General features: G+C 63.7%; 97 protein-coding genes and 2 tRNA genes (2 of these 99 only partly in view). 26 read left to right on the top strand and 73 right to left on the bottom strand.

The window, feature by feature from the left end; all coding sequences use genetic code 11:
• Together ACN9MY_RS00245 and ACN9MY_RS00250 are read right to left on the bottom strand one after the other, a co-directional pair.
• Positions 1-174: the start of a lipase family alpha/beta hydrolase gene (locus ACN9MY_RS00245; RefSeq protein WP_426336680.1), read on the bottom strand. It extends 1500 nt beyond the left edge of the window; the window shows 174 of its 1674 coding nt (coding positions 1-174); its start codon is at positions 172-174; the stop codon falls past the left edge of the window.
• Between the two features lie 41 nt (positions 175-215).
• Positions 216-2948: a type VI secretion system Vgr family protein gene (locus tag ACN9MY_RS00250; RefSeq protein WP_426336681.1), complete on the bottom strand. Its 2733-nt coding sequence runs from the start codon at positions 2946-2948 to the stop codon at positions 216-218.
• Between the two features lie 62 nt (positions 2949-3010).
• On the opposite strand from ACN9MY_RS00250, the gene ACN9MY_RS00255 reads away from it, so the two are divergent.
• Entirely contained in the window at positions 3011-3217 is a 207-nt protein-coding gene (locus ACN9MY_RS00255; RefSeq protein ID WP_426337671.1) for a Wadjet anti-phage system protein JetD domain-containing protein, read from the top strand.
• 13 nt (positions 3218-3230) lie between these two features.
• On the opposite strand, the gene ACN9MY_RS00260 is transcribed toward ACN9MY_RS00255, so the two are convergent.
• The gene (locus ACN9MY_RS00260; RefSeq protein ID WP_426336682.1) at positions 3231-4580 is read right to left on the bottom strand and encodes a HipA domain-containing protein; all 1350 of its coding nucleotides are present in this window, start codon (positions 4578-4580) and stop codon (positions 3231-3233) included.
• The gene (locus tag ACN9MY_RS00265; protein ID WP_426336683.1) at positions 4577-4879 is read right to left on the bottom strand and encodes a helix-turn-helix domain-containing protein; all 303 of its coding nucleotides are present in this window, start codon (positions 4877-4879) and stop codon (positions 4577-4579) included. The genes ACN9MY_RS00260 and ACN9MY_RS00265 overlap by 4 nt, the downstream gene beginning before the upstream one ends.
• 232 nt (positions 4880-5111) lie before the next feature.
• Between ACN9MY_RS00265 and ACN9MY_RS00270 the strand changes: the two genes are divergently transcribed.
• Positions 5112-7121 carry a neutral/alkaline ceramidase gene (locus ACN9MY_RS00270; RefSeq protein ID WP_426336684.1) on the top strand — a complete coding sequence of 670 codons (2010 nt, stop codon included), beginning with the start codon at positions 5112-5114 and terminating at the stop codon, positions 7119-7121.
• A 24-nt stretch (positions 7122-7145) separates the two neighbouring features.
• On the opposite strand, the gene ACN9MY_RS00275 is transcribed toward ACN9MY_RS00270, so the two are convergent.
• Positions 7146-7451: a hypothetical protein gene (locus ACN9MY_RS00275; protein WP_426336685.1), complete on the bottom strand. Its 306-nt coding sequence runs from the start codon at positions 7449-7451 to the stop codon at positions 7146-7148.
• A 147-nt stretch (positions 7452-7598) separates the two neighbouring features.
• Between ACN9MY_RS00275 and ACN9MY_RS00280 the strand changes: the two genes are divergently transcribed.
• Positions 7599-7856: a hypothetical protein gene (locus ACN9MY_RS00280; RefSeq protein ID WP_426166392.1), complete on the top strand. Its 258-nt coding sequence runs from the start codon at positions 7599-7601 to the stop codon at positions 7854-7856.
• A 140-nt stretch (positions 7857-7996) separates the two neighbouring features.
• On the opposite strand, the gene tssF is transcribed toward ACN9MY_RS00280, so the two are convergent.
• The 11 genes from tssF to ACN9MY_RS00335 form a co-directional block, all read right to left on the bottom strand.
• Positions 7997-9673: a type VI secretion system baseplate subunit TssF gene (gene tssF, locus ACN9MY_RS00285; RefSeq protein ID WP_426336686.1), complete on the bottom strand. Its 1677-nt coding sequence runs from the start codon at positions 9671-9673 to the stop codon at positions 7997-7999.
• 2 nt (positions 9674-9675) lie between these two features.
• The gene (locus ACN9MY_RS00290; protein ID WP_426336687.1) at positions 9676-10434 is read right to left on the bottom strand and encodes a hypothetical protein; all 759 of its coding nucleotides are present in this window, start codon (positions 10432-10434) and stop codon (positions 9676-9678) included.
• Between the two features lie 93 nt (positions 10435-10527).
• Positions 10528-11790: an NAD(P)/FAD-dependent oxidoreductase gene (locus tag ACN9MY_RS00295; RefSeq protein ID WP_426336688.1), complete on the bottom strand. Its 1263-nt coding sequence runs from the start codon at positions 11788-11790 to the stop codon at positions 10528-10530.
• A gap of 12 nt (positions 11791-11802) precedes the next feature.
• Positions 11803-14703 (bottom strand): diguanylate cyclase, encoded by a 2901-nt coding sequence (locus ACN9MY_RS00300; protein ID WP_426336689.1) that lies wholly within the window; start codon positions 14701-14703, stop codon positions 11803-11805.
• Positions 14704-14705: 2 nt separating this feature from the next.
• A complete protein-coding gene (locus ACN9MY_RS00305; protein WP_426336690.1) occupies positions 14706-15008 on the bottom strand; it encodes a c-type cytochrome in 303 nt (100 codons plus the stop codon).
• The gene (gene soxA, locus ACN9MY_RS00310; RefSeq protein ID WP_426336691.1) at positions 15005-15682 is read right to left on the bottom strand and encodes a sulfur oxidation c-type cytochrome SoxA; all 678 of its coding nucleotides are present in this window, start codon (positions 15680-15682) and stop codon (positions 15005-15007) included. Before soxA ends, ACN9MY_RS00305 begins: the two co-directional genes overlap by 4 nt.
• A gap of 119 nt (positions 15683-15801) precedes the next feature.
• A complete protein-coding gene (soxZ, locus tag ACN9MY_RS00315) occupies positions 15802-16125 on the bottom strand; it encodes a thiosulfate oxidation carrier complex protein SoxZ (protein ID WP_426336692.1) in 324 nt (107 codons plus the stop codon).
• 1 nt (position 16126) lies between these two features.
• On the bottom strand, positions 16127-16570 hold the full coding sequence (locus tag ACN9MY_RS00320) for a SoxY-related AACIE arm protein (RefSeq protein ID WP_426336693.1): 444 nt from the start codon (positions 16568-16570) through the stop codon (positions 16127-16129).
• Positions 16567-16971, bottom strand: coding sequence for a sulfur oxidation c-type cytochrome SoxX (gene soxX / locus ACN9MY_RS00325; protein WP_426336694.1), 405 nt, complete (start codon positions 16969-16971; stop codon positions 16567-16569). Before soxX ends, ACN9MY_RS00320 begins: the two co-directional genes overlap by 4 nt.
• 46 nt (positions 16972-17017) lie before the next feature.
• A complete protein-coding gene (locus ACN9MY_RS00330; RefSeq protein ID WP_426336695.1) occupies positions 17018-19213 on the bottom strand; it encodes a molybdopterin cofactor-binding domain-containing protein in 2196 nt (731 codons plus the stop codon).
• Positions 19210-19704: a (2Fe-2S)-binding protein gene (locus ACN9MY_RS00335; protein ID WP_426319806.1), complete on the bottom strand. Its 495-nt coding sequence runs from the start codon at positions 19702-19704 to the stop codon at positions 19210-19212. Before ACN9MY_RS00335 ends, ACN9MY_RS00330 begins: the two co-directional genes overlap by 4 nt.
• A gap of 167 nt (positions 19705-19871) precedes the next feature.
• Here ACN9MY_RS00335 and ACN9MY_RS00340 point away from each other — a divergent pair, with 167 nt between their 5' ends.
• Positions 19872-20474: an OmpW/AlkL family protein gene (locus tag ACN9MY_RS00340; protein WP_426319808.1), complete on the top strand. Its 603-nt coding sequence runs from the start codon at positions 19872-19874 to the stop codon at positions 20472-20474.
• Positions 20475-20484: 10 nt separating this feature from the next.
• On the opposite strand, the gene ACN9MY_RS00345 is transcribed toward ACN9MY_RS00340, so the two are convergent.
• From ACN9MY_RS00345 to ACN9MY_RS00365, 5 genes are read right to left on the bottom strand one after another with little or no spacing between them, the layout of a single operon-like run.
• Entirely contained in the window at positions 20485-20955 is a 471-nt protein-coding gene (locus tag ACN9MY_RS00345; protein WP_426319810.1) for a DUF2244 domain-containing protein, read from the bottom strand.
• A 9-nt stretch (positions 20956-20964) separates the two neighbouring features.
• A complete protein-coding gene (locus tag ACN9MY_RS00350) occupies positions 20965-22185 on the bottom strand; it encodes a hybrid sensor histidine kinase/response regulator (protein WP_426319812.1) in 1221 nt (406 codons plus the stop codon).
• A complete protein-coding gene (locus ACN9MY_RS00355) occupies positions 22185-22790 on the bottom strand; it encodes a chemotaxis protein CheB (RefSeq protein ID WP_426319814.1) in 606 nt (201 codons plus the stop codon). The genes ACN9MY_RS00350 and ACN9MY_RS00355 overlap by 1 nt, the downstream gene beginning before the upstream one ends.
• Positions 22790-23620, bottom strand: coding sequence for a CheR family methyltransferase (locus ACN9MY_RS00360; protein WP_426319816.1), 831 nt, complete (start codon positions 23618-23620; stop codon positions 22790-22792). The genes ACN9MY_RS00355 and ACN9MY_RS00360 overlap by 1 nt, the downstream gene beginning before the upstream one ends.
• Positions 23620-27150, bottom strand: a complete 3531-nt coding sequence (locus ACN9MY_RS00365; protein WP_426336696.1) for a response regulator — start codon at positions 27148-27150, stop codon at positions 23620-23622. The genes ACN9MY_RS00360 and ACN9MY_RS00365 overlap by 1 nt, the downstream gene beginning before the upstream one ends.
• A gap of 113 nt (positions 27151-27263) precedes the next feature.
• Between ACN9MY_RS00365 and ACN9MY_RS00370 the strand changes: the two genes are divergently transcribed.
• Positions 27264-27713 carry a hypothetical protein gene (locus ACN9MY_RS00370; protein ID WP_426166440.1) on the top strand — a complete coding sequence of 150 codons (450 nt, stop codon included), beginning with the start codon at positions 27264-27266 and terminating at the stop codon, positions 27711-27713.
• A 9-nt stretch (positions 27714-27722) separates the two neighbouring features.
• Here the strand turns inward: ACN9MY_RS00370 and ACN9MY_RS00375 are convergent, their stop codons facing one another.
• Positions 27723-28658, bottom strand: a complete 936-nt coding sequence (locus tag ACN9MY_RS00375; RefSeq protein ID WP_426166442.1) for a zinc-dependent alcohol dehydrogenase family protein — start codon at positions 28656-28658, stop codon at positions 27723-27725.
• Between the two features lie 108 nt (positions 28659-28766).
• Between ACN9MY_RS00375 and ACN9MY_RS00380 the strand changes: the two genes are divergently transcribed.
• Positions 28767-29645 carry a LysR family transcriptional regulator gene (locus ACN9MY_RS00380; RefSeq protein ID WP_426172352.1) on the top strand — a complete coding sequence of 293 codons (879 nt, stop codon included), beginning with the start codon at positions 28767-28769 and terminating at the stop codon, positions 29643-29645.
• On the opposite strand, the gene ACN9MY_RS00385 is transcribed toward ACN9MY_RS00380, so the two are convergent.
• Positions 29642-30643 carry an aldo/keto reductase gene (locus ACN9MY_RS00385; protein WP_426336697.1) on the bottom strand — a complete coding sequence of 334 codons (1002 nt, stop codon included), beginning with the start codon at positions 30641-30643 and terminating at the stop codon, positions 29642-29644. The genes ACN9MY_RS00380 and ACN9MY_RS00385 overlap by 4 nt on opposite strands.
• 101 nt (positions 30644-30744) lie before the next feature.
• Between ACN9MY_RS00385 and ACN9MY_RS00390 the strand changes: the two genes are divergently transcribed.
• Entirely contained in the window at positions 30745-31638 is an 894-nt protein-coding gene (locus ACN9MY_RS00390; protein ID WP_426319824.1) for a LysR family transcriptional regulator, read from the top strand.
• Between the two features lie 105 nt (positions 31639-31743).
• Here ACN9MY_RS00390 and ACN9MY_RS00395 read toward each other — a convergent pair whose 3' ends face one another.
• The 14 genes from ACN9MY_RS00395 to ACN9MY_RS00460 form a co-directional block, all read right to left on the bottom strand.
• Entirely contained in the window at positions 31744-33105 is a 1362-nt protein-coding gene (locus tag ACN9MY_RS00395; RefSeq protein WP_426336698.1) for a thioredoxin family protein, read from the bottom strand.
• Between the two features lie 3 nt (positions 33106-33108).
• Positions 33109-33675, bottom strand: coding sequence for a GTP cyclohydrolase I FolE (folE, locus tag ACN9MY_RS00400; RefSeq protein ID WP_426166450.1), 567 nt, complete (start codon positions 33673-33675; stop codon positions 33109-33111).
• A gap of 49 nt (positions 33676-33724) precedes the next feature.
• Positions 33725-34537, bottom strand: a complete 813-nt coding sequence (nudC, locus tag ACN9MY_RS00405) for an NAD(+) diphosphatase (protein ID WP_426319828.1) — start codon at positions 34535-34537, stop codon at positions 33725-33727.
• 45 nt (positions 34538-34582) lie between these two features.
• Complete coding sequence (locus tag ACN9MY_RS00410) at positions 34583-35344, bottom strand: hypothetical protein (RefSeq protein WP_426319830.1); 762 nt, start codon at positions 35342-35344, stop codon at positions 34583-34585.
• 75 nt (positions 35345-35419) lie between these two features.
• Complete coding sequence (locus tag ACN9MY_RS00415) at positions 35420-36490, bottom strand: hypothetical protein (protein ID WP_426336699.1); 1071 nt, start codon at positions 36488-36490, stop codon at positions 35420-35422.
• Complete coding sequence (locus ACN9MY_RS00420) at positions 36487-39300, bottom strand: DUF4132 domain-containing protein (protein WP_426336700.1); 2814 nt, start codon at positions 39298-39300, stop codon at positions 36487-36489. The genes ACN9MY_RS00415 and ACN9MY_RS00420 overlap by 4 nt, the downstream gene beginning before the upstream one ends.
• A 15-nt stretch (positions 39301-39315) precedes the next feature.
• Positions 39316-41373, bottom strand: coding sequence for an SWIM zinc finger family protein (locus ACN9MY_RS00425; RefSeq protein ID WP_426336701.1), 2058 nt, complete (start codon positions 41371-41373; stop codon positions 39316-39318).
• A complete protein-coding gene (locus tag ACN9MY_RS00430; protein WP_426166462.1) occupies positions 41370-42494 on the bottom strand; it encodes a VWA domain-containing protein in 1125 nt (374 codons plus the stop codon). The genes ACN9MY_RS00425 and ACN9MY_RS00430 overlap by 4 nt, the downstream gene beginning before the upstream one ends.
• Positions 42491-44869, bottom strand: a complete 2379-nt coding sequence (locus ACN9MY_RS00435; protein WP_426166464.1) for a DUF5682 family protein — start codon at positions 44867-44869, stop codon at positions 42491-42493. The genes ACN9MY_RS00430 and ACN9MY_RS00435 overlap by 4 nt, the downstream gene beginning before the upstream one ends.
• Positions 44866-45975, bottom strand: coding sequence for an ATP-binding protein (locus ACN9MY_RS00440; RefSeq protein ID WP_426319842.1), 1110 nt, complete (start codon positions 45973-45975; stop codon positions 44866-44868). The genes ACN9MY_RS00435 and ACN9MY_RS00440 overlap by 4 nt, the downstream gene beginning before the upstream one ends.
• Before the next feature lie 4 nt (positions 45976-45979).
• On the bottom strand, positions 45980-49843 hold the full coding sequence (locus tag ACN9MY_RS00445; RefSeq protein WP_426336702.1) for a WGR and DUF4132 domain-containing protein: 3864 nt from the start codon (positions 49841-49843) through the stop codon (positions 45980-45982).
• A 33-nt stretch (positions 49844-49876) separates the two neighbouring features.
• Complete coding sequence (locus ACN9MY_RS00450) at positions 49877-53401, bottom strand: DUF4132 domain-containing protein (protein ID WP_426336703.1); 3525 nt, start codon at positions 53399-53401, stop codon at positions 49877-49879.
• A 78-nt stretch (positions 53402-53479) separates the two neighbouring features.
• Entirely contained in the window at positions 53480-56998 is a 3519-nt protein-coding gene (locus ACN9MY_RS00455; protein ID WP_426336704.1) for a DUF4132 domain-containing protein, read from the bottom strand.
• A gap of 347 nt (positions 56999-57345) precedes the next feature.
• Positions 57346-58392: an RNA-guided endonuclease InsQ/TnpB family protein gene (locus ACN9MY_RS00460; protein ID WP_426166474.1), complete on the bottom strand. Its 1047-nt coding sequence runs from the start codon at positions 58390-58392 to the stop codon at positions 57346-57348.
• Positions 58393-58534: 142 nt separating this feature from the next.
• Here ACN9MY_RS00460 and ACN9MY_RS00465 point away from each other — a divergent pair, with 142 nt between their 5' ends.
• A complete protein-coding gene (locus ACN9MY_RS00465) occupies positions 58535-58819 on the top strand; it encodes a nucleotidyl transferase AbiEii/AbiGii toxin family protein (RefSeq protein WP_426166476.1) in 285 nt (94 codons plus the stop codon).
• 126 nt (positions 58820-58945) lie between these two features.
• Here ACN9MY_RS00465 and ACN9MY_RS00470 read toward each other — a convergent pair whose 3' ends face one another.
• From ACN9MY_RS00470 to ACN9MY_RS00485, 4 genes are all read right to left on the bottom strand, one after another.
• Positions 58946-59740 carry a hypothetical protein gene (locus ACN9MY_RS00470; protein WP_426166478.1) on the bottom strand — a complete coding sequence of 265 codons (795 nt, stop codon included), beginning with the start codon at positions 59738-59740 and terminating at the stop codon, positions 58946-58948.
• Between the two features lie 100 nt (positions 59741-59840).
• Positions 59841-61172 (bottom strand): type II toxin-antitoxin system HipA family toxin, encoded by a 1332-nt coding sequence (locus ACN9MY_RS00475; RefSeq protein WP_426319851.1) that lies wholly within the window; start codon positions 61170-61172, stop codon positions 59841-59843.
• Between the two features lie 3 nt (positions 61173-61175).
• Positions 61176-61523 carry a helix-turn-helix domain-containing protein gene (locus ACN9MY_RS00480; RefSeq protein WP_426319853.1) on the bottom strand — a complete coding sequence of 116 codons (348 nt, stop codon included), beginning with the start codon at positions 61521-61523 and terminating at the stop codon, positions 61176-61178.
• Between the two features lie 754 nt (positions 61524-62277).
• Positions 62278-63312 carry a hypothetical protein gene (locus ACN9MY_RS00485; RefSeq protein WP_426319855.1) on the bottom strand — a complete coding sequence of 345 codons (1035 nt, stop codon included), beginning with the start codon at positions 63310-63312 and terminating at the stop codon, positions 62278-62280.
• Positions 63313-64038: 726 nt separating this feature from the next.
• On the opposite strand from ACN9MY_RS00485, the gene ACN9MY_RS00490 reads away from it, so the two are divergent.
• Together ACN9MY_RS00490 and ACN9MY_RS00495 are read left to right on the top strand one after the other, a co-directional pair.
• Positions 64039-64221, top strand: a complete 183-nt coding sequence (locus ACN9MY_RS00490; protein ID WP_426336705.1) for a hypothetical protein — start codon at positions 64039-64041, stop codon at positions 64219-64221.
• A gap of 123 nt (positions 64222-64344) precedes the next feature.
• The gene (locus ACN9MY_RS00495; RefSeq protein WP_426319859.1) at positions 64345-64689 is read left to right on the top strand and encodes a hypothetical protein; all 345 of its coding nucleotides are present in this window, start codon (positions 64345-64347) and stop codon (positions 64687-64689) included.
• A gap of 77 nt (positions 64690-64766) precedes the next feature.
• On the opposite strand, the gene ssb is transcribed toward ACN9MY_RS00495, so the two are convergent.
• Together ssb and ACN9MY_RS00505 are read right to left on the bottom strand one after the other, a co-directional pair.
• A complete protein-coding gene (gene ssb, locus ACN9MY_RS00500) occupies positions 64767-65273 on the bottom strand; it encodes a single-stranded DNA-binding protein (RefSeq protein WP_130316421.1) in 507 nt (168 codons plus the stop codon).
• A gap of 105 nt (positions 65274-65378) precedes the next feature.
• Complete coding sequence (locus ACN9MY_RS00505; RefSeq protein WP_426336706.1) at positions 65379-66602, bottom strand: arabinose transporter; 1224 nt, start codon at positions 66600-66602, stop codon at positions 65379-65381.
• Positions 66603-66714: 112 nt separating this feature from the next.
• On the opposite strand from ACN9MY_RS00505, the gene ACN9MY_RS00510 reads away from it, so the two are divergent.
• The 3 genes from ACN9MY_RS00510 to ACN9MY_RS00520 all read left to right on the top strand — a co-directional run bounded on the left by ACN9MY_RS00510 (position 66715) and on the right by ACN9MY_RS00520 (position 70747).
• Complete coding sequence (locus ACN9MY_RS00510) at positions 66715-67353, top strand: TetR/AcrR family transcriptional regulator (RefSeq protein ID WP_426166482.1); 639 nt, start codon at positions 66715-66717, stop codon at positions 67351-67353.
• Positions 67354-67436: 83 nt separating this feature from the next.
• Positions 67437-70289, top strand: a complete 2853-nt coding sequence (gene uvrA / locus ACN9MY_RS00515) for an excinuclease ABC subunit UvrA (protein ID WP_426166484.1) — start codon at positions 67437-67439, stop codon at positions 70287-70289.
• Positions 70289-70747, top strand: a complete 459-nt coding sequence (locus ACN9MY_RS00520; RefSeq protein ID WP_426166486.1) for a YbaK/EbsC family protein — start codon at positions 70289-70291, stop codon at positions 70745-70747. Before uvrA ends, ACN9MY_RS00520 begins: the two co-directional genes overlap by 1 nt.
• 1 nt (position 70748) lies before the next feature.
• Here the strand turns inward: ACN9MY_RS00520 and ACN9MY_RS00525 are convergent, their stop codons facing one another.
• The 5 genes from ACN9MY_RS00525 to ACN9MY_RS00545 form a co-directional block, all read right to left on the bottom strand.
• Positions 70749-71489, bottom strand: coding sequence for a hypothetical protein (locus tag ACN9MY_RS00525; protein ID WP_426166488.1), 741 nt, complete (start codon positions 71487-71489; stop codon positions 70749-70751).
• 13 nt (positions 71490-71502) lie between these two features.
• Complete coding sequence (locus tag ACN9MY_RS00530; protein ID WP_426336707.1) at positions 71503-73677, bottom strand: hypothetical protein; 2175 nt, start codon at positions 73675-73677, stop codon at positions 71503-71505.
• A 6-nt stretch (positions 73678-73683) separates the two neighbouring features.
• Positions 73684-74730 (bottom strand): hypothetical protein, encoded by a 1047-nt coding sequence (locus ACN9MY_RS00535; protein ID WP_426336708.1) that lies wholly within the window; start codon positions 74728-74730, stop codon positions 73684-73686.
• Between the two features lie 54 nt (positions 74731-74784).
• Positions 74785-75390, bottom strand: a complete 606-nt coding sequence (locus ACN9MY_RS00540; protein ID WP_426336709.1) for a 2-hydroxychromene-2-carboxylate isomerase — start codon at positions 75388-75390, stop codon at positions 74785-74787.
• Positions 75391-75593: 203 nt separating this feature from the next.
• A complete protein-coding gene (locus ACN9MY_RS00545) occupies positions 75594-76211 on the bottom strand; it encodes a TetR/AcrR family transcriptional regulator (protein WP_426336710.1) in 618 nt (205 codons plus the stop codon).
• 121 nt (positions 76212-76332) lie between these two features.
• On the opposite strand from ACN9MY_RS00545, the gene ACN9MY_RS00550 reads away from it, so the two are divergent.
• The gene (locus tag ACN9MY_RS00550; RefSeq protein ID WP_426336711.1) at positions 76333-78873 is read left to right on the top strand and encodes a kelch repeat-containing protein; all 2541 of its coding nucleotides are present in this window, start codon (positions 76333-76335) and stop codon (positions 78871-78873) included.
• On the opposite strand, the gene ACN9MY_RS00555 is transcribed toward ACN9MY_RS00550, so the two are convergent.
• Complete coding sequence (locus ACN9MY_RS00555; protein WP_426166500.1) at positions 78867-79355, bottom strand: GNAT family N-acetyltransferase; 489 nt, start codon at positions 79353-79355, stop codon at positions 78867-78869. The genes ACN9MY_RS00550 and ACN9MY_RS00555 overlap by 7 nt on opposite strands.
• A gap of 20 nt (positions 79356-79375) precedes the next feature.
• Positions 79376-79822 carry a GNAT family N-acetyltransferase gene (locus ACN9MY_RS00560; protein ID WP_426319875.1) on the bottom strand — a complete coding sequence of 149 codons (447 nt, stop codon included), beginning with the start codon at positions 79820-79822 and terminating at the stop codon, positions 79376-79378.
• A gap of 292 nt (positions 79823-80114) precedes the next feature.
• On the opposite strand from ACN9MY_RS00560, the gene ACN9MY_RS00565 reads away from it, so the two are divergent.
• Entirely contained in the window at positions 80115-80909 is a 795-nt protein-coding gene (locus ACN9MY_RS00565; protein WP_426336712.1) for a DUF6624 domain-containing protein, read from the top strand.
• On the opposite strand, the gene ACN9MY_RS00570 is transcribed toward ACN9MY_RS00565, so the two are convergent.
• From ACN9MY_RS00570 to ACN9MY_RS00590, 5 genes are all read right to left on the bottom strand, one after another.
• Positions 80910-82709 carry a DUF2201 family putative metallopeptidase gene (locus ACN9MY_RS00570; protein WP_426336713.1) on the bottom strand — a complete coding sequence of 600 codons (1800 nt, stop codon included), beginning with the start codon at positions 82707-82709 and terminating at the stop codon, positions 80910-80912.
• Positions 82706-83779 carry an AAA family ATPase gene (locus tag ACN9MY_RS00575; RefSeq protein ID WP_426166508.1) on the bottom strand — a complete coding sequence of 358 codons (1074 nt, stop codon included), beginning with the start codon at positions 83777-83779 and terminating at the stop codon, positions 82706-82708. The genes ACN9MY_RS00570 and ACN9MY_RS00575 overlap by 4 nt, the downstream gene beginning before the upstream one ends.
• A 4-nt stretch (positions 83780-83783) precedes the next feature.
• Positions 83784-83930, bottom strand: coding sequence for a hypothetical protein (locus ACN9MY_RS00580; RefSeq protein ID WP_200951750.1), 147 nt, complete (start codon positions 83928-83930; stop codon positions 83784-83786).
• A gap of 3 nt (positions 83931-83933) precedes the next feature.
• Entirely contained in the window at positions 83934-85142 is a 1209-nt protein-coding gene (locus tag ACN9MY_RS00585; protein WP_426336714.1) for an RtcB family protein, read from the bottom strand.
• Between the two features lie 258 nt (positions 85143-85400).
• Positions 85401-85916, bottom strand: a complete 516-nt coding sequence (locus tag ACN9MY_RS00590; RefSeq protein ID WP_426166513.1) for a hypothetical protein — start codon at positions 85914-85916, stop codon at positions 85401-85403.
• A gap of 93 nt (positions 85917-86009) precedes the next feature.
• Here ACN9MY_RS00590 and ACN9MY_RS00595 point away from each other — a divergent pair, with 93 nt between their 5' ends.
• Positions 86010-86489, top strand: a complete 480-nt coding sequence (locus tag ACN9MY_RS00595) for a hypothetical protein (RefSeq protein ID WP_426166515.1) — start codon at positions 86010-86012, stop codon at positions 86487-86489.
• 45 nt (positions 86490-86534) lie between these two features.
• Here ACN9MY_RS00595 and ACN9MY_RS00600 read toward each other — a convergent pair whose 3' ends face one another.
• A complete protein-coding gene (locus ACN9MY_RS00600; protein WP_426166517.1) occupies positions 86535-88397 on the bottom strand; it encodes a phosphoenolpyruvate carboxykinase (GTP) in 1863 nt (620 codons plus the stop codon).
• Between the two features lie 359 nt (positions 88398-88756).
• On the opposite strand from ACN9MY_RS00600, the gene ACN9MY_RS00605 reads away from it, so the two are divergent.
• On the top strand, positions 88757-89707 hold the full coding sequence (locus ACN9MY_RS00605) for a D-2-hydroxyacid dehydrogenase family protein (RefSeq protein ID WP_426336715.1): 951 nt from the start codon (positions 88757-88759) through the stop codon (positions 89705-89707).
• Positions 89708-89758: 51 nt separating this feature from the next.
• Here ACN9MY_RS00605 and ACN9MY_RS00610 read toward each other — a convergent pair whose 3' ends face one another.
• Positions 89759-90535, bottom strand: coding sequence for an L-asparaginase (locus ACN9MY_RS00610; protein ID WP_426319883.1), 777 nt, complete (start codon positions 90533-90535; stop codon positions 89759-89761).
• Positions 90536-90650: 115 nt separating this feature from the next.
• Between ACN9MY_RS00610 and ACN9MY_RS00615 the strand changes: the two genes are divergently transcribed.
• Positions 90651-91136, top strand: a complete 486-nt coding sequence (locus ACN9MY_RS00615) for an asparaginase domain-containing protein (protein WP_426166523.1) — start codon at positions 90651-90653, stop codon at positions 91134-91136.
• A 1-nt stretch (position 91137) separates the two neighbouring features.
• Here ACN9MY_RS00615 and dsbD read toward each other — a convergent pair whose 3' ends face one another.
• Together dsbD and ACN9MY_RS00625 are read right to left on the bottom strand one after the other, a co-directional pair.
• Positions 91138-92598: a protein-disulfide reductase DsbD gene (gene dsbD, locus ACN9MY_RS00620; RefSeq protein ID WP_426319885.1), complete on the bottom strand. Its 1461-nt coding sequence runs from the start codon at positions 92596-92598 to the stop codon at positions 91138-91140.
• Complete coding sequence (locus ACN9MY_RS00625) at positions 92595-93593, bottom strand: TlpA family protein disulfide reductase (RefSeq protein ID WP_426336716.1); 999 nt, start codon at positions 93591-93593, stop codon at positions 92595-92597. Before ACN9MY_RS00625 ends, dsbD begins: the two co-directional genes overlap by 4 nt.
• Positions 93594-93671: 78 nt before the next feature.
• Between ACN9MY_RS00625 and ACN9MY_RS00630 the strand changes: the two genes are divergently transcribed.
• Entirely contained in the window at positions 93672-95099 is a 1428-nt protein-coding gene (locus tag ACN9MY_RS00630) for a PLP-dependent aminotransferase family protein (protein ID WP_426166529.1), read from the top strand.
• A gap of 7 nt (positions 95100-95106) precedes the next feature.
• On the opposite strand, the gene ACN9MY_RS00635 is transcribed toward ACN9MY_RS00630, so the two are convergent.
• The 4 genes from ACN9MY_RS00635 to dinB are packed head-to-tail and all read right to left on the bottom strand — an operon-like array spanning position 95107 to position 98608.
• Positions 95107-96003 (bottom strand): recombination-associated protein RdgC, encoded by an 897-nt coding sequence (locus ACN9MY_RS00635; RefSeq protein ID WP_130316447.1) that lies wholly within the window; start codon positions 96001-96003, stop codon positions 95107-95109.
• Positions 96004-96059: 56 nt separating this feature from the next.
• Positions 96060-96722: a hypothetical protein gene (locus ACN9MY_RS00640; protein ID WP_426336717.1), complete on the bottom strand. Its 663-nt coding sequence runs from the start codon at positions 96720-96722 to the stop codon at positions 96060-96062.
• Positions 96710-97402, bottom strand: a complete 693-nt coding sequence (locus tag ACN9MY_RS00645) for a hypothetical protein (RefSeq protein WP_426336718.1) — start codon at positions 97400-97402, stop codon at positions 96710-96712. Before ACN9MY_RS00645 ends, ACN9MY_RS00640 begins: the two co-directional genes overlap by 13 nt.
• Before the next feature lie 54 nt (positions 97403-97456).
• The gene (gene dinB / locus ACN9MY_RS00650) at positions 97457-98608 is read right to left on the bottom strand and encodes a DNA polymerase IV (RefSeq protein ID WP_426166535.1); all 1152 of its coding nucleotides are present in this window, start codon (positions 98606-98608) and stop codon (positions 97457-97459) included.
• Between the two features lie 81 nt (positions 98609-98689).
• Between dinB and ACN9MY_RS00655 the strand changes: the two genes are divergently transcribed.
• Both ACN9MY_RS00655 and ACN9MY_RS00660 read left to right on the top strand, forming a co-directional pair.
• Positions 98690-99514, top strand: a complete 825-nt coding sequence (locus tag ACN9MY_RS00655; RefSeq protein ID WP_426166537.1) for a substrate-binding periplasmic protein — start codon at positions 98690-98692, stop codon at positions 99512-99514.
• An 83-nt stretch (positions 99515-99597) separates the two neighbouring features.
• Positions 99598-101475: a methyl-accepting chemotaxis protein gene (locus tag ACN9MY_RS00660; RefSeq protein WP_426166539.1), complete on the top strand. Its 1878-nt coding sequence runs from the start codon at positions 99598-99600 to the stop codon at positions 101473-101475.
• Here ACN9MY_RS00660 and ACN9MY_RS00665 read toward each other — a convergent pair.
• From ACN9MY_RS00665 to ACN9MY_RS00675, 3 genes are read right to left on the bottom strand one after another with little or no spacing between them, the layout of a single operon-like run.
• Positions 101472-102281 carry a helix-turn-helix domain-containing protein gene (locus ACN9MY_RS00665; RefSeq protein WP_426336719.1) on the bottom strand — a complete coding sequence of 270 codons (810 nt, stop codon included), beginning with the start codon at positions 102279-102281 and terminating at the stop codon, positions 101472-101474. The genes ACN9MY_RS00660 and ACN9MY_RS00665 overlap by 4 nt on opposite strands.
• A gap of 10 nt (positions 102282-102291) precedes the next feature.
• Complete coding sequence (locus ACN9MY_RS00670; RefSeq protein WP_426166543.1) at positions 102292-103140, bottom strand: alpha/beta fold hydrolase; 849 nt, start codon at positions 103138-103140, stop codon at positions 102292-102294.
• A gap of 15 nt (positions 103141-103155) precedes the next feature.
• Entirely contained in the window at positions 103156-103506 is a 351-nt protein-coding gene (locus tag ACN9MY_RS00675) for a nuclear transport factor 2 family protein (RefSeq protein WP_426166545.1), read from the bottom strand.
• A gap of 91 nt (positions 103507-103597) precedes the next feature.
• On the opposite strand from ACN9MY_RS00675, the gene ACN9MY_RS00680 reads away from it, so the two are divergent.
• Positions 103598-104422, top strand: coding sequence for a hypothetical protein (locus ACN9MY_RS00680; protein ID WP_426166547.1), 825 nt, complete (start codon positions 103598-103600; stop codon positions 104420-104422).
• 81 nt (positions 104423-104503) lie between these two features.
• Positions 104504-105139, top strand: a complete 636-nt coding sequence (locus ACN9MY_RS00685; RefSeq protein ID WP_426166549.1) for a hypothetical protein — start codon at positions 104504-104506, stop codon at positions 105137-105139.
• Here the strand turns inward: ACN9MY_RS00685 and ACN9MY_RS00690 are convergent.
• Together ACN9MY_RS00690 and ACN9MY_RS00695 are read right to left on the bottom strand one after the other, a co-directional pair.
• A complete protein-coding gene (locus ACN9MY_RS00690; protein ID WP_426166551.1) occupies positions 105132-106418 on the bottom strand; it encodes a glycerate kinase type-2 family protein in 1287 nt (428 codons plus the stop codon). The genes ACN9MY_RS00685 and ACN9MY_RS00690 overlap by 8 nt on opposite strands.
• The gene (locus ACN9MY_RS00695; protein WP_426336720.1) at positions 106388-107659 is read right to left on the bottom strand and encodes an MFS transporter; all 1272 of its coding nucleotides are present in this window, start codon (positions 107657-107659) and stop codon (positions 106388-106390) included. The genes ACN9MY_RS00690 and ACN9MY_RS00695 overlap by 31 nt, the downstream gene beginning before the upstream one ends.
• 67 nt (positions 107660-107726) lie before the next feature.
• Here ACN9MY_RS00695 and ACN9MY_RS00700 point away from each other — a divergent pair, with 67 nt between their 5' ends.
• From ACN9MY_RS00700 to ACN9MY_RS00710, 3 genes are all read left to right on the top strand, one after another.
• Positions 107727-109841: a S9 family peptidase gene (locus ACN9MY_RS00700; protein ID WP_426336721.1), complete on the top strand. Its 2115-nt coding sequence runs from the start codon at positions 107727-107729 to the stop codon at positions 109839-109841.
• A 100-nt stretch (positions 109842-109941) separates the two neighbouring features.
• Positions 109942-110017, top strand: a tRNA-Val gene (locus ACN9MY_RS00705).
• Positions 110018-110036: 19 nt separating this feature from the next.
• A tRNA-Asp gene (locus ACN9MY_RS00710) sits at positions 110037-110113 on the top strand.
• A 247-nt stretch (positions 110114-110360) separates the two neighbouring features.
• Here ACN9MY_RS00710 and ahpF read toward each other — a convergent pair.
• From ahpF to ACN9MY_RS00735, 5 genes are all read right to left on the bottom strand, one after another.
• The gene (ahpF, locus tag ACN9MY_RS00715; RefSeq protein ID WP_426166557.1) at positions 110361-111941 is read right to left on the bottom strand and encodes an alkyl hydroperoxide reductase subunit F; all 1581 of its coding nucleotides are present in this window, start codon (positions 111939-111941) and stop codon (positions 110361-110363) included.
• A gap of 100 nt (positions 111942-112041) precedes the next feature.
• Positions 112042-112605, bottom strand: a complete 564-nt coding sequence (gene ahpC, locus ACN9MY_RS00720) for an alkyl hydroperoxide reductase subunit C (RefSeq protein WP_057265746.1) — start codon at positions 112603-112605, stop codon at positions 112042-112044.
• Positions 112606-112769: 164 nt separating this feature from the next.
• Entirely contained in the window at positions 112770-113138 is a 369-nt protein-coding gene (locus ACN9MY_RS00725; protein WP_426166559.1) for a putative zinc-binding protein, read from the bottom strand.
• Positions 113131-113595, bottom strand: a complete 465-nt coding sequence (gene ubiT, locus ACN9MY_RS00730) for a ubiquinone anaerobic biosynthesis accessory factor UbiT (protein ID WP_426166561.1) — start codon at positions 113593-113595, stop codon at positions 113131-113133. The genes ACN9MY_RS00725 and ubiT overlap by 8 nt, the downstream gene beginning before the upstream one ends.
• Positions 113592-113713, bottom strand: partial view of a U32 family peptidase gene (locus ACN9MY_RS00735; RefSeq protein ID WP_426319913.1) — the end only. It continues 766 nt past the right edge of the window; 122 of the gene's 888 nt are visible here — the last part of the coding sequence; its start codon lies off the right edge, out of view; it ends in the stop codon at positions 113592-113594. Before ACN9MY_RS00735 ends, ubiT begins: the two co-directional genes overlap by 4 nt.

Here is a 113713-nt window from a genome sequence, read left to right on the forward strand (position 1 = left end):
CCGACTTTGCGTCATGCGCAAGTTAGAGCCCATGATTCCGGGGATAAAAACAATGGGAATGACGCGGTTCGCAGGAACTGAAAACCTCTGCGGGCGTTTATCTTCCTTCGGAGTACAAATTCCTGTGGCGCGCCTTCCGGCGGAACCTTCCGCAATATTCAGGTTGACACTCATATTCTCTCCTAAACGCGTACTCCACTGCTAATTTCGTTCTCTCATTCCACCAGCTCGATCTCATATTTAGCGAAAGCTGTCTTTGTTTTGAATCGCTCAGTAAGGCCATCCTTGTCGGTTTCTCCCTCAATTACCTGTCCGTCCTCAACGTTGATGCGGTACTTTCGATTGGACAGGGGCTCGTTGCTTTGAAGGTCTGTAACTAGAACCTGTTGGTCATGTTCGACGTCAGTGCTCGGGACCACAAGCTTTTCATTTGTGCCCTCCCCTCCGTTCAGGTGGTCGAACCTTGATGACTTGATTGTGTGAGGCCCACTGCTTTGCTGAGTTATCTTTCCATCGCCACAATCGATCTGAACGCCTTGGGCCACAAACCTGATCGCAGGCGAGTGCAATTCAATCTTCTCGTTTGCGATCAGCTTGATTTTTTTTGCGGTTGAGATTTCAATGCTTCCGTTTTGAGATTGGATCTTGATGTCGCCACCCGCGGCAATTAGCTTCATCCCCAGTTTGCAGGCCAACACGCTCACCCCTTTTACAGCCCTTGCGAGAATGCTCCCGCCAGCGCCGATATTTGCATCGCGACCACATGCGGCATGAAGATCGCACTGCGATGCAATAACGATTGATTCCGGTGAACCGGCGACGATTCCTCCACGCGCGGAAATCGCGGCCAATGGATCGCCACCGCCTTCAGTCCACTTCTCCAGCTTCGCCACAACGGCGCCAAGCGAGTCTTCTGCCACGCCATCTTCCGACGCTTTGGATGCAACCTCGGCCAAGTGTTTATAGACGCCATGCGCCAGGGTCGCGGCGCTCAGGCATGGCTCTCGGTCCAGCATGTCTCGCTTTGACTTAGTAAATGGAGATGCGGATATCAGAACACCTTTCTCACCGCGAACTGACGCGGCTAAGGTTGTTGCGAGTTCTGCGCCCTCGCCGCGTTTCTCCCCTACCCCATTGGCCTTATCGCCCGTGAGAAAGCCAAGGTTTAACTGTGCGTCTGCATGATCACTGGCCAGTTGCGCACTAATCTCCCTCGTCGTATCGTCAAAGCGCAATCGATTGGCTCCGCTGCCGCGAATCTCACGGCTTCTGATCCCAGAAATGTACCGATTACCCGGCAACTCACCTGCCTGGCTCAACGCTGGTGGTTTTGCGATCTCGTTGTAGGCCTGGCCGACGACTACCGGCCTGTCTGGGTCGCCGCCGAGAAATGCCACAAGCACCTCACTGCCTACACGCGGCAAGTGCAGGCTTCCGCATTGATTCAGGCTTCCTGGTCCATTTCCAGCCCAGGTACTGGCAACGCGTACCCAGGCCGAGTCGACATCGTTGTCGGCGGCACCTGCACCCTGCGCGTGTTCATGATCGGCGGGCCGCGTGCTGCGAAATCGGATCTTCACGCGGCCCAGTTCATCGCAGTAGACTTCCTCGTTCTCCGGGCCTACAACGATGGCGCTCTGCATCGGGACATTTGGAACCTCGGCTCGCGGGTCGTATGCCGGCACGATTGGAATACCCCGGCGTACTGCGGTGAAGGCGACCTTCATGCGTGTGCTGGACTGGGTCGGATCAAAATGCGCCAGCGCATCGCCCGCGATCCAACGGTTGCGCGAGAAAACGCGCTGGACCCTTTCCGCGATGCCTTTGGAAAGGTTGCTTGAAATCGCAAGCTGCACCGAGGTGAGAACAAAGTCGCGTTCACCGCCAGGGTGGCCGTCGACCTCCGGGTGGCCCTCAACCGTGAAGTATTCGCCCGCACACATGTCGCGCACACTGCCTTCGCCATGAAAACACTTTGAATCCAGGTCATGACGGCTCATTGCCAACTCGCCTAGCCGGCACAAGTCATCGTAATCGTCGCCTGCGTGGGGCGATAGCACTTGGTAATCATCCAGGCTCGCTGCCATTTCGTTGCCTGACTCGCCCTGGTCGGCGCCGCTTCGGGCAGTGGCAAGCATGAGGTCCGAAGTACGAGGATTCTTGTAGTTCCAGCTGAAACGGGTCACGCTGGCAGGTTGAAGCGTGCGGACTGCACACCAGGAATTGATGGTGTCCCGTTCTTCGGTGGCGGCATCGCGGTGATAGCGCACGACGCCTGCGGCGTTCGGCAATAAGCTATCCGGGTGATTGAACAGCACCATCGTATGCGATGGCCAGTTGCCTTGATCTGCACGGAAGTACCACGCAATGCCGCGGCGCTTGAGCAGCCGCCGGATGAATGCAGCGTCTGATTCGTTGTATTGCATGGTGAATTCGCGCTGCGGATAGACCTGGTGCGCGAACAAGTCGTCCATCTCGTAGTGGAAGCAGGTCGCGATGACGGGATTCGTCTGTATCCATTCATCCAGGATCAGCGTGACGATCTCCACCTCGTTCTTGTTGCGGAACACGCGGGTGTTGGTGCGCTTCTCCATGATGGAGAGCGCATCGCGCAGCACCAGTTGATAGCTGGCCAGTCCACCGTCGCTGTCTCCGGCGCGCGCCTCGGTGACAATGCCGCAGATGGTGCGCAAATCTCCGCAGTCAGTGACGATGTCGATCGCTACCGGCAGTGCGATCAGTTCTTTCAGCGGGATGAAGGCGTCAAGCGAGACGCACAGGATGCGGTATTCAACGCTGCCGCAGATTGCTTCGGCGCCCTGCACCATCTGCGGCAGCAGCACATCTTCCAGCATCTGGGTCGGATGGGCCAGTCGCAGGCGCAGCGGTCGATTGTCCGTGATCAGGTCCTTGTCTTGCTGGAAGAAGCTGAGCAGGGCATTGTCCACGGCAGGCTCCAATCGTCTGGTTGACGCGAGAGCCCAGTTTGCGCGTGTAAATTTTGTCGACGTTGATCTTCAGCAAATCGTGCGCGAGTTACCAGCGACACGATACGCACTTGGAACAGTCCTGGGCGGAAGACTTGTCGCTCTTGCAGCCGGCGGAACGCATTGTGTACCAGGGTTTGCGCGCGCACCGCTGGGGACACTGCGTTAGGCTGGAGCAGGAACGCATCTCATGGGAGGTGGTCCTGCATGCATTGAGCGCCAGTCGCTGATCACAACTTTGTATCAGAGCAGGTTTGGCGGGATGCGGCTTGCCTCTCTGGAGATTGCTTCCAGCCGGTGAGCCTGTGATAGGGCAAACTCCACAATCTTGTTCACCAGTTCTCGTTCCTCCGGCAAGTATGGCTGGCTATTTGCCACGTCTGCGGCATGCTGCCACACTCCATCCCGCAGGCGGCGACACTCACGCACCAGCAATTGCCGATCGATTCCGCAGCGCTGGGCAAAGTCGGCCAGCGAGAACGCCTTGATCTGATCAAGGTTGAATTCATCGCCAAATGCCATGGCTAGGTCGTGAGAAAACTGAGGATATTGCACGACACTTACCAAGTCATACCAGGGCGCAGCTTGCAGGCCTGACCTGTTCACGAAGAAGGAGAAGTTCTTGCCGTGAGCGTCGCTATTCCCGATCATGAGCTGGAACAGCGCCCAGCGCAGCATCGCCAGCCGGTCGGCAGCCTTGCGGGTTGCGTGCGCAAGCAGGCCGAATAGCCTGGGCAAGCTGACACCGTCACGGTACAGCGCCGCCTCGCCTACGCTGCCGATATTGCGTTCGTATTTGTATGCGGCCGGCAAGTCGCTGGCCTGGCAGGCATCGATGATGTGCTTGCGCTCCACCCATGCGCCACTTGTATCGTTATGCGTTGTGCGGTCAAAGCGTGCGATCGCAAGAACGGGCCGCGGCGTGCGGAGGATGCTTACTATGGCCGCCGGCAGACCAAGGCGCTTTGCCAACGTCATGCAAAAATGTTCGTTGGCGACCATATGGGGCAGGCGAGCGTCGACCGGCTCCGGTTTAAGAATGTGGGTAGAGGCCAATGGGAAGTCGGGCAGGAACATTGGCGCTTCGCTTGGCTCGCCGTTTGCATAGACCAGCAATTTGTCCTGGTAGCCAGCTACAGACATGCGGACCTTGCCATCCCATTCAGCGAGGGGACGTGATTCGCGTTCACCAATACGCTCGTCCAGTTCCGCAAGGGTGATCTCGCGCGGACGGATTCTCGCGGGCTCTGTACTACCATCCTCGCCGTGTGGCAAGAATCGGAATGCGCCCGTGGTTTCAGTGCCCAGTGCGCGAATCAGGCCATAGACGTTACTCTTTGCGACGCCTTGTGCCGATGCCACGATGTCCAGCGCCCGCCCCTCAGGCAGCAGGTTTTCGATGAAGCGGCGTATCGGGGCTGAACTGCATTCTGTGTTAAGCGGAATGGCCGGCGAGAGTGCAAACGCCTGGAGGTCTTCCCTCCATTCATCCGTATAACGCAAAGACCAGGCTTCGTTCAGCGGCTCGTAGCCAATATCCGCCACATGACGCTTGTGCAGCCATAGGCTTAGCTGGTGAGTTGGCTGTTTCATGCCGCTTCGTTACCGGCAAGCCTGTCTTGGGGCAGGCGTTGAAGTAGTTCGTGATCCTTCGGCGCGATAACCAAGGCAAGGCCAAGACCGTCCAGCACCGCCAGGAGCTTGTCGGTGCGAATACCCCCGGCGCCGTTTTCTAGGCGCGACAGCAGATCCACAGAGACGCCGTTCAGCGCGGCGGCATCGTCAATGCGTAATCCTTGCTGTTTGCGGTGGGCTCGTACCTGGCGGCCAACGTCGGCCAATTCTCGTATGACCTGTACGGCCGGCAGCGCTGGAAAGGTGGCTTGATTCATATTTCGGAATTTCAGAAAGTCGGACGACGATAACCAGTATATTCCAGCTATTTCTGATTTGCCGAAATTTCTTTAACATACACCCTTCCCCAGCACTAGTTTCTGTTATTCCGAAACTCTAAGCTTCGTACTTGCTACTGTCGCGTTTTGACCAAGATCATCGGCAAAAAGAAAAACGCTGTTATTCTCCAAGTTCATCGTTTTTCAAACAGCAGCGGCAAAGGGGACGGTCATGACGAAATATTTTCGGTTCGTGCGCCTGGTTTCTCTGTTGGGCGCAAGCGTGGTTTGCAGCACGGCATTTGCAGATCCTTACCTGGTCGGGCGCGGCATGTCCGACATCACGGGCGAGGCGGCGGAAGTGGGCATGATGGGGTATGGCTCGACCTCGCAGGTGACGGCCGGCATCCACATGCGGCAGCGGGCGCGAGCTTTCATCGTGGTGGACCAGGCCAGCGGCAAGCGCATGGTCTTCGTCAACAATGACTTGGGCATGGTGTTCCAGGGCGTGCAGCAGGCGGTCTTGCGGCAGTTGCAGGCGAAGCATGGCAGCCTGTATTCGGCGGAGAACGTGATCCTGTCGGCGACGCATACGCACGGAGGGCCTGGCGGCTTTTCGCACTACGCGCTGTACAACTTCACTACCTACGGTTTCAACCAGCGTACCTTCGATGCGATTGTCGGCGGCATTGTAGCGGCCATCGACAAGGCGCATCGCGACCTGAAGCCGGGCAGCATCGCGATCGGCAAGGGCGAGTTGACGGATGCGAGCAATAACCGTTCGAACCCGGCCTACCTGCGCAATCCGCAGGCGGAGCGCGAGCGCTGGGGGCGCAATATCGATCCGGAGATGACGGTGCTGCGCTTCAGGCAGGGCGGCAACGATGTGGGCGTGATCAGCTGGTTCGCCACGCATGGCGTGTCGATGACGCCGCAGAACCGCTTGATCACGCCGGATAACAAGGGTTATGCGGAATGGCGCTGGGAGCACGACATGAAGGGCGTGCGCTATAACTCGGATGGCGATTTCGTGGCGGCCTTTGCGCAGTCGAATGCGGGCGACATGACGCCGAACCTGAACCTGGACGGCACAGGGCCTACGGCGAATGAGCTGGATAACACGCGCATCATCGGCGAGCGGCAGTTGCAGAAGGCGCTGGCCATCTATAACGGCGCGCTGGAGCCGCTGGCGGGGCCGGTGGATTACCGGCAGCGCTATATCGACTTATCCCGCGTCACCGTACAGGCGCGCTTCGCGGATGGCGTGGTGCGCAGCACCTGTCCGGCAGCCATTGGCAGCGCTTTCGCGGCGGGTACCGAAGACGGGCGCGGGCTGGATGGCTTCAATGAGGGCGATCTGACGGGCAACCCGTTCTTCCAGGCGCTGGGCGGCATCATCGCGCCGGCGCCGCAGTGGGTGCGCGATTGCCAGGGCGTGAAGCCGGTGCTGCTGTCGACGGGCACGCAGGCGCCCTTCCCCTGGTCGCCGGAGGTGCTGCCGATTTCCATCGTGCGGATCGGGCAGTTGGCGATTGTTGCGGCGCCGGGGGAGTTCACCATCATGTCCGGGCGGCGCGTGCGCGAGACCGTCAAGGCGGCGTTGGGCGATAGCGTGAAGCACGTGGTCTTTGCCGGGTATGCGAATGCCTATTCCGGCTATGTGACCACGCCGGAGGAGTACGACGCACAGCATTACGAGGGCGCCTCGACGCACTTCGGCAAGTGGACGCTGGGGGCTTACCAGCAAAGCTTCCATGAGCTGGCGACGGCGATGCGGCAAGGGACTGCGGCTGGCGCCAGCGCGGCGGTGCGGGATTTGAGCGGCAACCAGATGTCGTTCCAGAATGGTGTGGTGCTGGATAACACGCCGATCTTCAAGAGCTTTGGCGATGTGGTGCAGCAGGCCAATGCGAGCTATTCACGCGGCCAGCGTGTGGAGGTTTCGTTCTGGACGGGGCATCCAAAGAATAACCTACGCCTGAACGGCAGCTTCCTGGAAGTACAGCGCTGGGACGGCTCGGCGTGGCGTACCGTGGCGGTGGATGGCGACTGGAACACCAGCTATCGCTGGGTGCGGATCGATCCGGTGTGGGGTACTTCGCAGGCGGTCATTGGCTGGACGATTCCGGCCGATGCGGAGAGCGGGCAATACCGCATACGGCACAATGGGGACTACAAGAATGGCTGGAACGGCGCCGTGTACGGGCTGAGCGGGACCAGCAGGACTTTCGTGGTGAACTGAGGTTCCGCCGGCCGGGCCGCCGCTCTAGGCGAAAGAGTGGGTCGTTGCGGCGGCATACAGCAAGCCATACACGGCGAACAGCGCCGGCGCCAGCCAGAACTGGTGGGCGAGCGACCTGCTCCTGAAGAACAGCGCGCCGCCAACGGCGCCAAACAGGAGCAGGTACGGCGCCAACGCCATCGTCCCAAAGATCACTTCATACCCGACCGCGTCCCTCGCGAGAAGGAACAGGATGAAGATGATTGCCGAGTACACGACCGTGATGAGTCCAATGATGCCGGCAGTGATAGGGTGGCGGCGGATTACTGCTTCTTCCTGCATTGAGTCCATGCTTCGGTCGTCGTGTAATTATCAAAACGGAAACGATAGCAGAGTTGATTTTTTCCGGCCACACGTTTGGCTTGATCGTCGTTCTCACAGTTCGCACCTGCCAGCGCTGCCTACAATCAGGTTCACGTGCGATTTGAGGAGCTTACGATGGAATTCCGGGTCTTTGATGACAATTCAGGAGCATTCGTCTTTACCGCGCCGGGTTCGCATGAAACGTCCGACAAGTTCGACCGGCTGGTGGAGGCTTTCGAAGATGGGCAAATACAACAAAAGCGCGTGACAACGATCTGCGAGAGCATTCGTTATCCGGTCATGCATTTCTGGGCAAATGAGCAGCCGCCGCTGGCCAAGCTGTACCTCGGCTCGCGCCAGGATGATGGCATGCCGGGAGCAGCGATCCATTGACGTGAGCCTGCCCGATGCGCAGGTTGCGCATTATCGAGAACTTGTGGCCGCGATTGACGACGCGCTTTCCGGCGACATTGTGCAGCGCAGGCCTAATGGCGAGGGCTACATGGAGTGGCCGTGGCAAGTCTATAGCTGATTCACACGAGCTGCCGCGTGCCGGCGCGGGGCGTGGAAAGGTAGAGGATTCGGCCCTGCCGGTTGGCGATGCGAAGTGAGGCGAAGCGATTTTCGCGCAGCTTGTCGGCAAGCGCGGCGGCCAGGATCTCGCCGAGCACGTGGATGCTGTGGCCACGCAGCCCATTCTCATCGGCCAGCAGGGTGAACTCTGTGCCGTGCATGTGAAGCCGGCCCATTGGATGCACAAGCCAGGCAGTGGATGGCTTGGCGAACAGGCTTCCCAGGCTTTCGCTGAAGGGGCAGCCGTGGAGTTGCAGCAGCTTGTGCAGGGCTTGCAGGCTGGTGTCCTGCGTGTAGAGGCTGTCGCATAGTTCGCCAGGACTGGCAAGGCGCTGGCCACGTGCCGGGCCATGGACGAAGCTGATCGGAAAGCCGCCGGCGCTTGCTTCTGTCGTCAGCCTGGCGCCACGCTGCGGCAATTCATTGTTGGTGCACGTGAGCTGCACCGCGATCGTTCCTGTCTCGAGCCTGGCGGGGCGCTGCTCGCGGTCGATGAGGGCAAGGGCGAAACCTTCCTGTTCGTCCAGTTGCCAGTAAGGGCCTGCCGCCGTGTGTGCAGCGCCGTGGAAAGGCGGCAGGGCGCGCTCGCCGTTGCGGCTCATGAGCGAGACCTTGTCGACGCTGTAGATCCCGCATCCAGGCTGGTCCGGCGCAAGCGGGTAGGACTCTTTTCTGCCGTCCAGGCGAATCGGGTCTGCGGCCTGCGGGAAAAGATTGACGACCGGCGTGCATGAGAGCTGGAAGTTTGCGGCGCCGGCATGGCGCAGTTCCGGCTCGCAGCCGGGAAGGACGACGTGCAGCGTGAGGCGCTTGCAGCCGGGCGGACAGCGCGCGGCGATGGCCTGCAGGTCAAGGTCGATGAAGTCGAACTTTTGCGGCATGTGGAAGAACTCCGTCAGCAGCCGCTGGCTTTGCTGGCCGGCGCGCGGCGGCAAGACAGCTTCCTCGGCGCCGGTTCCGACCGGTGTGAATGGTGATGCAGGCAACAGGCGCCAGCTGCCTTCGGCTTCCAGGCATACGCACAGGCGGTGCATCAGGATGGCGTCAAGGAGCGCTGCGCGCAACGGCGCGTCGCCATCCAGCCACAGTCGCAGCGTGGCGATGGGCGGCTGGTCGAATGCGGCGCTGCCGGCGGTGGCCTCGAGGCTGAGGCAGAGCGCCGACCTGGCTTCGCTTGGGAGGCGCAGCGTTGCCGGCAGGTCGATCGTCGGCTGGAACCTGGCGCCGGCGACAGCAATGGGGGCAATGCGGACATCATAGGCGGTCGCGAACTTGCTGCCGCCGCAGCGCAGGATTGCGCCGCGCGGCAGGCGGCTGGCGGTACTGATTTCGTTGGAGCGCGCAGCCGAGGTGTCGACCTGGATAATGCCGCAGGCGGGGACCAGGCGCAGGTAGTGCGGCTGCAGTGTTTGCAGGAGAGCCTTGTGGAAGTCGTTGCGGCCATCCTCGATGGAATGCTGCATGCTGGCGTTGAGCAGCGCGATTGATTGCAGCAGGCGCTCCACTTCGGGATCGGTGCTGGCGCCGGCTTCCAGTTCAAGCGCGGCGGCGGTTTGCGGGTGGGCATCGGCATATTTACGGATGGTCCGGCGCAGGCGTGTGAGCTCTTGTTCGTAGTGATGCAGGAGCTTGTCCACGCTCAGCTCCCGCTGCGCAGGTTGACGACAACCTTTACCCCCGAATCGCGTTCGAAGCGGCGCAGGCGAAAGATCCACAGGTAGGCATGCACCACCATGCGGGAAAAAGCGTGCATCGCCATGGGCGTGGTGAAGAGGGCGCAGATTGCAAGGCTCGCTCCGGCGCGGTCGTAATCGATGCTGGCCGCGAGAATGGGCGCGCCGGCGGCGGCGGCGGCGATCATGGACCAGCCGTCGATGCGGCTTGGCTCGGTGGCGTGGCGGCCAACGTGGTTGAGCAATCCACTCAGCGAACTGGCGGTGATGGCATCGCCTTTCAGCTGCTCCGCCAGCCATGTTTCGAAGCAGTGGCCGGTGTTCTTGCCGGTGGCCGTGCTCCACAGGCGCACCAGTGCCAGGGCCGCGCCGCATGCGGCCATGATGGCGATGACCGCCAGCCAGGAGCCTGCCGGCATCGCGTATGCCGCCAGCACGATCACGGGCGCGGCGAGCATGCATAGGGGGACGATGTAGATGAAGGCCAGCGTAATGATGGCGATGTCCAGCAGGCGCTCCGGATTGCCGCGCCTTGCAAGGCGCCACATGTAGAACACGCCCCCGAGGTGCACCGCCGTCAGGCAGAGCTGCAGGCGCATGCCAAGCGGGTTGACGCTGATGGGCATGGCAAACAGCGACAGCAACAGGAGCGAGGTGCCCCATACCAGGGCGGAAAAATGCCAGAGATTGGGACTGCGCTGTGCGGCGGATTGTGGCTTGGACATGAGGTCACCATTAGTCAGGGGATAGCCCTGCCAATGGTGGCACCCGGGAGCAGGTCAGCGTTTGAGGTGAAGCAAAGGTGCAGCGCGCGGCGGTCAGGAAAGCATGTCGCTCCAGATGTTTTGCGCCCAGCTGTCGGCGTAATGCCCTTCGAGCTCCGACGGGCCGGGGCTGACGCCGCCGCTGCCGGGTACCACAAGCAGCGTTTTCTTTTCGGCGTTGTAGGCGTGCACGCTGGCGACGTGGATCACGTCCTTGTCGCTTACATAGCTGTAGCAGGTGTTGGTCAGCAATGGCGTCTGCTCGGGCACGCGCCCGCTTAGCAGGTCGACCACGGCGGCGGCGCAGACCTTGGCGTGCTGGTTGGCCATGTGGCCGGACTTGGGCATCAGCGGGGAAACCTGGATGGCGTCGCCGATCACGTGGATGTTCCTTGCCTGCGTGGATTCGAAGGTGATGAAGTCGACTTCGCACCAGCGCTTGTTCATGTTGGCCAGGCCGGTCTGCGCGGCGATCGCGCCGGCCCGGTGGGGCGGCACGATGTTCAGCACGTCGGCCTTTACCTTGTCGCCCAGCTCGGAGATGGCGGTGCGGGCGGCCACGTCCACGTCTACCGTCTTGAAGCTCGGGCGGTACTCGATGATGCCGGCGTAGCGTTCTTTCCAGACCTTCTTGAACAGCGGGCCTTTGCTGACCACGTCCTCGTTGGCGTCGAGCAGGAGGACCCTGGATTTCGGCTTGTGCTGGCTGAAGTAGTGGGCTACCTGGCAAACGCGTTCATAGGGGCCGGGCGGGCAGCGGTAGGGTGCGGGGGGCACGGTCATGACGAATACGCCGCCGTCGTGCATGGCTTCGAGCTGGGCGCGCAGGGCGGTGGTTTGCGGGCCCGCTTTCCAGGCGTGCAGGATCTTGTCCTGCGCGCCTTCCACGCTCATGCCTGGCAGCTCGCCCCACAGGAATTCAATGCCGGGGCTGAGGATCAAGCGGTCGTAGCTCAGGACCTCGCCGCTTAGCAGCTTGATGGTGCGCTTTTCCGGGTCGATGCTGGAGGCGCTGTCGTGCAGGATCTTCACGCCGTGCCTGCGCTGCAGCTCGTCGTAGCTGCGGGTCAGGTCTTGCAGCTTGCGCGAGCCGCCCAGCACCAGGTTTGAAAGCGGACAGCTGACGAAGCTGGCATTCGGTTCGATCAGCGTGACGTCGATGCCGCCCTGGCTCCACAGGCGCACATGCTTGGCGGCTGTGGCGCCGCCGTAGCCGCCTCCGACGACCACTACGTGCGGCCTGGCCTGGCCGCCCATGCTGGCGCAGCCGGTCGTGGCGGTGAGGATCGCTGCTTGCACAAATGTTCGACGGTCCATGGGGCTCCTCAATCAGGTTTGCATTGCATCTTCCACATAACTGATACGGTCGCGTCCTTCGCGTTTCGAGCGGTACAGGGCTTCGTCCGCCAGGTGCAGCAACTCGGTAGCTGCTACCTGCCGTTGCGGTGTGAACGCCACCACGCCGAAGCTGGCGGTCACCGGCAAGCCTGTCCCGCCGCCGATGTCGACCGGCTCGCTGCGGATAGCCTGGTGCAGGGTTTCGATGCGGGCAGCGCCGGCTGGCAGGGTCAGGCCTGGCAGCAGTACGATGAATTCTTCCCCACCGTAGCGGCCTACGGCGTCGTAGGAGCGCGTTGCAGCGATCAGGCGCCGGGAAGTTTCCACCAGCACGGCGTCGCCGGCCAGGTGGCCGTGCGTGTCGTTGACGCGCTTGAAGAAGTCCAGGTCGAGCAGGACCAGCACGAAGCTTTCGCCCGTGCGCTGGCATTTTCCGATTTCGCGCTCAAGGATTTCCATCATCGCGCCTCGGTTCCAGGTGCGTGTCAGGGCATCTTTCAGCGCCCTGACACGCAGCGCTTCCTGGGCCTCTTCCAATTCTCGCGTGCGTTCCTGCACCATGGCTTCCAGCTCTGCTTCGTGGCGCTTGTGAACCAGCAGCCGCATGCGGTGGAACAGCAGGAAGCCGAAAATCACGGCTGCAGCGCACAGGGCATAGAAGGGATAGCTGCGCCACCACGGCGGAGCGATGGAGAATGCGAGTTCGGTGGGCTTCGGCTGCACGGCGCCTTCCACATCCACGGCCATGGCCTGGAAGCGGTAGTCGCCAGCAGGCAGTGCGGCGTATCGCATTTCAGGCAGCACCGATTCGTTCCACTGGTCTTCCATGCCGGCCAGGCGGTAGCGGTAGCGCAGGCCTTGCCGCCCTTCGAACTGGAGGCTGGCGAGGCGGAATACCACCGGGTCCTGCGACCATGGCAGGCGCCCGGCATTTGCTGCCAGCGGGCGGCCGCCGCGCAGGGCTTCTTCAATCACGGCTTCCGGCGTGCTTACCTCGAACAGGGTTTCCGGGCGCAGCACGTGGGACAGGCCGTTGCTGGTGACGATCCACATCGAGCCGTCCTTGTCCTCGTAGAAGCCCACGCCATTCAGGTCATTCCACACCAGGCCGTGGGTCTCGTTCAGCATGCGCCAGCGGCTTCCATTCCAGACGGCGAAGCCGGCGTCGGTGGCGATCCACAGCCAGCCGCGGCTGCCTTCGAACATGGCGTACATCGTGCGGTCGCGCAGCACAGGGGCTTCGATGCGTGTCGCCTTTGCTTCGCCCTGCACTTTCAGGCTCCACAGCGTGCCGCCGGTGCTGGCCCACAGGGTGCCGTTGCGCGAACAGGCGATGCCGTCGAAGGTGCCGTCGCCTAATGCGGCGCCGAACTCCAGCACTTTCCACGCAGTGCCGTCGTAATGCAGGATGTCGGACTGGCTGGGCAGCCAGATGCCGCCTTGCGCGTCCATGCAGCCCGGGCCGACCGGGTTTTCGGGGTGGCGGTTTGCGGTGGACGGCATCTTTACCACTTGCGGCTGCGTGCCGGCTGGCGCGTTGTCGGGCAGGGTGTAGACGCCTTTCCAGGTGGTGAGCCACAGCTGGCCTTTGCGGTCGGCCAGCACCTGCGAAATGAAGGGCAGCCTGGCGACCAGTTCGGTCTTCCGGGTGTCCGGCAGGGAGCGCATCAGCATGCCGGAATAGCTTCCGGCCCATAGCCTGCCGTTGCGGTCCGTTTCCATCGTGGACCATTGCTGGTCGGCCAGGGCTGGCGGGGTTGGCGGCGTTGTGAACCCGTTGGCGCCGGGCTCCATCACGGCGTGGCCGGAACGGGTGCCTACGTGCAGCCGGCCTTCGCGGTCGCGCTTGACGGAGATGATCACGTCATCCGGCAGGCCTTGCTGCATGGTCCAGCTTTCCCAGTTGCCGTAGCCGCGCCAGTGCAGCAGGCCGCGGCCGCGCGTTGCCAGCCAGGTGCCGCGTCCGCGATCGCGAAGGATGTCGGTGACGCCGCCGCCCGCATCGAGGCCGTTTTCCTTGCCGTAGGACTCCCAGCGGCCCTGGCGCCAGCGCAGCAGGCCGTTATCGGCGTTGGTAAGCACGTTGCCGCTGTCGTCGATGTGCAGCTCGCTGCGCAGCATGTGCTTGCGCATTACGTCTTGCGACGGCGTGCGGTCTTCGAAGCGCGTTGCGCCCCGGGGCAGCGTGAAGATGCGCTTTTCGCTGCGAATCCAGAGGTTGCCGGCCTTGTCGCTTGCAATGCTGGTCCATTGGTCGTGCGGCAGGCCATCCTGCTCGCTGAATACGCGGATGTCCTTCCCGCTGGCCTGGCAGAGCGATTCCTTGCATGCCATCCACAGCGTGCCTTTTTCGTCGACGTGGACGCTGCGGACCGATTTCAGTTCGGCGTGCGCCTGCAGCGCGGCAGCGTCGAAATACAGGCGGATGCTGGTGCGGTCGCCCTTCGCGGCCAGGACGAACAGATCGCCCTCGCTTGCCAGCAGCGTTTCGCCGGCGGGGCTTTCGGCCATGGGTTGGAGCGGCCATACGGGAAGCTTCTTGCCTTCCCATAGCACGGGAACCAGGCGGCCCTGCTGCAGCCGGTACAGGCTTGCGTGATTGCCGACCCATAGCGCGCCGGACGAGCTGCTGTGCAGGGCGGTGACGAAGGTGTCGTCCATTCCCTGCGTGCTGCCGTAACGGCGGAATTCCGCGCCGTTGTAGCGGAACAGGCCATTCTCGGTGCCTACCCACAGGTAGCCGCTGGCATCCTGGGCCAGTGCCGTGAGCGAAAGGTTGCCGAGGCCTTCGCTTTGTCCGAAGTGTTGCAAGGAGATGTGCTGGGCGCCGGCGCCACATGTGGTCAGCGCCAGCGCCGCAGCCAGCAGGCTATGGGCCAGTTTGAATCGCATTTTTATTTTTTCTGGGCGGCGAAGTACGCTGCCAATATTTCCAATTGTTCGTCAGTGTACCCTTTGGCGAGCTGGGTCATGATGGTGGCGGGGCGTTTGCCGGATTTGAAGTCCCTCAGCGCGGCCTGCAGCTGGTCCTTGGGCTGGCCGGCCAGCGGCGGCAGCGCACTGCCTTGCGTGGCGTCGTTGGTGCCGTGGCAGCCGGTGCAGCTGGCTGCGAGGCGTGCGCCGTTCGGGATCGCTTCTACGGCGGCGGCGGGGAGCGTGGCGGACAGCGCGAGCATCAGTGCGGCGATTGTCTTCATGGGCGGACTCCTGGGGTTTCTAGTGGCATGCCCTGGGCGCGCAGGGCAAGGTAGGCTTCAAGGTCTACCAGGTCGGGAGCGCCGTAAGGAGGGACTTCGGCTCGCACGCCGCTCATGCAGTTGCGCAGGCGGCGTTGCAGGCTTCCTGCGCCTTGCCATTCCAGCCGGTAGATGGGATAGGCGTTGGCGTGGCCTTGGGGGATGGGTGCGCCGGCCAGGCGTTTGCCGGCGTTGTTGTCGTGGCATTGGGCGCAGCTCAGGTTCAGCTGGCCGATGCGGGTGGTGAAGAGTTTTTGGCCGCGATCGGCGGCTTGCCTGGTTTCCTTGTCGGCTGCCGGCGTCACAGGCATGCCGCGGCTTTGCAGGGCGATGTAGGTTTCCAGGCCCAGCAGGTCGGGTGATTCTGGCTTCAGCGGGGCGGCCTTCAGGGCGCCGGTGCGGCATTGGTTGACCTGGCCGGATAGCGTGATCACCTTGCCGGCTGATTGGCTGAAGCGGGGGAATTTTGCGGCTGCGCCGCGCATGCTGGACTTGGCGTCGGTGTGGCAGGTGGCGCAGGATTTGCCGTTGCCGCCGATGGGGGCTGTGCGCCAGAGCGCTTCGCCGTTGGCGACCCAGAGCATGGCAGGGTTTTGGGTGTCGTCGGCTTGCATCGCTTGCGTGGCGGGGGACATGTAGTCGCGGCCGGATTTGCGCTCCAGAACCGGTAAACCTGGGTCAGACCCGGAGGGTCTGACCCAGTCTGCGCTGGCGGCTGTGGTGACGGCTAGCGCTAGTAGCGGTGCGATGAGCCTCATGGTTGCACCTGCAGCTGCTTGGTTTCTGTTTGTGCGAAGCTGTTGTCGCCGCTCCAGGTGAATTCGAGCGGGCCGCTGGTGGTTGCCTTGATGAAGAAGGCTATATACGGGTTGGCGCTCATGGCGGGATGCAGCTCGGCGCTGATGACCTGCTTGCCGTTGTAGCGGCATTCGAATTTGCGGATGATGTCGCGCGGGAGGGGCTTGCCGTCGGGGCCGGGGCGGAAGCCGGTCTCCATCATGTGGGCGATCAGGGCACGTACTTCGATTATCTCGCCGGGCCTGGCGCTGGCGGGCATGTGGATCAGGGCGCTGGCCATGTCAGATGGGCTCCCCTTCTACGCAGGCCGCCAGGGCGACGATCACGTCGACCGTCTGCTGCCACCATTGGCCGTCGCTGGTGCGGGCCAGGGCGGTGAGCGTCTGGCTGGTGGCGAGGCGGATGCGGGTGCTGATTTCCGGCTTGCCGGCCAGGGGCGTCAGCTTGAATCTCACGACGTCGGGAAGCGGGTTCTTTTCGTTGAAGATGGCGATGTCGGTGACGTGGGCTTGCTCGGTCATCGGGCTGTCGACCCGTACCGTGATGGGAACTGCGTTGCCGTTGTCGATCAGTTGGGCGATGTCGATCTGCACGCGGCCGCGCTGGATGCTGGCGTTGCTGGTGTAGGCGGCGACGGCGGCTGTCATCTCGGCGGGCGTCGCTCGGGCGGGGCGGACTAGCGCCAGTAGCGGCAACGCGGCGAGGAGTTGGCGGCGGGTGGTCATTTCTTTTCTGCAGCCTTGAGCGTGACGAGGTAGGCGACCACGTCTTCGATTTGCTGCGCGGTGAAGATTGGTTTGTCGCGGTAGGCGGGGGCTACGCGTGTGAGGCCTTCCGTTTTGGCGTATGAGGGCATGATGGTGCTGGGGTTGATGGCGCTGCTGTCTGCGATTCGCTGGCGGAGCTCGGACCTGGTGTAGCGGTCGCCGACGCCGGCGAGGTCGGGGGCCAGGTTGCCCTGGAAGCGTTCCTCGGGGATGGGGGCGCTGTGGCAGAGGAGGCAGAGGCCTTGCTGCCGGCTGGCGACGATGGCGCGGCCGGTTTCGGCGTTGCCTTCCTGGGCTTGGGCGGTGTTGAGCGTCAACAGGACTGCAAGCAAAAACCGGTAAACCTGGGTCAGACCCAAGGGTCTGACCCAGTCTGCTCGCGGGCCGCGGACTGGCGGCATTTCTTTATGCCTTTTTCAGGCTGTGGTTCTTCAGTGGGAGGTCGCGGATGCGCTTGCCTGTGGCGGCGAAGATGGCGTTCAACACTGCGGGGGCGGCGACGGCGATCGTCGGCTCGCCTACGCCTCCCCAGAAGCCGCCGCTTGGCATCACGACCGTTTCGACTTTCGGCATTTCGTCCATCTTCAGCACGTTGTAGGTGTCGAAGTTGGTTTGCTCTGCTGCGCCGTCCTTGATCGTGATCTCGCCGTAGAGCGCTGCGCTCAGGCCGTAGACGAAGCTGCCTTCCACTTGCGCTTCGATCTGCTGCGGGTTCACGGCGTGGCCCGGGTCGGTGGCGGCGACGATGCGGTGGATCTTCAGCTTGCCGTCCTTGCTGACCGAGACTTCCGCCACGGCGGCGACGTAGCTGCCGAAGCCCATGGTTTGCGCGATGCCGCGGTAGATGCCTTTCTTCGGCGGCTTGGACCAGCCGGCTTTTTCGGCCACCGCGTTCAGGACTGCCAGGTGCTTCGGGCTGTCCTTCATCAGCTTGCGGCGCAGGGCCAGCGGGTCCTGCTTCGTGGCGTGCGCGATTTCGTCGAGGAAGCATTCGACGTAGATCGTGTTCTGATTCAGGTTCACGCCGCGCCAGAAGCCTGGCGGCACGGCGGGGTTGCGCATGGCGTGGTCGATCAGCAGGTTCGGGATGGTGTAGCCGAACGAGGCTTCCGGGCCGGGCGGGTTCAGGCCCTGGAAGACTGCAGGGTCCTTGCCGTCCTTGACGTTCTGCGGGAACAGCGCGGCGAGGATCGATTGGCCGGCGATGCGCATGTGCAGCGACGTTACCTCGCCTTTGGCGTCCAGGCCTGCGGTCAGCTTGCACTGCGTGACCGGGTGGTAGCGGCCGTGCTGCATGTCTTCTTCGCGGGTCCAGATCAATTTGATCGGCGTGCCCGGCATTTCCCTGGCGATCTTCACGACCTGGGTTACCCAGTCGTGCGTGGCGCCGCGCCGTCCGAAACCGCCGCCGAGATGCAGCTTGGTCACGTCGCATTTGGACTGCGGCAGGCCAGCTGCCTCGCTGGTCGCGGCCAAGGCGGCTTCGCCGTTCTGCGTCGGGGTCCAGACGTCGCAACGCTCCGGCGTCCACACGGCGGTGGCGTTCATCACCTCCATGGTGGCGTGGTTCTGGTGGGGGTAGCTGTAGACGGCTTCGATCTTGCGGTGGGCGCGGGCCAGGGCGGCCTTGGCGTCGCCGTTGCTGTTGCCGACTGCCGCTTCCGGTGCATCCAGGCCGGCCTTGATCCAGGCGGCGGTGTCCTTGCTGTTCATGCCGGCGTTGGGGCCTTTGTCCCATTCGATCGGCAGGGCGTCCAGGGCGCTGCGGGCGCGCCACCAGGTGTCGGCCACCACGGCCACGGCGCTGTCGCCGACCTGCAGCACTTTCTTCACGCCGGGCTTGCCGGCAATGGCGGCGGCGTCGAAGCTTTTTACCTTGCCGCCGAAGACCGGGCAGTCCTTGATCGCTGCGTTCAGCATGCCGGGCAGCTTGAAGTCCATGCCGTAGACCTGCTTGCCGGTGGTCTTGTCGACCGTGTCCAGGCGCGCCAGGCGCTTGCCTGCCAGCTTCCAGTCTTTCGGATCTTTCAGCTTGATGTCGGCAGCGGCGGGCGCCTGCAGCTTGCCTGCTGCGTCGGCGACCTTGCCGTAGGTGAGCGTGCGGCCGGACGGCGTGTGGGTGATCACGCTTTTCGCGGCCGCGCATTCGGCGGCCGGCACGCCCCACTGGGCGGCGGCGGCCTGCACCAGCATCATGCGGGCTGCGGCGCCGCCCTTGCGGACGTATTCATGCGATTCGCGCACGCCGCGGCTGCCGCCGGTGGAGAAGCTGCCCCAGACGCGATTGCGCGCCAGCTGGCGGCCGGGCGACGGGTATTCGGTGGTGACCTTGCTCCAGTCGCCATCCAGTTCTTCCACCACCAGTTGCGCCAGGCCGGTCAGCGTGCCCTGGCCCATCTCGGAACGGGCGATGCGGACCACGATGGTGTCGTCCGGCTTGACCACGACCCAGGCGTTGATCTCGGGCGCATCCGGTGCCGCGGCGGCCTGCGCCTGCTGCGCTTCTGCGAACGGGATATGGAAGCCGAACATCAGGCCTGCGGTGGCGCCCAGCGAGCGGCCGAGGAAGCTGCGACGGGAATGAGAAACTGCGGCGCTCATGCTTTGCTCCCTTCCACGATGTCCAGGCCTGCGGTCTTCACGTCGCCGCCCCTGGCGATCACGTGGATGGCCTTGCGCACGCGGTTATAGGTGCCGCAGCGGCAGATATTGGTCATCGCTGCGTCGATATCGGCGTCGGTCGGGTTCTTCTTCTGCTTCAGCAGCGCGGCGGCGGCCATGATCATGCCGGACTGGCAGAAGCCGCATTGCGGCACGTCCAGCGCGGCCCAGGCCTTTTGCACGGGATGGCTGCCGTCCAGGCTCAGGCCTTCGATGGTGACGATCTTCTGGTCGGCCGTCACGGTGGAGACAGGGCGCACGCAGCTGCGCGTCGGTTCGCCGTCAATGTGCACGGTGCAGGCGCCGCATTGCGCCACGCCGCAGCCGTATTTGGTACCGGTGAGTCCCAGCTGTTCGCGGATCACCCACAACAGGGGCGTATCTTCTTCGGCCTCGAACTCGCGTACCTGGCCATTGACGTGCAATTTCATTTCCTGCCTCCGGGGATAGGGTGGGATGTGAATTCGCGAATCTTACTCTCGTTTTAGCTAACTTGTGTTCGTTCGGGCAATTTTGACTTAGGTCAAAGATTTTGCTGCGTCGCATCAATAGACTTTTACTTACCGAATATCAATGACCACATGAAAGAGGTAGTGAAATGAAGAAAGCGATTTTGGCAGTTGTCCTGGGTAGCGTGGCGTTTGGTGCAATGGCACAGGAAACGCCTTGGCAAGTGCGCGCACGTGCCGTGCACATCAACCCCGCAGACAAGTCCGACCCGATTGCCGGCGTGGGCCCATCCGACCTGATCACCGTCAGCAGCAAGACCATTCCGGAAGTGGATATTTCCTACTTCTTCACCCCGAATATCTCCGCCGAGCTGGTGCTGACCTATCCGCAGAAGCACACCGTGTATGTGGCTGGCGAATCCGCCGGCACGTTCAAGCACCTGCCGCCGACCCTGCTGGCGCAGTACCACTTCACCCCATCCTCGCAGCTCAGCCCTTACCTGGGCGTGGGCGTGAACTGGACCACCTTCTCCAAGAACAAGATCCTGGACGGCCAGGGCAGCCTGGAACACGACAGCTTCGGCCTGGCCCTGCAGGCTGGCGTGGACTGCAAGCTGGACAAGAACTGGTCGCTCAACCTGGACATCAAGAAAGTGCAGATCCGCAGCGACGTGCTGCTTGCCGGCACCAAGGTCAGCAAGGTCAAGGTTGACCCGGTCATGTTCGGCGTGGGCGTAGGCTACCGCTTCTGACGGCTGGCACCTAGTTGCTGAACAAGCCGCCCTGCACTTCCGCGCGCAGCTCCTGGGCCAGCGCGCGGCGGCGCGGGTCGGTGGCGAAGTAGCCGATATCGACTGCGACGCCATTCGATTCAAGGTGAATCAGGTCGCCGTAGCGGGCGGGCATCTGCAGCCGGAGGAAGTAGAGTTCGAGCTGCGTCACGCTCATTTTGCCGGCGGAGACCTGCTCCACCAGCAGCTTGCCGTTGGCGAGCACGATGTGTTCATAGTCCGTGGCATGGCGGGCGAAGTAAAGGAAGGCGGCCGCCACGGCCGTCATCTCCAGCACGGTGAACAACAGCACCTGCCACATGCCCATGATCACAAAGCCGGTGGCAACCGCAAACGAGAGCAGGCACATCAGGGCATAAGCCATCCCCATCTGCTGGGGCGACAATGAGCAATTGCGCCGCAGTAGCCATTCCCTGCGTTCCCTGAGCAAGTCCCGGTTCATGGGGACATTCTAGGCACAACTCGCTGGCAAAGGCAAAATGTCCTTGGTGCTTCCCGTGCCCGGCGTGGGCTTTTCGTCGGCGCGCGGCAACGTGAAGATGAAGGTGGCGCCTTCGTTCGGCTTGCTGCGGGCCGAGAGCGTGCCGCCGTGGGCTTCGGCCAGCTGGCGCGAGATGTAGAGGCCCAGGCCCAGGCCGGCCGGCATGCCTTCCATCTTTCCGCGTTCGAAGGGTTCGAAGATTTTCGGCAGCACTTCCTCGGGGATGCCGACGCCCTGGTCGATCACCTCGATACGGGCGTTCTGGCTGTCGGCATGCAGGCGCACGTCGACCGGCTTTCCGCCGCCGTAGCGCAGGGCGTTGTTAATCAGGTTGACGATGACCTGCTCCACGCGGAACTCGTCCCAGCACCCGGCCACGGGCTGCACGATCGACAGGCGCAGTTCGCTGTGCATGTCGGCGGCTTGGTGCGACAGGTCGCCGACGATGCGCTGCAGCAGCGCCTCCAGGTCGACGCGGGCCGGGCGGATCGACAGCTTGCCGGCGCGGATGCGCGATACGTCGAGCATATCGTCGATCAGGCGCACCATGGCGTGGATCTGGCGCATGTCGCGCGCCACCATGCGTTCCAGCTGCTCCGGCGCGAAGTGGTCCATGTTGCCGCGTTCGAGCTGCAGCTTGCGCATCTGCGCTTCCAGGTACAGGGTGTTGAGCGGCGTGCGCAGCTCGTGCGCCACCATGGACATGAACTGGTCGCGCATTTCCAGCGCGCGTTGCAGTTCCTGCTGCACGGCGTTCAGCTCGCGCACCGTGGCCTCGCGCTGTTCGACGATCTGCCGCACTTCCTGCTTTTGGCGGAACAGGTCGACAAAGACATTGACCTTGCTTTTCACCGCCTCCGGATCGAGCGGCTTGTAGAGGAAGTCCACCGCGCCCGCTTCGTAGCCCTTGAAGGCGTAATTCAGCTCCTTGCCGGCGGCGCTCACGAAGACGATCGGGATATGGCGCGTCTTGCCGGTGCCGCGCATCAGTTCAGCCAGTTCAAAGCCGTCCATGCCCGGCATCTGCACGTCGACGATGGCCAGCGCGAATTCATGTTCGAGCAACAGGGCGAGCGCCTCTTCGCCGGTACGGGCCTGGTAGATCACGCGGTCGTCGGCGCGCACCAGGGCATTCAGCGCGCGCAGGTTTTCCGGCAAGTCGTCCACCAGCAGGACATTGGTCGGTTCCATCAGTGCTTCTCCAGCATCAGCAATAGTTGCTTGATTTGTTCCAGCGGCAACACCAGGTCCGGCTGGCGCACGCGGATGGCCTCCAGCGGCATCACGCCGACATTGGCTTCTTCCGGGTCCTGCACCACCGTCAGGCCGCCCGCCTTGCCAATGGCGGCCATGCCTTGCGCGCCGTCGTCATTGGCGCCGGTCAGCAGCATGCCCGCCAGGCGTGATCCATACACGTCTGCCGCTGATTCCATAGTAATGTCGATTGCGGGACGTGCAAAGTGCAACGGTGCGTCGCAGCTCAGCGAAAAGCTGCGTTCATTTTCAAGCAACAGGTGGTAACCGGCTGGCGCAAAATACAGGGTACCCGGAATGATGTCTTCCTTGTCGCCCGCTTCGCGCACCGGTACCTGCACCCGTTGTTGGAAGACGTCCACCAGCTGGTTTTGGCGACCGCTCCTCACATGCAGCACCACCACGATCGGCAGGCGGTAACCGCGCGGCAGTGCCGGCAGCACCTGGATCAAGGCGTTCACGCCGCCGGCCGACGCGCCAATGACGATCGCCTCCGTGGTTCGGCCTCGCACAGCCATGTCCAGCGCAGGGTCGGTTTGCATTATTTTTTCCTGAACAGGCGGTCGCGCTTGGCGAGCACTTCAAACCGGGAAGCGTAAGTGGAGAAGTCGATGCTCTCCTTGCTGCCCAGCCCCAGGAAGCCGCGATGGCAAAGCGACTCGTGGAACAGCCCGAGGGCCCGTTCCTGCAGCTTCTTGTTGAAGTAGATCATCACGTTGCGACAGCTGATGAATTGGGTTTCGGCGAACACCGAGTCGGTAGCCAGGCTATGGTCGGCGAAGGTGACGTTTTCGCACAGCGAGCGGTCGAACAGGGCGGCGTTGTAGGCGGCCGTGTAGTAGTCGGAGAAAGCGCGCTTGCCGCCGGCCGCCTGGTAATTGGCGGTGTAGGTGCGCATGTTCTCGAGCGGGAAAACGCCTTTCCTGGCTTTTTCCAGCGATTGCGGGTTGATGTCGGTCGCGTAAATGAGGCTGCGCTCCAGCAGGCCTTCTTCCTTCAGCAGGATGGCGAGCGAATACACTTCCTCGCCGGTGCTGCAGCCCGCGACCCAGATCTTCAGCGAGGGGTAGGTTCCGAGCACCGGGGTCACATGCTCGCGCAGGCCGATGTAGTACGTGGGGTCGCGGAACATTTCCGTGACGGGGATGGTCAGGTATTGCAGCAGCTGGCTGAAGGCGTTGGGCTCGTGCAGCACGCGCGATTGCAGCTGCGAGACGGTGGCGCAGCCCATTTCACCCATGGCGTGCAACACGCGGCGTTTCTGCGAAGCGCCGGTGTAGTCGCGGAAGTCGTAGCTGTACCTGAGGAAGATCGCCTCCATCAGCATGCGCAGCTCGATGTCGACGCTGCCGATTTGTGCGCCGTCGCTCATCACACCGTGTCCAGGGCAGGCATCCACACGCGGAGCAATGAATACAGGCGCGACAGGTCGATCGGCTTGGCCAGGTAGTCGTTGGCGCCGGCGGCCAGGCATTGCTCCTGGTCGTCCTTCATGGCCTTGGCGGTGATGGCGATCACCGGCAGGCGGGCGAAGCGCGGGTCGGCGCGCAGGCGGCGCGTGGCTTCCAGGCCGTCCATGCCGGGCATCATGATGTCCATCAGCACCAGGTCGATGTCGGGCACGGCATCGAGCTTGTCGAGGGCTTCTTGGCCATTGCGGGCGATTTCCACCAGGGCTCCCTGTTGTTCGATGGCGCTGGTCAGGGCGAAGATGTTGCGCACGTCGTCGTCCACCAGCAGGATGCGGCGGCCTTCGAAGACGCGGTCGCGGCTGCGCACTGCCTTCAGCATGGTTTGCCGTTCGCTGGAGAGCTGGGACTCGACCTTGTGCAGGAACAGGGTGACTTCGTCCAGCAGGCGCTCCGGCGAGCGGGCGCCCTTGATGATGATGGAGCGCGAGTATTTCGACAGCTCCGCTTCTTCGGCGCGCGTCATGCTACGTCCAGTATAGACAATCACCGGCGGAAAGCTGGCGATCTCCTGCTGCGACATGTGCTGCAGCAGTTCGCTGCCTTGCATGTCGGGAAGTTTCAGGTCCATGATCATGCAGTCGAAGATGGTGGCGCGGAGCTGCTCCAGCGCTTCGGCGCCGCTGGCGACGGCTGCGATGGCGATGTCCTCGTCTTCGATCAGCTTGACCATGCTGTCGCGCTGGCGGGCGTCGTCTTCCACCAGCAGGATGTGCTTGATCTTTTGCGTGAAGCGGCGCTCCAGGCGCTCGAACACGGCCAGCAGCTGGCTGCGCCCGGCGGGCTTGTGCACAAAGCCGATGGCGCCCAGGTGCAGGGCTGCTTCGCCGCTGTCGGCGCCGCTGATCACATGCACGGGAATGTGGCGGGTTTGCGGGTTGTCTTTCAGCATTTGCAGCACCGACAGGCCAGAACGGTCGGGCAGGCGGATGTCGAGCATGACGGCTTGCGGCTGGTGTTCTTCGGCCAGCTTCAGGCCTTCCTCGGCGGTGAAGGCGACCAGGGCGCGATAATTCGATTCGTGCGCCAGGTCGTACAGGATGCGGGCGAAGTCGGGGTCGTCTTCGATGATCAGCACTTTGCGCTCCGGCGGCGGGGCGGCGGCGCGGTCGTCGTCGAAGGGGCGCAGCGGGGCGCCGGCCTCGCCCGGACCGGCGGCGGCGATCGGCAGGTCGCCCGGCATCGATAGCGGCGCGGTTGCGGCGACAGGCGGTGCGGCGGCGGGCCCGCTAGGCGGTGCGTCCGCACGGCCTGCCGGCTGCAGCGCCGCGTCGCCGGGCGGCGCAGCTACCGCCCACTGCGTCGGCAACAGCAAAGTGAAGGTGCTGCCCTGCCCTTCCACGCTGGACAACTCGACTTCCCCGCCCAGCAAGCGCGCCAGGTCGCGCGAAATCGACAAGCCCAGGCCGGTCCCGCCAAAGCGCCGGCTTGGCGTGCCGTCGCCCTGCTGGAAGGCATCGAAGATCGCGCCCTGCTGCTCGGCCGGAACGCCGACGCCGGTATCGATGACGGCAAAGCGCAGCAAGCCCGCCTCGCCCGGCGACACGCGCAGGATCACCTTGCCGCGATCGGTGAACTTGACCGCGTTGCACAACAGGTTCTTGAGGATCTGCTCCAGCCGCTGCCGGTCGGTATAGACCTTTTCCGGCAGGCCGGGCAAAAGGTCGACCACGAACTCGAGCTGCTTTTCCCGCGCCAGCGGGACAAAGGCCGCCTGCAGGGAATCGATCATCGCCTGCAAGGCCACTTCTTCCGGCGCCAGTTCCAGCTTGCCCGCCTCCACCTTGGAGATATCGAGGATATCGTTGATCAGCGCCAGCAGGTCGTTGCCGGCGTTGTAGATGGTCTGCGCAAACCGCACCTGCTCCTCATCCAGGTTGCCCTGCGCGTTGTCGGCCAGCAGCTTGGCCAGGATCATGGAACTGTTCAACGGCGTGCGCAGTTCGTGCGACATGTTCGCCAGGAACTGCGACTTGTATTCGCTGGCCCGCTCCAGGTCGCGCGCCCGCGCCTCCACGTCGACGCGCGCCGCGGCCAGGGCGGCATTGCGCTGGTCCAGCATTTCCGCTTGCAGCTCCAGCTTCTGGTTGCTCTGCTCCAGTTCCAGCTTCTGCGTTTCCAGGCTGACCTGCGAGCGCTCCAGCACGCGCGACTGCTCCTCCAGTTCCTCGTTGGCGGTACGCAGCTCCTCCTGCTGCACCTGCAATTCCTCGTTCAGCGACTGCGTTTCGGCCAGCACCTCGGCCAGGCGCTGGCGGGCAACGGTCGCCTCGATCGCCATGCCGACATTGCCCGCGACCAGTTCGAGGAAGTCCAGCTCGCGCCGCCCCACTTCGCGCAGGAAGCCCAGCTCCACCACGCCGTTCACCCGGCCATCGCTATGCACCGGCAGCAGCACAAGCTGTTGCGGCATGCCGTCGCCCAGCGACGAAGACACCTTGATATAGCCGGCCGGCAGCTGCGCCATGTGCACGGCGCGCCGCGTGCGCGCAGCCTGGCCCACCAGGCCTTCACCCGGCAGCAAATGCTGCCCCTTCGCCTCATCCTCCTGGCGGAAGCCATGGGCCGCCGTGCGCTCCAGCGATCCATCCGGCTTGACCACGTAGAACGAGGCCACCGCCACGTCCAGGTAGCGCGCCATGAAGTCCAGCAGCGTCGACGACAGCAGCGGCAAGGCCATCTGGCCTATGCCCTGCTCGGCCAGCTGGCTCTGGCCCTCGCGCAGCCAGGCCTGGTGCTGCAACTGGTAAGCATGCGTGTGCTGCTCCTGCAGCGCATCGCGATAGACGTCCGACAGCCGCATCAGGTCGCGCCGCCCGAGCCACGCCAGCAGGCTGCTCACCGCCAGGCTGACGGCAAGGAAGATCGCCACTGTCCAGAAGCCCACCACGCGCACCGCCTCGCCGCGATTGGCGCGCTCCCGCTCTTCATGCGCGATGAACGCGCGGAACTGTTCGCGCAGGTCTTCCAGGGCCGCCTTGGCGGCGCCGGCGCGCAACATGCCGAGGTAGTCGCCCTGCTGGCGGCGGGTTGCGATCATCTGGTCCGCCGCACGCATCCACGCCTGGTGCTGGGCGCGGATCTGGCGCAGGCGCTCGACCTGGGTGGAGTCGTCCTCCACCAGTTCGCGCAGCGACTCGGAAGAGGCCTCGAAACGCGGGCGCGCGGCAATGTAGGGAGCAAGATAGGCATCATCACCTGTCAGCAGGAAGCCGCGCATGCCGCTTTCCATGTCGACCGCCAGCTTGCGCAATTCCTGCGCATTGCCGATCGCGCGCTCGGTGGATTCCACCGCGCTCCATGTACTCATCAGGTAGGCGAACAGCACAACGAAAATGCCGGCAGCAACGATCCCGCCGAGCAGCGGGACCTTCACATTCCGGTTGAGGATTCGGCGAAAGCCCTGGTCATCGATGGTCGAACTTCTTTGCATTGAAATGGTCAGACAGTCATCGGAAGCTCCCAGTGTACGCCTACGGCGGAGCTTGCGCGGCAATCGTGCGCGGGGGCTATAATTGCTTTCAAACCAATCACTTCCTTTCGCCCATGCGCAAAATCCTGACTGTCGTGCCGCTGTTATTGCTGGCTGGCTGCGTTAATGATTCCGCAACCTTCTATGCGGACGGCACGCGCGAACATACGCTGACCGTGCGGCGGCAGCAGGAATTTTTCTGGAAGGAAGATGCGCAGTACACGCTGATGGCCGCGCGACTGCCGGAATGCCAGCGGGCGATTTCCTTGGGCGAGATGCCGCTGGAAGGACTGGAGTTCGAGTTGTTCGCCAGCGGCGACAATGTCTGGAGCCTGCGCGCCGGAAAGTATGTCTGGCAGGTGGAAACCCAGGGCTGCACCCTGGTCGCCGAGGGCGGCAATACCACCGCCAGCGGAACCAAGCTGGGGACTTACGTGGCGGAGAGCAAGAAGTCGAAGATGCGTTTCGACGCGGAGGCTGCGCCGGCTGGCGCCTCAGCCGATGCTCCGCCCGCGCCGCAATAGCCGCCCTGCTCAGGCAATATCCACCACTACTTTACCTCCCCCGGCTGCTGCATGCGCGTGGTTCGCTTGCGCGAGCGTGAAGCGCTCGGCATTCAACTGCACCGACAGCTTGCCGGCATCGACCAGCCGCGCGGCCTCGCGCAGGATGGCGCCATGCGCCGCGCGCCCCTTGCCCGACAACAGGGGCAGCAGGGTGAATACGCCGGAATAGCTGGCTGCCCGGAACGACAGCGGCGCCAGGGCATGGGTACCCCAGCCAAGGGCACTGACCACGTGCCCGCCGTACTCGCGAACCACGCGAAACGATGCATCCAGCACTTCGCCGCCGACCGTGTCGTACACGATGTCGAATTCCTCGCCTTCGGCCTGCTCGATGAAGCGCGCCCCAAGGGCTTCGATCGCTTCGCGCTGGCCGGCACGGCCGGTTGCCGCAACCTGGGCGCCAAAGGCCAGCGCGAGCTGCACGACCATGCGGCCAACACCGCCTGCGCCGCCCTGCACCAGCACCGACTGGCCGGCCTGTACGCGCGCCCGGTCCACCAGCCCTTCCCATGCGGTGATGAAGGCCAGCGGCAGGGCTGCCGCTTCGCGCAGGCCGATGGTGCGTGGCGCATGTGCCAGCAGGTCGGCGTCGACAGCAGCATATTCGGCCAGAGAGCCCTGCACGCCACCCACGCCTCCCGTCATGCCGAATACGGCGTCGCCCGGGGCGAATGCGGTAACGCCAGGGCCGGCCGCCTCCACCACGCCCGCCATGTCGATGCCCAGCACCGCCGGCAACGGCATGCGCGCATGGGCAGCCTTTCCGGCGGCGATCTTGAGGTCGAGCGGATTGACGGCGCTGGCATGGATGCGTACCAGCACCTGACCTGCCGCCGCTACCGGCTTGGCGATTTCGGCTTGGACCAGCGGCTGGCCGGCCGCTTTGAGAATCATGGCTTTCATGGCGAGGGCTCCTGTGGGTTTCGATGACTGGCAGTGTAGGCATTGGCAGGCGCCGGAAAAACAGGGGCTGGCTGCAAACAGAATCCACGAATTGTGGATAATGGCGTGATGGACAAACTTGATGCCTTGCGCGTCTTTTGCGCGGTAGTGGAAACCGGTGGCTTCTCGCGCGCAGCGGAAAGGCTGGGCATTTCGACATCGTCCGTCACCGCGCAAGTCAATGCGCTGGAGGCCCACTTCGAGGTCAAGCTGTTGAACCGCACGACGCGCAGCATGTCGCTCACTGGCGAAGGGCGCGAGTGCTACGAGCAGGCGCAGCGCCTGCTGTCCGGAATGGAAGAGCTGGAGGCGAACCTGCAGCATGCGGCCCGCGAGCCGCGCGGCACCTTGCGCGTCAACATGCCCGGCCTGGTGTCACGGATCTACGTGGCGCCGGCATTGCCGCGCTTCCTCGCTCGCCATCCCGGCATTGTGCTCCAGGCCAGCGCCAGCGACCGCCTGGTCGATATGGTGGAGGAAGGATACGACGTGCTCTTGCGGCTGGGCGAAATCGGCGATGAGCGCCTGATCGCGCGGCAATTGCTGCAAACACGCTTCATTTGCTGCGCATCCCCGGCCTTCATCGCGCAACATGGCACCCCTTCGACACCGGGCGAACTGGCAGGATTCGCGTGCCTGCAATTCATCCTGCCGCGCGCCGGCCGCCTGCGCGCGTGGCGGTTCTCGGATGGCCTGGCGTTCACGCCGCCGGCGCGCGCCGCGTTCGACCATGTGGATTCCCTGGTCGAAGCATGCAAGGCCGGCGCCGGCATTGGCCAGTTCCTGTCGCTTTCGGTGGAAGGGGAGCTGCGCAGCGGCGCCCTGGTTCCGCTGCTCGCCGACTACCAGGCGCCCGGCCCCGCATTGACCGCGCTGTACCAGCAGCGGCACCAGCGAGCGGCCAAGGTGCTGGCGTTCGTCGACTTCCTTGGCGAGGTTTTCGCCTAGGCGGCCTTTTCACTGTCGAGGTGGGAAAGCTGGTAGTCGTTGTAGCGGCCACCGGCTGCGGCGCCTTGCGGCACGATCAGTTCCAGCGCTGCCAGGTCGGATTGCAGCAGCACCGCGTCGAGCGCGCCCAGCGCTTCCTGCAGGCGGGTACGGGTGCGGGCGCCGACCAGGGGCACGATATCGGTGCCCTGCGCCATCACCCAGGCAATCGCCAGCTGCGCCACGCTGATTCCTTTGGCCTGCGCCACCGCCCGCATGCGTTCCACCAGTTCCAGGTTGTGCTTCAGGTTATCGCCCCGGAAGCGTGGGCTGTGCAGGCCGCGGTAATCCTGCTCGCCTTCGCGCTGCGCGCTCCAGTGGCCGCTGATCAGGCCACGCGACAGCACGCCGTATGCGGTGATGCCGACGCCCAGTTCCCGCGCCGTTTGCAGCAAGCCGTTTTCGATGCCGCGCGAGATCATCGAGTATTCGATCTGCACGTCGGCGATCGGGTGCACGGCATGGGCGCGGCGCAGCGTGTCGGCATTCACCTCGGACAGGCCGATGTGACGTACATGGCCCTTGCGCACCTGCTCCGCGATGGCGCCGACGGTGTCCTCGATCGGCGTGGCGGGGTCCAGGCGGGACGGGCGGTAGATGTCGATGTAGTCGGTGCCCAGGCGGCGCAGCGAATAGGCCAGGAAATTGGCCACGGCCTGCGGGCGCGAGTCGTAGCCGATAAAGCCGCCGTCCGGATCGCGCAGGGCGCCGAACTTCACGCTGACCTGCACCTGCTGGCGGTTGCGGCCCTGCAGCGCCTCGCCCAGCAGCATTTCATTGTGGCCCATGCCGTAAAAGTCGCCGGTGTCGAGCAAGGTGACGCCGGCGTCCAGCGCGGCGTGGATGGTGGCCAGGCTTTCGGCGCGGTCGGCCGGGCCGTACAGGTCGGACATGCCCATCAGGCCAAGGCCGAGTTGGGAAGTTTGCGGGCCGGTGCTGCCAAGTTTGCGGGTTTCCATATGTGCTCTCCAGGTGGGGTTTCGATGGGAACCATTGTGCTATTATCGAATCCAACAATAAATGCTTCGTTTATTACATCTTTATTCGGAAATGGATAACAATGGACCAGTTCAAGGCCATGCAGGTCTTCCTGGCGGTGGCCGACAGCAAGAGCTTCACCCAGGCCGCCGAACAGCTCGACCTGCCGCGCCCCACCGTGACCAATGCCGTGCAGGCCATCGAGCAGCAGCTTGGCGTGCGGCTGCTCCAGCGCACCACGCGCAAGGTCAGCCTGACGGTGGAGGGGCAGCTGTATGTGGAGCGCTGCCGTGCGCTGCTCAATGAACTGGAGGACATAAATGCCCTGTTCCTGTCCGATGGCCGCAAGCCTTCCGGCACGATCCGGGTCGACCTGCCGGAGCGAATCTCGCGCTTGAGCGTGATTCCTGCGCTGCCGGACTTCTTCTCGCGCTACCCGGAGATCAAGATCCGGGTCGGGGCCAATGACCGCATGGTCGACCTGGTGGGGGAAGGCATCGATTGCGCGGTACGGGCGGGGGTGTTGCGGGACTCCACCCTGGTGGCCAGGCCGCTGGGGGCGATGGTGCAGGTGAACGTGGCGTCGCCTTCTTACCTGGCGGCGCATGGGACGCCGCGGACGCTGGAGGATTTGCGCGAGCATTGGGCGGTCAATTACTTTTCCAGCCAGACCGGGCGCGACCTGCCCTGGGAGTACGTGGTGGATGGGGAGGTCAGGACGCTGTCGGTGCGCAGCAGGGTGTCGGTGGGGAGTTCGGAGGCTTACCTGGGGGCTTGCCGGGCGGGGATCGGGCTGGCGCAGATTCCGTTGCCGGGGATTGAGCACTTGCTCGCCAGCGGGGAGCTGGTGGAGGTGCTGCCGGCGTGGCGGCCGGCGCCGTTGCCGGTGTCGATCATTTACTCGCACAACCGGCATCTGTCGCCGCGGGTGCGGGTGTTTGTGGATTGGCTGGCGGAGGTTTTGCGGCTGGGGTGAAAAAAAACCGGTAAACCTGGGTCAGACCCGCAGGGTCTGACCCCTGGTAGGCGACGGCCGCGTATCGGTGTCTGACCCTGTGGGTCAGACACCGGTTTACCGGTTTTAGATACCCGCCCGCAAAGTATCGGCTAACGCAAGCCCCGCCGGCAGCTTCGCCACCAGCTTCTGCGCCTGCGTCAGGTTACGCTGCTTGAACCCATCCGGCGCATTGGCAAAATCCTGCCCCAGCGCCGCGGCCGCAGCTTCGATACGCGCGGTATCGCCCGGCGTGGTATCGATCAGCGCCAAGAGGTAGGTCGCCCCCCACTGGATACGCGTCGCCGGCCCGACCGCCGAACGCCACGCCTTCTCATACCAATCCAGCATGCCCGGCAGGTCGCCGCGCCGCTTGGCCGCCGATGCAAGGCTCAACTTGAAGTAATACGGCGCATGCGATTCCACCAGCACCGACTGCAGCAAAGCTTCCGCCTCCGCATGCAGCCCCGCATCATTCAGCGCGCTGACCGCCGTGTTGACCAGCGTATGCCGCCCATACTTGTCATCCACCAGCGCCAGCGCCTGCTGCACACGGGTACGCACAAGCTGCGGCAAGCCTTCCGCCACATGGCCCATGCGCGACATGCGCACCTGCAAGCGCACCGCAGTCAGGCGGTCCGGCGCCGACAACCACATGTCCTCGGCCCATACCTGAGCGGCACCGGCCATGGCAGCCGCCAGTTCAGCGTGGCGCGCCGGCGCAGCGCGCACCAGCTGGTGGCCGCTGTTGCCGAAGATGTCCATATTGGCGCGCGCAACGCGCTCGTCGCCCAGCACCTTCAACAGGAATTCAGGCGACGAGGCATCGACCACGCGGCCGGCCTGCGCCACCATCGCATGCAGGCGCAGGCGCACGGCGGCATCTTCCACCTGGCGCGCCGCAGCCGGCGCCTCGCCGGTCACGGCGGCGGCAGCCAGTTGCGACAGGGTGGTCAGCGTCACGCCCAGGTCGCGCCCTTGCAGCAGCACGCCTTCATCGGTATCCCACGAGTAGTTCGACAGCAGCGTCCATTCGGACGGCGACAGGGCACGCTTGCCATCCAGCGCAGCAGCCATCGACTCGCCCGCCGTATGGCCGGCAAAACGCGCCGCCATCAGGGCCTCGCCAAACAGTTCGCCATCGAGTTCGCACGGCAGACGGGTGATCTCGCTGCCATCCGGACGGTACATCACCATGGTCGGATAGCTGCGCAGCTTCAGGCGCGCCGCCAGTGCCTGCGCGTTCGGGCTGTCGCCATCGAGCTGCATCGCCACCATGCTTTGCAGCCTGGCCTGGAAATCTTCGCGGCCGAAGATTTCGTACTTGACCCGGTTGCACGGCGGGCACCACACGGCGCCCCAGTACAGGAACAGCGGACGGCCGGCAGCGCGGGCTGCCTCCAGTGCGGCGTCGAAATCGCCTTCGAACCATTCGATAGCGTTAGCCATGGATCAGGACTCGCGAGCCAGTGCCAGGAATTCGGTGCGCATCGCCAGGTTCGGCTGCAGCTCGCCCAGCATGGCGGAGGTCACGGTCTCTTCGCCGGCGGTGCGGATGCCGCGCGACTCCATGCACAGGTGGCGGCACTTGACCACCACGCCCACGGCCTTCGGTTCCAGCACTTGCATCAGCGCTTCGGCGATCTGCATGGTCATGCGTTCCTGCACCTGCAGGCGCTTGGAGAACACGTCCACCAGGCGGGTCAGCTTGGACAAACCGACAATCTTGCCATTCGGGACATACCCCACGGTGGCCTTGCCGAAGAATGGCGCCAGGTGGTGCTCGCAATGGCTGTACACCGGGATGTTCTTCACGACGATCAGCTCGTTGTACTGCTCGGCGCCATCCTCGAAAGCCTTCAGCACTTCCGCCGGGTCCTGGCCGTAGCCCGACACCCAGTGCTTCCACGCCTTGTGGACGCGGTGCGGGGTTTCGATCAGGCCTGGACGGTCCGGGTCTTCGCCCAGGTGCTCCAGCAGGCGGCGCCAGTCGGCTTCGGTGAATACTTCTTTAGTCATGATTGCAAGAACCGTGAAATGTGGAATCTAATCCACCAGTATACAGCGTTCAGGGTCGGTTCGCTGCCAGCAGCTCGCTGGCGATGGAAACCGTATGCGTCAGTGCCGGCCACTCATCTTCGGGGCCAAACCAGCGCGCATCGCTGATTTCGCTGGGGTCGGTGACGATCTCGCCGTCCAGGTATTCGGCGGTGAAGGCGATCATCAGCGAATGCGGGAAAGGCCAGGACTGGCTGCCGAAGTATTTGAGATTGTGCACGCGCAGGCCGACTTCCTCGAACACTTCGCGGTGCACTGCTTCTTCCACCGATTCGCCGGCTTCCAGGAAGCCCGCCAGCGCCGTGTAGCGCTTGTACGGCGAATTGGCGTGCGCCGCCAGCAGGCGCTGCCTGCCCTTCCTGATCAGCACCATCATGGCAGGCGAAATGCGCGGGTACGCAAGGTGGCTGCAGGCGGTGCAGCGCATGGCGCGCTCGCCGGGCGCCAGCAGCATCGGCGAGCCGCAGGCGCCGCAAAAGCGGTGCGTGCGCGCCCATTCGGCGATCTGGTAGCCGCGCCCGGCCACGCCGAGCAAGCCATCGTCGACGGCGCCGAACAGTGCGCGCAGGCCGACGTAGGCGTGGCCCTCCAGCGGCGGGGTGTCGTGCGGCGCCTGCGCGACCTGCCAGTAGCGCCCTTCCCAGGTGCCGAGCGGCATCGCGCCGGCCAGTTCCAGGCCGGCGGCAAGCAGTTCCGCGTGCGGCGGCAGGGCCAGGCTCTCCTCCCGCAACAGCAGCCGGTCTTTGTGGAAGACCAGCGTCTGGATGTTTTCAGCAGGAGCTGGCTGGATCAGGGGCAGGAAACCGGCGGGGGTCTGTAGCATGGCGTTCAATATAGTCCTGGCAACAGGGCGATCATACTTGAACTTCTAGCGCCGCGAGCGAATGGCCTCGAGCACCTGGGCTGCCGTCAGCTTCTTGCCGATCTTGTGGCCGGCCTGCTTGTATTCACGCAAGGCGCGCTCGAGCTCGGCTTCGCTCGGCTTCACCGGCGCCAGGGATTTCGCCAGCAGCGGCAGGATTTCCTTGCGCATGAAGCGCGGCCCCGAGGCGATGAGCTGCCAGATCAGCAGGCCAAAGCCGGCCACCAGGCCCAGCAGGAAGCCCGGCGGACCATAGCTTGACGATATGGCCGAGCCAATGACAGGCAAGACAAAGCACAGGCCGATGCCGCCGGCGATTGCCAGCGCCACCCCGCCATCCATATGCGTGGTGGCGAAGTGCCGTTCCACCTTGGGCGACAACAGGTTGATCGGGGAGTAGATCAGCCCCAGGCGCTCTTCTTCCGACAGCAGGTGCGGTGCGGTCTTGACGCGCACTTCGAGGGCCAGGCGCTGTTCCAGGGCCTCATCCAGGCCGGGGTGGGTCTCGCGCTTCAGGGTTTCCATGGGACCGGAGCTCTTCGAGACGCGGGCATAGGCATTCACGTCGGCATCGCTGAACGCGCCGCAACTGGTGCAGGTGCGCTGGTGCCCGACCAGCTTGCCCTCGCCGAAGCTGATGTAATACACGTGGCCGGCCGAGCCGAGGCGCGTCATGCGGAAGGCGCGCGGCACCCTGCAAACGCCGCAGAAGTCCGCGACATATCCCACTGTGCGGCGCGTAATCTTGCGCCCCCAGACAATGAACACGATCTTTTCCTTTGGGAAATAAATATCAAATCATGAATGACCGTGTATTTTCTGTCAATTACAAATATTACATAACTACTTTTTTTGTCGCATCAGCGCCAACGGCAGGCCCACCAGCATAGCCAGCCAGGGGAAGCGGACGATGATGTGCGATACGGCGACCACCAGCACACTGAGTACCGCAATCGCGGCGGCGAGGCCGATGCGGCGCGTCCACTTGCCTTCCGCCGGTGGCTGCGCTGCGCCGACGGGCGCCAGGTTCAGGGGCGCGGCCCGAGCCGAAGGCGCGACCGGCGCTTGCTCGAGCGCCGGCGGCGGCTGGAGCAGGCGTGCGCCGGCATGCTGCGTGGCCGTTGCGCTGCCGATATTGGCGGCGCGCAGCAGGACTTCAGCGACCCAGCTATCGAGACGCTCGCCCCAGTGCCGCATGGCTGCCGCGCCCGCCTCGTCCATGTAGTGGTAGCTGCTGTTTTCGTTCTTGGAATTGGTGTCGTTTGCGAATTTTCCCTGCTTGTGGACCAGCGTCGCCAGCACCCGGTGCGCCAGCGAGTCGGCGCCGTGGGCGACGAACAGCGGCATCCTGGCCCACTCAGCGCTCGCCCTGGTTTCGGCACAAAAAGGCGCGGCCGGCACCGCGTCGGAAGGCACCGGGGCCGCGAGATCGGCGGCGATCTCGGCGGCCAGCTTCTTCCAGTCCGTATGCGGCACCTCGAGCACGCCCGGCCGCTCCTCCAGGTACAGGTAGCAATCGACGTCGCCGGCATGGCTGGCGGCGCTGGGAACACGCTGGCTGCCGTCATTCCACGCGGCCCGTTCCTTGCCAACGGCCCAGAGCTGGTAGCGGTCGGGAAAATGGACCGCCACCACATGCCGGCTCCAGTCCATGGCCGGCAAGGCGGCGATGCCAAGCCCCGTTGCCGGATGCAGTGACAGCCGCGTGGCCCCGGCTTGGGCCAGCGTGGCCAGCCACAGGGGGAAGTCGTCGGCCAGCAAGGCGTTCCCGCTGCGGTCGCGGAACTGCAACCGCGCGCCAAAGAAAATCCCATGCTGGTACCAGTCCTCGAGCGCAAGCTTCTTGCGCAGGAAGGCGCTGCCATGACTGACCAGGGCCACCTGGCGCTGGATAGACTCCCGTTCGCAGCTCATTGAGTCCAGTTCATCTGGTGCAGGTCGCGCTGGATCTCGCTCACCAGCAGCGGCGACAGGGAACGCCAGGACGCTCCGCCCAGCCCGCAACGCGTGATCGTATGGATCGCCGCCGGATCGGCAGGTCCACCGACGAACCACTCCCCTTCCAGGGCGAGGCAGACCGTCTGCCCGCCGTCGAGCGTCTTGGTGAACGAGCCGATGCAGCCGCCATCGCCGACTTCGCGCTCCCAGCCGCGGTTTTCCAGTCCCAGCAGGGCGCCCGTGCTGACTTTGCGGTCCCGCCATTCGGGCAGGATGCTGCCGTCGAGCGTCGCCTCGTCCAGGCGGTAAGTGGCGCGGCCCAGTTGTTCGAAGGGCTGCAGGATGTCGTAATCGGCGAACAACTGCGCAAACGCCTGCGCGTCGGCATCCGCCAGTTCGAGGCGGTGCGGGATGCCTATCCTGGCGTCCTGCGGCAGTTGCACGGCGCTGTCGTCGACGCCGGCATAACTCAGGTCTTCGGCAACCCGGAACAGGATAAGCAAGCTGCCGCCCGCATCGTAGGCGCCCCACGCCAGCCGCGAGACCAGGTGGCGCAGCAAGGGATGGCGCACCAGCAGGGTTTCGAACTCTTCCACCGTCCAGCGCCGCTGCTTGCACATGGCGCTTTCCAGGCGAGCGACCTGGGTGCTGGCGACGTTCTTCGCCTGCTTCTTGAGGTCCTTGTAGCGCTGGGAGGCGGCCTTGGCGATCGCTTCATCGTCCTTGCTGTTCGGCTTGGGCAAGTCCTTGATGCGCTTGCCGTCGCTGTCGCACACATAGGGCAGCAGGTGTTCGTCGAAGCGCACGATGAAGGAACGCGGGCCGAAATCGAGCGCCAGTCGGCCGGTTTCGTCCAGGCCCAGGTCCGGCACTGTGCGGTCGGCCAACTGCTCCATGCTGAGGCCACGCTGCTGCGCGAGGTCTTGCATCATTTCTTCGGCACGCTCCTGCAGATCGTTGTAGCGGGTCTGTTCGCTCAACTGGTGCAGGTACATCAAGGCGACGTCGGAACCGATCTGCACCAGCATTTCCATCGCATCGTAGGCGCGCACGCGGATCAGCGCGGCGCGCCACTGCTTCAGCGCCACGTTCAGCTGGCGGGCGGTTTCGTCATTGCCGATCACGCCCTGCATCCAGAAGATCCAGCGCTCCTTGGGCGGCGTATCGCTGTCGCGCCACCATTCGAACAAGGCTTGCCCGAACCTGGCGAGCGAGCCTGGCGTCAGCGCCTCACGCAACGCGAGCAGCCCGCTGGACGGGGCGTCCTGCTTGGACAGCGCCATCATGGTCAGCACGTGCGGTACCGCGTCGAGCGGCAGCGCCTTGCCGTTCGACGTGAGGTACAGGCGCGGCAGGCCGGGCACGTGCAGGCTCTTTGGCGGCGTCGGCAGCTTGTCCGGCAGCCATTCGCGCTGCGGCTCGGACAGCATGATGCGCAGCGCCTCCGCCGCAGCGTCGCCGTAGCGTGCTGCCTGTGCCGCCAGCACCGCCTCGTGGCCGTTGCCGGCAAGGTAGCGCAAGGCGTTCTGTGCGATGAAGCGCTCGCCGGGATCTTGCCCGACTGCCGCAGGCAGCAGTCCGCGTGCGGCGGCGGCCGGGTAGGCAAGCAGCCAGTCGCCGGCGGCATCCTTGACCCAACGGTTTGCGTAGAAGGCCCGTGCGACGTACAGCGCGATCTGGTCCCACTCCAGGCACGCGGCCAGCGTCATCGAACTTAGCGATGCGGTCGGAAAGACGCGCGTGAAAGCCGGCAGGCCGTCCTGGCCCATCCACGCAAACACCGCGGCCATCTGGCTGGAGTAGCGCAAGCGTGAAGCGGGAATATTGCAAAAGACCGAGCTGGCCAGTTTCGGCGGCAAGGCCTTCAGATAATTTGCCGTGTACCAGCCATAGACGGACGACTCCGCGAAATCGCCTTCGCTCACGGTTTCAGTCGCGATGGCACGCTCGATTGCGCCAGGCTCGATGCCGATAATCCAAAGCACCTTGCGCGGAAGATCCCATGCTGCGGTTTCCGGCGGCAAGTAGGTATTCAGGTACTTGAGCGCGTACTCGTCGGGATCGTTCAGTTCCAGGCCGTCGCTGCCGGACCATTTCGACCAATGGAAGCACGGCGCGTCATGCATTGCCTGCAATGCCAGCACCGGCACGCGGGAAGGCTCGCGGTTCGACCAGGGCAGCTCGCGCAGCACCAGTGGAAGGTCCGCCGGCGCCGCTTCTTCCGCCGCATCGGCAACTTCGAGCAAACGCTCCAGCGCATTCGCCTGCGCTTCGTCGGCCTGCTTCCGCAACAGCGGCAGGCAGGCCGGGTCCTGGCCAAGGATTTCCTGGATCAGCAAGGCAGCCGGCTGCTTTTTCGACGGATTCACATCGAGCAGCTTGCGTAGAACCACGATCGGCCATTTCTTCGCCTGTTTCAGGACCAGCGGCCGAAACTCTGCGCTGCGATGCCGTTCGACCACGGCGTCGACAGCCTGCTCGCTGTGGATGTTCAGCAGCGCCGTCTGCACCGCCGGCGGGCTGTAGCGCTTTGATTCGATCCAGTCCACGAACAGCGGCAAGGCATCCACGCCATGCAATTGCAGCAGGCGGAAAGCAGACGGCACCCAGTTTTCCTTGCCCAGCAGCGCCTTGTGCTGGGCAAGGTTGTCCTCGAAGCTGGCGCCAGGCGGGAACAGGCCCGCTTCGTCGACGAAGAGATCAAGGCATTCCTGCATGCCCTTGGTCCAGTGGACTTTGCCGTCAGGCGCCGCCAGCAAGGGATCGGTCGTTGTTTTTCGTGCCACGATAACTCCCGGGTTTCAAGCCGAACGTGCAATTTCGGCGAGTAAAAGATAAAGCGTTGCCAGCTTGCCGGGCAAAGGCTGCTTGTCCGGCGCCTGCATCAGGCTCACGGCCTCGCGCAGCAGGGCGGCGGAAGCGGCAAGGCCGTTGCGCTCCATGGTTGCCGCAAGGTCCTCGGCTTCCTTCAAGGCGCCCGCAGCCTGGTGCCGCAAGCCTTGCCGCATCCATCGGCCAAGCAGGGCGTGCACCTGGCCGGCCAGGTGCACCAGCGGCGGCGCCTCATACAGCAGCGCGGCCGGCGCAAGTTCGCGCGCCGCCGTGCTCTCCACGTCGGGCACCACGGCGCGCTGTTCGGTCAGGACGGCAAACGGATCGATGGCCACCAGTCCCGCTTCCAGCGTGACCGTTCCGGAGACCGCTAGCGGTGCGCCGAATTCCCCGGACAGCGCGCTTGCCAGCGCATCGACGGCATGCGGCGCGGCCGGGTTGTGGCGCTTGCGAAGGAGCAGGCGCTGCCCGGGCTCGTGCAGCCCCTGGCCCACTTCGATCCAGGCCGACAGCGTCTGGCGCGCCGCATTCCACTCCCATTCGCCTACCTGCGCCACGGGAACGACGTGCATGTGTTCAATCGCCTGCAGCGGCCTCGCGAAATCCGGCACGGCATCCAGCAGGTAGTCGCGCAAGCCCTCGGCGGACGACTGGCGCAGCGGCGCCATCAGGTCGTCCCAAGCCCTGGACGACAAAGGCAGCACGTTGGTCTGGCGCGCACCGGCGGCAATCTCCAGCGCACCGTTGGCGCGGCGCCGTGCGCCGCTGGTGACGACCTGGCTGGCGGCCAGCCTTTCTACCGACTGGCCCGCGATCCTGCGCGACTTGATGGCGATGCCCGGCTCGCCCGCCTTCGGCTTGGGCCAGCGGCGCTCAATCACGGTCACCGCAAGGGTGTCCGGGTCGGCAAATACCAGCAGCGCGCCCTCGGCTTCGTCATCGGCCCAGAGCTGGGTGCCGAGGGAGACCAGCCGCAAGTGATCCAGCGCCACTTCGCCCTTGACGCCGATGCCGAGCAACTGGCTGGCCGGCACTTCCGGCAGCCGGCCGGCGGCAGCCTGGCCATCCGCCAGCACTGCCGCCGCAAGGCGCGCATGCAGGTCGGCGAGCGCCGACAGCAGCAGCTTCGGATCGAAGCGGCTGGACCGCGCATGCTGCGCCAGCATCAGGTCCTTCATGCCGTGCAGGGACTCGCCGATCCAGCACCATTCGAGTTGTTTGGCCAGGCCAAAGACTTCTTCGAAGCGCGCCTCCAGTGCCAGCATCGGCTGGCTGGAACCGTCCAGCCAGACTTGCAGCGCCAGGGCCTGCGTGCGTTCCAGCAGCGTTGCAGCCGCCTGCGTGCCGAACACGCGCGCCACGGGCGCCGGGCCGCCTTCCTGCGGACTGGCCAGGGTCACGCTGGCTTCGGCAAAACCCGGCGACTTCAATTCCGCCTGTGCGAACGCCCACACGGCCAGGACGATGTGGGCGCAACCGCTGCCCTCCTTGCAATCGCATCGGGCGTGCGTCAGGCTGCTGCGCGAGAAGAAGCGCACATTGCACATCGGCAGGCGGGCGCTCGGCACCGCAGCCGCCTCCTGCCACGCGATAAGCTTGACCACCGGTTGCGCCGCCGCCAGCCTGGCCGCCTGTGCCAGCGTCGAGGCAGGAACCGTATCAGCCATCGTCGCTGCGAAATGCGCCGGCGACCAGGGGCCGGCATCGTCGGCAGCCTGGTTCTCCGGCTGCGCCGGCGACAGCGCCCTGGCCTGCGCCTGGTACGCCAGCACCAGCGTGACCCGGTGCCGGCACAAGCCGCTGGCCGGACAGGTGCAGCTGGCGTCGCGCAGCGTGCTGTTGGGACCAAGCACGGCGCAATGGCCATCGGCGTAGGTGGCGCGGATCGTGGCGTCCGCGAGTTCCTCGAGCGCCGGCAGGTTGCCTTCGGCCAGGTCCTTCTGCGCGCGCTTGACGAAGCCCGCATTGGCCAGGGCGATCAGGGCCTCGGGCGTCAGTTCCAGCAGGTCGGTTCGCCGGGCGTTCATCCGCGCACCTTTTCAGCCAGCCAGGCTGCCAGTTGTCCGGGCGTCATGGCGCCCACGTGCGCGCCCTCGCGCACCAGGCGCGCCGCCATGTCGCGGTCGTAGCAGGGATCGGCGCGCGCATCCAGTGCTGCCAGTCCCAGCATCGTGACGCCGGACTGCACCAGCGCCTTGACCCGGCGCACCAGTTCATTTTGCGAGCCGCCCTCGCAGAAGTCGCTGACCAGCACCACCACCGTGCGCTGCGGATTCTCGACCAGGGACTGCGCATAGCCGACAGCCTTGGCGATATCGGTGCCGCCGCCCAGCTGCACCTTCATCAGCAGTTCGACCGGGTCGGACACGTCCGAGGTCAGGTCGACCACTTCCGTGTCGAAGGCGACCAGGCGAGTCCGCATGCCCGGCAGATTCCACAGGCAGGAGGCCATGACCGCGGAATGGATCACCGATTCGACCATCGAGCCGCTCTGGTCGATCAGCAGGCAGATGTCCCAGCGCTCAGTGTGGCGCCGCACGCGGCTCATGAAGACCGGAGTCTCCAGGAACAGCTTTCCGCGCTGCGGGTCCCAGCGGTGCAGGTTGCCTTGCACCGTACGCTTGAAATCGAAATTGCGCGCCACCTTCAGCATGGAGCGGCGGCGCCTGTCGCGCGCGCCGGCGAACGCCTGCCGCACCTCGGTCGCCATCTTCTCGATGATCTGCCGCACGACTTCAGCCACCAGCCGCCGCGCAGCGGCCAGCACTTCGGGATTCATCAGGTGCTTGGTGTGCAGCACCGCGCGCAGCAGTGCCTCCGACGGCTCGATCCGCTCCAGCACCTCGAGGTTGGTGACCACTTCGTCGATGCCGTACAGCTCCACCGCGTCGCCCTCGAGGCGCTCGATCACTTCCTTCGGGAACAGTTCATGGATCGTATTGATCCAGTCGGGCGTGGAAAGCTGGGAAGGCCCCAGGCCAGCACCGCGCTCACCGCGCGCGGCGACCTCGCTATCGCGCCCGTACAGCCAGTCCAGCGCCATGTCCGCCGATCGGGCCGCGCCGGACAGGCCGCCCAGCGCAGGCGTCGCCGCTTCGCCGAGCAGCAGGCGCCAGCGCGCCAGCGAATCAGGAAGTTTCAAGTTCATGCTGCCAATCCCCAGGAGGCAAGTTTGCGCAGCGCGGCCTGCTCCAGCAGCGCCGCCCTGGCCACGTCTTCCGCATCCGCGCCGGCGAAGTGCGCGGTCAGCGCGCGCCGCGGCAGATGCGCCGCGTTGTGCTGGGCCAGCACGGCGTCGGCCAGCATGCCGCGCTCCTGCGGCGGCAGCCAGCTGAAGGCATTGCGCATGGCCGGCAGGGCGAGCACGAAGTCGATGTCGTCCAACGCCTTCACCATGGCATCCAGCCCGGCAACGAAGTGCGCCTCCTGCACCAGCTCATCGCGCGCCAGCGCCAGCATGCCCGCCAGCGCATCGCCCACCTGCGCCGGCGCGATTTCGCCCAGCAAGGCCAAGGCCTGCGTGATGGCTTCGCCGCTGGCGGCGCTACGTCCGGCGTTCAGGCTGACCAATCCTCCCAGCGCGGCGCCGCGGCTGAGCGGCGCGGCACGCTGGTCGGCAAGCTTGCGCTGCCATACAGCGAGGGCGCGCCCGGCCTCCACCTGCAAAGGCAGCGCAGCATCGCCTGCCAGCGCATCGCGCGCCACCTGGCGCAGGGCGAGGAAGCCATGGATATGCGCCGCGAATTCTCCCGCCGGTACCGGCCCCGTGGCCTCCAGCAGCCATAGCGCGCGGTCGAAGGCCGCCGCGACTACCGTGCGCAGGACCGGCGCGCCCGCCATGCCGAGCGACTGCCCGTGGCGCAGCAGGGAATGCAGCACCGGCAGCGCAGTGCCGAAAGCTTCGAAACGCGGTTCGCCGCCGACCGCTATTTCCAGCTCGGACAGGATGCCGTCGCTCATGCCGGCCAGGCCGGCAAAGGCAGCCTGGTTCAGTGCATCGGCGAGTTGCGCGAAACGGCTCTCGCCGTTGGCGCGCCCCGCAGCGCGCAGGCGTTCTTCCAGCTTCATGCGCGCGGCGTCTTCCAGCGAGGCGCCATAGGCCGCCGCCTCGATCAGCGCGGCGCGCTGCTCCAGCGGCGCCCGCAGCGACCATTCCTCGCGGCGCTCGCCGGACAGCGCCAGGCCGGGGCCGGCGCGCCGGTCGATGCCGGGAATCTCCAGCAGCAGCAGGCGATGCAGCACGCGGCTCTTGTCGCGGTCCGCGGGCTTGAGCAGGTCGAGGGAGAGGTCGGCGGGCAGCTTGATGCCGCGGGCTTCGAGTTCGGCCTCGACCGCGAGCACCAGCGGCGGTTGCGGCGTGCCGGGCGCCAGGCGGCCCGCAACATCGCCCGCCAGCACGTCCATGATTTCGACCAGGATCGGGTCGGTGCCGAAGCGCAGCGGCCCGCGGTAAGTCCACGGCAGCGGCGCATCCAGCGCATCCTTGACCAGCGAGCCGGCCAGCGCGTCGAGCCAGTCGCAGCGTGCCGGCAGCGCATGGCCGCGCAGGCGGGCCAGGGCCTCGGCCCGCGCGTGCACGGCGATCAGGTCGGCGGTCGATGCCGCCAGCTTTTTGTTGCGCAGGCGCTGCGTGACCCGCTGCAGCAGCGCCGGCCCGGCGCCCTGCATGCCCTCCTCCCATGCCAGCTGGTAGAAGAACGGCGAAGGCATGCCCGATGCGTAGCCGGTGAAGGAATCGAGCCGCTTGAAGGTGTACGGCACCAGGTAGGAGCCGAAGCGCACGGTCCCGCCGGCGTCGTCCGGCAGCGGCAGCGCCGGCGGGCTGGCGCCGTCCTCGCTGCGCCAGGCACGCTGCAACGCCGGCGCATGGTAGCCGCCGCAGACCACCAGCACCGGGCCTTCGCCGCGCGCCATCGCCCAGGCGATCCAGCGCGCCATCATGCGTTCGCGCGCCTGGTTGCCGATCGAGCCCGCATCGCCCGCGCGCAGATGCTCGAAATGGGTGGCAAGACCCTGCTCCAGCAGCTCCAGCGAATCCTGCTGCTCGAACAGCGTGTCCCACAGCGCATCCCTGCTGTCGACCGCCATCTTGCGGCGCAGCGCATCTTCGTATGCGGCGGCGCGTTCGGCCTGCGTCTCGTCGCTCACGTCGGCATAGCGATTGAGCACGTCGGCAAAGGCATCGTCCCACGCCGGCAGGTCGATGAAGCGCAGCTGCGCGCCTGTTTCACGCCCGACCGCCAGCGCCTGCCACTCCGGCGAATGCTCGGCAAACGGCGACCAGGACGCGCGGTGCCCGCCTTCCGAGGAAAGGAAGCTGTAGACCGCCAGCGGCAGCTGGTGCGGCAGCGAGAGCTGCTCCAGCTTGTCGTTGAAGTCGGCTGGGCCTTCGATCAGGACGTAGGCCGGCCGCAGGCTGCGGATCTTGTGCGCCACCAGGCGCGCGCAGGCCGGGCTGTGATGCCGCACGCCGAGAATGACCGGCTCGTTCGACACGTTCGGCTCGTTCGATACGGGCGTCACGGCAAACGCTGCCTCGCTTCGAAGTAGGCCTGCCAATGGGCGCCGTTCTTCCTGGCCACCTTCTGTTCGAAGTAGCGGCGCAGCTTGGCACGGTCGTCGGCGTTGTCCTTGACCACCGTGCCGGCAATGCAGTCGACCAGGTCGGCCGGGCTGCCGTCGCGCTGCTCGAGGAACCAGGCGCGCACGCCGACCGCATGGGCGACATTGACCGCCTCGGCGGTCGACATGACAGCTGTCAGCCGGTCCATGGCCGCGTCGCCGCCGTGCGCCTGGACGGCGCCGCGCAGGTCGCGGAAGGTGGTCACCAGCAATTCCAGCACCGGCACCGGCAGGCTGCGCGGAATGGCGCTCTTCTCCAGCAGGCGGGCGGAAGCTTCCTTCACCAGCGCCAGCTCATGGTCGAAGTCGAGGATGGGGAACACGGTTTCGAAGTCGAAACGGCGCTTGAGCGCTGCGCTCATTTCGTTCACGCCGCGGTCGCGCGTGTTGGCCGTGGCGATGATGTTGAAGCCGTCGCGCGCATACAGCATGCCGTCATCGCCCGCCAGTTCAGGCACGCTCATGACGCGGTCGGACAGCATGCCCAGCAGGCAGTCCTGGACTTCCAGCGGCGCGCGCGTGATTTCTTCGAAGCGCACCACCTGGCCGTCGCGCATGCCCTGGTACAGCGGTGCAGGCACCAGCGCGCGCGGGCTCGGGCCCTCGTTGATCAGCAGGGCGTAGTTCCAGGAATACTTGATCTGGTCTTCGGTGATCGAGGCGCCGCCCTGGATGGTCAGGGTCGACTTGCCGCAGATGGCGGTGGCCAGCAGTTCGGACAGCAGCGACTTCGCCGTGCCCGGCTCGCCCACCAGCATCAGGCCGCGGCCTGTTGCCAGGGTCACCAGCATGCGCTCGATCGATGCGGCAGGCGCCACGATCTTGCGCGTGACATCCAGCGTGTCGTCGCCCAGGATGAACTTGCGCGCTGCGGTCAGGCTGAGCGCCCAGCCCGGCGGGCGCGGGCCGTTGTCGCTCTCGCGCAGGCGCTGCAGCTCCTGCGCATGGAGGATTTCCGCCGGCGGGCGCTGCAAGGCCGGCGATTCTTTGATGGGTGTTTTCTTCATGGTGTCATGCCCGCAAGGATTCGAGGTCGCGTATCAGTTCACTGGTGGCGATCGGGTCGAGGATCGCCAGGCTTTCGGCCGCCCTGATCTCGCCCCAGCTCGATGGCGAACCCACCGAGACGGTCTGCAGCGTCTGTTCCGGATACTCGTCCACCATGCCCACGATGATGCCGGGGTCGAGGGTCAGTTCGATCACCCTGGAGCGGCTGAGCGGCTTGTGGAAGAACCAGATGCCGCCGGCGTCCTGCGCCTGCCCGCGCCGCCAGCCTTTGTTGACCAGGCCAAGCACGCGGCCGGTGGGAACGACGGCGCCTTTCCAGCGCTCCAGGACCGTCGCGGACTGCTCTTCGGCGTCCAGCGCATAGGTATCGCGCCCCAGCTGGGAAAACGGCTGCAGCAGCTCATAATCGGCGAACAGCTGGCCGAACTGCGCGGCAGTTTCGGCCGCCAGCTCAAGCGGATGCGGCAGGCCGACGCAAAGATTGGCGCCTTCCGGCATCGTGAAACTGTCGTCCTCGCCGGTGGTCCAGCTGCCGTCTTCGGCCACGCGGAAGCATGCCAGCAGCTTGCCGCCGGCGTCGCCGCTGCCGGCCATCTCGTAGACGCCCCACACCAGGCGCTGCACCAGGTGGCGCACCAGCGGATGTTGGGCCAGGAACTGGCGGAAGTGCTCCGGCAGCCAGCGGCGCCGGCTGCACATGGCCCATTCCAGGCGCAGCACCTGCTGGCCGGCGATGGTGCGGGCGTCCTTCTTGAGCAGTTTGTAGCGTTCGACGGCGGCGCCGGCCAATGCCGCGTCGTCGCTTTGCTTCGGCTTGGGCAGGTCGGCCAGTCGCTTGCCATCGCTGTCGCGCACATACGGCTTCAGCGCCTCGTCGAAACCGACGCGGAACTGGCGCGGGCCGAAGTCCAGCAGCACGCTGCCGTTGTCGTCCAGGCCCAGGTCGGGCGCCAGGCGGTCTTCCAGCTCCTCGGTGGTCAGCTCCCGCTCCTCGGCAATCTTGTCGATCTTTTCGCGCGCCTTGTCCTGCAGGCCCTTGAACTTGACCTTTTGCGCGATGCCGTTCAACAGCATCAGCGCGGTGTCGGTGCCGATGTCGGCCAGCACGTCCAACGCCGACACGGCACGCGCATGCGCCGACTCGCCCGGCCAGGCGCGGATGTACGGCGTGAGCTTGCGCGCCGTGTCGTCCGTTCCCAGCCAGCCCAATGCGGTCATGGCCCAGCCTTCCTTGGAATTGCCGCCGGCATTCAGCCAGGACGAGAAACAGTCCCAGGCAAAATCCGCCAGCGATTCCGCAGTGAACGCGTCCTTGATTTGCGCAATGCCCGGGTACAGTCCTTCCGCGGTTGGCAACATCAGCATGGTGCCGATGTGGTCCAGCGCCTGGTCCGGCACCGCCTTGCCCGCGCCGGCGCCGCAGCTGTCATTCAGCACCGGGCGGCGCCATCCCAGCGGCGCCCAGAAATCAGGCAGCTTGGGCAGCTTGGCCGGCAAGCGTTCGAGCGGATCTTCATCGAGCAGGGCGCGCAATGCCGCGTCAACTGCAGCGTCCTCGTAACGTGCCGCGATGTCGAAGATCAATGCCTCGTGGCCGTTCATGCGCAGGTAGCGCAGTGCCGACGCCGCGCAATCACGGTCCTCGCCCGCCTTGCCGAGCGCCGGCGCAATCAGGCCGCAAATCGCATGTGCGGGGAAGCGCAGCAGCCACTGGCGGGCTTCCTCCTGCACCTTTTTGAGCTTGGTCGCGGCGCGCGCCATGGGCGATGCCATGCCAACGGCGCCGAAGCATTTGGCCAATGGCGCCATATCTGCCGGACGGCGCGCCAGCATCGCCTCGAAGCCGGGCAGCGCGGGCAGCCCAAGCCTGGCGAGCAGGAAGGCAATCTGCGGCGGGTAAGGATCCACGTCGCTGGCCAGCATATTCCAGGCATCGGCGCCCATCGCGCCGGGCAACAGCGGAATAGCCATCGCGCAGATCACTCGACCAGCGTCCCTCTGCCGGTACATGCGCCAGGCTGCGGCCAGTGCGTTGGCATCGGCATTTGCAATGGCCTTGCTGGCCTGGGTGCACGCTTCCACATCGGGTTCGTGCCAGTGGAAACGCATCGCCCATGCCATCTGGTCGGGAGTTTCAGGCTCGCCCTCGATACGCCCCCAGTAATGGCTGCGTGCAGCGGACAGCCATTCCTCGCGGTCGATGTCGTCCCAGCGCTCGACCGGCGCCAGGGGCAAGGGCTGCACCACCAGTGCGGGAGCAGGCTTCTTGCGCGGCCGCAGCCATGGCGGATCGGCCAGCACGCCCGGCAGGTCTTCCTGTGCGGCCAGCGCAACCGTGGCGCTGGTTTTCTCGAGCTGGCGATGCAGCAAGGCCTGCGCGGCAGGAGACAGCCATGGCATCAGCTGCGGAACCTGACCGGAATGGATGCGCAGCAGCATCGCCAGCGTCAGCTGCAGGACTTCGCCTTCCTTGCCGCGCCGTTCGCCCAGTTCCGCCAGGGCAGCAATACCCGCCAGGGGCGCGTGCATGACCGCGGCCGAGAAACTGGCGCGCGCCAGTTTCAGCGACACGGGAGTCCAGGTACTGGTATCGGACACCTCGGCCAGGACCTCGACCAGCAGCTTGACGGCTTCCGGCGTGCCGACGAAAGCCAGGGCTTCGTTGGCCGGTTCGCAGTACGGCATCAGTTTCAGCACTGCGAAGGCATGCGGGCCGCGCTCCTGCACCATCGTCGCCGCCAGCATCGGATTCCTCGACCAGCGCTCATGGCTGGAAATCTTGATACCGGACTTTTCCAGCAGGCCGGTATCGCTGGCCGCCAGCTGCAGCAGGGGCAGGGTCTCCAACGCCGGGCCTTTGGACAGCTCGGGCACCAGCCGGTCGGCAACCTCCGGCCGCTCGGGCAACTGTGCCGCCAGTCCGGCCCTGCGCAGCGCGTGAACGGAGGGGATGGCATTCTCGATCTTGTCGGCGCACGCCTGCCAAACTGCTTCCGGTGCCGACGACAACTGGATCCGCATGGCGACTTCGACCGGCGTCATCAGGCTCGAGGTGCCCAGTTCACTGGTGATGATGGACGTGATGCTGACTTTGCGAGGCAGGTTTCCGGCACTCTGCCACTTTACCTGCATGCGCTGCATTTCGATAAAGGCATCGACGCAGTGCTCCAGGCCCTTGTGCTTGACGAGGGCATGCAGCATCTTTAGCGCCAGCAGCTCATTCTTGCCTTCCCAGTCATAGGGAAGCTTGGCCGACAGCGCGAGCAAGACGGCGTCCGATTGCAATGAGCCGTCCAGGACCTGGTTCCGCAGCCGCTCCCATGCTTCTTCGAATGCGGGCCGCAGTTCGGCGTCTGTCGCGTCGGCATCCGGCTGCTGGCACTCGAAGAAGCGGCGGAACACGTCCTGCGCATCGACCGCCGGCACCGGTTTCGGGAAGCGGCGCGATGCCAGCGCTGCTGCCGCCAGCTTCCTGGGCAGCGACACGGGCGGCATGTGCACCAGCCAGGGCGGCGTGGTCGCCGGATCGGCGGCGGCAACGGGCGCCGGCGCAGGGGCCGCCGCCGGTGCCGGTGCCGGCGCTGGTGCCTCCGCAGCGGCCACGGGCTCCGGCGCCGCCACCGGCTTGGCCGCAGTCTTGCCGATCGCGGCAGCCGGCGCCGTGTCCACTTCAGAATAGCCCTTGCCGGTCTTTTCGGCGATGAGCTTGGCCATGGCGGCGCTGCACTTGGCATTGTCGGCAAAGGACTTGGTCTGGCTCTGGCCCTGGGTACCGATCCTGCCCCAGCGCAGGTTCAGGTCCAATCCATCCTGTTCAATTTCCCAAAATTTGTTCGAGCTGTCGTCGACGAATTCAAAACGGCGCATAGGAGTTCACATTCAAGTAGTGTTTGCGGGCGCTCATGCCCGCAGGGATTCGATGTCGCGTATCAGTTCACTGGCGGCGATCGGGTCGAGGGCAGCCAGGCTTTCGGCCGTCTTGATTCCGCCCCAACTTGCAAGCATGCCCACGGAGATGCTTTCCAGCGACTGCTCCGGATTCTCGTTGACCATGCCCGCGTAGATGCCAGGTTCGAACGTCAGCTCGATGATCCTGGAACCATTGGCCGGCTTCTGGAAGGAGCAGATCAAGCCGCCGTTGATGGCCTGCCCGCGCCTCCAGCCCCTGCTGGCCAGGCCAAGCACGCGGTTTGTGGCGATCACCACGCCCTTCCAGCGGGCGAGCTGCGCTTGCGCCTGTTCGCCGGCTTCCAGCGCATGGGTATCGCGCCCCAGCTGGACGAAAGGCTGCAACAGCTTGTAGTCGGCGAACACCTGGCCAAACTTCTCGGCGGCTTGCGGCGGCAATTCGAGCGCATGCGGCAGTCCCACCCGGATATGCTCGCCCTCCGGCAAAGTGAAGGCATCGTCGTCGCCGGTGGCGTAGCTGCCGTCTTCCGCGACGCGGAAGCAATCCAGCAATTGCGCGCCATCGCCGCCCACCGCATACACGCCCCAAACCAGGCGTTGCACGAGGTGGCGCAGCAGCGGGTGCTCGACCAGGAACTGGCGGAAGTGCTGGTGGCTCCAGCGGCGCCGGCTGCACATGGCCCATTCCAGGCGCGCTACCTGCTGGCTGGCGATGGCGCGGGCGTCCTTTTTCAGGGCATTGAAGCGCTCGACCGCGGCTGTGGAGAGCGCCTCGTCATCGCTCTGCCTCGGCTTCGGCAGGTCGGGCAGCCGGTAGCCGTCTTCGTCGCGCACAAAAGGCTTCAGCGCCTCGTCGAAGCCGGCCCGGAAGCGGCGCGCACCGAAGTCCAGCACGAGGGTGCCGTCCTGCCCGAGGCCCAGGTCTGGCGCCATGCGGTCTTCCAGCTCCTCGGTCGTCAGGCCGCGCGCCTCGGCGATCCTGGCGATTTTTTCGCGCGCCTTGTCCTGCAGCGGCTTTTGCCTGGCCTTCTGCGCGACGCTGTTCATCAGCATCAGCGCAAGTTCGCTGCCGATGTCGGTCAGCACGTCCAGCGCCGCTACCGCCCGTGCATGCGCCCCTTCCGGCGGCCACGCCTTAATGAACGGCATCAGCTTGCGGGCGGTATCGTCCGTGCCCAGCCAGCCCAGGGCCGACATCGCCCAGCCGTCCTTGACGACGCCACCGGCATTCAACCATGCCATGAAACAGTCCCAGCTAAAGTCCGCCAGCGATTCGGGGGTGCAGGCATCCCGGAGCTGGGCGATGCCGGGATACACGCCATCGACCGTCGGCAGCATCAGCATGGTCCCCACATGCACCAGCACGTCGTTCGGCACCGCCTTGCCGGCACTGGCGCCGCCGGACTCATTCAACACCAGGCGGCGCCACCCGCGCGGCGCCCAGAAGTCAGGGAGCTTGGGAAGCTTGGCCGGCAGGCGTTCAAGCGGATCTTCATCGAGCAGGGCACGCAGCGTGGCAGAGACTGCGGCGTTCTCGTATCGGGCCGCAACCTTCAGGATCAGCGCTTCATGCCCGTTCGCGCGCAAGTAGCGCAACGCAGACATGGCGCAGGACTTCTCTTCGCCCGCCTTGCCGAGCGCCGGTGCAATCAGCCCGCAAATCGCATGTTCGGGGAAGCGCAGCAGCCATCGCCGCCCCTGCGCCTGCAGTTTCTTGAGCTTGACCGCAGCGCGCGCCATCGGCGCCGCCATGCCGACGGAGCCAAAGCACGGGGCATACTCGACCACTTCGTCGAAGCGGTGGCGCAGCAAAGCCTCAAAGCCGGGCAGCGCGCGCAAGCCGAATCGCGCCAGCAGGAATTCCAGGCACCTGCCACTGACGTCGACTGAATTGGAAAGCAGGCTCCAGGTCTCGACGCCCATTTCTCCCGGCAGCCGCGTAATCAACGGCGCATAGAGGCGCGCCCACGGATCGCCCAATACGTACAGCCGCCAGGCGGCCACCATCGCCTTGCTGTCGGCTTCTGCGATGGCCTGGATCGCCTGCCTGCGGGCTTCATCGCCGGACGTCCCCGGATTGCGGCTGAACCCCAGCTCCGCCACCCACGCTGCCGGATCCTTGCGTGCGCGCTCGAAGGTGTCTTCCCACCATGGGCCCGCGTTCGCCCATTCTTCGCGGTCGACGTCGTCCCATCGCTCCACGGGAGCCAGCGGCAACGGCTGCAAATCGATCGATGCAAGGGCCTTCTTGCGCGGCCGCAGCCACGGCGGGTTCGCCAGCACGCCCGGCAGATCCTCGCGCGCCGCCTCTTCCAGCGAAGTATCGCGTTGTCCGAGCAGGCGTTGCAGCAATGCCTGCGCAGCCGGGCTGACCCAGCGCAGGAGCTGGGGAACCACTTCGGCATGCTCGCTGACCAGCGCCGCCAGGCTGGACGACGCCACCATGCCAACCTTGCCCGGCCTTTCGCCAATCTCCGCCAGCGCAGCGATGCCGGCAACGGGCCATTGCTGGAGCGCCGCAGCCAGGCGCACCAGCGCGGTCCGGCGTTCGACCGCGGTATCCCATCCCTCGTATTCCGGATCGGTAGTCTGCGCGACCGATTCGACCAGCAGCCGGATGGCTTCCGGGGTGCCGATCTGGGTCAGGGCCTCGCTGACCACATCGCGCGTGACGGCAACGCTGAAGGGCGAGCATGCCTGCACGCCCTTCCCGGCCAGGATGGTCGCCGCCAGCATCGGGCTGGTGAAGTAGCGTCCGCGCTCAGGCATTTTTTCGCCCAGAACCCGCAGCAGTTCCGGCTCGTCGGCCGACACCAGCAGCAGCGGCAAGCTTGCATGCGCCGGGCTGCCTGCAAGTTCATGCACCAGGCGGTTGGACAGCTCCGGACGTTCCGGCAACTGCGCGGCGAGTGAAGCCCTGCGCGCGAGCGGGATGGCGGGCAGCGCTTGCTCGATCTTGTCGGCACAAGCCCGCCAAGTCGCCTCCGGTGCATTGGACAGCTGGCGGCGCAGGGCAATTTCGGCCCCGCAGAACGGCTCATACTTGGCCAGCGGAAGCAGCTCGCGGCACTCGATGACCGCCTTCCGCTTTTTCTCCCGCGACGGCAGGAAGCCCACTTGCAGCTTGAGCATTTCGATGAAGACGTCGACGCAGTACTCCAAGCCTTTGTGCGCGGCGATGGCATCGAGCATCGGCTCGCCAAACGGATGCACATCCTCCGCGCCGCTGCGGAACACTGGATTGTTCGACATGGCAAGCAGGATTGCATCGGACAGCAGCGAACCGTCGAGGGTTTGCTCCTGCAGCCGCTGCGACGCTTCCGCGCATGCCTCGCGAAACTCGGCATCGCTGCGCGCCGGGTCAATCTCGAAGGTCTCCCACATGCTGCGCAAAACCTGCTTCGGGTCGACTTGCGGAACCGGTTTCGGCGCGCGGCGCGAAGCGAGTGCCGCTTCCGCCATCCTTTTGGAAATCGCCAGCGGCTCACCCTGCGCCAGCCAGGGTGGGGTCGTCATATCGGGGAGCTCATTACCGTGCATGAAAGTTCAATTACCTAAAGGAAACTTGTAATTTTGACTTTACCACGCGGCCGCTCAGGTTAACAAGGACTCCATGTCCCGCACCAGCTCACTGGCGCTGACGGGATCGAGGCTGGCCATGCTGCCATTCCGCATCGTGACGGCGCCAAGCGTCTGCTCCGGATATTCGTCGGCCAGGCCGACGATGATGCCCGGATCGAGCATCAGTTCGACCACCCTGGCGCCGGCAACCGGCTTGCTGAAGTACGAAACGCCGCCGCCGTCCATGGACGATCCGCGGCGCCAGCCCCTGCTTGCCAGGCCGAGCACGCGGCCGGTGGCGACCACCTTGCCTTTCCAGCGTTCCAGCGCGGTGGCGGAATGCTCCCCGGCTTCGAGCCGGTAGGTATCGCGCCCAAGCTGGGCGAAAGGTTGCAGCAGCTCGTAATCGGCAAACAACTGTCCGAATTGCACAACATCCTGCTGCGGCATGTCGAGCGGGTGCGGCAAGCCGACGTAAATAAGCTCGCCTTCCGGCAGCGCGATCGGGTTATCGTCCGCGTCCGTATAGCTGCCTTCTGCAGACACACGGAAGCAATGCAGCAGCTTCCCGCCGCCGGCCTTTCCTTCTTCCTGGACGTAGACGCCCCAGGCCAGGCGCTGCACCAGGTGCCGCACCAGCGGATGGCCGGCAAGGAACTGGCCGAAGTGCTCGGGGCGCCAGCGGCGGCCGCTGCACATGGCTTGCTCCAGGCGCAGCAACTGCTGGCTGGCGACGGTGCGGACGTCCTTCTTCAGTGCCTTGAAGCGCTCGACCGCGTCGGCGGCCTGCGCTTCGTCGTCGGTCTTTTTCGGCTTGGGCAGGTCCTTCAGGCGCGTGCCGTCGCTGTCGCGAACATAAGGTTTCAGCATTTCGTCGAAGCCGACGCGGAACTGGCGCGGGCCGAAGTCCAGCAGCATGCTGCCATTGTCGTCCAGGCCCAGGACGGGCGCCAACCGGTCTTGCAGCTCCTCCCTCGACAGGCCGCGGTTCTCCGCGATCTGGTCGATCTTTTCGCGTGCCTTGACCAGCAGTCCCGTGAACTTCAACTTTTGTGCAATGTCGTTCAGCAGCAGCAGTGCGACGTCGGTGCCGATATCGGCCAGCACGTCCAGTGCGGCCACCGCGCGCGCATGCGCCGCTTCTCCCGGCCAGGCGCGGATGTAAGGGGTGAGCCGGCGCGCCGTGTCGTCGTTGCCCAGCCATCCCAGGGCCGACAGGGCCCAGCTTTCCTTGGCAGGCCCGCCTGCGCTCAGCCAGGCGGTAAAACAATCCCAGCTGAAGTTCGCCAGGGACTCGGGCGTGCAAGCCTCCTTGAGCTGCGCAATGCCGGCGTACACGCCGTCCACGGTCGGCAAGGCCAGCATGGTGCCGATGTGATCGAGCACTGCGTCCGGCACGGCACCGGCGGTGCCGTTCAGCAGCGGACGGCGCCAGCCCAGCGGCGTCCAGAAATCGGGCAGCTTGGGCAATTTGGCCGGAAGGCACTCGAGCGGGTCTTCGTCCAGCATGGCGCGCACTGCCTCGGCAACCGCAGGATCTTCGTAGCGCCAACTCATGCCGACAATCAGCGACTCATAACCGTGGCCGCGCAGGAAGCGCAGCGCCGACAATGCACTACTGCGCGCCGCGCCCGCCTTGCCGATCGCAGGGGCGATCAGGCCGGCGATGGCATGTTCAGGAAAACGCAACAGCCAGCGGCGCGCCTCGTCCTGCAGCTTCTTGAGCTTGGCCGCGGCGCGCGCAACCGGCGCCGCGAGTTCCACCGCACCGAGGCATGGCGCCAGCGGCAGCATCTTGTCAACGCTGTCGCGCATCATTGCCGCAAAGCCGGGCGCCGCCGCCAGGCCGAACTGGCTAAGCAGGTAGTCCACGCCATAAGGCTCCGCCTCGCCGGCCAGCCTGTTCCAGGTTTCGACGCCCATGTCCCCCGGCAGCAAGGTCAGGAAGCGCGTCGAGAGCGTTGCCCGCTGGTCGCCTTGCCGATAGAGCTGCCAGGCCTCGGCCAGCTCCTCGCTGTCCGCGTTGGCAATGGCCTGTGCAGCCATGCGGCGCGCCTCGTCGCCGGCATGTCCCGGATTGCGGCAGAAGCCCAGGGCATCCACCAGCACGGCGGTGTCCTTGCGCGCCTTGTCGAAGTCCTTCTGCTGCCAGCGGTCCAGCGATGCCCATTGTTCGCGGTCGATGCCATCCCATCGCTCGATTGGCGCCACGGGCAAAGGCAGCACGGCCAGCGCAGCGGCGGCCTTCTTTCGTGGCCGCAGCCAGGGCGGATCAGCCAATACGCCCGGCAGGTCGGCCTGCGCCGCCACCGGCACCGCCGATCCGGATTGCTCGCCAAGGCGTTGCAACACCGCCTGCGCGGCGGGGCTGACCCAGGGCAGCAGTTGCGACACGTGTCCCGCATTCGCCCGCACCAGCTTTGCCAGTTCCGCCTGCAGCATGTCGCCATCCTTGCCGCGCAAGCCGCCCAGCTCGGCCAGGGCCGCAATGCTCGCAAGCGGCCATTGCTTGAGCGCTGCGGTCAGATGCCGAAGCGCCGTCTTGCGATCAGCGAGCCACCACATCATGTCGTCGGAAATGCCGGACCGCGCCGGCGTGGCGCAATACACTTCCGCCAGCAGTTTGATTGCCTCCGGCGTGCCGATCTGGCTCAGGGCGATGGTGGCTGCGGCGCTGCTCGCGACCAGTTCCAGGACAGGAAGCGCGTCCACACCCTGTTCCTGCACGACGCTGGCCACCAGCATCAAGCCTGAAGCCCAGCGGTCTTCTTCGATCAGTTCACTGCCCAGCATGCCGTGCAGCGCAGGATCGGTGGCCGTCAGCAGCAGCACGGGCAGGGAGGCGGAGGCCTTGCCCTTGGCGAGCGTGTGCGTCAGCCGGTTCGACACCTCGGGGCGCTCCGGCAGTTGCGCGGCAAGGCCGGCCCTGCGCATGGCTGGAACGTTCGGGATCGCGCTTTCGATCTTGTCCGCACAGGCTTGCCATACCGGCTCCGGCGCCGACGACAACTGCCGCCGCATGGCAACTTCGACGGGCGACAGGGGATAGCGGTCGCCGAGTTCCCGGGTTACCTTGCGCGTGACGCCGGCCTGCCAGTTCTTGTACTCCTTGTGCGACAGCTTCACCTGCAAGCCTTGCATCTCGATGAAGGCATCGACACAGTATTCCAGGCCCTTGTGGCTGGCCAGGGCGTCCAGCATGCGCTCGCCCAGCGGCGCTTCGCCCTTGTTCTGTGCGCCGTAGGCGGGATCGTTGGCCAGCGCCAGCAAGATCGCATGCGACAGCAGCGAGCCATCCAGCGAACCGGTGAGCGTGCACATCCACGCGTCCGAAAAGTCCAAACGCAGATCGGCATCCGTGGCAGCCAGATCCGGTTTTTCGATTTCACCCAAGCGCAGCAAGGCCGCTTGCGCATCCGCCTCCGGCACCGCTTTCGGGAAACGGCGCGAAGGCAAGGCCGCAGCGGCCATTTCAGGAGAAAGCGAGACCGGCACACCCTGTGCAAACCAGGGCGGTAAGGAGCTGTTATCGGCGAAGTCGAGGCGGCGCATGAGTCTATTACCAAAAAGAAATGTTATCTTTTCGACTATAGCATGCGGGCGCGGGCCGGGCCCGCACCGTTGCCGCCGTGACTTGGAAGGTGATCAGGCCCGCAAGAGTCCACGGGCCTGAAGAGCGGCCTGGCCATCGCTGCCAAGAGCGCAAGCACCAGTTACCGCGAGGTTCTCACGGCCAGCGAATTGGCTGCGGTCCTGCGGACAGGTGAGGTTCCCCCTAAGTTTCGGCCGCACATCATGGCGCTCCTTGAAGAGGCGCCGTTGCCGGTGATGGTCAAGGCCGTCACCGAAGCTGCAAGCGCTGATGCACCTTCGAGCAAGATCTTGACGTCCTCCCCGCCCTAAAGGACGGGGATTCCTGCTTCCAGCGTCGCACGTCCGCGACGGAGAATGTTTAACGCAGCATTACGATCACGATCATGTACCACACCGCATTCGCTGCATTCCCACTCTCTTATTCCAAGGCCTGCGATACCCTTCGGCCTCGAATCGGGCAGTGCACCACAATTCGAGCAGGTCTGGGTGGTAAAGCGTTCGTCCACTTCCACGTACCGCGCGCCATGCCTCATGGCCTTGTACGCCAGCATCTTACGGAAGGACGACCAGCCTGCATCAAGCACGGACTTCGCCAGGCTGGTTTGGGCGAGTCCACTGGCATTGACATTGCCAACAGCAATATGGTCGAAGGCGCGGGCAAGTTCCACCGACCTGTTATGCAAGAAGTCCAGTCGACGCCGCGCCGTGCGCGCCTGGATGGCTTTGATGCGGCGCCGCTTGTGGGCTCGCTGCGCTATTGCCAGCGCCGCTTCCGCCTCACGATAAAAGCCCGGCGCCGGAATTTTTTCTCCCTCGGACGGGGTAGCGAGATCCTTCAAGCCAAGATCGATACCGACACCGTGGTCGAGTGGCCGGACCGGCGGCTCGGCTACCTCGATCGCAATATTGAGGAACCAGTTCCCGCGACTGTCTTGCGCAAAGCAACTGCCATCCTTGATTTTCCCTTCAGGAAGAGGGCGAGAGTAAAACACCCGGAACGTATTGCCTGCAAAGCGAAACGCGTTGCCTTCCCTGTGCAGGTCACGTCCTTTGAGCGGAACCCGGCCCAAGGACCTTCGGCCGCGGTAACGCAAATACGGCCGGCGGTGTTGGGCACGCGATTTGGCAAATTGTTCGCATACGGCATTGATCACACCAGAGTGCAGCTCCAATTCTTTGCTGCTGCCGGTAGTCAGCTTGTTCAAGTCGAAGCCGGTCAGCCAAGGGCGCTCAAATCGCAAGGCATCTTTCTGCCGATCATTGCAGTAGTTCCAGACGAAATTCACCTTACGGGCTTGCAGATCAAGCAGCCCGTTTTTCGATTTCACACGGAAACGGTAGACGAGAATCATACTGTAATTTTATACAGTATCTCACTAATCTCAAGGCGAGCGCCCGCGTTGCGGCCGGCTCCTTTCACTCCCGCCCTCAGACGGGGTTTCTCGGAGCAAATCTGATGAAAAAACTGCAGCGCCTTGCGAAGGAATGGCATGTATGTCGGGAAGTTTGGCAGCGTTGAACCAGGGTGGACTTCCAGACACTTGGGAGTCTCTTTTCAAGAAGGCGCTGATCGCGATCGACGAGATTGCAGCGCATGGCTACGCGAACCCGTTTTGGACTTTCGGCGGCGGGACCGTCCTCATGCTCCGGTATGGTCACCTGTTCAGCAAAGACGTCGATATCTTCGTTCCCGATCTCCAGTCCTACAGAACTGCACCTTGGTTATCAGATGTCTTCGAGAACGCCCAAGTCGCGGCCCGCCAGAATACTCATTCCTGAAGGTCGGCGTTGAAAACGCATGCATATGAGACTGCGGCAAGAACTGGCTTCTCTCCGCTCGATGAGGCTTATCACTCAGCTCGCTGAACTAGCGGATGCCGTTGGGCGCAGCCAGCCCAGTTGCCGCTACGGGTTGCGCGGGCTCAGGCTACCGGCAATGGAGTGCCATTGCTGCCGGTGCTCCATGTATCTGGCGAGGCCTTGTGCGAAGAAGGTCTTCTCCTCGATATCCATGTCCCCCGGCAGGTCATCGCACAAGGGGTCTTGATAGTCTTCCGGCCATTGCGACGCCTCCAGGACAGCATAGACTGACTTTTCGTCGAGCCATCTCGTTGCAGTCATCGCGTGGCCCGGTTCGTCTGCGTTCGGCTGAGAAGCCAGCGCTGCCACGCGGTCCAACCCCAGCTCGTAATAGTGGGGGGCGACGCCGTAAAAGAACTCTGCAGGCTTATGCTCAAGAATGTCACGGAATTCCGACCGATAGTCCAGCAAACGCAACTCGAGCGCCCGCTTATGCGCATCCACTGTGACAGCAGCCGCCAGGACCTTTCCGTGCTTGAGAATCCTGGCTGCACGGATCCAGGTTGCGCGGTGGTTGTTGCCATCACGCAGAAGGCCGAGGGCCTGGCTATACGCCTGGATGCTGGCCTCCAGATTGAACAGGGAGCGACGCTCTGCCACTTCTTCGTCGTCTTTCGTCGCCTGGATCGCCATGTCTTTTTTCTGCAGATATAGCGTGAGCAGGATGCCGGCAAAACCAAGGCTTGAGAACAATGCATTCAGGGCGCCAAAGGTATCGCCGATCTGCCCACGCTCACCTACGCCGAGCTTGCTGATGCCATCGGCTGGAAGCACCCACAGCGCGAAGCCGGCATACACCACGACGACGATTAAAAACAGGGGAATTGCAATTTTTCTCATCAAAGCTGTTCCGTTACAGGATAAAGAGGTCTTCAGAACGGCAAGCCGTCCTTGGTATGGTTTTGCTCAGCGATTGTCGCCATTGGACGCATGCTTCGACTCAGGTCTCGCTCAGCTTCACGCTCTGTTCCGTCATTCCAATGAGAATGCTGTCTACCAGGTCAAGTGGAAACGCTGGCGGTATTTTCTGTCGGACTGAATCGACAGCTTTGGGAACTGCCTCAAGGACTTCTTCAATTATCGCTTCAGCAGCTTTCGCACCCAAGCCAAGCTGTTGCGCCATCGCAGACCAATGACGCCTTTGGATTCGATTGACGTGGTAGTAGTTGGTGCTCCCGCGAACGGCCATGGCCAGCCTTACATCCTGGGCTGGGATTTTACTCGCACCACGCCCGACGATAGGGTGCACCGAAAGCACGTCATACAATGGGGTCGCCTGGTATTTCCCCCTCGGTCCGAGCGCGATGCTGAAGTTCTTGGCATGTCCATCCGTAGCGAGCAAAAGCCAGAATATAAGTTGTGTCTTGAAGAAGTTTCGCCGATCTTTTTCCGCGACCTCCGATCCTAAAAGGAGGTTCATGATGCGCTCGATCCCGGGTCCACCGTCTTGCTGGTACTTGGCCAGGGGTGAATACCCCATGGCTTGACACATGTCTTCTTGCGGCAGACGGACAATCCAGGTCTCGTCGTCCGAGTATTTGCGGTCAAACCGCTCCACTCCCAAAACTTTCTGATCCTCGAACTGGAGGATTGCGGTCCTTGCTATGGGAAGTCCAAATCCTTCCATAATTTGCGCGCACAACCATTCGTTCTCCACCGAGGTTCGCATATCGGCACGCATATTCCCCACAAGTCCTAGCGGCAGCTTCAGAATGTGCGTCGTGGGTGTGCTTCCAGTCGGAAGCTTCCATCTTCCCTCGTGCCACAAGAGCGCATTTTTCTCTTGTGCGCCGGCGATAGACAACCTGAGATCAGGGACATGATCTTCGTGGCCCAATCCACCAGGTGAAGTTGTAGCGCGAAGCAACTCAGCAATAGCATGCTCATTGAGTTCTTCGCCTTGAATAGTAAAGATGTCGTTCGGAGCCTCGTCCGGCTCCAGCAATTGAACGGCTCCTACGCAGTCTCTTCCTATCGCTTCAAGCAGGTCGAATGGGGAAGTACTTCCTGTGCGATACCGTTGTGCCAGGCGCCTGCGAATAGGCTCGCTGTCCGGGAGGAGATTATCAAAGTAGTTTGTGGCCACATCGTCTACGTATGGCCGATTGTCGGCCGTCAACGGCATCGATAACGATAGAGGGCGACGGTTCTCGTCATTTAACCAATCGTCGAAATATGTGAAGGTTGAGCTGTTCCGGTGAATAGTCCATTGACCCACTGGGGTGCCGTTCAACCATACATTCAAACTGCTTCGCGTTCCTCTTCGTGCCATGTATCACCACTTCGTCGTGTCGTTACGCTTGATCACCTTTGCCGGTGCTTTTTTAGACTGGGTAAGGCTCAGTGCTTGGTCTCGAGTAACAGAGGCTGGTTGAGAAGAAATCTCATCGCTCTCTTCTGATGTACTCTCACGTTCATCGAAGACTAGCTGCACGTTGAGCAACCGGAGAACTTTGTATAAGCGCTCAACACTTGCACTACCGAGGTTTGACTCCAGTTGAGCATAATTTTGTTGGGTCACCCCTAACTTTTCGGCCATTGCCGTCTGAGTAAGACCCGCTTTCCGCCGAAATCCCTGGAGCAGTGGCTTTAATTGATCGATAGTCTGGATTGTGTACTGCATAGTCATCCTGTGGAGGCGTAGTGTGGAAGTTTAAGAATGCGCTAGCTAGCTCACAAGCTGCAGATTGTATTCTGAATTTACAATTTGTAGTTTGTAAATTCATTTTACAAGCTATTGCTAGTAATTGATATTAACAATCTATGGATTGTGGCTGCGTCTACTGATGTCCGCAAAAGGGGCTACCTTGGGTCAAATGAGCTGTAGAAGTTCAACGTTGACCCAACGAAGGTGACAGACTTTCGGCGACTTGCGCTCCCGTTGAAATCGCGTGGCCAAGCTAATGCAGAAGGCCGGCATGAAAGCACGTCATCGACCCCGCCGGCATCATGGTCAAGTTGCTGGAGAGGTTCACGCAATCGCACCGGACCTGCTGGACCGCCAGTTAGAAGCTAGCGAACCAGACCAGCAATGGGCAGCGGAATTTACATACGTATGGACTGGAGAGGGCTTGCCCTTTGTCGCCATGGTTTTCGACCTCTACTCGCGCCGTGCGGTCAGGTGGTCGATGCAAACGAGCATGACCTCGCAGCTAGTTATGGACGCGCTATTGATGGTAGTTTCGGCGTGGCCGGCCAAAGGAAATGCTACGTCACTCCGATCAAGGTCTCATGCCAGTGAGCTCTATCAGGGACCTGCTAACGCGCCACGACCTCGTTTGCAGCATGAGCCGGAAAGGCAACTGTTGGAACAATTCAGTCGCTGAGCGCTTCTTCCTGAACCTCAATGGAGCGTGTCTGGCAGCGGCAATACGCCTTCACGCTTCGTCGTCTGGCCATGAACCCATAAATAAGCGCGTCGTTCCGCCGCAGGTGCAGGTGCGTGTCTCGCTAAAGAACGCGCTGCGTGGGCGAGCGTATCCGTCCCGTGAGCAAAAATAGATGTGGCATGTGGTGCATTGATGCCATTTTGTACTTCTCGTCGCCAGGCCCCGTTTCAGCGTCCCGCAAACTGAGCACCTCGGCGTGAAGGTGTAGGTCACGCGCGCATTGTTGCCGGCATTGGTGTAGTGATTACCGTATTGCATTGCGACGAATTGATCTTGTCTATGCATGAATTTGGTGCCCTCCTTGTGCCTGTTCCGCTCGTCCAGTTGCGTTTGAGTTGGTGGAAGCTGGGAATATTTTGCCCGTGCTTGCGCGATCAGATTACGCGCCGTATGCGCGCTCAGCGGTGGCAGGTAGCCCGCCGCTTTACCGGGTTTGCAATAGATCGTGTTACCCTGATAGCGCGCGGCCTTGTGGTGACTGTCTGTCCACAGCACGGCGTCGGCGTTGAGGTACCAAGAATCGACGATTATGAGCCGTTGTGGAGCAACCTGGCGCTGGTCATGATCGCCGATCGTGCAGAAATAATGGACGATGTCGGTCTCGAATACATAACTGACCATTCGGTCGGACGGAAGATACCTGCGCAGCAGCGCGTAGGTCAGCGCAGCGTAGTCCTGGCACATGCCCACATACCGGTCGCCGAGGGCGGCCAACGTTACCTTAGGGCGGTGATGCGCCGCCGTGTGGCCATAGGATGCGCGGATCTGGTTGGTATTCTGCCGGGTCACGTGGTTGACAGCACCGATACCTGCCACGCGCATCTGGTTGCTGACTCCGAGGAACATCTCGCGGTCGGCCCAGACATCCTGAAACCTGTTGATATCTCCGGTGTGATTGATGGCAAGCGCTTCACGGCCGCGCACATTAAGAGGGACGGTTCCCAGGACCTCCTTCACCACCGCGATGATGCGCTGCGATTGTAAAATTTCCGAATACAACCGAGCATCATCAGTTTCGGGCATGACTGGCTCCTTCGCATTACAGACTGGGTATTGAGTTCTTCGACGGCGTATTCAATCTGAATTAAACCCGTTGCAACCACGATAGTCGTAACTTTCGGCAGCCGACAGTATCAACAGGTAACAGGCCTGTCGATGTGGACAGGGCGTTCCTCGCGCATTACCCGGCCCAATGCTTGTGACACCCAGGAACGGGACGCGTGAGCTATCGCGATAGTGCGAATGCGAAGTGAACCAGGACCCCGGGCAACCTTCCTGCGGGATCGAACCGCTGCCTCGGTGTCACAACGGTATCCTTTGGTTGCGTTAATACACCAATCTCAGCCTCGAACGTTGTCCAGCCTTAATGACCAAAAGGGATTTTTGTCGGCAGTCTAACTATCGTTATTTCATGATTTCACGACGGCGAGAAAGTGCCTTGCTACAGCTGGAGCGACAAAATTTGTTTACGTTGGGTTGACGTACGCAGATGCGGTGGAAGATTGATTACGCTCTAGAAGGGTTATGCGCAGTAATCTGTGTAAACGACGAAAGAAAGCCTGAAAATACAATGGTTCCACAGTGTGGCTACGCTTAGCTGCTCGAAATATCTCTCCCGCATCTTTCGGCCATGGCGCAGGCGTGATTCCAATCTTTACCTTATCTACTGGTGCCGGAGATGAAATTGCAGCGCCGACGAAGGTGTGGGGCGTCGTGGTTATCCAAACTTCCTTCTTACACGAGCGAAAAATGGCTGCCTCGAATAGCGTTCTGCGACAGGCGACCGCCATGTTCCTGGCAGAGATCGGCCAGCCGCATGCGCACCGCCTCCGGTACCTCGACCCGGCCGTGCCATTCGAAGTGGTGGTGAGAGACCTCCAGGCTGGCGTTGGCGTCCTGCTCGATCTTGCAGTGCAAGACCGGGTAGCCTGACTGGGACAGGTCGTGGGACAGCGCCCGTACAACAAGTTAGTTGCGAACTTACTTATGCGATATGATTCTTGCTCAATCGAAAAGAACTCACACAACTATTAATTGCGCACGACCTTTAACTTCATGAAACTCAAGAAAATATTCATTAAGGCTTTGTTGCTGGCTATCCCATGCACATCATTTGCCGCTTCATCCGATGCCCTGCAAATCGAAAGGATTGCAACTCAAGAAGACGGTACGGTGATTTTGTACGCGAAGAACGGTTGGGGCGCCTCAGCCACTAATGCCTGCTCAACCACCGGTGTGCTTGCCTTCAAGGCCACTACTGTTGGCGGTAAAGCCATGCTCAGCACTGCCTTGGCAGCGCAAATGGCGCAGAAGTTAGTGGTTGTCGCAACGAGCGATACCCTCTGCACAGCGGTGGGGGGCTGGGCCCCCACTGTGACGAGGGTTGACGTACTTTATTGAGCTAATGAGCGATGGAAAACGTTCTGTAAGCCAACGACTTACAGGGCGTTGTTTTACCTAGCAACGATTACTGTATCTCAAAACGGAATGTCGTCATCCATATCCGAGAAGTTCGGCGCTGGGCGTGGTGCCGGACGTGGTGCCGGTGCCGGAGCTGCCTGTGGACGTGGTGCCTGGCGTGGAGCAGGAGCGTCATAGCCCATGTCGTCGCCACCGCCCATGCCGCCACCCATGCCGCCGCCGGTATCGCCGCGGCCGCCCAGCATCTGCATGTTTTCAGCAATGATGTCGGTGGCGTATTTTTCGATGCCGTCCTTGTCGGTGTATTTACGGGTCTGCAGGCGGCCTTCCACATAGACGGAAGAACCCTTTTTCAGGTACTGGCCGACGATTTCAGCCAAGCGGCCGAAGAAGGAGATGCGGTGCCACTCGGTCAGCTCTTTCTGTTCGCCGGTGTTGCGGTCTTTCGAACGATACGAGGTAGCCACGGCGATGTTGGCAATCGCGTCACCGCTAGGCATGTAGCGGATTTCCGGATCGCGACCCAGATTGCCGACGATGATCACTTTGTTGACTGATGCCATTTATGAAACTCCTGAAGGAATGTGGGGGCCGTTTCGGACAGCCCCAAAACAACGGAGTTTACCCTAAATTAATAGTCCCTCAAATATCGCAAGGACTGACGCAGCTCAATTTGTTGTCGGGTTAGCGCGTGAGGGCTTCAGCAGGCGCAGGGCGATCACCAGGGCGCAGGAAACGGCGCCGCAGCCGGCCAGGTACACGGCGCTGACGCCGTGCTGGCCAGCCAGGGCGCCGGCCAGCGGACCGGTCAGGCCTAGCGAAATATCGAGGAAAGCGACATAGGCGCCCATCGCCGCGCCGCGGCTTTGCGGCGGGGTGCGCTTGACCGCTTCCACGCCGAAACCGGGGAAGGCCAGCGAGTAGCCAAAGCCGGTCAGCGCGGCTCCCGCATACACCAGCAGGGGTGCCGCCGCTTGCCAGATACACAATTGACCGGCCGCTTCGATCAGCACACACACCAAGGCCACGCGCGCACCGCCGATCCTGTCCGGCAGATGGCCAAACAGCAGGCGGGCGCCGATGAAGGCAATGCCGAAGGCGGTGAAGGCTAGCGATGGGCTGCCCCACTCCTTGGCCGTGAACAGCAGCGAGATAAAGGCGGTGATGACACCGAAGCCGACGCTGGAAAACGCCAGCCCCATGCCCGGCCACCACACGGCGCCCAGCACCTTGTAGAACGGGATACGGCGCGCGCTGGCTGGCGGCAGGCCCTTGATGCCGGCCAACACCAGCAGCGCCAACACCGGGGCCAGCATGCCGGCAAGCGCGATACCGTGGAAGCCGGCCTGCTGGTACAGCGCCATCCCAGCCGGCGCGCCAGCGGCGTAGGCGCCGTACATTGCAATGCCGACCCAGGCCATGACCTTGCCCGCGTTTTGCGGGCCGGCCAGGCCGACGCCCCAGCTCAAGGCGCCCGTGACGACCAGGCTTTCGGCGCCGCCCAGCAGGATGCGGCCGGCGATCAGCACGGCGACCGATGCTTCCGGCTGGTCGACCATGGAGAGCGACGCCAGGTAAGCCAGCGCGGAGGCAACGGCCAGGGCGAAGCCTGTCATCACGGCGCGCTTGGAGCCGCGAGTGTCGCACAGGCCACCGGCCCAAGCGCGGGTCAGCAGGGCCGCGACGAACTGGGCGCCGGCCACCACACCGACCATCAACGTACTAAGGCCGAGCCGGTCATGCACGTGCAGCGGGAGCGCCGGAAGGGCGATGCCGATGGCGAGGAAGCTGGCGAAAACCGCCAGCACGATAGGGAAAATCCTGGGTACTACATTGACGGCCTGCGTAGCAGCGGTCGGGGCGGGAGAAGCGAAATCTTTAGGCGGGCTCATATAAAAGCTTTCATAGTTGACAATGAATTCCGAGAATGCGAGCATTTGCTCACATACAGCCAAAATTTTAAAATCAACAACATCCCGCGAAAACTCGCATTCGAAAACGCCCATGGTCGACATCCCGCAACCCCGCAAAGCCCCGCGCCAGGCGCGTTCCCGAGCCACCGTGGAGGTGATCCTGGAGGCGACGGCTCGCATTTTTTCCGAGCATGGCTACGCCGGAACCAACACCAACCTGATCGCAGAGAAGGCCGGCATCAGCATCGGCTCGCTCTACCAGTACTTCAAGAACAAGGATGCGTTGATCGCGGCCTTGCACCAGCGCCACGCGGAGCAGGTGCAGCAGACCGTGGAAGAAGTATTGGCAAAGCCTTACGAGCCGACGCTGGCAGGGCACATCGGCGCCTTGGTGCGGGCGCTGCTGGCTGCCCACCTGCTGGAGCCCGACCTGCACAAGATGCTGGAGCTGCAATTTCCCTACTTCGACGCGCCGCAGTCGGAAAACGAGGCCGACCAGGGCATCTTCAAGCGCGTGCGCGCCCTGCTGGAGGACTGGCGGGCCGACATCGTGCCCCCCAACCTCGACATGGCCACCTGGGTTGTCTTGCAGATCATGGAATCGATGGTGCACGCGGCCGTCATCGAGGCGCCGGGCTTCGACATGGCCGACATCGAAGCGTCGATCAGCAACGCCGTCATGGGCTACCTGACGTACCGCCCAAATACTGGTAATATGTACAGTATTTGACGCTGGGCTTGGTGTATCCGGGGCGCGGCGCAAGAATTCATTCGACGCTATAGTATCGGGCTGACCCCGAAAGGTATCCACGCATGGAAGAAATCCGCATCCGCGGTGCGCGCACGCACAACCTGAAAAACATCAACCTCGACCTGCCACGCAACAAGCTGATCGTGATCACCGGCCTGTCCGGCTCCGGCAAGTCGTCGCTGGCGTTCGACACCCTGTACGCTGAAGGCCAGCGCCGCTACGTCGAGTCGCTGTCGGCCTACGCGCGCCAGTTCCTGCAGTTGATGGAAAAGCCTGACGTGGACATGATCGAAGGCTTGTCGCCCGCAATCTCGATCGAGCAGAAGGCCACCTCGCACAACCCGCGTTCGACCGTGGGCACCGTGACGGAGATCCACGACTACCTGCGCTTGCTGTACGCGCGCGTCGGCACGCCTTACTGCATCAACCACCCGGACCACGCGCTGGCCGCGCAATCGGTATCGCAGATGGTGGATGCCGTGCTGGCCATGCCCGAGGGCACCAAGCTGATGATCATGGCGCCGGTGGTTGCCAACCGCAAGGGCGAGCACGTCGACCTGTTCGAGGCCATGCAGGCCCAGGGCTTCGTGCGCTTCCGCGTGCAGAGCGGCACCCACGAGGCCAAGATCTATGAAGTGGACGACCTGCCAAAGCTGAAGAAGACCGAGAAGCACACCATCGACGTGGTGATCGACCGCGTCAAGGTGAATGCGGAGATCAAGCAGCGCCTGGCCGAATCGTTCGAAACCGCGCTGCGCCTGGCCGACGGCCGCGCCATAGCTTACGAAATGGATTCCGGCGCCGAGCATATTTACTCGAACAAGTTCGCCTGCACCACCTGCGGCTATTCGCTGCAGGAGCTGGAGCCGCGCCTGTTCTCCTTCAACAACCCGATGGGCGCCTGCCCCGAGTGCGATGGCCTGGGCCATATCGAGTTCTTCGACCCGCGCCGTATCGTCGCCTTCCCCAACCTGTCGCTGGCTTCCGGCGCGGTGAAGGGCTGGGACCGCCGCAACCAGTTCTACTACTCGATGCTGGCTGCGCTGGCGGCGTACTACGATTTCGACCTCGACACCCCGTTCGAGCAGTTGCCGGCGAAAGCGCAGGACGTGGTCCTGCACGGCTCCGGCAAGACCGCCATCCCGTTCACCTACATGAATGAACGCGGCAAGGCCGTGGTCAAGGAACATACCTTCGAAGGCATCGTCAACAACCTGCAGCGCCGCTACCGCGAAACCGATTCGATGGCGGTGAAGGAAGAACTGGCGAAGTTCATCAACGAGAAGAAGTGCCCGAGCTGCGAAGGCGCCCGCCTGCGCGTGGAAGCACGCCACGTGAAGATCGGCACCGGCAAGCAGGAGCGCGCGATCTACCAGATCGCCGACAAGCCGCTGCGCGATACCCTGTCCTACTTCGAGCAGTTGAAGCTGAAGGGCGCGAAGAAGGACATCGCCGACCGCGTGATCAAGGAAATCGTGTCGCGCCTGACCTTCCTGAACAACGTGGGCCTGGATTACCTGTCGCTGGAACGCAGCGCCGATACCTTGTCGGGCGGCGAAGCACAGCGTATCCGCCTCGCGTCGCAGATCGGCTCCGGCCTGACCGGCGTGATGTACGTGCTGGACGAGCCGTCCATCGGCCTGCACCAGCGCGACAACGACCGCCTGATCGACACCCTGAAACACCTGCGCGACATCGGCAACTCGGTGCTGGTGGTGGAGCACGATGAAGACGCGATCCGCACCGCCGACTACGTGGTCGACATGGGCAAGGGCGCCGGCGTGCATGGCGGCGACGTGATCGCCGCCGGCCCGCTGAAGGACATCCTGAAATCGAAGGAATCGCTGACCGCGCAATACCTGAGCGGCAAGCTGCAGATCGCCGTGCCGAAGAAGCGCCACGTGGCCGATCCGCAGCGCCAGCTGACCATCACCGGAGCTACCGGCAACAACCTGAAGAAGGTCAACCTGTCGCTCCCCGTCGGCCTGATGACTTGCGTGACCGGCGTGTCCGGTTCCGGCAAATCGACCCTGGTCAACGACACCCTGTACCCGGCCCTGTCGCGCCACCTGTTCGGCTCCCAGACCGAACCGGCACCGCACGACTCCATCAGCGGCCTGGAACATTTCGACAAAGTGATCTCGGTCGACCAGGCGCCGATCGGCCGCACCCCGCGTTCGAACCCGGCCACTTACACCGGCTTGTTCACGCCGATCCGCGACCTGTTCGCCACCGTGCCTGTCGCGAAAGAGCGCGGCTACTCGGCCGGCCGTTTCTCCTTCAACGTCAAGGGCGGCCGCTGCGAAGCCTGCCAGGGCGACGGCGTGATCAAGGTCGAAATGCACTTCCTGCCGGACGTGTACGTGCCCTGCGACGTCTGCCACGGCAAGCGCTATAACCGCGAGACGCTGGAAGTCCACTACAAGGGCAAGAGCATCACCGAAGTGCTGGACATGACGGTGGAAGATGCACACGAATTCTTCAAGGCCGTGCCGGTCATCGCGCGCAAGCTGCAAACCCTGCTCGACGTAGGCCTGGGCTACATCAAGCTGGGGCAGAGCGCCACCACGCTGTCCGGCGGCGAGGCGCAGCGCGTCAAGCTGTCGCTGGAACTGTCCAAGCGCGATACGGGCCGCACGCTGTACATCCTGGACGAGCCGACCACCGGCCTGCACTTCCACGATATCGACCTGCTGCTGAAGGTGATCCACCGCCTGCGCGACCACGGCAACACCCTGGTCATCATCGAGCACAACCTCGACGTGATCAAGACTGCCGACTGGATCGTCGACCTCGGTCCAGAGGGCGGCGCCGGCGGCGGCCAGATCATCGCCAGCGGCACGCCGGAGGAAGTGGCGGCCAACCCGGCCAGCGTGACCGGCAAATATCTCGGTCCCCTGCTGAAGAAGAAATAATGAGCCTGCATTCCGTCAAACACTTCCTGGCGCAGCACGCGCCGGACCTGGAAGTCATCGAACTGGCGGAAAGCACCGCGACCGTGGCCTTGGCCGCGGCCGCGCACGGCGTCGAGCCGGGCCAGATCGCCAAGACCCTTTCGCTGCGCATGAAGGACGGCGTCGTCCTGGTGGTGACACGCGGCGATGCGCGGCTGGATAACAAGAAGTTCAAGGCCCATTTCGGCGCCACCGCACGCATGCTGGGTGCGGAAGAAGTGGAAGCGCTGACCGGGCACCCGGTCGGCGGCGTCTGTCCTTTCGGCCTGCCGGGTCCGATTCCGGTCTATTGCGATGTGTCGCTGCGCAGCTACAAGGAAGTACTCCCTGCCGGCGGCGCAATCAATGCCGCAGTGCGCATCTGCCCCGAGCGCATGGCCGCCCTGACCGGTGCGCAATGGGTTGACGTGGCGCAGTAGGCTACTCCTGCGGCGTCGGGTACTGCCTGCCGTCGTAGTGCAGCAACTGCGTCGTGGGTTTCGCGCCAGGCTGGTCGGACTTGCGCGTGACCAGCAGGTCTGCATAGCCCTTGCTGCGCGTGGAAGCGATGGCTATGGTGGAGTTGAACCTTTCGATTTCGGGTGCAGGGCCATCTTCTTCCGCGCCCTTCTCCCATGGGTCGTTCAGCAAGCGCCAGCTCGCAATCGCCATGCCTGAAAGGACAGGACGGATCGCCTCCCCCTCGCGCACATACAGCGTGCGCATCGGACCATAGCCGCCATACTGGTAGCGCGGCTCAGTCGTGTTGAAATCGACGCCGAACGCGCGCAGGCCCGGCTGCAGCTGATAGCGGGCGGTATCGATCCTGATCCCTTCGCGATAGGTCTCAATGGCATCGCTCGGCACGGCAGCCCAATAACTGGCGACTACCGTGCTGCGCGGCTGGTCGAGCAGGGCAACAAGAATACGCCTCGTATCTTGCGCAATGCCGTCGTACACGAACACACCCAGCGTGTAGGATTCTTTTCCGGGCCATGGCTTGCAGGCGCTGGAAATGGCCGGCCTGTCGTCTTCGCTCTCCTGGCGTCTTCCGTTCGCCTGGAGGAAGCTGCCGGCAAGTTCTTGCAGCTGCTCGCTGCAGGCCGGGTCGCGTTCTGCGGCGATCGATGGCAGCGCCAGCATGGCAAGGGTTGCCGTACACACGGTGCGTTTGAAATCCATGGTCATCCCTTTGCTAGTCCATCTGCTGTGGCGCCGGATAGTGCTTGCCGTCGTAGCGCAACAACTGCGTTGTGGCCTTGACCTTTGGCTGGTCGGAACTGCGCGTGATGAGCAAGTCCGCGTAGCCGTTGCTGCGCGTGCCGGCAATGCCGATGGCGTAGCTGAAGGTCTCGGTTGCAGGCTCACGGTCCGGGTTCTCGCTATTGCCGGTTTCCCACGGCGCCCTGCCCGGCAGGTAGCGCCAGGACGAAACCGCCATGTCGGACAGGATCGGCCGGATGGCAGCCCCCTCGCGCACGTACAGCGTGCGCATCGGCCCGTAGCCGCCTTCCGCAGAGCGCGGGCTGTACGTGGCGACGTCGATGCCGAATGCGCGCAACCCTGGCTGCACAAAATAGCGTGCCGTGTCGAACTTGATTCCATCGACATAACGCGTGACCGCGTCTACCTCCACCAACGTCCAGTAGCTGGCGATTACCTTGCCTTGCGCCGGGTCGATCAAGGTGACGAGCATCTGCTTTTGTTCTTCTTTCTGCCCCTCGTAAATGAAGACGCCCAGCGTATAAGGTTCCTTGCCTGGCCAGGCCTTGCATGCACTGGCGACGCCTTCGGTGAGCTGGCGTTTCCGTCTCTTGCGCAGGAAGTCGCCAGCCAATTCGATCATCTGTTCGCTGCATACCTGGCGCTCGACCAGGTCCTGCTTTTCGCGCGCCAGCCTGCTCTTCTCTTCCGCTGCTTCGATTTCCTGCTGCTTGCGTTCCGCTGCCAGGAAGGCTGCTTTTTCCTCGGCCAGTTGACGGCACACATTCCACAAATCGTTGGCAGGGCTGTCGCCGCACTTCGCGCCCAGCGCTTGCCTCACTTCGTCGCGTGCGGGACCCGGTGTAGCAATGAACGCCAGCAAGCTTTCCAACGGCGCCAGCGCTTGCTGCGTAGCGGCCTGCACATAGCTTTCCGACAGGCCTTTCACATTCTCGAGGGCACGACAGCTGGTCTGCTCCCGTTCAAGCTTGCCCAGTGCATAACCCAGTAGCAGAGGAGCGGGCAGTTCCAGCATTTGTTCCGTAGACAGGAGGCAACCCTTGCTCGAGGCGCTTTCCCGGCCCAGTTGTTGCAACGCCGCCGGTTGCGCCTGAGGCGATGGCTGCATCGCGGCCAGTGCCATCCAGGGCGACACGATCCGTTTGCCCGCCGGGCTGAACGGGTTGTAGCCCTGGGGATTCGCCAGCAGCAGATCCAGCGCCACCGTCTTCGCCAGCAAGCGTTCCATTTCTCCGGCAGGCCACGCCTGAGGATGATCCAGCAGCGCCGGCACTTTCGCAGTCAGGTAAACCAGCTGCAGGAATGCGGCCTCGCGTTCGTCAAGCGACGTATCCTGCACTCGCGGGAAAAAGTAAGGCTCAAGCTTTTGCAGGATGCGTGGCAACTGGGCATGATGCGGATTCAGCTCGACCAGTGCCGGCAGAAGATGCACGCAGCTATCGGGCCCTTTGCGCTGGCAGCCGTTCGACAGCAGGAATTTGCTCAACCTGTCTTCGATAATGGCGGCCGATGCCAGGCCGCGTGCGGTTTCCGGCGAAGTTTCACTGATCCCGCCTACTTCTTCACGCTGTTTGCGCACGCACTGCCGAAAATCCAGGCCCGCGCCGGCCCGCCAATCCGCATTCTTCATCCCCCAGACCAACGGTTCCATGTGCTTGACACGCCAGGCCGCGGCAGGAAGGCATCGCAGGAAAGCGATTTGTGCGCCCGCTTCCTTGCCCCATTTTTCGTCCGCATAATAGACATGCAGGCTTTCGGCCGAACGCTGTCCTTCCCGCACAGGATCGTTGATCCGCTCTTCCGGCAGGATGCGTGCCCATACGGCCTGGGCCCTGGAAGGCGACTCGAGCCGGAAGTAGTCCCAAGCGCCGGCCTGGTCAATCAGCGGCTGCTTCAAGGTCCAGAATGTGGCCGCGAATTCCGGCATGTCCAGCAATCGGGGCAGTTTTTCCCGGTCAAGGAACTCCCATGGCTGGCCGGCCGGATCTTCGCGGCGGTAACGGCGACGCGCTTCCGCCATGACGGCAGAGAATTCTTCTGTGCTCAGCGGCTGCAGGCGCGGTGCACCGTCATCGCCGGACGCCGCTGAACCACCGGCAGCGCAGGCGAGCACCAGGCCCAGGCCAGTCAAAATGGATTTGCTCATAAACGATCAGGGGGATGACTTGATGGGCGGCAGGCGCAACACCTTGCCGTTCTCCCGCAGGAAGACCACGATCCCGCCGTCGCTCAATGGCGCCAGGATGGGAATATAGGTATGGGGCAGGCGCCTGATCGAAACAAGGCGCTGCGCCGCCGGGTCGAACCATTGGACGGAACTGTCGTTGGCGGTCACCAGCGGATCATGATCGCCAAAGTTGGCATAGCTGCCGCCGATACCCATCCGGGCGCCGGCGTCCGCGATCGAAATCCATGCCGCCTTGCGCGCATCCCAGCGCAGCGGCCAGTCGCTGTGATCGGGCACAGCGACCAGCGTCCCGCCCGGCAGGAGTCGGCGCTGGAATCCTCGCGATGCGTCCTTGGCATATTCCTTCGGCGGCGACACCATCGTCCAGTTGCAGCTGGCAGTGTCGAAGCTGAGCGGGATGGCCGGCGCCGGCCCGAGCTCCACATCATCGACCTTGCCCCGGACGCCGGCTGCCAGCAATGCTGCGCGTGTGGCCGGCGACACCGGCTCCTGCTTCAGCGCTCCTGCGCTGACGCGCAGCAGCATGGCGCGGCTTGGTGCAGGCTGCCCCTGCTCCTCCTTACCGGTTCGCATGCACGCCAGCGCCAGTTGCGGGTCGATGGAAATGAGCCGCCGCATGACCGTGCCAAGGGGCAGCACCAGCGGTGGCGCAAAGCTGCGCGATTCCGGGTTCCACCAGGCCAGCGAGGCGAAGGGCTGGTCGGTATTGTCGGTGTGCGAACCGCCGGCGACCACCGTGCCATTCCCAAGCCTGCTCCAGCTTCCTTCAATCGAGGTATGGCGAGGCCAACCCCTTGCCGCCGCCATTTGCCGCGTGAGCGCATTCCACACCACGAAAGCCTTATCCGTCAGCAGCAGGAAGTCGTCATTGCCAAGCGTGACGACGTCCGGGTTCAATTTGTTGGGCCAGTCGATCACTGCGTACGGCGGCTCGTCGGCCTGCGGCGCCGCCGTGGCCGGAAGCGCCATCGCGGCAAGCGCCATCGCATAGGCGAGATGTTTGAGGTTCATGCGGGCAAGCATAGACAAACTGCCCGCTAAAGTCACGCTTCCGTCACGCCCCCCTCACGCTGCGCGGCGCGATGCTGCCAGCCAGCGCTCCAGGTGCGGGAAGCGGTCGTAACCCCAGAACGGCTCGCCGTCCGCCAGCACGAAGGGCACGCCGAACACGCCCTTGACCAGCGCATCCTCATTGCCCTGCTTGAACTGGGCCTTGATCGCCGGGTCTTCCATGCCCGCCAGGAAGGCCGAGCCGTCGATGCCCTGGCTCTCCGCTATCCCCAGCAGCACCGCCTTGTCGGCGATGTCCACGCCGTCGGCGTAATAGGCCTGGAAGCAGGTGCGGGCAAACGAGACCGCCGCATCGTCGCCATGGTTGGCGCGCACCCACAGCATGGCACGGCCCGGCGCCATCAGCATTTGCGGGAAGGCGCTGGAGGGATTGAAAGGAATTGCCTCATCCTGCGCCGTGCGCTGCATGTCGCGCGTGACGTACTTCCATTTGACCGGCACCACCGGCGACGGCAGCACGCCGGTCACCTGGGTCAGCGCCGGCAGCAGCACCGGATGCCAGCGCACGGTGGCGCCGTTGGCCGCCGCCAGCCATTCGATGCGGCGGGCGGCAAAGTAGGAATAGCCCGAGGCAAAATCAAAGTAGAAGTCGAGGACCATGGCCGCTCCTTAGTAATTTTCGCCAAAATCGTTATTGCTCTTCGGCAGTCCGCGCAGGATGCCCCACAGGCTGCTGTGGCTCATGAAGTAGATGCCGACCGGCACCAGCAAAAGCAGGAATCGCATGTTCTTTCTCCAATTTCGCACACCCGTGCGAAGTCCGGTTAAAAAAAGGCCGCAGGCGAACCTGCGGCAACCCAAAATCACAAATCGTTGAAACTCTTGTACGTCGAAATCAGGCGGTTGAAAGCACGCTGCGCATGGCGCGGCGACTGCTCGTCACGCAGGAAGCGGGCATCGTGCAGCAGGCCCACTACCAGGCTGTAAATCTCGAACACCAGTTGCTCAGGTTCGGTGTCCGGCCGCAGCTGGCCGGCTGCCATCGCCTGCAGGATGGTCTTGCGCAGCGAGGCGCGCCAGGCCAGCGCACCTTGCGCCAGGCGGTCGCGCACTGCGCTGCCTTCGTAATCGTCGAACTCGAAAGCGCCCGCCGTGTACAGGCAGGAGGTGCGCAGCGCCTCGTCGGCCGCGCGCTGGAACCAGGCCGCGACCTGGGCCTGCAAGCGCGGCAGGCCGCGCGGCAGGGACAGCGACGGCATGAAGACTTCGGCCGCAAAGCGGCGGTCATACTCGTCCAGCACCGCGCATTGCAGCTGCTCCAGCGAGCCGACGCGCGAAAACACCCCGCTCTTGCTGATGCCGGTGCGCTTGGCGATCTCGCCCAGCGACAGCTTGCCGATGCCTTCCGCCGCGGCCATTTCCATGGCGGCGTCGAGGATGGTGGCGAAGGTCGCTTCGCTTTTTGCGGTCAAGGTGTCCATGCACCGAACTTTAGCACACATGTGCGAAACATCAAACCTGAATATTTCCTTGTTTTTTTTGATTGACTATTTCGCAAATATGAATAGAGTTGTGCCCGGGAAATATCTGAGGAGAAAAGCTTTGTACCCAACCCCACTGCGCCAACTCGCAGCAGCCGCCCTGCTGGCCTGCGCTACCCTGTCCGCCCAAGCCCAGGTTTCGACCGGCAGCATGACCGTGCCGCGCATGCTGCACCAGGCAAGCGCCCTGCCCGACGGCCGCATCCTGCTGACTGGCGGCGTGTCCACGCCCGGCGCCCCGATTTACGCCAGCACCGAAATCTATGATCCTGTCACCGGCCAGTTCACGCCTGCCGCGCCAATGCTGACTGCCCGCCGCGAGCATGCCTCAGTCACGCTGCAGGATGGCCGCATCCTGGTTGCCGGCGGCATGACGCCGGCGGGCGCCTACATAAACACCGCCGAAATCTACGACCCTGCGACCGGCCAATGGACCGCCGCCGGCAACATGAACTCCATGCGCTTTCGCACCATCGCGCGCCTGCTGCCTGATGGCCGGGTGATGGTGATGGGCAAGGACGGCTATTCCACCGGCGGGTATGCCGATATCTTCAATCCCGCTACCGGTACTTTCAGCAAAACCGGCAACTTTGTCGAGAACTCAGGCTGGCACGGCCTGGTAGTGCTGGCCGACGGCCGCGTGATGAAGGTTGGGGGCGAGGCCAGTACGGCACCTGCTCCTTATGCTCCGTACAGCACCCGGGCTGAGATATGGGACCCTGCCAGCAATCAATGGAGCGCCACGGGCCCGATGTCCATCGGGCGCTCAACCATCGAACCGGTGCTGCTGGCGGACGGCAAGGTCCTGGTGGCCGGCGGCCGCAATACGATGTCCCAGCGCAGCACTGAAATCTACGATCCGGCCACCGGCGCCTTCACTCCGGGCCCCGAGATGCCGGCCGATCTCGAGCCGCAGACTGCCACCGTGCTGCCGAACGCGGATATCGTCTACACCGCAGGCTATAACCGTCAACTCATGCGCTACAACGCCGCCAGCGGTACCTGGAACCTGAGCGGCCCGCAACGCATCCGCAAGCGCGACCTGAGCGTATCGCGCCTGCCCGACGGCAACGTGCTGCTTGCCGGCGGAGCCGAACAAAACGACTCCACGGCGTATGCCGCAATCTGGGACCAGGCCTGCTCCAGCCAGTTGACGACCGTGCCGGTGCGCACGCAGAACGTCGGCGGCGATGCAGGAACGGTCAGCTTTACCGTCAATGCAGCACCCGGCTGCCGTTTCGAGGCGGCGAACCTGCCAGACTGGCTGTCCGTTGACGGCGCCAATCCACAGCAAATGCCGTCCGGCGGCTCATTCGCAATGACGTTCAAGACCACCGCCAACTTGAGCGGCGCATCGCGCACCGCATCGTTCTTGCTGGCGAATGAGACCGTCTCCGTCACGCAGGTGGCGTCGGCCAGTTGCCCATCGGCGCCCGTCGTATCGCCGGCCACGACGACTGTCAGCGGCTCCGGCGGCACCGGATCGCTCAGCGTCTTTGCAGCCGCCAATTGCCCGTGGAACGTGGTCTCCATGCCCAGCTTTGTCACCGCCACCGGAGCGACCAGTGGCAGCGGCAACGGCAGCATCGCCTACTCGGTTGCCCCTAATCCGGATACCACGGCCTCGCGCAGCGGCTCCGGCCAGGTGGCGTCGATGGGGTATGCCACGACGTTCACCTTCACCCAGGACGCGCGCAAGCTCTGCCCGACGCCGCCGGTCATCAGCTTGAGCAACGCATCGTTTACTACCGCCGGCGGCAGCACGACGGGCACCATCACCGCCGCGCCGACTTGCAAATGGGCCCTGGCCGTGCCGGTCACCTGGGTCAGCGTAACATCCGGTTCTTCGGGTACCGGCAACGGCAGCTTCAGTCTCAATATCGCGCCCAACACCGGCGCCGCGCGCAGCGACTACATGTCCGCCACCACGCCCGATGGCGTTGGCATCGCCAAACTGAGCCAGGCCGGTTCTGCATGCGCCACCTGGAGCGTCACGCCGGCCAGCAGCAGCTTCCCGGCAAAAGGCAGCAGTGGCAACTTCACGATAGCGGCGCCAGCCAGCTGCAACTGGAGCTTGTCCGGCGTGCCAAGCTGGATGAGCATCACCAGCGCCATCAGCGGCACCGGGAACGGCAGCATCACCTACTCGGTCAGCGCCAATCCCGGCGAGGCGCGCAGTGCCACCGCAACCCTCAGCGGCAGCGGCCTGACGCTGCCGCTGAGCCTGAACCAGCAGGGCTCGACCCAGTCCACCGCCTGCAGCAAATGGATCGTCAGCGGCGAGCCGGCAAATGGCAACCTGCAGTCATCGACCTGCCCGGCCGGCGCACGCGGCACCGGTTACTACACTGACCGCTACACCTTCGGCGTCTTGCCAGGCCGGGTAGTGACGATCACCCTGAGCTCGTCGAGCTTCGATACCTACCTCTACCTGCGTGACGGCGCCGGCAATATCATCAGCTCCGACGACGATAGCGGTGGCGGCACCAATTCGCGCATCAGCTACACGCTGCCGGCGGGTGCATGGGGCAACTACACCATCGAGGCGACCAGCTACTACTCCGGCCGGTCCGGCGCCTACACCCTGAACTTCACTCAGTAAGGATCGGGACTCCAGACGGCGTACATCTCGCCGTCTTCCTCTACGCCCGCCTCGATGAAGCTGCAGGCGGCGTAGAGATCCTTCGCCACGGCGTTGTCCGGACGGTAGCTGGTCCAGATGCGCTGCACGTCGCCGTGCTTCTGGATCTCGGCCAGCGCCAGTTCGACCGCGCGGCGGCCGTGGCCCCTGCCCTGGAAGCGGCGGTCCACCATCAGGTGGTAGATCGCGTAATCGCCCGCTTCATCCTCGGCGCCGGGCGCGGCGTACATCAGGAAGCCCACCACGCCGTCCTTGTCGGCGATGGCGCGGCAGTGATAGTTCGGGTGGAAGCTGGCTTCCGCAATCGCATACATGGTGGCTGCCGCGTGGTCCTGCTGGTATTCATGCAGTTCCAGCTCGGCGATGTCGGCGAAATTTTCCTTGGTGACCACGTGCAGGTTGGTCGTAATCCATTTCCTCAGGAAGCGTTGATATGGTCTCATTCATGACTCCTTCTTCTTCGTTACAGCTCTAATACTGCGTTCATTTCGCCGTCCTCGTCGAAGTCGGTTTCGACGAAGCCCATGCTGGCGTAAAGATCCTTGGCCCTGGTGTTGTCGGGCTGGTAGCTGATCCAGACCTTGCGCACGCCGCCGCGCGCCCGGATCTCGGCCAGCGCCGCCTGCAGCGCCTTGCGGCCGTAACCCTTGCCTTGGTGGAGGATGTCCACCATCAGGCGCCACACGCCGAATTCGCCGGGCTGGCCTTCCAGTTCCAGGTCCACATACATCAGGAAGCCAAGCAATTCCTCGCCCGCATAGATGGCGCGCGCCTGCATCTGCGGGTAGAAGCTGGCCTGCGCAATCGAGTAGGCATTGCTGGCAATGTAGTCGCGCTGATGGTCCAGCAGCCGCAAGTCGGTGATGTCGTCGAAGTTCTGTCGGGTGACAGCTTTGAGTTGGATCTCCATGATTCCTTTCCTCCTTGCGCCGGGGACCAAAAAACAAAAACCCCGGCAAGTTTCCTCGCCGGGGTTTGTCGTCGGACGTCCGGCTCGGGGTGGCAATTTGCCAGTGCCCCGAGCGCACGCGCATCAGGGCTATCTGGTGTGCTTAATGCAGGTGATAGCGAAATTGCGCATGGCCGTCCTTTCTTGATCTGGGTTATACAACTAACGAGCGCTGATTCTGCGCTCTGCGCGAATGTGGTGTCAAGAAAAACTTTGTATAAATACTCACCTTGTGTTCTTGTACAGGACAGCAATGCGCTTGATGCTCAGCCTGGTACGCCAGGCCGCCACGCGTGCTCCATTGTTCGCACAGGTTTGCTACCGTAGGTACATGATGAGCATCTACAAGCTTGCGCTACCGTTGCTGCTGGCCTGCCAAGGGCTTGCCAATGCCGCCGAGCCAAGCCGCATCAGCGTGCAGACGCTGGCGGCGGGCAAGGAGGTCGCACGCATCATGCTGCCCATCGGCCAGCAGCATACGGTGCAGCTGGAGGCCAACCAGGTCGAGCAGGACAGCCGCGGTTCCACGCATGCGCGCGGCAATGTGCGCGTGACCATCCGTACCGGCGGCGCTGCCACGACCATCCTCGGCGAAGAAATCATCATCAAGCGCAAGGTGCTCGATGCCCGCGAGCTGGCCGCCATCCGGGCACTGGAAAGCATGGGTGCACCCGGCAAGCGCGATGCGGCGCGCGACCGCAAGGAACTGGCGCGCCTGAAGACCATCGTCGCCTCCCACGGCTGGCCGGGCACGCGCTTCGCCGGGCCCGAACTGTCCCAGAATGCATTCACCGTCCTGATGCGCGTGCCCGAGAAGGAACTGGAAGCCCTGCTACCGGCCTTGCGCGAGGCCCAGGCGGAGAATGACGTGCCGGGCTCGCAACTGGCGCAAGCCGAGGACAGGCTGCGTGTCGCCAAGGGATTGCCGCAACGCTACGGCACCCAGCTCGCCAGCGGCAAGCCGGTCGTGATCGAAGACGAAAGCGGACTCGACATCCGCCGCAAGATGATGGGGCTGCCGCCAATGCCCGCCTCTTCCGGCCAGTAGCTATTCCGTCACGTAGAAGACTTCCCCGCGCGGGATAAACGGCAAGCGGCGCCCGTCGGCCAGCAGGTAGGCGTGGTCCATGCGCGTCTCGAGCTTGTCCTCGCACCAGCCGTCCGTCACTACCAGCACCGGGCCATGCGCCGGCAGCTCGCCTCGGTGCGCCAGGTCGCGCAGGTGATCGAAGCCCGGCTGCAGCACCGTTCCGCCGCGTCCGCGCAAGGTGAAGCGGTCCAACAGGTTTTCCGGTTCGACCCAGCCGCAGTCGTAGGCCGCGGCGTCGCAGCACACCAGGCGCACGGCAATGACGTCGCGCGCCATCGCATAGCTGGCGATGGCGCCAAGCGCCTTGCCCAGCATGGTAGGCTCCATCGAACCCGAAGTATCGAGCAGCACGCCGAAGACGCGGCTCTTGCGTTCTTCCTCGGGCGGCTTGCACAGCGAAGGCCGCGGAATATCCGGCGTCGCTCCCTGCCGGCGCGAAGGCCGCGCATAGCTGCGCCGCAGCTCCAGCGGAGGGAACCTTTCGTCGAACCAGTGCGCGAGCCGGGCGTCCCACGGAATCGGCGGCTGCGCCAGGCTGCGGATCTCCTCCAGCAGGCCAGCCGGAACGGTGCCGCGCGCGCCCTCATATTCCCAGCGGTCCATGCCTTGCGCGAGTGCGCGGCGGCAGTATTCCTCCGCGTCCGTAAACTGGGCGCCGCTGTCCTCGCCCAGCAAATCCGGCTGCCCAACGCCGCGCATCGTAGCCAGCTTGCGTGCACGGCGAATATCGCGCGCCAGGCCGTCATAGATTTCATCTGCGGATTGTCCTGCCAGTGCAGCGTCGTACAGCATGCCGATGGCGGGCGCCGCACCAACCTGCATCTCGACCAGCCAGCCATTGATCGCGAAATCGCAGGCGACATTCCACAACACCGGATCACGCCCGCGGCGACGCGACGCGTGGTTGAGGCCAGCGTGCAGCAACTCATGGGCCAGCACGAACAACGTTTCGTCGTCATTCAGGCCGGCCGCCGGATTGATCCAGATGCGGCGGGCGCCGACATCGATGGCGGCAACGCGAATATCGTACTGCTGGCAAATCCGGATATCGTTCTCCAGGTCGAAGCTCGCTGCCAGGGCGCCTAGCAAAGGATAGCAATCCATCATGCGGCGCCGTGCGCGGTGCTCGCGGCTGTGCGGCCTGGCCGCCTGTTCGACAGTTGCGCCGCCCGCGATGGCAAGCGCCCTGCCGACGCCGCGCGCAATCCCATCTGCCAGCAATTCATGCCACGGCTTGTGGCGCTTCCAGGGCATCGCCTTCTCGTCGAGCGAGGTGAACACCGACCCAGTGCCGGCAATGTCCGCGTGCCAGGCCAGCAGCGGCGCGGGACAGCCGCCGCTGCAAAAGCGCTGCAGCAAGGTTTCCACGCCGGCGTCCTCGCATTCGGGCAAACGCCATTCTTCCGGCAATTCGCCCAGCTTGAGTTCAGCGCAAAAACGCGATGCCGACACCAGCGCTGCCAGCTCCCACAGCAGCGCCGGTTCACGGCGCCGCACCAGGCCCAGTCCAAGGCAGGACAGCGCGATGCCGATCACGCGCGCCCATTCGTCCGGCTGCGCGCGCCGCTTCGGATGCAGCCAAAGTGTGCCGCCGGGCGACACGGCAAGCCATCCGCCGGACGGCACGAACTGGTGCGTCGCATCGGTGTGAAATTCCGCCTGGGCCGCGATAGCGCCCAGCACCGGATGCGCCCGCACATGGGCAATCCCGGCCTGGCGCGCGGACGCGGCCGGATCGGGCTTCCTGTCCCTGCTCATGCAGTCTCCTTCTGGCTGCGGCCGGCCAGTCGTGGCAGGTCGCGTGCCACTTCGACCAGGAACCACGCAGGCAAGCGGCGGCCCTGGGCATCTTCGCCGAGCAGCGACTGCGCGATCTCGACGCTGATACGCGCCAGGTCGCGCAACATATCCTTGGCGCGGATCGACAAGGCATGGTGCGCGCTGCGCACTGCCGATTCCTCTTCCGGCAGCTCCTTCACCAAATGGGCGCGGAAGGATTGCGCGAGGAAGTACAGCACGTCCCGATCCGCCGGTGCATCCGGCCAGTGCTGGTCGCCCTTGATAATCGCATGCAGGCCATGCTTGTGCCGCAGCTGCTTGAGAAAGCCCTTGAAGTTGCCAGCGTGATTGGGCGACAACAAGCCATAGGCCAGCGCATCCACCAACTCCTCGCCGGAACCTTCGCCGAAGGAATGCAGCGCGTCCGACAGCATGTGCCAGCTGCGCGGCGTCGAGAACGGCTCTTCGTGTTTCGGCGGCTCGCTCCACAGATGATCGGGACGCAGCTGGATGTACTCCAGCACCCAGGGATGGATGCCGCCCTCGCCGCTTGCCCATTCCAGCCACTGGCGGTGGTCGGAGCGCAAGTGGATATGGACCATGCGGTTCACCAGTGCCGACGGCATCGGCTTGACGATGGCCGCATCCTTGGCGCGGTTGCCGGCGCCGATCACGATGGTTCCTTTCGGCAGGCTGTATTCGCCGATGCGCTGGTCCAGGATCAGCGAATAGAATGCCTTCTGGATCTCGTGCGACGAAGCATTCAGTTCGTCCAGGAACAGGACGAAGGGCTCATCACGCACGATGTTTGCAGGAGGGAAGAAGCGCGAGCACTTGCCGTCGATCTGCGGAATGCCCAGCAAATCTTCCGGCGCAAGCTGGCTGCCGAGCAGGGAGACGCACTCCATGCCGACGGCTTCCGCAAAGCGGCGCACCAGGGCGCTCTTGCCGATGCCCGGCGGGCCCCACATGAATACCGGGCGGGTGATCGCAACGTGCAGCAGGAAGTCAATCGCCTGCTGTTGGTTCAACATGATTGCCGATTGCATGCGCTCACTCCTCCCGTTCCAACTGGCGGCGCAGTTGCTGCTTCAGCGCGCGCCGCGATTGTTCGACGCGCTGGTGGCCGCCGGCCTTGCGCTGGCGCGCCAGCACGGCCAGCGGGTTGCGCGGCTTGGGTAGTTTGATGGTTACCTTCATGATTTATCCTTTCACGCACACGACTTGCTTCAGCGTGTGCACGATTTCGACGAGGTCGGACTGGTGCGCCATGACCTGGTCAATGTCTTTGTAGGCGGCGGGGATTTCATCCACCACGCCGCCATCCTTGCGGCATTCGATGCCCTGCGTCTGTTCGGCCAGGTCGAAGCGGTTGAATTTGCGTTTCGCCTCGCTGCGGCTCATGCGTCGTCCGGCGCCGTGCGAGCAGGAGCAGAACGATTCCTCGTTGCCCTTGCCGCGCACGATGTAGCTGCGGGCACCCATGCTGCCTGGGATGATCCCCAGCTCGCCTTCGTGCGCCGAGATGGCTCCCTTGCGGGTGACGTACAGCTTGTGGCCGAAGTGCGATTCCTGCGCCACGTAGTTGTGGTGGCAGTTGATCGCCTCGCCGTCGAGCTTGAACGGCGGGACGTGCGGCTCCAGCGCCGCCACCACACGGCGCATCATTTCGCGCCGGTTCAGCATGGCGTAGTCCTGGGCCCAGTCCACTGCTTCCACATAATCGTCGAACAGTTCCGAACCTTCGCTGAAGTAGGACAGGTCGCGGTCCGGCAGGTTCGCCTTGTGCCGCATCATTTCCTTGCGTGCAGCGGAAATGAAGTAGCGCCCGATGACATTGCCGATGCCGCGCGAGCCCGAATGCAGCATGATCCAGACGCGCTGCTCTTCATCGATGCACAGCTCGATGAAGTGATTGCCGCCGCCCAGGGTGCCAAGCTGGCAGATCCAGGTCTGCGCGAACTTGTGCTGCATCTTCATGATGCCCTTGTGGCGCGCCACGATGCGGTCCAGGCGGTCGTTCAGCGGACGTCCGACGCGGGCGTGGGCGGAGCCGCGCACCTTGTCGAAAGCGTGCTGCTCGAAGCCGACCGGCACCAGCGTTTCGATCGCGCTGCGCACGCGCGCCAGGTTGTCGGGCAGCTGGCTCGCGGTCAGCGTCGTGCGCACGGCATTCATGCCGCAGCCGATGTCGACCCCGACAGCGGCGGGAATGATGGCGCCGCGCGTCGGGATCACGCTGCCGACGGTTGCGCCGATGCCGGCGTGTACGTCGGGCATGGCCGCCACGTGCGGATGCACGATCGGCAGGTTCGCAATATTCAGCAGTTGCTGGATGGCCGAATGATCAATGTCATCCGTATAGATGTGCACAGGCACCAGGCCTTTGTGCAGGCTTTGCTTAATTGGCATAACGTCTTTCGTTATGCCGGGGCTGTAGAAACAAAAACCCCGGCGAGTTTCCTGGCCGGGGTTCGTGTTGGAAGAACGACCGGCTCGGGTGGCTTGATTGCCTGCCCCGAGCGCTCGCGCTGCGGGGCTATCTCATTTGCAGATTGTGGATAGCCGTACGTGGCATGGTCGTCCTTTCGAAAATGGGGTTGGTAAAAAATCAGTGGACGCGATTCTGCGCCCATTACAAATCACATGTCAAGAAAAACTTTCAGAGCTTCAATCGAGGCTGATGTTTTTCTCGGCTGCCACCTTGGCAAGCTTGGCGATCAGCAGCTCCCATGCGGCACTCGCGGCCCCATCCAGTTTTTGCAGCTTGTCGATAGCATCGTATCCCATAAGGCACGCAGCCCTATCCCTTGCAACCTTATCATTCCCTGCCACGATGTCGACTCCCTCCAGCGCATACAGCTGCACCTTCAAATCGGTGGCCGCCTTCTTCCGCACAGCCTCCGCCTCTTTGGCCTCCTGGTCCAGGATCGCGAAATTCATTACCTGCAGGGAGGCTTCTTGCGGAGTCCAGGCACCTGCATTGATTAACCTGGCTTTGATAGCGTCAATTCTCTTCGTATATTGCTTCTCACGGTCGGTCATGGCAGTACCTGCAGCCATGAACTCTTTCTGGAATCCTGACACGTATGCCTTGGCGTGAGCAGCATTCTCGCAATCCTGCTTGGCGGCAAACGCCTGCATGTTCAGCGCCGCGATTGCCGCAGCAACAAATGCCTTCTTCATCGTTTTTTCTTCTTCATATTTACATTGCAGTTTCAACAAATTTCACGGAAGCTTATTGGGAATCAGGTACCTGGTCAACTATCGGGATGTTGAATGAAGATTCGCAGTATTGTGTCTACTGGCGCGCTTTTCATCGCGTGTTCAACTGCCAGCGCGGGAAGCCTGGTCAAGGCTTATGCCGACAAGGCGAGGAATGTGCACGTCGTGACTGCGTCGGGCAAAGACATCAAGCTGACGACGGACCGAAGGGCAGATGATGTCCGGCTCGCTCCCGACGGCGAGTCTGCAGCCTGGCTCGTGCTTGCGTATTTCGCCGCGGATGGCAGGCGATGGCCCACCGAGCTGCATGTCTATCACGGCGGCCGCACGCGCTCCTCCAAGTGCGGAATGATCATTCGCGAATACTGGTTCTGGAAGAACGGCACGCACGTTGCCACCGATTGCGGAGGCCTGCATTTCTCCGGGATCGAAACGCTGTACGATGTGCGCACCATGAAAGAGGTCGACAGCTTCGACCAGGCCGAGGTTCCGGTTGAGCAGCGACCTGAATGGTCGAACGCGAGCAGGGAATAAAAAAACGCGCCCCGTGAGGCGCGTTTTTTTTGGAAGCGGTAAAGCTTAGCCGTTCAGGCGCTGCTCCAGCTTGGCCATATTGTCCTTCAGCTCTTGCGGCAGGTGGTATGCCAGCTTCTCGAACAATTCAGCGTGCAGCTTCAGCTCCGCGCGCCATGCATCCTTGTCGATCGAGGTGATGGTCTCGAACTCCTCGGCGGTGAATGGCAGGCCGTCCCACGAGATGTCGCCGTAGCGTGGGGTGGTGCCGAAGATGTTCTCGACGCCGCCGCCGGTGCCTTCAACGCGCTCCAGCATCCACTTCAGCACGCGCATATTGTCGCCGAAGCCAGGCCATACGAAATGGCCGTTTTCGTCGGTGCGGAACCAGTTGACGCAGAAGATCTTAGGCAGGGTGGCGCCCTTGCCTTCCAGGCGCTTGCCCATGTCCAGCCAGTGCTGGAAGTAGTCGCTCATGTTGTAGCCCATGAACGGCAGCATGGCGAACGGGTCGCGGCGCACCACGCCCTGCTGGCCGGCGGCTGCAGCGGTGGTTTCGGAGCCCATGGTCGCAGCCATGTACACGCCTTCGATCCAGTCGCGCGCTTCGGTCACCAGAGGCACGGTGGTGGAACGGCGGCCGCCGAAGATGAAGGCGGAGATCGGCACGCCGGCTGGATCGTCCCAGGCCGGGTCGATCACCGGGTTCTGGGTTGCGGCCACGGTGAAGCGCGCGTTCGGGTGCGATGCCTTGGTGCCGGACGCCGGGGTCCAGTCCTTGCCTTGCCAGTCGACCAGGTGCGCAGGCGCCTCCTTGGTCAGGCCTTCCCACCAGATATCGCCGTCGTCGGTCAGCGCGACGTTGGTGAAGATGGTGTTCTCGTTCAGGCAGGACATGCAGTTCGAGTTGGTCTTGGTGTTGGTGCCAGGAGCCACGCCGAAGTAACCCGCTTCAGGGTTGATCGCGTACAGGCGGCCATCCTTGCCCGGCTTGATCCAGGCGATGTCGTCGCCGATGGTGGTGACTTTCCAGCCGTCGAAGGTCTTCGGCGGGATCAGCATGGCGAAGTTGGTCTTGCCGCAAGCCGAAGGGAAGGCAGCGGCAACGTAATGCTTCTTGCCTTCCGGGGATTCAACGCCCAGGATCAGCATGTGTTCTGCCAGCCAGCCCTCGCCGCCGTTCTTGGCGTCGTTGTAGCCCATGGTGGAAGCGATGCGCAGCGCGAAGCACTTCTTGCCCAGCAGCGCATTGCCGCCGTAGCCGGAACCGTAGGACCAGATCTCGCGGGTCTCAGGGAAGTGCACGATGTACTTGGTGGCGTTGCATGGCCAAGGCACATCTTTTTCGCCGGCAGCCAGCGGCTTGCCGACAGTGTGGATCGCAGGCACGAACTCGCCATCGGTACCCAGCACGTCGTACACGGCCTTGCCCATGCGGGTCATGGTGCGCATGTTGACGGCGACGTATGGGGAATCGGACAGTTCCACGCCGATGTGGGCGATCGGCGAGCCCAGCGGGCCCATCGAGAACGGCACCACGTACATGGTGCGGCCGGCCATGCAGCCATCGAACAGGCCGTTCAGGGTGCCGCGCATTTCCTGCGGGTCCATCCAGTTGTTGGTCGGGCCGGCCGCTTCCTTGGTCTGCGAGCAGATGAAGGTGCGGTCTTCAACGCGGGCGACGTCGGTTGGGTCGGAGCAAGCCAGGTAGGAGTTTGGACGCTTTGCTTCGTTCAGCTTTTTCATGGTGCCGGCGGCAACCATTTCAGCGCACAGGCGGTCGTACTCTTCCTGCGAGCCGTCGCACCAGTAGATGCGAGCCGGCTTGGTCAATGCGGCGACTTCCGCCACCCAATTGATCAGCTTTTGCTGTTTGATGTAAGCTGGTGCGTTCATGGTTACAACGCCTCCCATAACGGGCTGATTCATAGTACCTCCAATGCCAATAAAGAATTCTGTCTTGTCCCGGCACGGCAGGAATCGTCGTCAGCTGATAGCTTGCGCGGAAGAATTGATACTTCGGCGAAATACGGCGGTTCTGTCGATGCGCCCGATAACTCGAGGGCGCGAGCGCCAGGCGGGGGTGTGCCCGGTCGCTGGAACATATGCTGCTGGAGCCAGCCTGGCTTACCCGGCCGGGCTCCTTGAATTTGGCCGATTGTACACCTGCGATCCCGCGCTTCCGACAAAAATGTAGGAATATTGCCCGACTAATGTAGTAGGCTATTCCAGATATTCACAAACCTGTTATTTCCCTACCATTTTCATCACAAAATCTGCTAACTGACATGAAAATTGCGATTCTCGATGATTACCAGGATGCAACTCGTGGCCTGGAATGCTTCAAGCTCCTGGATGGCCACGAGGTCAAGGTTTTCAACAATTCCGTGAAGGGCATGGGCCAGCTGGTGGCCCGCCTGGCGCCGTACGAGGCGCTGGTGTTGATCCGCGAGCGCACTGCGTTCAACCGCGCTTTACTGTCCAGGCTTCCTAACCTGAAAGTGATTTCGCAGACCGGCAAGGTCAGTGGACATGTCGACATGGAAGCTTGCCGCGAACTTGGCATCACGGTCCTGGAAGGCGTAGGTTCGCCGACTGCGCCCGCGGAATTGACGTGGGCGCTGGTGATGGCAGCGCGGCGCAAATTGTTCCAATACGCCGGCAAGCTGCGCGACGGACAATGGCAGCAGGTATCGATCAGCCATGAGCACAACACGCTGGGCCTGGTGCTGGCGGGCAGCACGATGGCGATCTGGGGTTACGGCAAGATTGGCAAGCTGGTAGCGGGTTATGCCAAGGCGTTTGGCATGCGCGTGATTGTCTGGGGCAGCGAGGCTAGCCGCGCAGCAGCCAAGGCCGACGGCTACGAAGCCGCCGCATCGCGTGAAGCCTTCTTTGGCGAAGCGGATGTCTTGTCGCTGCACCTGCGCCTGGCCGAAGGCACACGCGGCATCGTCACGGCCGAAGACCTGGCGCACATGAAGCGCGACGCGCTGTTCGTCAACGTGAGCCGCGCCGAGCTGGTTGCGGCTGGCGCGCTGGAAGAAGCACTCAAGGCCGGCCATCCCGGCTATGCCGCACTGGACGTGTTCGAAACCGAACCGCTGCCGGAAAATTCACCGCTGCTGCGCATGCCGAACGTGCTGTGCACACCGCACCTCGGCTACGTCGAGCAAGCCAGCTACGAGCTCTACTTCCGCAACGCCTTCCAGAACCTGGTCAACCACCTCAACGGCTGAGCCCGTGTCACACCATGGGGTCACACCCCAGAAGTGACACGAGCTGAAGCATTACACGGCTGTGTCCGTGTCACAGTTGGGGTGTGACCCCAAGGTGTGACACGGGCTCGGCAGTGGCATGGTGTGGACCTTGGTCCAGAGGCCGGCCCAGCCGGGGGGCCAGGTGATCGGTTCGCCGCTGTAGGGCGGGAGGTTGGCGCGGACGGGCACCACCGGGACTGCGGGCATGTCACTTAACGGGCCGCCGTTCGGGCGCTGCATGTCGAGGCTGTACATGTAGCCGGGGAGCAGGGCGTCGCACACGCGCGCGAACCATTCGGTGTGGTCTTCGTCGCGGCCAAGCGCTTGCGCCAGTCCTTGCGGGTCGAATCTGGCCAGGGCGTGCACCAGTTCTTCCGTCGTGGCGCCGGGCTGGTCGCCCCAGCCCATCACGGGGTTGAAGATGTAGTCGGCGCCGGAGCCGTACCAGCCTTCGCGCCAGGAACGCTGCATCCAGTCGCGCGGACCGGTAAACAAGTGCCAGCGCCAGTGCAGGCCGGATGGCTTGGGCCAGGAGTACAGGTATAACTTCTGGTAGCCGGCCTTGTGCAACTCGCGCACTACCGCCATCAGCCGCGCGTGCGGCATGCGGTCGGGCGGGGCGCGGCGGAACAGGATTGCTTCGCCGTCGGCAAACTGCACTTCGTCGGTGGAGAGGTTCAGGTCGAGCGTGCGCGATTCATTGCCAAACCGGGCGGAAATCCAGCCGGTCAGCAAATTGACAGCCGTGATGACGCCATAGCCGCGGTAGCGGTGGAAAATCACGGTTCCTGGTGCGAGCGCTTTCATGTTCTGGCCGGGCAAAAAACCCAGTGTAGTCAACTGTTCGGCGGAATGCCAGCCGGAAGTGGCAAACTTTTTCGGCTATCATGCACGCCATTCATCGATTTCATTTTAATTCATCATGACCCTGCGCATCATTGCTACCGGCGGCACTTTCGACAAGCACTACAACGAACTGAATGGCACCCTGGCTTTCACCGAAAGTCACCTGCCTGCCGCGATCAAGCGCGCCCGCATCACCACCCCTTGCGAGCTGGAAGTCGTGTCGCTGCTCGATTCGCTGGACATGGTCGATGCCGACCGCCAGCGCGTTCTGGCCGCCTGCCAAGCCGCTTCGGAAAAAGCCATCGTGATTGTGCACGGCACCGATACCATGCCGCAGACCGCCGCCGTCCTGGGCCCGGCGATCAAGGACAAGACCATTGTCTTCACCGGCGCCATGATCCCTTACGAGATCGATAATTCCGACGCCTTCTTCAACATGGGCTTTGCCTGCGGCGTGGCGCAGGTGCTGCCGCCCGGCGTGTACGTGGCAATGAACGGCCAGATTTTCGCCTGGGATAACGTGCAGAAAAACAAAGCGGCCGGTGTATTCCAGCCGCTCTGATTCATTTGAGTTTCGCCAGCGTTTGCTGGAAGCGCGCGGCGTCCTGGTAGCCGATTACGCGCGCTAGTTCCTTGCCCTCGCCATCGAACAGGATGATGGCGGGCGGCCCAAACAGGCCATAGCGTTTCAACAGGGCCTTGTCTTCATTGCTGTTGGAGGTTACGTCGGCCTGCAGCAGCACCGCCCCTTCCAGCGCGGCCTTCACCGGCGCCGCGCTGAAAGTGAACTTTTCCATTTCCTTGCATGAGACGCACCAGTCGGCATAGAAGTCGAGCATGACAGGGCGGCCTTTCGCCAGTTCCGCTTCGAGTTGCTGCACGTTGGCGACCTGCTTGAACGGCAGCGCCGAGACGTGGCGGTTCGGCAGCAGCGGCAACGCCATCCACGCGGCCAGCGCCAGCAGCATGACGCCGAAGCCACGCTTGACCCACACCATCCACGAACCTGCACGCGGCAGCAGGCTGCCTGCTGACACTCCGACCAGCACCAGCGGCACGCTCATGCCTGCCGCCATTGCGAACAGCGCACTGCCGCCGACCAGCACGTCGCGCGTCTGGCTGATGTAGACCAGCGCTCCCGCCAGCGGCGCGGCCACGCAAGGGCCGACCATCAGCGCGGAGACGGCGCCCATGCCGAACACGCCGGCCAGCTTGCCGGCCGTGCGGCGGTTGGCGCTGTCGGCCAGGCGCGATTGCAGGACTGCCGGCAACTGCAGCTCGTAAACACCGAACATCGACAGCGCCAGCGCGGACAGCAGCAAGGCGAACCCACCGATCACCCATGGCCTCTGCAAAGAAGCCGCGAGCCCTTCGCCCGCCAGCCCGGCCGCAATGCCAAAGCCGGTGTACACCAGCGCCATGCCCAGCGAGTAGGCACCCGACAGCAATAGCCCGCGCTTGCGGCTTGGCCTGGCGCTGTCGCCCACGATGATAGAGGACAGGATGGGAACCATCGGCAGCACGCAGGGCGTAAATGCCAGGCCAAGGCCGAGCAGCAGGAACAGCGGCACGATTTTCAGCAATTGGCCGCCTTGCAGCGTTTGCGCCAGCGGCGCAGCCGCTTCCAGCGTAACCCCGGAATCCATCGGCGAATAGCACAGGCCGGCGTCGGCGCAGCCCTGGCTCGTCACGCGCAGCACGAAAGGGCCTTCGCCCTGAACCGGCACGCGCACGGTGACGCGGTGGCGGTAAGTCTCCACTTCCTTGCCGAAGGTCTGGTCGAACTTCACTTTACCTGGCGGCAGTTGGGGGGCGTCCACCTTGGCGCCGTCCGCGCTGAAACGGAAACGGTCGCGGTACATGTAGTAGCCGTCTGCGATGTCGAAACTGACTTCGGCAGTGCCGCCATCGGCCATGCGCGCCGAGAAGCGGAAGGCGGCCTCCGGCTCGAGAAAATCCTGCGCCACCGCCCGTGCCAGCCCGAGTACGGCGAGCAGCAGCGCCAACAAAATGCGCCGCATCATTGCACCTGCAAGGCTTGCACTGCCTGCGCCAGGCCGCGGTCATCAGGCCCCATCACGCGTGCTACGCGGCCCTGGCGGTCCAGCAGGACAATGCTGGGAATCTGGCGCACGCTGAAGGCGTTGAACAGCGTCCCATCCTTGTCCAGACGCATCGCCATGCGCGACTTTTTGCTGCGTGCGAACTCGGCGACTTCCTTGTCCGACGACCAGACCGGCGATGCGACGGCAAGCCATTCGACGCCGGGTGTCGCAGCCAGCGCTTCTGCCTCTTCGCGCACCCGCTGGCACGCTTGTGCTGTCGCAGGGCGGCTTTCGCGCAGGTAGGACTCGCACCATGGCGAGAAGAACATCAGCGCGCGTGGTTTGCCCTGTGCGGCCGGCAGCGGCAGTCCTTGCGCGACATCGCCGACTTTGAACGCGGCGCGCGCCGGGGCGGCTTGCGGCGCCAGGGCCACCGGACTGGCTGCCGCACTTTCGCTCACTGCGCGCTGCAGCGCTTTCTCGAGATCCTTGTCATGCAAATGGCCGATATGCTGGATGCGGCCATCGCGGCCAATCACGATGTGCTGCGGCGTGACGCGCAGGTTGAGGCTGGCCGCCAGCGAACCGTCATCGATAACGATTGGCATGTGCAAGCCATGTTGGGCGCGGTAGCTCTTCACTTCCGTTTCGGTGTCGCTATACCCCGCGTTGACCGCGACCACGGCGAGCTTGTCTCCGTACTGCTGGAAGGACTTCTCGAATGCGGGCATCTGCTCGCGGCAAGGCACGCACCAGGTGGCCCAGAATTTGAGGTAGACCGGCTTCTTGCCGTAGTAAGAGGCGAGGTCGATGCGCTGGCCGTCGATGGTTTGCAGCACGGCGGCGGGACCCGGCTGCCCGATCAGGGCCTTGCCGGCCAGTTTGGCCCGGCTGGCGCCGCTGCCGGCTTCGTCGGCATGGGCGGGGACGGTGGAAAGGCACACTAGAAGTGCTGCGATCAATGGCTTGAACATGATGGCTTTCGTGGATTGGATGAATCCATGGTACCTTTGGCTTGGGCCACCAAAAAGACGCAAGAATGCACTGAATTTATGTACCATTCCCTGAACCTCGCCATCGACCGCCAAGCCGCTGCCACGCTGGCGGACCAGATCTTCCTCGGCCTGCGCGGCGCGATCGGCGACGGGCGCCTGGCGCCGCAAGCCCGCCTGCCGTCCTGGCATGACCTGGCCGCACAATTGGGGGTGGCGCGCGGCACCGTGCGGCAGGCTTATGAACGGCTGCGCGATGAGCAGCTGGTCTACACCGCCGGCGCGGCCGGCACTTTCGTTTGTGCGGGCGGCACGATGGCAGGCGGAGGAAGGCCAGGCAGCGAAGCGGCACGCGTGGCGCCAGGCGCAGCAGCGCTGGAAGTGGTGCAAGCCTTTCCCGGAAGGGCTGTCAGCACCAACCCCTTCCAGGTTGGGGTGCCGGCGCAGGACGCCTTTCCCTTCAAGACCTGGTCGCGGGTGATGGGGAGGGCGGCACGCACGGCGGCTGCGATGCCGCTCTCCTATCCCGACCCGCGTGGCGAATATGCGCTGCGCGCCGAAATCGCGGCATACCTGTGCATGGCGCGCGGCCTCGATTGCACACCCGGGCAGGTGCTGGTCTGCAACGGCTATGCTGGCGCGCTTGGGCTGGTACTGCGCGCGCTTGAGTTGAAAGGCGAACAGGCGTGGATCGAGCAGCCGGGCTACATGGCCACACGCGACGCACTAGCGGCGGCGGGATTGCAGCTGGTACCCGTCCCCGTCGATCCGGAAGGAATGGATGTCGCGGCTGGCATGCAAAGGGCGCCACGTGCCAGGCTGGCGGTGGTGACGCCGGGCCAGCAAGCGCCCCTCGGCGTGACCTTGTCGCTGCGCCGGCGCCAGGCCTTGCTGGAATGGGCTGCGCAGGCAGGCGCCTGGATCATCGAGGACGATTACCTGGGCGAATTGCAGCCGCAAGGCCGCGCCGCGCCTGCGCTGGCTTCACAGGACCGCAATGGCCGCGTGCTGCACCTTGGCACCTTCAGCAAGACGCTGACGCCATCCCTGCGGGTCGGTTTCCTGGTAGCGCCGCCGGAACTGGCGGACCTGCTGGCGCAAACGGCTTCCACTTGCGGCAGCGCTCCGCCGCCGGTTGTGCAACTGGCAGTGGCGGAATTCCTGCATAGCGGCGCCTACCTGCGCCACCTGCGCCATATGAAGCGTCTGTACCAGGAACGCAGGAGCGCACTGGGCGCGGCGCTGGAAAGACTTGGCGCAATCCATGCGCCGGCAGCACTGGGCGTGCTGCTGCAATTGCCTGCGAATGTCAACGATGTGGAAGTCGCTGCGCGAGCGCGCAGCCTGGGCATGGCGCCATCCGCCTTGTCGGGATGGTATGCCGGGGCACAACCCGTCAGTGGCGGACTGCTACTTGGCGTGACCAACGTGCCCGAGGACAAAGCCCCGGGCTATTGCGAGCGCCTGCTGGCGCTCACGCGGGGATAGCGAAAACTCAGGCCTTCGCTTCGCCGCCTAGGGCGTCGACCACGTCCTGCAGCAGCTTGGACAGTTCGCCGGTCATCAGCATGAAGTCGCCGTCGAAGCGTTCCTCGTCGTTGCGGGTCACGGCGTCGTTTTCCTTCATCACATCCAGCGGCTTGACGCTCTTGATGGCCAGCGCTTCGGTCAGCACGAAGCTGATCTTGCTGTCCCAGGTCATGGCCAGGCGGGTGCACTGCTTGCCGGCCGCGATGTGGCGGCGTACTTCTTCCGGCTCCAGGGTGTGGCGCACGTAGCGCACGGCTGCCTTGCTCTCGCCGGTGGCGCGCAGTTCGGTGTCCATGTCGACGGTGAAGCCGGCTGGCGCTTCGTCATCCTGCAGCCAGGCAGTCATCACGCCCACCGGGGAACGCTGCACGCGCAGGCTTTCGATCGGCATGCGGTCGACAGCTTTCAGCAGGTGCTTGATGACGTCGTCGGCTTTGGCCGGGCTGGCGGCATCGACCACCAGCCAGCCGTTGACCGGGTCGATCCAGCACCATGTGTTGCTGCGGATGGTGAAGGCGCGCGGCAGCAGTTCGTCGTGCACGCGTTCCTTGAGTTCTTTCATGGCTTTTTTGCCAGGAGCGAAGCCTTGCTGCTCTTCCATTTCGGCCGCGCGCGCCTTGGCAACCTGGTTGACCACGGTCGATGGCAGCAGCTTTTTCTCGGTGCCCAGCACCATCAGCATCTGCTTGTTGACAACGTGCACCAGGCCGCCGTTTGGACGCGGCTTGTCCCAGCCCTGGCGCATCAGCTCATTGCTGCTGGCAGGCGAGAAGGACTGCGACTGGAGGGCTTCTTCGAGTTGTTCTGGAGTAAATGCCCAAGGGGCAGGCAGGCGGTAAACCTGGAGATTCTTGAACCACATAAACGTTATCGACCTTGATCAGCTTTTTCCACGGGAACGACATTTTACATGGGTCCTCATGGGCAAGTCATGACCTTTGTCTTGTTCCCGTCACGGCCGGGGTCTTGTCCCCGTGCGCCGACCAGGTTGGTGTACTCGCAATACTGCTGATTCCCCCTGCGGTAGCGCTTCATGGTCACGCCGTCGCCCAGGTCGGAAGTCTGTTCCAGCACCCATTCCCTGGTTTGCGCCTTGGCGATTGCCATCCCAAGCTTGGTGTCCGGCAGGATGATTGTTGCAAATTTATTCAGGCTTTCCTTGCGGAGCTGGCGGTCGACGCCGGCGGCCAGCTTGCGATTTTTCTCGAGCAGCGTCTCCGCCAGTGGCGCCGGCTTGGCAAACGGGTCGTCGTTGACGGTGGCTGGCACGGTAACGGCTTCTGCTACCGGCGCCGCAGTCTCGGAAGCTGCCGGCGCGGTCGCTGTGCTGACCACCGGCGGCGGCGGTGCAGCGCGCCGGACGGTAGCAACCGGCGCCGCCGGTGCGGCCACGGCAGGCGGGCGCCTGGGCAATTCCCTCGGTGCTTGCAGGTAGACCAGTTCCGTTTCGCGCTGGACGCTGGCCTGCCGTACATAGGGCATGCCGCGCCAGCACAGGAAGAGCGCTGCGTGCGCCAGCGCGATGGCGGCCAGCCAGGCCTGGCGCCTGCGGGGCTCGAAGGGCAGGCTCATTTGGGACATTTGACCAGGCGGGCTTTCGAGCCCTTGCGGAAGACATCGTGGCCGCCGGTCCCGATATGGTCGACCTCTTCGCACACCATTTTCCCGCGCAACATATAGCGCTTGTGCACGATGCCGTTCGCGCCGGCGAAACTCTCCGGCGCGAATGGTTTGGGCGGAGGGGCACCGGTGATGGAAAGCGTCGCGGCCTTGTCCTCGTCCACGACGGTGGCATATTTGTTCAGGCTCTCCTTGCGCAACTGGCGGTCGATGCTGGCGGCCGACTTGCGGGTCTTTTCAAGCAAGGATTCGTCGCGCACCGCCGGTTTGGCAAATGGGTCGGCCGGCAAGCTGGCGGGCGCTGGCAGGGTGATCGACTGCGGCATTGCCTCTGCGGAAGCGGGCGGTGCATCCGGACTGACCGCTTCGCTGGCAACCGGAGGCGGTGCAGGGCGGGCCTGGACGGCCGCTGTGTGCTGCGCGGTCGGCTGCACGCGCGGTGGTCGCGGGGGCAATTCGGCCGAACGGTGACGAATGGCTTGCGGCAGCTTCAGCAAGATCAGTTCGCCTTCCGGCTGCCCGGCCAATTCCTGCGCCTGCCGCGCGACAGGGCGCCAGGCCATCAGCACGGCCAGATGGCCGAAGGCGATAAGCACCAGCCAGGCGCGCCGTGCCGGGCGATGAACAGCGTTGGCTTGCATAGGTAATCCGGGTTTGCAGCCGGACTCAGCATGCCAGCTCGCGCGGGAAAGGTATCATAAATTAGCAAAAAGATCACCTTGCGCCGGCTGGGCCCTGGCAGCCTCGTCCAGCGTGCAGAGGGCCGACATGCGCACGCCGAGCAGGCGCAGCCGGTCGTCCAGCGGCACGCGGCGCAGGCATTCGCCGGCAGCGCGGCGGATGGCGGCGGCATCGGCCGTGGGCGAAGGCAGGGTCAGGTCGCGCGTCACCGTGCGGAAGTCGGCATAGCGCAGCTTGATACCCACCGTGCGGCCGGCGTAGCGCTTGCGCGCCAGGTCCTCGGCCACCTTCTGGCACAGGCGGGTGAAGATTTCGGACAGCTCGGCGCGGTCGCGCTTGACGTGCAGGTCGCGCGAGAAGGTGGTTTCGCGGCTGACGCCTTTCGGCTCGCTGCGCGTGGCGACGGCGCGCTCGTCGCGGCCATGAGAAATGCGCTGCAGCCATTCCGCGTAGTTGAGGCCGAAGTGTTCCTGCAACAGGGCTGGGTCGGCCGCAGCCAGCTGGCCGACGGTGTCGATGCCGAGCGCGACCAGCTTTTTCTCCGCCTTGGGGCCGATGCCGTTCACCTTGCGCACCGGCAGCGGCCAGATACGGGCCGGGACGTCGTCGTAGCCGACCACGGTCAGGCCGTTGGGCTTTTCCAGGTCGGAGCAGATCTTGGCCAGCAGCTTGTTGGGCGCCACGCCTATCGAGCACGACAGCCCGGTGGCAGCGCGCACCGCATCCTTGATGCGCTGGGCCAGCTCACGCGTTTCGCCCGCCACCTCGGTCAGGTCGATATAGATTTCATCGATGCCGCGGTCTTCGATCTGTGGCGCGATGCTGGCCACGGCCGCCTTGAACAGGCGCGAATACTTGCGGTAGGAATCGAAATCCACCGGCAGCAGGATGGCGTCCGGCGCCAGGGCAGCCGCCTTCATCGTGCCCATGGCGGAAAAGACGCCCAGCGCCCGCGCTTCATAGGTGGAGGTGGTGATCACGCCGCGGCCCACGTAGTCGCGCAGGCGGGAGAATTCGCGGGTGCCGTCCGGCAGTTCGCGCGGCTGGTGGCGACCGCCGCCGCCAATCACCACCGGCAGGCCGCGCAATTCCGGATAGCGCAGCAGCTCCACGGACGCGTAAAAGGCATCCATGTCGAGGTGGGCAATGCGGCGGGGCCAGTCCATAACAAATAGTCGAGTTCGCTAGTGATACTGTAATTATATACAGCATTTTGAGCAAGGTGCCCGGCGGATATACTGCTGGGCATGTACATCCTGCCCCTGCTGTTCGCCTTTGCCGCCACCCCAGCAATTGCCGCCCCTGCCTGCCCAGCACCACTGCATGCCGGCGCCAGCGACCTTGGCCAGGCCTCCTTTCGCGAGGACGACAGGGTTGGCGGGGCCGCCATCGACGTCGTGCGGGAACTGGCGCGCCGCACCAACTGTCCGCTCGATATCAGCTGGTACCCGCGGGCGCGGCTCTGGGCGGAATATGCCGGCGGCCGCATCAACGTAACCGCCAGCTCGGCCCGCAGCGCAGAGCGCGACCGCCTCGGCCAGTTCGTGCCCTTTGTCACCACGCGCTTCGACCTGGTGTTATCGCACCGCGTGACGGGCAGTTACAAATCGCTGGCCGAATTCGTGGAACATAGCAGCGCGCGCCTGAACCTGGTGCGTGGCATCCTGTACACGCCCGACGCCGAGGCCCAGGTCGCCCGCTTGCGCGAACAGGGCCGGGTCGAAGTGGTCAACGACTTTGATATCGCCTTCCGAAAAATAGCCTCGAAACGCGCCGAGGCGACACTGGCGCCGATGACGATCTATGCGCGCTACCTGCAAAGCGCCGGCCTGCAGGGGCACGTCAGCGTGATGCCGGTCACGGAATCGTTCCCCGTGCTGGCCGGCGCTTATCTCTCTCGCAGCGACCTCTCCCCGGCCGCGCGCAAGGTGTTTGCCGATGCCTTGCTCGGCATGGTGGCCGATGGCACTGTGGCGCGCATCTACGGCAAATATGTCGGCGAAGCGAACGGCCGCGCCCTGGTGCCGGACCATGGGCGTGGCATCATTTCAGCGTACCAGCAACTTCCCTGACTTTGCTGTGGCATTGAGCGCTGCGCCGCGTTACCATGCCTGTGCGATCATCGAAAAAAAACCACTTTCTGGCGAGGCTTGGCATGAGCTTTTCGAACATGAATATCGGTGTGAAGCTGGCGATCGGTTTTGCGCTGGCCATTGCGATCCAGCTGGCAATGTCGCTGACAGGGATCAGCCGCCTGAGCCACAACTCGACCCTGACCGAGCGCCTGATCAGCGATCGCTACCTGAAGGTGCAGCTGACCAACGAGATGCGCAGCTATTCCAACCGCTCGGCGCAAGCCTTGCGCAATGCCATGCTGGCGCCGGACAAGATCAGCAGCGACGCTTTCCTGGCCAGCATGGCGGAAGCTGATACGGCAGGCGCCGCGGCGGCGCAAAAGCTGCAGAAGATCCTGGTACTGGAAGAGGCCAAGAAACTGTTTGCCGAAGAAACGCAGGCGTTCGAAGCTTTCCGAGCCAAGCGCGATGAGGTGGTCAAGCTGTTCAAGGAAGGCGACCAGGACAGCGCGGTGCAAACGCTGTTCAAGCAGGCCATCCCGCTGCAAAACACCTATTTCGGCAAACTCGACGCCATCCTTGCCCTGCAAAACAAGCTGATGGGGCAGGATAGCGCGGAAGCAACCGAGTCCGCATCGAATGCAACCATGCTGATGATCGGCCTGCTGGTGCTGGCAACCGCGCTGTCGGTGGCGGCAGGCTACCTGATCACCCGTTCCGTGACCGGGCCCTTGCTGCAGGCGGTGGAGGTGGCCGAAACCGTGGCCCACGGCGACCTGACTGCCGACATCGACACCAGCCGCAAGGATGAAACCGGGCGCTTGCTGAATGCCCTGCAAGAAATGGTGGCCTCGCTGAAGCGCACCGTCGGCTCGGTACGCACGTCCACCGATACCATCAATACCGCCGCGGCGGAAATCGCGGCCGGCAATCTCGACCTGTCGCGCCGCACCGAGCAGCAGGCGGCCAGCCTGGAGGAAACCGCCTCCTCGATGGAGGAGTTGACCTCGACGGTCCGGCAGAACGCCGACAACGCGCGCCAGGCCAACCAGCTTGTGGTGTCGGCTGCCGGCCATGCCAGCGAAGGCGGGCAAGTGGTGGGCGAGGTGGTCGATACCATGGGCGGGATCAAGGCCAGTTCGGCGCGCATGGCGGACATCATCAGCGTGATTGACGGCATCGCCTTCCAGACCAATATCCTGGCCCTGAATGCCGCGGTGGAGGCGGCGCGCGCCGGCGAGCAGGGCCGCGGTTTCGCCGTCGTGGCGTCGGAGGTGCGCAACCTTGCGCAGCGCAGCGCGGCAGCGGCCAAGGAAATCAAGGAACTGATTGACGATTCGATCGCCAAGGTTGACGCGGGCGGTGCGCTGGTGGATCGCGCCGGTGCGACCATGAAGCAGATCGTGGCGTCGGTGCAGCAGGTGGCGGACATCATGAATGAGATCACCTCGGCCAGCCAGGAGCAGTCTTCCGGAATTGAACAGGTGAACACTGCCATCGCGGAAATGGATAACGCAACGCAGCAGAATGCGGCGCTGGTGGAACAGGCGGCCGCAGCGGCGCGTAGCATGCAGGAGCAATCCGAGCGGCTGGTGGAGGCAGTGGCGGTATTCCGGATGGAAGGCTCGGCAGGGCAATATTCGGCGCCGGTTGCGCGCGCCTCCACTGCGACCAGCGTCCCGGCGCAGGCCATAGTGCCTGCGCTGAGGGCGGCCCGCGCCCCTGCCGGCAGTGGTGCGGCCGGCAATGCGGTGAAAGGCGGGGCGGCAAGGCGCACGGCGCAGGCTGCAAAAGCAAATGGCGTCGGCGCTTCCGTGCCGGCAGTGAATGCTGTGGAGGATGAAGCTCCGGCCGCCCCTGCTGCACCGGCCAAGGCGGCGCGCGCTGGCGCGGCGGGCAAGCAGTCAGCGGCGCCGGCGCGCGCCACGCCGCCCGGCGACGACTGGGAAGAGTTTTAGGCCGGCAGCTTGCGGAACCACTGCGCCGTCGCTTCGTCGGCGGGGAAGAATGCCTCCACGCGCAACTCATGCACCGTGACGTCGTGCGGCGTGCCGAGCGTGGCGATGGTGGTGAACAGGTTGAGCTCCACGCCATCCTTTCGCACCGTGAACGGCAGGAAGGGCAGCGCGCGGCGGTCCAGGTTGGCAGTCTTCGACACCGCACGGATGCCTGGAATCGCCAGCAGCTCCTCCAGCAACATGGTCGCTTCACTGCCCGGCCCGTCGCCCATGGCCTCCCGTTGAATCCATTGCAGCAGGTCGACGCTGACATCCTCCCAATTGACGATGTACTTGCGCAGGCCATTCGGCTCCAGGGTCAGCTTGATCACGTTGGAGGTAGTAGGCGGGCCATCGAGCAGCCACTCGATCATCTTGGCTGCCGGGCCGTTGCTCATGACCAGGTTCCACAAGCGGTCCACCACCAGTGCAGGATAGGGCGCCTGCTGTCGCAGCATGAAGTCCAGCGCCTGCTTCACCGCCTTCATTTCGGGATCGGACAAGTTGCGCTCCTGGTAGGCCGGCGCGTATCCGGCTGCCAGCAGCATCACATTGCGCTCCCGTAGCGGGATGTCGAGGACAATGCCCAGTTTCAGGATCATTTCGCGGCTGGGCTGCGAGCGTCCGCTTTCCAGGAAACTGATATGCCGCTGCGAGATGCCGCTCTCGGTCGACAGCCGCAACTGGCTGAAACCGCGCTTGCCGCGCCAATAGCGCATCGCCGCTGCGTAGTCGCTGAAATACTGCCCTGGTGCCGCCGCTCCCATATCGCTCCCCTCAAGACCGTATGAAGTCCAGCAAGTCGCTGTTCACTCTTGCCATGTGGGTGAGGAACATACCATGCGGCGCGCCTTCGTACACTTGAAGTTTCGCATTGGGTAGCAGTGCGGCGCTCGGCCTGGCGGTCAGCTCGAACGGCGCGCTGGCGTCATTGGTGCCGGCAAACAGCAGAACCGGCAGCGTAACGTTCGGCAGCTCGGCACGGAAATCTTCGCGCTGCAGCGAGCGGTTGCATTCGTACAATGCCTGCAGCGAGGCTTGCAGCGGCATGGCGCGCAGCCAGTCACGCATGCCTGGTGGCGTATGTTCGGCCACGAACGGCGGCAGGTTTTCATCGATCCATTTCGGCAGGTCCTTCATCAGCTGCTCCTTGCGGAAGTATTCCAGCAGCGCCGGATCGATGCCGTCCGGGTTGTCGGCAGACCTGGCGATGCAAGGCGTCATGGTCCCCAGCAAGGCGACGCGCCTGATGCGGCGCTGCCCGTGGCGGGTCAGGTAGCGCACCACTTCATTGCAGCCCATCGAATGGGCCACCAGGGTGACTTCATCCAGGTCAAGCGCTTCCAGCACGGCACCCAGGTCGTCGGCCAGGGTGTTGAAGTCATAGCCGCGGCCAGGATCGCTGGAGCGGCCGTGGCCGCGCCGGTCGAAGGCAATCACGCGCATGCCCTGCTCCGCCAGCGCCAGCATCTGGTAGCACCAGGAATCGGCACCCAGCGACCAGCCACCCACGAACAGAACCGGTTCGCCATCGCCCCAGTCGCGGTAGAACAGGTTGACGCCGTCGGCAGTACGCACGGTGTTCGGTTCGATCACGCGGGCGCCCGAGATCTTGTATGCGGTCATGATTGCCTCCCTTCCTTACTGTGCGAAGTAGTCGATAAAGCCGGTCACGCTGGCCAGGCGCCCGTCCGCCGCGAGAACTGCGAAGTCGGTGCCTTTGGCAACCGGATCGCTGCCAGGCGCGCCCAGCGTCCACGAGAAGCGCAGCACGTCGCCATGGCTGTCCGGGGTGCCGGCCAGTTCAAAACGGTGGCCGGGGAAGTGCCCCTGCGCGCCGGCGATCATGGCGTCGATCGCACCATGGCCGGCGCCCTGCATCAGCGGGTCCTTGTAGTTGGCTTCCGGAGTGAAAGCCGCTGCCACACGGGCACGGCGCTCATCGGCGCTGCGCTCGTTCCAGGCTGCCAGGTATTTGTCGACGATTTGCATGGTGTTTCTCCTTTCGTTGGTTGGTGAAGCCATTGTCAACAAATCCATGCCATGCGACGATTACCTCCCAGGTAATCAAACAGGAATCCATGTGACACTCCATCACCGATTTGCCCTCATTTCCCTGCTGGCTGGCTGCGCCGTTGCGCAAGCAGGCTGCCCAACGACACTGCCGCTGAAAGGCGTGCTCAATATCGATAACTGCTATCCGATGCGCGAGGAATGCGTGCCCGCATCGGATGCCTTGTATCAGTACGCGGAGGCCGTACCGGACGGCGGGGATGAGGGGATGACCATCGCCCTCCATGGCAGCCCCTGGCACTTGTATGGTCCCGACTCCCGCATCATGACGATCGACAAACTGGCGGAGGTCCTCCGGCAGGAAAGCAAAAAGAAGAAGAAGCTCAGCCATGTCGTGCTGATGTCTTCGTGGAGCGGCACAGCGCCCGACAAGCATCATCTTCCGCTGGCGCGGCAACTGTCCAACAAGCTGGGCGACGTCAAGGTAAGCGGTGCCGACGGCTTCCTGTGGTACAGCAAGGACGGCAAGCTCACCACCACGCAGCAAGCTTTTACAGCTTTCGTTACTGGCCCGTATGCCGTCAAAAAAGGGGAGCCGGTCATGGCATCGCTGGTGACAGGCTGGCCAGCACAGTTTGAAGAGACGTTTGCCAGGCAAGGCGACGCCGATGGCTTGCTGCGCGCCGGCGTCGGTCATGAAACGTTCAGCCTTTGCCCCGAGCGCGCATGGAAGGCGTTTGATGCCGCTGCGGCGCTGGGCAATCCAGTCGCCGCCTACAACGCTGCCGTCCTGAGACTGGAGCGGGGCGCTCGTGGCGACCGGGAAGCAGCGCAGGACCTGCTCAGGAAAGCCGTAGCGGCCGGCGACCAGCCAGCCAGCCGCTGCCCTGCTTGAACAAACAACATTGCACCGCAAAGGGAAGCCGTGAGAGGATTAGCCTTCCCCGAAAGCAGAGATGAAAAACAGGAGTTCCAGTTGAAATCGATTTTATTTGTGGCCGGCCTGGCCATCAGCACCACGGCTGCAGTGGCGAATGCCGCACCGGCGGCATCGGCATCGGCGAAGGCGTCCAAGCCTGCGGCTTCTGCTGCGGCCCCGGCGCCAGTGGCTGTGCAGACGCGCGACGTTCCCGTCAATGACTTCATGCAGGGCCGCCTGCCGTACCAGATCGCCCTGAACGTGCCGGTACCGGCGGAATTCCAGCAGTCCAAGGTCAAGAAAATCGGCTATTCGTACTGGATGCGCCCGGAAGATGCCGCGACGGCGACCGCCGCCAGCCTGCCGACCCGCAATGGCTATATGTACGGTTCAACCGCCACCAACGTCACTTACGACGCGGCCCACCATGTGTTCTACGGGATCAGTGATCCCGGTTCGCTGAACAAACTGCGCGGTGCAGCCACCAATATCCAGGTCCAGGAATTCAAAGATGCCAGGCACCCGGCCGTGATGGTTTCCATGATCAGCGGCACCACTGGACAGCCGGCCTACTTCATGTACATGGCAACCGGAAAAAAAAACGAGACGTTCTTCCTGTCCTACCGCGCGCCGGACGGCCGCAAGGACATTGGCGATGCGGTGTGGGCCAAGCTGGCCGCCGCCATCAAATAAGCAGGATCGCCCGGAAGTCGTTCACATTGGTGCGGGTGGGGCCGGTGACCACCAGGTCGCCCAGCGCTGAGAAGAAGCTGTAGCCGTCGTTGTTGTCGAGCAGGGCGCGGGCGTCCAGGCCCTGGGCGGCGGCGCGCTGCAGCGTGTCCGGCCCCAGCACGGCGCCGGCATTGTCCTCGGTGCCGTCGATGCCGTCGGTGTCGCAGGCGATGGCGTGCACGCCGGGCGCTCCCTGCAGCGCGACAGCCAGCGCCAGCAGGTATTCCGCATTGCGCCCGCCGCGGCCCGTGCCGCGCACCGTGACGCTGGTTTCCCCGCCTGACAGGATGACGCAGGGCGGCCGCAATGGGCTGCCATGCTCGATCACGCCTTGCGCCAGGGCGGCATGCGACACGGCCACCGTGCGCGATTCGCCTTCCAGCCTGTCGCTCAATATCAGCGGGCGCAGGCCTTCGGCGCGGGCCATGTCGGCCGCCGCCTGCAAGGCGTGCCTGGCGGAGGCAATCACCGCCACGCTATTGCGCTCCAGGCGTGAATCGCCGGGCTTTGGCGTCTCCTGCGCCGGGTCTTCCAGCACTGCGCGCACGGCGGGCGCCAGCTCGATGCCATATTGCTGCAGGATGCGCAGGGCGTCCTGCGCGGTCGACGGATCGGCCAGGGTCGGGCCGCTGGCCACCACGGCCGGATCGTCGCCCGGCACGTCCGACAGCACTAGCGTGACCACGCGCGCCTGGCCGCAAGCCAGCGCCAGGCGGCCCCCCTTGATCGCCGACAGGTGCTTGCGCACGATATTGATGTCGCCAATCGGCGCGCCGCTGCGCAGCAAAGCCTTGTTGATGTCGCGCTTCTGCTCCAGCGTGATGCCGGGCGCCGGCAGCGACATCAGCGCCGAGCCGCCGCCGGACATCAGGCACAGCACCATATCGTCCGGCCCCAGGCCCCGCACTGCCGCCAGCATGCGGCGCGCTGCGGCCTGGCTGGCGTCGTCCGGCACCGGGTGGCCGGCCTCGATCACTTCCACCTGCTGCGTGGGCGCGCCATGTCCGTAGCGCGTCACCACGACGCCGCTCAGGGGGCCCTGCCAGCGCCGCTCCACGCCCTGCGCCATGCGCGCGGACGCCTTGCCGGCGCCGATGATGACGGTACGGCCTTTCGGCGGCGGCGGCAGGTGGGCCGCAATGGTTTCCAGCGGGTCGGCCGCGCGCAGGGCGGCGTTGAACAGTTCGGACAGCAGTTCGCGGCCAGTCTTCACAGCATTTCTCCTTTGCTGCCGACGCATAGCAGCACCAGGGCGCCGCCCGCCGCCAGGCAGGCCGCCACCAGCAGCATGCCGTTGGCTGTACTGTGCGTGGCGTCCTTGATCGCGCCGACCAGGTAGGGGCTGACAAAACCGGCCAGGTTGCCGAGCGAATTGATCATGGCGATGCCTGCCGCAGCCGCAGAGCCGCCCAGCATGGCGGTCGGAATGCTCCAGAACACCGGGAAGGTGCTGAGGATGCCGGCCGTCGCCACGCTCAAGGCCGCCAGCGCCAGCACCGGGTTGTTTGCATAATGCGTCGACGCCAGCAAGGCTGCTGCGCCAATGAAGGCAGCCAGCGCAACGTGCCAGCGCCGTTCGCCGCTGCGGTCGGAATGGCGCGCAATCAGGATCATCGCCGCTGCTGCGATGCCATACGGGATAGCGGTCAGCAGCCCGATGTCGAGCACGTCCTGCACGCCGCTGTTGCGTATCAGTTGCGGCAGCCAGAAGCCGACGCCGTACAGCCCCATCACCAGCAGGAAGTACACCAGCGCCAGGATCCACACCCGGCTGCTGCCGAACACGTGGCGCAGGCCCCATTGCGCGTGCGGTGCGCCGTCGCGCGCCAGCTCGTGCTTCAACAGCGCCTTTTCCTCGTCGTTAAGCCAGTTGGCATCGTCGATGCCATCGTCCAGCAGCGCCAGCGTCAGCACGCCCAGCGCCACTGCCGGCAAGCCCTCCAGCAGGAACAGCCACTGCCAGCCGGCCAGCCCGCCGCTGCCGCCAAAGTGCGACATGATCCAGCCCGACAGCGGGCCGCCCACCACGCCCGCCACCGCGACGCCGCTCATGAAAACGGCGACGATGCGGGCGCGCCGCTGCGCCGGATACCAGTAGGTGAGGTACAGGATCACGCCGGGGAAGAAGCCCGCCTCCGCCACGCCAAGCAGGAAGCGCATCACATAGAAGCTCACCGGGCTGCTGGTGAACAGCATGGCCGCCGACAGCAGGCCCCAGCTGGCCATGATGCGCGCAATCCAGCGCCGCGCGCCGACGCGCAGCATCAGCAGGTTGGAAGGCACCTCGCACAGGAAGTAGCCTACGAAGAAGATCCCGGCGCCCAGCCCATACACGGTGTCGGAAAACTGCAGGTCCGCCTGCATCTGCAGCTTGGCAAAACCGACGTTCACCCGGTCCAGGTATGCCACCACGTAGCACAGGAAGAGGAAGGGCAGCAGGCGCCAGGTGACGCGCGCATACAGCGTTTCGGTAGTGATCATTCTTGTTGTATTTCTAAGTATCGCACCCTAGAATCATTGCACATTTTCCCCCCTTGGAGCTGAAGAAGTGAGCAAACGACTGATCACCAGCCTGTTGCTGCCCCTGCTGGCTGCACAGGCTCTTGCTGCGGACCTGCCGCAGCCGCCTGTCGCCGAAAAAACGCAGTGGATGGAAACCCGCCATGGCGAGCAGGTCACCGACGATTACCGCTGGCTGCAGGACAAGACCAATCCGGCCGTCATCGAATACCTGAACGCGGAAAACAGCTACACCGCCGCCATGACCGAGAGTATCAAGCCGTTCGCCGACACGCTGTACAAGGAGTTCAAGGACCGCACCCAACCGGTCGACCTGTCGGTGCCGGCGCGCCGCGGCGATTACTACTATTACACCCGCATCGAAGCGGGCAAGCAGTACCAGCTCAATTGCCGCCGCAAGGCTGCGGCAGACGGCAGCTACGACGCCGCTGCGCCGGAAGAAATCATGCTGGACCAGAATGCCATGGCCGAAGGCCTGAAATACTTCGCCCTCGGCATGGTGCTGCCCAGCCCGGACGGCAAGCTGCTGGCCTACACCACCGACAACAACGGCTTCCGTCAGTACGAGCTGCATGTGAAAGACCTTGGCACCGGCAAGGTGCTGTCGACCACCATGCCGCGCACGACAACGATCGCGTGGGCCGCCGACAACAAGACCCTGTTCGTGGTGCAGGAAGACCCGACCACCAAGCGTTCCGACCGCTTGTTCCGCCTTGCGCTGGACGGCCAGCCGGAGCAGGTATTCCACGAGCCGGTCGAGCAATTCGCCCTGCAGGTTTTTGCCGGTTCGGACAACAAGCATGTTTTCCTGCTGTCGGGTGCGACCGATACCACCGAAGTTTTCATGCTGCCGGCCGAGCAGCCAAAGGGCAGTTTCAAGACTGTGCTGGGGCGCAGCAAGGGCCATCGCTATTACGTCATGGGCCATCGCGAAGGCAAGCTATACATCCGCACCAATAGGGCGGCCAAGAATTTCCGCCTGGTGGCGGCGCCCGTATCCGATCCGAAGAAGTGGACCGAGATCGTCCCGCACGACAAGGACACCCTGCTGCAAGGCGTCACCGTGTTCAAGGGCTTCCTGGCCGTGCAGGAAAAGTCGCGGGCATTGGGCCGCACCCGCATCTACGACTTTGCCAGCAAGAAGTGGCTGACTGTGAAGTTTGACGACGAAGTATATGTGTCGATGCCGTCCACCAACCTGGAATACGGCTTGACCAAGTACCGCATCAGCTACCAGTCGCCGCTGTCGCCGCCTTCGACCATCGACGTCGACATGAAGACCGGCGAGCGCACCGTGCTGAAAAAGCAGGAAGTGGCGGGTGGTTTCGATTTCAGCCAATACGAGACCAGGCGCCTGTGGGCGACCGCGCGCGACGGCGTGAAGGTGCCCCTGTGGGTGGCCTACAAGAAGGGCGTGAAGCTGGATGGCTCGGCGCCGCTGGTGCTGTATTCCTATGGCTCCTACGGCGTTCCGCAGGAAGCGACGTTCTCGCTGACCCGCCTGAGCATCCTGGAGCGCGGCGTGATCTACGCGGCGGCGCATATCCGGGGCGGCAACGACATGGGTGAGAAATGGCATGACGACGGCATGCTGATGAAGAAGATGAACACCTTCACCGACTTCATCGACAGCGCGGAATACCTGGTCAAGGAGAAATGGACCTCGCGCGACCGCCTGGCGATCCAGGGAGGCAGCGCCGGCGGCCTGCTGATGGGGGCCGTGGTGAATATGCGTCCGGACCTGTTCAAGGCGGTGCACGCGGCGGTGCCGTTTGTGGACGTCATGAACACCATGATGGACGCCAGCCTGCCGCTGACCACCGGCGAGTACCTGGAGTGGGGCAATCCGAACGAGAAGGCGGCCTACGACTACATGCGCAGCTATTCCCCGTACGACAACATCTTGTTGAAAGATTATCCGGCCATGCTGGTTACCACCAGCCTGAATGACAGCCAGGTGATGTACTGGGAGCCGGCCAAGTACGTGGCCAAGCTGCGCCGCAACAAGACCGACAGCAACCCGCTGCTGTTGAAGGTGAACATGGGCGCCGGCCATGGCGGCTCGTCCGGGCGCTATAACGCGCTGGGCGAGAGGGCATTCGAGATGGCCTGGCTGCTGTCGCAAATCGGGGTTTCCAAATAATTTTGAGGTTTTTTGGAAAAAGGCTTGCGCGGCTTTCAAAATCCATCCTATAATGCGGCCTCTTCTGAACGTTGTGACAAACGTTCGACAGTGAAGGCAGGGGCGTTTAGCTCAGTTGGTAGAGCGGATCCCTTACAAGGATTAGGTCGGGAGTTCGACCCTCTCAACGCCCACCAGTCACACTGATGAAGAATTGGAGCGGTAGTTCAGTTGGTTAGAATACCGGCCTGTCACGCCGGGGGTCGCGGGTTCGAGCCCCGTCCGCTCCGCCAATATTCAGAGAAAAGCCCCGTCAGCCAGAACGCGCTCTAGATCGCGCTCTGTGCAGACGGGGCTTTTTTCATTTCTGAAACCGGTAAACCTGTGTCTGACCCACAGGGTCAGACACAGTCAGATCATCTGACTCGGGTTAGGTTGTGCGATGTTGATCTTCGTCGAAAGTCAAAGGCCTAGAACCAACACCAACAGCTGTTGTGCAGAATGGGTCAGGCACTTGTGCCTGACCCGGATTTACCGGTTTTAGGCTGCAATCGCCGCCGGCTCATCATCCGCCGAAGAGCGGATCAAATAGTCGAAGGACCCCAGCGCCGCCTTTGCGCCTTCGCCCACCGCAATCACGATCTGCTTGTACGGCACAGTGGTCACGTCGCCCGCGGCGAACACGCCGGTCTCCGAAGTCTGCCCCTTGGCATCCACCTCGATCTCGCCATGCTTGGACAGCTCGATGGTGCCCTTCAGCCATTCGGTGTTAGGCACCAGGCCGATCTGGACGAACACGCCTTCCAGGTCGACACGATGCGACTGCCCGGTCTCGCGGTCGGTGTAGCTCAAACCGTTCACTTTCTTGCCATCGCCATGGATCTCGGAAGTCTGGGCCGACTTGATCACCTTCACATTGCGCAGGGTGGCCAGCTTGCGCTGCAACACCGCATCCGCGCGCAGTTCGGCGCCGAATTCGATCAGGGTCACATGCTCCACGATGCCGGCCAGGTCGATCGCCGCTTCCACGCCGGAATTGCCTCCACCGATCACCGCTACGCGCTTGCCCTTGAACAGCGGGCCATCGCAGTGCGGGCAGTAGGCCACGCCGTGGTTACGGTATTCCTTCTCGCCCGGCACGTTGATCTCGCGCCAGCGGGCGCCGGTCGAAATGATCACGGACCTGGCTTTCAGCACAGCGCCGCTCTCGGTATGGACTTCCTTGATCTTGCCCGGCACGATCTTCGATGCGCGCTGGGTGTTCATGATGTCCACGTCGTATTCCTTGACGTGCTGCTCCAGGGCGACCGCGAACTTCTGGCCGTCGGTTTCCTTCACCGAGATGAAGTTCTCGATCGACAGGGTATCCAGCACCTGGCCGCCGAAACGGTCGGCGATCACGCCGGTGCGGATGCCTTTGCGCGCCGTGTAGATGGCCGCAGCAGCGCCTGCAGGGCCGCCGCCGACGATCAGCACGTCGAACACGTCTTTCTTGCTCAGTTCAGCCGCAGCGCGGGCCGAGGCGCCGGTATCCAGCTTGGCGAGGATCTCCTCGACGTTGGTGCGGCCCTGGCCGAAGTGCTGGCCATTCAGGTACATCATCGGCACGGCCATCACCTGGCGTTCCTCGACTTCTTTCGGGAACACGCCGCCGTCCACCGCCACCACCTTGATGCGCGGGTTGATCACGGACATGGCGTTGAGCGCCTGCACCACTTCCGGGCAGTTATGGCAGCTCAGGGAGATGAAGGTTTCGAAGACGTAATCGCCGTCCAGGTTGCGGATCTGCTCGACGACTTTTTCGTCCAGCTTGATCGGGTGGCCGCCCACTTGCAGCAGCGCCAGCACCAGGGAGGTGAATTCGTGGCCCATCGGGATGCCGGCGAAACTCACGCCGATATCGGTGCCTTTGCGGTTGATGTCGAAGGAAGGCTTGCGGGCCTTGTCGTCAGTGCCTGCGACGACGGTGATCTTGCCGTGGCCGGCCGATACGATGTCCTGCAGCAGGGCCGACATTTCCTGCGATTTGGCGGAGGCGTCGGTGTGCGCCACGATTTCGATCGGGTGGACAACGCGCTCCAGGTAGGAGGAGAGTTGGGCTTTCAGGTCTGCGTCCAGCATGGCTATTCCTTTCTGATTAGTCGCTTGCGGTAGGTACCGCTTCAACGCCCCAAGGCGACCCCGTGGGGTCGCCTGTTCAAGCCATTAGCAGACTAGATGCTTAGATCTTGCCGACCAGGTCCAGCGATGGCTTCAGGGTTGCTGCGCCTTCGGTCCACTTGGCTGGGCACACTTCGCCTGGGTGGGAAGCCACGTACTGGGCTGCCTTCACTTTGCGCAGCAGTTCAGCAGCGTCGCGGCCGATGCCGTTGTCGTGCACTTCCATCACTTTGATGAAGCCTTCCGGATTGATCACGAAGGTGCCGCGCAGTGCCAGGCCTTCTTCTTCGATCATCACTTCGAAGTTGCGGGACAGGGTGCCGGTTGGGTCGCCGATCAGCGCGTACTGCACTTTCTTGATGGCGTCGGAAGTGTCGTGCCATGCCTTGTGGGCGAAGTGGGTGTCGGTCGAGATGCCGTACACGTCCACGCCCAGCTTGGCGAATTCTGCGTGGTGGTCTGCCAGGTCTTCCAGCTCGGTTGGGCACACGAAGGTGAAGTCGGCTGGGTAGAACACGAATACGGACCACTTGCCTTTCAGGGATTCTTCGCTCAGGTCAACGAATTTGCCGTTGTGGTATGCGGTGGCCTTGAATGGTTTTACTTGGGTGTTAATCAGGGACATTGTGGTTTCCTCGTGGGTTTGTGAATCAATGAGACGCCAGTTTAAGGCCTTCCCGGAGATTTGGAAATTTGATTGTTCAAATAGACTCAATAGTCTTTGCCTATTAGAACCGCGAAACGCGATCGTTATTATCGCCTTTTGGCGGGAAAACGGTTGTCGCCCCGTCAGGGTTGTGATTTCGACAGGAGACGGGTAACGTGGCCGGACAGATAGCCGACATCGGCAGGATCGAAGTCGGCGTGCATTTTCTTGCGCACGCCTAGTTCGTTGAGGAGGAGGTGGTGGCCGGGAGTAACGCCCTGCTTCGCCAGGCATTCGCGGGCGCAGGCCAAGGGGCAGCCGTCGATGGCGATGATGGTGCGGCCGGACTGGGCCAGCTTGACCAGCGGGGCGACGCCGCCGCCAACCCCGGCGATACAGGACATCTCCGCGGTGCCGTCGCGGTCAAGCTTGAGTGCGACGGCGTTGGCCAGTTGGGCCGCGCTGCTGCAGCCGGAGCATGAATACACCAGCGGCAGCGTCCTGTCAGCCATGGCGGGCGCCGGGCGGCGTCGGGATTTTCGGCAGCAGCTTGCGCCAGTCGAAGGCGCTGGCGTCCAGGCCGTCCAGCGTGTTCTTGAACAGCAGGCCCAGTTCCGTGTCGCCTTCCAGGATCAGGCGGCGGCAGAAGAACAGCGTGTCCGGATCTTCCTGGCGGCGCGCCATCAGCACCAGATCGTGCGCGCAGGCGCCGATGGTGAGGTCGGGCTGCTCGCCATGGCGGGCCATTTCAAAGCCCTTGCCCTGCCAGCTGAAGTCGATCGCGAGGCCGGCGTCTTCCACCCGCAGGCGCAGGCGGCGGGCAAATAGGGCCTGGCGCACGTCTTCAGGCAATTGCGGCGCCAGGATTCGGTTCAGCCCTTGCACGAACAGCCAGGCGGGCGGCTGCGGCGGCAGGCGGCCCAGCAGGCGGCCGATGGCGGGCGGGATGCGGAACGGTGCTGTCGTCATGCCACGCGCTCCATGCCGGGTTGGCCGTACCAGAAACCATCGCAACTGCCACCGGGGGCCAGCGGCTCCAGCACGACGGCGGCATGCGGCGCCTGCCATTCGCCGCGGCGCACCTTGT

Origin of the sequence: Pseudoduganella sp. R-31, assembly GCF_049913235.1 — a bacterium.
Taxonomy (GTDB): Bacteria; Pseudomonadota; Gammaproteobacteria; order Burkholderiales; family Burkholderiaceae_D; genus Rugamonas.

Coding starts and splice junctions, on each gene's coding strand:
- ACN9MY_RS00260 (WP_426336682.1), bottom strand. CDS start 4,580: ATGAAACAGCCAACTCACCAGCTAAGCCTATGGCTGCACAAGCGTCAT.
- ACN9MY_RS00265 (WP_426336683.1), bottom strand. CDS start 4,879: ATGAATCAAGCCACCTTTCCAGCGCTGCCGGCCGTACAGGTCATACGA.
- ACN9MY_RS00270 (WP_426336684.1), top strand. CDS start 5,112: ATGACGAAATATTTTCGGTTCGTGCGCCTGGTTTCTCTGTTGGGCGCA.
- ACN9MY_RS00275 (WP_426336685.1), bottom strand. CDS start 7,451: ATGGACTCAATGCAGGAAGAAGCAGTAATCCGCCGCCACCCTATCACT.
- ACN9MY_RS00280 (WP_426166392.1), top strand. CDS start 7,599: ATGGAATTCCGGGTCTTTGATGACAATTCAGGAGCATTCGTCTTTACC.
- ACN9MY_RS00290 (WP_426336687.1), bottom strand. CDS start 10,434: ATGTCCAAGCCACAATCCGCCGCACAGCGCAGTCCCAATCTCTGGCAT.
- ACN9MY_RS00295 (WP_426336688.1), bottom strand. CDS start 11,790: ATGGACCGTCGAACATTTGTGCAAGCAGCGATCCTCACCGCCACGACC.
- ACN9MY_RS00300 (WP_426336689.1), bottom strand. CDS start 14,703: ATGCGATTCAAACTGGCCCATAGCCTGCTGGCTGCGGCGCTGGCGCTG.
- ACN9MY_RS00305 (WP_426336690.1), bottom strand. CDS start 15,008: ATGAAGACAATCGCCGCACTGATGCTCGCGCTGTCCGCCACGCTCCCC.
- soxA (WP_426336691.1), bottom strand. CDS start 15,682: ATGTCCCCCGCCACGCAAGCGATGCAAGCCGACGACACCCAAAACCCT.
- soxZ (WP_426336692.1), bottom strand. CDS start 16,125: ATGGCCAGCGCCCTGATCCACATGCCCGCCAGCGCCAGGCCCGGCGAG.
- ACN9MY_RS00320 (WP_426336693.1), bottom strand. CDS start 16,570: ATGACCACCCGCCGCCAACTCCTCGCCGCGTTGCCGCTACTGGCGCTA.
- ACN9MY_RS00330 (WP_426336695.1), bottom strand. CDS start 19,213: ATGAGCGCCGCAGTTTCTCATTCCCGTCGCAGCTTCCTCGGCCGCTCG.
- ACN9MY_RS00335 (WP_426319806.1), bottom strand. CDS start 19,704: ATGAAATTGCACGTCAATGGCCAGGTACGCGAGTTCGAGGCCGAAGAA.
- ACN9MY_RS00340 (WP_426319808.1), top strand. CDS start 19,872: ATGAAGAAAGCGATTTTGGCAGTTGTCCTGGGTAGCGTGGCGTTTGGT.
- ACN9MY_RS00345 (WP_426319810.1), bottom strand. CDS start 20,955: ATGAACCGGGACTTGCTCAGGGAACGCAGGGAATGGCTACTGCGGCGC.
- ACN9MY_RS00350 (WP_426319812.1), bottom strand. CDS start 22,185: ATGGAACCGACCAATGTCCTGCTGGTGGACGACTTGCCGGAAAACCTG.
- ACN9MY_RS00355 (WP_426319814.1), bottom strand. CDS start 22,790: ATGCAAACCGACCCTGCGCTGGACATGGCTGTGCGAGGCCGAACCACG.
- ACN9MY_RS00360 (WP_426319816.1), bottom strand. CDS start 23,620: ATGAGCGACGGCGCACAAATCGGCAGCGTCGACATCGAGCTGCGCATG.
- ACN9MY_RS00365 (WP_426336696.1), bottom strand. CDS start 27,150: ATGCAAAGAAGTTCGACCATCGATGACCAGGGCTTTCGCCGAATCCTC.
- ACN9MY_RS00370 (WP_426166440.1), top strand. CDS start 27,264: ATGCGCAAAATCCTGACTGTCGTGCCGCTGTTATTGCTGGCTGGCTGC.
- ACN9MY_RS00375 (WP_426166442.1), bottom strand. CDS start 28,658: ATGAAAGCCATGATTCTCAAAGCGGCCGGCCAGCCGCTGGTCCAAGCC.
- ACN9MY_RS00380 (WP_426172352.1), top strand. CDS start 28,767: ATGGACAAACTTGATGCCTTGCGCGTCTTTTGCGCGGTAGTGGAAACC.
- ACN9MY_RS00385 (WP_426336697.1), bottom strand. CDS start 30,643: ATGGAAACCCGCAAACTTGGCAGCACCGGCCCGCAAACTTCCCAACTC.
- ACN9MY_RS00390 (WP_426319824.1), top strand. CDS start 30,745: ATGGACCAGTTCAAGGCCATGCAGGTCTTCCTGGCGGTGGCCGACAGC.
- ACN9MY_RS00395 (WP_426336698.1), bottom strand. CDS start 33,105: ATGGCTAACGCTATCGAATGGTTCGAAGGCGATTTCGACGCCGCACTG.
- folE (WP_426166450.1), bottom strand. CDS start 33,675: ATGACTAAAGAAGTATTCACCGAAGCCGACTGGCGCCGCCTGCTGGAG.
- nudC (WP_426319828.1), bottom strand. CDS start 34,537: ATGCTACAGACCCCCGCCGGTTTCCTGCCCCTGATCCAGCCAGCTCCT.
- ACN9MY_RS00415 (WP_426336699.1), bottom strand. CDS start 36,490: ATGAGCTGCGAACGGGAGTCTATCCAGCGCCAGGTGGCCCTGGTCAGT.
- ACN9MY_RS00425 (WP_426336701.1), bottom strand. CDS start 41,373: ATGAACGCCCGGCGAACCGACCTGCTGGAACTGACGCCCGAGGCCCTG.
- ACN9MY_RS00430 (WP_426166462.1), bottom strand. CDS start 42,494: ATGAACTTGAAACTTCCTGATTCGCTGGCGCGCTGGCGCCTGCTGCTC.
- ACN9MY_RS00440 (WP_426319842.1), bottom strand. CDS start 45,975: ATGAAGAAAACACCCATCAAAGAATCGCCGGCCTTGCAGCGCCCGCCG.
- ACN9MY_RS00445 (WP_426336702.1), bottom strand. CDS start 49,843: ATGCGCCGTTTTGAATTCGTCGACGACAGCTCGAACAAATTTTGGGAA.
- ACN9MY_RS00450 (WP_426336703.1), bottom strand. CDS start 53,401: ATGACGACCCCACCCTGGCTGGCGCAGGGTGAGCCGCTGGCGATTTCC.
- ACN9MY_RS00455 (WP_426336704.1), bottom strand. CDS start 56,998: ATGCGCCGCCTCGACTTCGCCGATAACAGCTCCTTACCGCCCTGGTTT.
- ACN9MY_RS00460 (WP_426166474.1), bottom strand. CDS start 58,392: ATGATTCTCGTCTACCGTTTCCGTGTGAAATCGAAAAACGGGCTGCTT.
- ACN9MY_RS00465 (WP_426166476.1), top strand. CDS start 58,535: ATGTCGGGAAGTTTGGCAGCGTTGAACCAGGGTGGACTTCCAGACACT.
- ACN9MY_RS00470 (WP_426166478.1), bottom strand. CDS start 59,740: ATGAGAAAAATTGCAATTCCCCTGTTTTTAATCGTCGTCGTGGTGTAT.
- ACN9MY_RS00475 (WP_426319851.1), bottom strand. CDS start 61,172: ATGGCACGAAGAGGAACGCGAAGCAGTTTGAATGTATGGTTGAACGGC.
- ACN9MY_RS00480 (WP_426319853.1), bottom strand. CDS start 61,523: ATGCAGTACACAATCCAGACTATCGATCAATTAAAGCCACTGCTCCAG.
- ACN9MY_RS00485 (WP_426319855.1), bottom strand. CDS start 63,312: ATGCCCGAAACTGATGATGCTCGGTTGTATTCGGAAATTTTACAATCG.
- ACN9MY_RS00490 (WP_426336705.1), top strand. CDS start 64,039: ATGGCTGCCTCGAATAGCGTTCTGCGACAGGCGACCGCCATGTTCCTG.
- ACN9MY_RS00495 (WP_426319859.1), top strand. CDS start 64,345: ATGAAACTCAAGAAAATATTCATTAAGGCTTTGTTGCTGGCTATCCCA.
- ssb (WP_130316421.1), bottom strand. CDS start 65,273: ATGGCATCAGTCAACAAAGTGATCATCGTCGGCAATCTGGGTCGCGAT.
- ACN9MY_RS00505 (WP_426336706.1), bottom strand. CDS start 66,602: ATGAGCCCGCCTAAAGATTTCGCTTCTCCCGCCCCGACCGCTGCTACG.
- ACN9MY_RS00510 (WP_426166482.1), top strand. CDS start 66,715: ATGGTCGACATCCCGCAACCCCGCAAAGCCCCGCGCCAGGCGCGTTCC.
- uvrA (WP_426166484.1), top strand. CDS start 67,437: ATGGAAGAAATCCGCATCCGCGGTGCGCGCACGCACAACCTGAAAAAC.
- ACN9MY_RS00520 (WP_426166486.1), top strand. CDS start 70,289: ATGAGCCTGCATTCCGTCAAACACTTCCTGGCGCAGCACGCGCCGGAC.
- ACN9MY_RS00525 (WP_426166488.1), bottom strand. CDS start 71,489: ATGGATTTCAAACGCACCGTGTGTACGGCAACCCTTGCCATGCTGGCG.
- ACN9MY_RS00530 (WP_426336707.1), bottom strand. CDS start 73,677: ATGAGCAAATCCATTTTGACTGGCCTGGGCCTGGTGCTCGCCTGCGCT.
- ACN9MY_RS00535 (WP_426336708.1), bottom strand. CDS start 74,730: ATGAACCTCAAACATCTCGCCTATGCGATGGCGCTTGCCGCGATGGCG.
- ACN9MY_RS00540 (WP_426336709.1), bottom strand. CDS start 75,390: ATGGTCCTCGACTTCTACTTTGATTTTGCCTCGGGCTATTCCTACTTT.
- ACN9MY_RS00545 (WP_426336710.1), bottom strand. CDS start 76,211: ATGGACACCTTGACCGCAAAAAGCGAAGCGACCTTCGCCACCATCCTC.
- ACN9MY_RS00555 (WP_426166500.1), bottom strand. CDS start 79,355: ATGAGACCATATCAACGCTTCCTGAGGAAATGGATTACGACCAACCTG.
- ACN9MY_RS00560 (WP_426319875.1), bottom strand. CDS start 79,822: ATGGAGATCCAACTCAAAGCTGTCACCCGACAGAACTTCGACGACATC.
- ACN9MY_RS00565 (WP_426336712.1), top strand. CDS start 80,115: ATGCGCTTGATGCTCAGCCTGGTACGCCAGGCCGCCACGCGTGCTCCA.
- ACN9MY_RS00570 (WP_426336713.1), bottom strand. CDS start 82,709: ATGAGCAGGGACAGGAAGCCCGATCCGGCCGCGTCCGCGCGCCAGGCC.
- ACN9MY_RS00575 (WP_426166508.1), bottom strand. CDS start 83,779: ATGCAATCGGCAATCATGTTGAACCAACAGCAGGCGATTGACTTCCTG.
- ACN9MY_RS00580 (WP_200951750.1), bottom strand. CDS start 83,930: ATGAAGGTAACCATCAAACTACCCAAGCCGCGCAACCCGCTGGCCGTG.
- ACN9MY_RS00585 (WP_426336714.1), bottom strand. CDS start 85,142: ATGCCAATTAAGCAAAGCCTGCACAAAGGCCTGGTGCCTGTGCACATC.
- ACN9MY_RS00590 (WP_426166513.1), bottom strand. CDS start 85,916: ATGAAGAAGGCATTTGTTGCTGCGGCAATCGCGGCGCTGAACATGCAG.
- ACN9MY_RS00595 (WP_426166515.1), top strand. CDS start 86,010: ATGAAGATTCGCAGTATTGTGTCTACTGGCGCGCTTTTCATCGCGTGT.
- ACN9MY_RS00600 (WP_426166517.1), bottom strand. CDS start 88,397: ATGAATCAGCCCGTTATGGGAGGCGTTGTAACCATGAACGCACCAGCT.
- ACN9MY_RS00605 (WP_426336715.1), top strand. CDS start 88,757: ATGAAAATTGCGATTCTCGATGATTACCAGGATGCAACTCGTGGCCTG.
- ACN9MY_RS00610 (WP_426319883.1), bottom strand. CDS start 90,535: ATGAAAGCGCTCGCACCAGGAACCGTGATTTTCCACCGCTACCGCGGC.
- ACN9MY_RS00615 (WP_426166523.1), top strand. CDS start 90,651: ATGACCCTGCGCATCATTGCTACCGGCGGCACTTTCGACAAGCACTAC.
- dsbD (WP_426319885.1), bottom strand. CDS start 92,598: ATGATGCGGCGCATTTTGTTGGCGCTGCTGCTCGCCGTACTCGGGCTG.
- ACN9MY_RS00625 (WP_426336716.1), bottom strand. CDS start 93,593: ATGTTCAAGCCATTGATCGCAGCACTTCTAGTGTGCCTTTCCACCGTC.
- ACN9MY_RS00630 (WP_426166529.1), top strand. CDS start 93,672: ATGTACCATTCCCTGAACCTCGCCATCGACCGCCAAGCCGCTGCCACG.
- ACN9MY_RS00635 (WP_130316447.1), bottom strand. CDS start 96,003: ATGTGGTTCAAGAATCTCCAGGTTTACCGCCTGCCTGCCCCTTGGGCA.
- ACN9MY_RS00640 (WP_426336717.1), bottom strand. CDS start 96,722: ATGTCCCAAATGAGCCTGCCCTTCGAGCCCCGCAGGCGCCAGGCCTGG.
- ACN9MY_RS00645 (WP_426336718.1), bottom strand. CDS start 97,402: ATGCAAGCCAACGCTGTTCATCGCCCGGCACGGCGCGCCTGGCTGGTG.
- dinB (WP_426166535.1), bottom strand. CDS start 98,608: ATGGACTGGCCCCGCCGCATTGCCCACCTCGACATGGATGCCTTTTAC.
- ACN9MY_RS00655 (WP_426166537.1), top strand. CDS start 98,690: ATGTACATCCTGCCCCTGCTGTTCGCCTTTGCCGCCACCCCAGCAATT.
- ACN9MY_RS00660 (WP_426166539.1), top strand. CDS start 99,598: ATGAGCTTTTCGAACATGAATATCGGTGTGAAGCTGGCGATCGGTTTT.
- ACN9MY_RS00665 (WP_426336719.1), bottom strand. CDS start 102,281: ATGGGAGCGGCGGCACCAGGGCAGTATTTCAGCGACTACGCAGCGGCG.
- ACN9MY_RS00670 (WP_426166543.1), bottom strand. CDS start 103,140: ATGACCGCATACAAGATCTCGGGCGCCCGCGTGATCGAACCGAACACC.
- ACN9MY_RS00675 (WP_426166545.1), bottom strand. CDS start 103,506: ATGCAAATCGTCGACAAATACCTGGCAGCCTGGAACGAGCGCAGCGCC.
- ACN9MY_RS00690 (WP_426166551.1), bottom strand. CDS start 106,418: ATGCGTCGGCAGCAAAGGAGAAATGCTGTGAAGACTGGCCGCGAACTG.
- ACN9MY_RS00695 (WP_426336720.1), bottom strand. CDS start 107,659: ATGATCACTACCGAAACGCTGTATGCGCGCGTCACCTGGCGCCTGCTG.
- ahpF (WP_426166557.1), bottom strand. CDS start 111,941: ATGCTGGACGCAGACCTGAAAGCCCAACTCTCCTCCTACCTGGAGCGC.
- ahpC (WP_057265746.1), bottom strand. CDS start 112,605: ATGTCCCTGATTAACACCCAAGTAAAACCATTCAAGGCCACCGCATAC.
- ACN9MY_RS00725 (WP_426166559.1), bottom strand. CDS start 113,138: ATGGCTGACAGGACGCTGCCGCTGGTGTATTCATGCTCCGGCTGCAGC.
- ubiT (WP_426166561.1), bottom strand. CDS start 113,595: ATGACGACAGCACCGTTCCGCATCCCGCCCGCCATCGGCCGCCTGCTG.